At 73.2% G+C, this 111,287-nt stretch carries 101 protein-coding genes and 3 pseudogenes (2 of these 104 running past the window's edge); 51 read left to right on the top strand and 53 right to left on the bottom strand.

Annotation, left to right across the window (positions count from 1 at the left end; translation table 11 throughout):
* On the bottom strand, positions 1-66 hold the 5' portion of the coding sequence (locus tag OG373_RS34585) for a GlsB/YeaQ/YmgE family stress response membrane protein (protein WP_397734116.1). Its footprint begins 198 nt before the window's first position; only the first 66 of its 264 coding nucleotides appear in the window; its start codon is at positions 64-66; its stop codon lies off the left edge, out of view.
* An 83-nt stretch (positions 67-149) separates the two neighbouring features.
* Positions 150-320, bottom strand: coding sequence for a hypothetical protein (locus OG373_RS34580; protein ID WP_405442495.1), 171 nt, complete (start codon positions 318-320; stop codon positions 150-152).
* Between the two features lie 552 nt (positions 321-872).
* Between OG373_RS34580 and dhaK the strand changes: the two genes are divergently transcribed.
* Genes dhaK through OG373_RS34565 form a run of 3 tightly spaced genes read left to right on the top strand, consistent with a single transcriptional unit; the run spans position 873 to position 2,986 of the window.
* Positions 873-1,877, top strand: coding sequence for a dihydroxyacetone kinase subunit DhaK (gene dhaK / locus OG373_RS34575; RefSeq protein WP_405442493.1), 1,005 nt, complete (start codon positions 873-875; stop codon positions 1,875-1,877).
* A gap of 51 nt (positions 1,878-1,928) precedes the next feature.
* On the top strand, positions 1,929-2,543 hold the full coding sequence (gene dhaL, locus OG373_RS34570) for a dihydroxyacetone kinase subunit DhaL (protein WP_405442492.1): 615 nt from the start codon (positions 1,929-1,931) through the stop codon (positions 2,541-2,543).
* Entirely contained in the window at positions 2,540-2,986 is a 447-nt protein-coding gene (locus OG373_RS34565; RefSeq protein WP_405442490.1) for a PTS fructose transporter subunit IIA, read from the top strand. The genes dhaL and OG373_RS34565 overlap by 4 nt, the downstream gene beginning before the upstream one ends.
* Before the next feature lie 22 nt (positions 2,987-3,008).
* On the opposite strand, the gene OG373_RS34560 is transcribed toward OG373_RS34565, so the two are convergent.
* Positions 3,009-3,395, bottom strand: coding sequence for an RNA-binding S4 domain-containing protein (locus OG373_RS34560; protein ID WP_397733868.1), 387 nt, complete (start codon positions 3,393-3,395; stop codon positions 3,009-3,011).
* 134 nt (positions 3,396-3,529) lie between these two features.
* Between OG373_RS34560 and OG373_RS34555 the strand changes: the two genes are divergently transcribed.
* The 3 genes from OG373_RS34555 to OG373_RS34545 all read left to right on the top strand — a co-directional run bounded on the left by OG373_RS34555 (position 3,530) and on the right by OG373_RS34545 (position 6,993).
* Positions 3,530-3,925 (top strand): molybdopterin-binding protein, encoded by a 396-nt coding sequence (locus OG373_RS34555; protein ID WP_405442489.1) that lies wholly within the window; start codon positions 3,530-3,532, stop codon positions 3,923-3,925.
* Between the two features lie 153 nt (positions 3,926-4,078).
* Positions 4,079-4,870: a molybdate ABC transporter substrate-binding protein gene (gene modA, locus OG373_RS34550; RefSeq protein ID WP_405442487.1), complete on the top strand. Its 792-nt coding sequence runs from the start codon at positions 4,079-4,081 to the stop codon at positions 4,868-4,870.
* Between the two features lie 152 nt (positions 4,871-5,022).
* Complete coding sequence (locus tag OG373_RS34545; protein ID WP_405442485.1) at positions 5,023-6,993, top strand: ABC transporter permease; 1,971 nt, start codon at positions 5,023-5,025, stop codon at positions 6,991-6,993.
* A 59-nt stretch (positions 6,994-7,052) separates the two neighbouring features.
* Here the strand turns inward: OG373_RS34545 and OG373_RS34540 are convergent, their stop codons facing one another.
* Together OG373_RS34540 and OG373_RS34535 are read right to left on the bottom strand one after the other, a co-directional pair.
* Positions 7,053-9,122: a SpoIIE family protein phosphatase gene (locus OG373_RS34540; protein ID WP_405442483.1), complete on the bottom strand. Its 2,070-nt coding sequence runs from the start codon at positions 9,120-9,122 to the stop codon at positions 7,053-7,055.
* Between the two features lie 190 nt (positions 9,123-9,312).
* Positions 9,313-9,927 carry a response regulator gene (locus tag OG373_RS34535; RefSeq protein WP_405444305.1) on the bottom strand — a complete coding sequence of 205 codons (615 nt, stop codon included), beginning with the start codon at positions 9,925-9,927 and terminating at the stop codon, positions 9,313-9,315.
* 212 nt (positions 9,928-10,139) lie between these two features.
* Between OG373_RS34535 and OG373_RS34530 the strand changes: the two genes are divergently transcribed.
* From OG373_RS34530 to OG373_RS34520, 3 genes are all read left to right on the top strand, one after another.
* Positions 10,140-10,325, top strand: coding sequence for a hypothetical protein (locus OG373_RS34530; RefSeq protein ID WP_405442481.1), 186 nt, complete (start codon positions 10,140-10,142; stop codon positions 10,323-10,325).
* Complete coding sequence (locus OG373_RS34525; RefSeq protein ID WP_405442480.1) at positions 10,325-10,477, top strand: hypothetical protein; 153 nt, start codon at positions 10,325-10,327, stop codon at positions 10,475-10,477. Before OG373_RS34530 ends, OG373_RS34525 begins: the two co-directional genes overlap by 1 nt.
* Positions 10,478-10,688: 211 nt before the next feature.
* The gene (locus OG373_RS34520; protein WP_405442478.1) at positions 10,689-10,928 is read left to right on the top strand and encodes a hypothetical protein; all 240 of its coding nucleotides are present in this window, start codon (positions 10,689-10,691) and stop codon (positions 10,926-10,928) included.
* 374 nt (positions 10,929-11,302) lie between these two features.
* Here the strand turns inward: OG373_RS34520 and OG373_RS34515 are convergent.
* Positions 11,303-12,625, bottom strand: a pseudogene (locus OG373_RS34515) (DUF6777 domain-containing protein); the annotation flags it as partial.
* 93 nt (positions 12,626-12,718) lie between these two features.
* On the opposite strand from OG373_RS34515, the gene OG373_RS34510 reads away from it, so the two are divergent.
* Positions 12,719-14,011, top strand: a complete 1,293-nt coding sequence (locus tag OG373_RS34510; protein WP_405442476.1) for a streptophobe family protein — start codon at positions 12,719-12,721, stop codon at positions 14,009-14,011.
* Between the two features lie 37 nt (positions 14,012-14,048).
* Here the strand turns inward: OG373_RS34510 and OG373_RS34505 are convergent, their stop codons facing one another.
* From OG373_RS34505 to OG373_RS34495, 3 genes are read right to left on the bottom strand one after another with little or no spacing between them, the layout of a single operon-like run.
* Positions 14,049-15,077: a serine/threonine-protein kinase gene (locus OG373_RS34505; RefSeq protein WP_405442475.1), complete on the bottom strand. Its 1,029-nt coding sequence runs from the start codon at positions 15,075-15,077 to the stop codon at positions 14,049-14,051.
* 2 nt (positions 15,078-15,079) lie between these two features.
* Positions 15,080-15,805, bottom strand: a complete 726-nt coding sequence (locus OG373_RS34500) for a hypothetical protein (protein WP_397733888.1) — start codon at positions 15,803-15,805, stop codon at positions 15,080-15,082.
* Between the two features lie 5 nt (positions 15,806-15,810).
* Positions 15,811-18,186: an FHA domain-containing protein gene (locus tag OG373_RS34495; protein ID WP_405442473.1), complete on the bottom strand. Its 2,376-nt coding sequence runs from the start codon at positions 18,184-18,186 to the stop codon at positions 15,811-15,813.
* A gap of 179 nt (positions 18,187-18,365) precedes the next feature.
* On the opposite strand from OG373_RS34495, the gene OG373_RS34490 reads away from it, so the two are divergent.
* The 5 genes from OG373_RS34490 to OG373_RS34470 all read left to right on the top strand — a co-directional run bounded on the left by OG373_RS34490 (position 18,366) and on the right by OG373_RS34470 (position 23,626).
* A complete protein-coding gene (locus OG373_RS34490) occupies positions 18,366-19,388 on the top strand; it encodes a cation diffusion facilitator family transporter (protein WP_405442471.1) in 1,023 nt (340 codons plus the stop codon).
* A gap of 59 nt (positions 19,389-19,447) precedes the next feature.
* Positions 19,448-19,927 carry an NUDIX domain-containing protein gene (locus tag OG373_RS34485; RefSeq protein ID WP_405442470.1) on the top strand — a complete coding sequence of 160 codons (480 nt, stop codon included), beginning with the start codon at positions 19,448-19,450 and terminating at the stop codon, positions 19,925-19,927.
* A 48-nt stretch (positions 19,928-19,975) separates the two neighbouring features.
* Entirely contained in the window at positions 19,976-21,229 is a 1,254-nt protein-coding gene (locus OG373_RS34480; RefSeq protein WP_405444304.1) for a Tm-1-like ATP-binding domain-containing protein, read from the top strand.
* Between the two features lie 145 nt (positions 21,230-21,374).
* Positions 21,375-23,003, top strand: a complete 1,629-nt coding sequence (locus tag OG373_RS34475; protein WP_405442468.1) for a serine/threonine-protein kinase — start codon at positions 21,375-21,377, stop codon at positions 23,001-23,003.
* Positions 23,000-23,626, top strand: coding sequence for a hypothetical protein (locus OG373_RS34470; RefSeq protein WP_405442467.1), 627 nt, complete (start codon positions 23,000-23,002; stop codon positions 23,624-23,626). The genes OG373_RS34475 and OG373_RS34470 overlap by 4 nt, the downstream gene beginning before the upstream one ends.
* On the opposite strand, the gene OG373_RS34465 is transcribed toward OG373_RS34470, so the two are convergent.
* Positions 23,604-23,960: a DUF6191 domain-containing protein gene (locus OG373_RS34465; RefSeq protein WP_405442465.1), complete on the bottom strand. Its 357-nt coding sequence runs from the start codon at positions 23,958-23,960 to the stop codon at positions 23,604-23,606. The genes OG373_RS34470 and OG373_RS34465 overlap by 23 nt on opposite strands.
* 313 nt (positions 23,961-24,273) lie before the next feature.
* On the bottom strand, positions 24,274-25,563 hold the full coding sequence (locus OG373_RS34460; RefSeq protein ID WP_405442463.1) for an ATP-binding protein: 1,290 nt from the start codon (positions 25,561-25,563) through the stop codon (positions 24,274-24,276).
* A 160-nt stretch (positions 25,564-25,723) separates the two neighbouring features.
* Here OG373_RS34460 and OG373_RS34455 point away from each other — a divergent pair, with 160 nt between their 5' ends.
* The gene (locus tag OG373_RS34455; RefSeq protein WP_405442462.1) at positions 25,724-27,232 is read left to right on the top strand and encodes a hypothetical protein; all 1,509 of its coding nucleotides are present in this window, start codon (positions 25,724-25,726) and stop codon (positions 27,230-27,232) included.
* Here the strand turns inward: OG373_RS34455 and OG373_RS34450 are convergent.
* The 3 genes from OG373_RS34450 to OG373_RS34440 form a co-directional block, all read right to left on the bottom strand.
* Entirely contained in the window at positions 27,229-28,041 is an 813-nt protein-coding gene (locus OG373_RS34450) for a polysaccharide deacetylase family protein (protein ID WP_405442460.1), read from the bottom strand. The two genes, OG373_RS34455 and OG373_RS34450, sit on opposite strands and share 4 nt — an antisense overlap.
* Positions 28,042-28,282: 241 nt before the next feature.
* Entirely contained in the window at positions 28,283-29,269 is a 987-nt protein-coding gene (locus OG373_RS34445) for an MsnO8 family LLM class oxidoreductase (protein ID WP_405442459.1), read from the bottom strand.
* 93 nt (positions 29,270-29,362) lie between these two features.
* Positions 29,363-30,565, bottom strand: a complete 1,203-nt coding sequence (locus OG373_RS34440) for a serine hydrolase domain-containing protein (RefSeq protein WP_405442457.1) — start codon at positions 30,563-30,565, stop codon at positions 29,363-29,365.
* Positions 30,566-30,864: 299 nt separating this feature from the next.
* On the opposite strand from OG373_RS34440, the gene OG373_RS34435 reads away from it, so the two are divergent.
* The gene (locus tag OG373_RS34435; protein WP_405442456.1) at positions 30,865-31,635 is read left to right on the top strand and encodes a trypsin-like serine peptidase; all 771 of its coding nucleotides are present in this window, start codon (positions 30,865-30,867) and stop codon (positions 31,633-31,635) included.
* Positions 31,636-31,656: 21 nt separating this feature from the next.
* Here the strand turns inward: OG373_RS34435 and OG373_RS34430 are convergent, their stop codons facing one another.
* The 6 genes from OG373_RS34430 to OG373_RS34405 all read right to left on the bottom strand — a co-directional run bounded on the left by OG373_RS34430 (position 31,657) and on the right by OG373_RS34405 (position 37,256).
* Complete coding sequence (locus tag OG373_RS34430) at positions 31,657-32,040, bottom strand: VOC family protein (RefSeq protein ID WP_405442454.1); 384 nt, start codon at positions 32,038-32,040, stop codon at positions 31,657-31,659.
* Between the two features lie 5 nt (positions 32,041-32,045).
* The gene (locus tag OG373_RS34425) at positions 32,046-33,263 is read right to left on the bottom strand and encodes an acyltransferase family protein (RefSeq protein ID WP_405442453.1); all 1,218 of its coding nucleotides are present in this window, start codon (positions 33,261-33,263) and stop codon (positions 32,046-32,048) included.
* An 82-nt stretch (positions 33,264-33,345) separates the two neighbouring features.
* Positions 33,346-33,831, bottom strand: coding sequence for an NUDIX hydrolase (locus OG373_RS34420; RefSeq protein ID WP_397733918.1), 486 nt, complete (start codon positions 33,829-33,831; stop codon positions 33,346-33,348).
* Between the two features lie 9 nt (positions 33,832-33,840).
* Entirely contained in the window at positions 33,841-35,493 is a 1,653-nt protein-coding gene (gene lnt / locus OG373_RS34415) for an apolipoprotein N-acyltransferase (RefSeq protein WP_405442452.1), read from the bottom strand.
* 111 nt (positions 35,494-35,604) lie between these two features.
* Entirely contained in the window at positions 35,605-36,120 is a 516-nt protein-coding gene (locus tag OG373_RS34410) for a hypothetical protein (RefSeq protein ID WP_405442450.1), read from the bottom strand.
* Between the two features lie 14 nt (positions 36,121-36,134).
* On the bottom strand, positions 36,135-37,256 hold the full coding sequence (locus OG373_RS34405) for an FAD-dependent oxidoreductase (RefSeq protein WP_405442449.1): 1,122 nt from the start codon (positions 37,254-37,256) through the stop codon (positions 36,135-36,137).
* A gap of 99 nt (positions 37,257-37,355) precedes the next feature.
* On the opposite strand from OG373_RS34405, the gene OG373_RS34400 reads away from it, so the two are divergent.
* Together OG373_RS34400 and OG373_RS34395 are read left to right on the top strand one after the other, a co-directional pair.
* Positions 37,356-37,946 (top strand): TetR/AcrR family transcriptional regulator, encoded by a 591-nt coding sequence (locus OG373_RS34400; RefSeq protein ID WP_405442447.1) that lies wholly within the window; start codon positions 37,356-37,358, stop codon positions 37,944-37,946.
* Positions 37,946-38,869: an ADP-ribosylglycohydrolase family protein gene (locus OG373_RS34395; RefSeq protein ID WP_405444302.1), complete on the top strand. Its 924-nt coding sequence runs from the start codon at positions 37,946-37,948 to the stop codon at positions 38,867-38,869. The genes OG373_RS34400 and OG373_RS34395 overlap by 1 nt, the downstream gene beginning before the upstream one ends.
* 62 nt (positions 38,870-38,931) lie before the next feature.
* On the opposite strand, the gene OG373_RS34390 is transcribed toward OG373_RS34395, so the two are convergent.
* Together OG373_RS34390 and OG373_RS34385 are read right to left on the bottom strand one after the other, a co-directional pair.
* Positions 38,932-39,087, bottom strand: a complete 156-nt coding sequence (locus OG373_RS34390; RefSeq protein WP_405442445.1) for a hypothetical protein — start codon at positions 39,085-39,087, stop codon at positions 38,932-38,934.
* 50 nt (positions 39,088-39,137) lie between these two features.
* Positions 39,138-39,929 (bottom strand): glutamate racemase, encoded by a 792-nt coding sequence (locus OG373_RS34385; RefSeq protein ID WP_405442444.1) that lies wholly within the window; start codon positions 39,927-39,929, stop codon positions 39,138-39,140.
* A gap of 1,023 nt (positions 39,930-40,952) precedes the next feature.
* On the opposite strand from OG373_RS34385, the gene OG373_RS34380 reads away from it, so the two are divergent.
* The 5 genes from OG373_RS34380 (at position 40,953) to OG373_RS34360 (ending at position 47,196) form a co-directional block, all read left to right on the top strand.
* Positions 40,953-42,131 carry a glycosyltransferase gene (locus OG373_RS34380; protein ID WP_405442442.1) on the top strand — a complete coding sequence of 393 codons (1,179 nt, stop codon included), beginning with the start codon at positions 40,953-40,955 and terminating at the stop codon, positions 42,129-42,131.
* A gap of 246 nt (positions 42,132-42,377) precedes the next feature.
* Positions 42,378-42,884, top strand: a complete 507-nt coding sequence (locus tag OG373_RS34375) for a DUF6643 family protein (protein WP_397733930.1) — start codon at positions 42,378-42,380, stop codon at positions 42,882-42,884.
* A 47-nt stretch (positions 42,885-42,931) separates the two neighbouring features.
* Positions 42,932-43,756 carry an MOSC domain-containing protein gene (locus OG373_RS34370; protein ID WP_405442441.1) on the top strand — a complete coding sequence of 275 codons (825 nt, stop codon included), beginning with the start codon at positions 42,932-42,934 and terminating at the stop codon, positions 43,754-43,756.
* 198 nt (positions 43,757-43,954) lie between these two features.
* Positions 43,955-44,590: a hypothetical protein gene (locus OG373_RS34365; protein WP_405442440.1), complete on the top strand. Its 636-nt coding sequence runs from the start codon at positions 43,955-43,957 to the stop codon at positions 44,588-44,590.
* A gap of 137 nt (positions 44,591-44,727) precedes the next feature.
* Positions 44,728-47,196, top strand: a complete 2,469-nt coding sequence (locus tag OG373_RS34360) for a right-handed parallel beta-helix repeat-containing protein (protein WP_405442439.1) — start codon at positions 44,728-44,730, stop codon at positions 47,194-47,196.
* Here the strand turns inward: OG373_RS34360 and OG373_RS34355 are convergent.
* Positions 47,138-49,501 (bottom strand): hypothetical protein, encoded by a 2,364-nt coding sequence (locus tag OG373_RS34355; protein WP_405442438.1) that lies wholly within the window; start codon positions 49,499-49,501, stop codon positions 47,138-47,140. The two genes, OG373_RS34360 and OG373_RS34355, sit on opposite strands and share 59 nt — an antisense overlap.
* Positions 49,502-49,743: 242 nt before the next feature.
* Between OG373_RS34355 and OG373_RS34350 the strand changes: the two genes are divergently transcribed.
* Complete coding sequence (locus OG373_RS34350) at positions 49,744-50,232, top strand: SRPBCC family protein (protein ID WP_397733937.1); 489 nt, start codon at positions 49,744-49,746, stop codon at positions 50,230-50,232.
* Here OG373_RS34350 and OG373_RS34345 read toward each other — a convergent pair.
* Both OG373_RS34345 and OG373_RS34340 read right to left on the bottom strand, forming a co-directional pair.
* Positions 50,226-51,008 (bottom strand): hypothetical protein, encoded by a 783-nt coding sequence (locus OG373_RS34345; protein WP_405442437.1) that lies wholly within the window; start codon positions 51,006-51,008, stop codon positions 50,226-50,228. The genes OG373_RS34350 and OG373_RS34345 overlap by 7 nt on opposite strands.
* A gap of 140 nt (positions 51,009-51,148) precedes the next feature.
* Complete coding sequence (locus tag OG373_RS34340) at positions 51,149-52,303, bottom strand: PLP-dependent cysteine synthase family protein (RefSeq protein ID WP_405442436.1); 1,155 nt, start codon at positions 52,301-52,303, stop codon at positions 51,149-51,151.
* 199 nt (positions 52,304-52,502) lie between these two features.
* Between OG373_RS34340 and OG373_RS34335 the strand changes: the two genes are divergently transcribed.
* On the top strand, positions 52,503-53,081 hold the full coding sequence (locus tag OG373_RS34335; protein ID WP_405442435.1) for an ATP-binding protein: 579 nt from the start codon (positions 52,503-52,505) through the stop codon (positions 53,079-53,081).
* A gap of 90 nt (positions 53,082-53,171) precedes the next feature.
* On the opposite strand, the gene OG373_RS34330 is transcribed toward OG373_RS34335, so the two are convergent.
* Both OG373_RS34330 and OG373_RS34325 read right to left on the bottom strand, forming a co-directional pair.
* Positions 53,172-54,440, bottom strand: coding sequence for an ROK family protein (locus tag OG373_RS34330; protein WP_397733942.1), 1,269 nt, complete (start codon positions 54,438-54,440; stop codon positions 53,172-53,174).
* 43 nt (positions 54,441-54,483) lie between these two features.
* Positions 54,484-55,143, bottom strand: coding sequence for an alpha-ketoglutarate-dependent dioxygenase AlkB family protein (locus OG373_RS34325; protein ID WP_405442434.1), 660 nt, complete (start codon positions 55,141-55,143; stop codon positions 54,484-54,486).
* Positions 55,144-55,182: 39 nt separating this feature from the next.
* Between OG373_RS34325 and OG373_RS34320 the strand changes: the two genes are divergently transcribed.
* The 3 genes and pseudogenes from OG373_RS34320 to OG373_RS34310 form a co-directional block, all read left to right on the top strand.
* Positions 55,183-55,926: a maleylpyruvate isomerase family mycothiol-dependent enzyme gene (locus OG373_RS34320; protein ID WP_405442433.1), complete on the top strand. Its 744-nt coding sequence runs from the start codon at positions 55,183-55,185 to the stop codon at positions 55,924-55,926.
* 133 nt (positions 55,927-56,059) lie between these two features.
* Positions 56,060-56,311 (top strand): DUF6332 family protein, encoded by a 252-nt coding sequence (locus tag OG373_RS34315; RefSeq protein ID WP_397733946.1) that lies wholly within the window; start codon positions 56,060-56,062, stop codon positions 56,309-56,311.
* An 84-nt stretch (positions 56,312-56,395) separates the two neighbouring features.
* Positions 56,396-56,546, top strand: a pseudogene (locus OG373_RS34310) (carboxymuconolactone decarboxylase family protein); the annotation flags it as partial.
* A gap of 30 nt (positions 56,547-56,576) precedes the next feature.
* Here the strand turns inward: OG373_RS34310 and OG373_RS34305 are convergent.
* Entirely contained in the window at positions 56,577-57,521 is a 945-nt protein-coding gene (locus OG373_RS34305; protein WP_405442432.1) for a spherulation-specific family 4 protein, read from the bottom strand.
* A 212-nt stretch (positions 57,522-57,733) separates the two neighbouring features.
* Entirely contained in the window at positions 57,734-58,432 is a 699-nt protein-coding gene (locus OG373_RS34300; RefSeq protein WP_405442430.1) for a TetR/AcrR family transcriptional regulator, read from the bottom strand.
* A 156-nt stretch (positions 58,433-58,588) separates the two neighbouring features.
* On the opposite strand from OG373_RS34300, the gene OG373_RS34295 reads away from it, so the two are divergent.
* Positions 58,589-59,047: a nitroreductase/quinone reductase family protein gene (locus OG373_RS34295; RefSeq protein WP_405442429.1), complete on the top strand. Its 459-nt coding sequence runs from the start codon at positions 58,589-58,591 to the stop codon at positions 59,045-59,047.
* A 343-nt stretch (positions 59,048-59,390) separates the two neighbouring features.
* On the opposite strand, the gene OG373_RS34290 is transcribed toward OG373_RS34295, so the two are convergent.
* Entirely contained in the window at positions 59,391-60,617 is a 1,227-nt protein-coding gene (locus tag OG373_RS34290; RefSeq protein WP_405444301.1) for a geranylgeranyl reductase family protein, read from the bottom strand.
* 349 nt (positions 60,618-60,966) lie between these two features.
* Between OG373_RS34290 and OG373_RS34285 the strand changes: the two genes are divergently transcribed.
* Positions 60,967-62,331 (top strand): dipeptidase, encoded by a 1,365-nt coding sequence (locus OG373_RS34285; RefSeq protein WP_405442427.1) that lies wholly within the window; start codon positions 60,967-60,969, stop codon positions 62,329-62,331.
* Between the two features lie 129 nt (positions 62,332-62,460).
* On the top strand, positions 62,461-63,162 hold the full coding sequence (locus OG373_RS34280) for an MBL fold metallo-hydrolase (RefSeq protein WP_405442426.1): 702 nt from the start codon (positions 62,461-62,463) through the stop codon (positions 63,160-63,162).
* A 27-nt stretch (positions 63,163-63,189) separates the two neighbouring features.
* Here the strand turns inward: OG373_RS34280 and OG373_RS34275 are convergent, their stop codons facing one another.
* A complete protein-coding gene (locus tag OG373_RS34275) occupies positions 63,190-64,245 on the bottom strand; it encodes an NUDIX domain-containing protein (protein ID WP_405442424.1) in 1,056 nt (351 codons plus the stop codon).
* A 171-nt stretch (positions 64,246-64,416) separates the two neighbouring features.
* On the opposite strand from OG373_RS34275, the gene OG373_RS34270 reads away from it, so the two are divergent.
* Entirely contained in the window at positions 64,417-65,403 is a 987-nt protein-coding gene (locus OG373_RS34270; RefSeq protein ID WP_405444300.1) for a LacI family DNA-binding transcriptional regulator, read from the top strand.
* 216 nt (positions 65,404-65,619) lie between these two features.
* Complete coding sequence (locus OG373_RS34265) at positions 65,620-67,890, top strand: hypothetical protein (protein ID WP_405442423.1); 2,271 nt, start codon at positions 65,620-65,622, stop codon at positions 67,888-67,890.
* A gap of 67 nt (positions 67,891-67,957) precedes the next feature.
* Here the strand turns inward: OG373_RS34265 and OG373_RS34260 are convergent, their stop codons facing one another.
* The 6 genes from OG373_RS34260 to OG373_RS34235 all read right to left on the bottom strand — a co-directional run bounded on the left by OG373_RS34260 (position 67,958) and on the right by OG373_RS34235 (position 74,403).
* Complete coding sequence (locus tag OG373_RS34260; RefSeq protein ID WP_397733963.1) at positions 67,958-69,256, bottom strand: DUF6986 family protein; 1,299 nt, start codon at positions 69,254-69,256, stop codon at positions 67,958-67,960.
* Positions 69,257-69,438: 182 nt separating this feature from the next.
* Positions 69,439-70,956, bottom strand: coding sequence for a serine/threonine-protein kinase (locus tag OG373_RS34255; protein ID WP_405442421.1), 1,518 nt, complete (start codon positions 70,954-70,956; stop codon positions 69,439-69,441).
* A gap of 249 nt (positions 70,957-71,205) precedes the next feature.
* Positions 71,206-72,168, bottom strand: coding sequence for an electron transfer flavoprotein subunit alpha/FixB family protein (locus OG373_RS34250; RefSeq protein ID WP_189966584.1), 963 nt, complete (start codon positions 72,166-72,168; stop codon positions 71,206-71,208).
* A gap of 58 nt (positions 72,169-72,226) precedes the next feature.
* Positions 72,227-73,012 (bottom strand): electron transfer flavoprotein subunit beta/FixA family protein, encoded by a 786-nt coding sequence (locus tag OG373_RS34245; RefSeq protein WP_397733967.1) that lies wholly within the window; start codon positions 73,010-73,012, stop codon positions 72,227-72,229.
* Positions 73,013-73,212: 200 nt separating this feature from the next.
* Complete coding sequence (locus OG373_RS34240; RefSeq protein ID WP_405442420.1) at positions 73,213-73,794, bottom strand: flavin reductase family protein; 582 nt, start codon at positions 73,792-73,794, stop codon at positions 73,213-73,215.
* Positions 73,795-74,073: 279 nt separating this feature from the next.
* Positions 74,074-74,403, bottom strand: coding sequence for a TlpA family protein disulfide reductase (locus tag OG373_RS34235; RefSeq protein ID WP_405442418.1), 330 nt, complete (start codon positions 74,401-74,403; stop codon positions 74,074-74,076).
* A gap of 234 nt (positions 74,404-74,637) precedes the next feature.
* On the opposite strand from OG373_RS34235, the gene OG373_RS34230 reads away from it, so the two are divergent.
* A complete protein-coding gene (locus tag OG373_RS34230; protein ID WP_405442417.1) occupies positions 74,638-75,360 on the top strand; it encodes a lysophospholipid acyltransferase family protein in 723 nt (240 codons plus the stop codon).
* 214 nt (positions 75,361-75,574) lie between these two features.
* Here the strand turns inward: OG373_RS34230 and OG373_RS34225 are convergent.
* The 6 genes and pseudogenes from OG373_RS34225 to OG373_RS34200 form a co-directional block, all read right to left on the bottom strand.
* A pseudogene (locus OG373_RS34225) lies at positions 75,575-75,775 on the bottom strand (hypothetical protein); the annotation flags it as partial.
* Positions 75,776-76,034: 259 nt separating this feature from the next.
* A complete protein-coding gene (locus tag OG373_RS34220) occupies positions 76,035-76,634 on the bottom strand; it encodes a transglutaminase family protein (RefSeq protein ID WP_405442415.1) in 600 nt (199 codons plus the stop codon).
* 91 nt (positions 76,635-76,725) lie between these two features.
* Positions 76,726-77,820, bottom strand: a complete 1,095-nt coding sequence (locus OG373_RS34215; protein WP_405442413.1) for a threonine aldolase family protein — start codon at positions 77,818-77,820, stop codon at positions 76,726-76,728.
* Positions 77,799-78,560, bottom strand: a complete 762-nt coding sequence (locus OG373_RS34210; RefSeq protein ID WP_397733984.1) for an SDR family NAD(P)-dependent oxidoreductase — start codon at positions 78,558-78,560, stop codon at positions 77,799-77,801. Before OG373_RS34210 ends, OG373_RS34215 begins: the two co-directional genes overlap by 22 nt.
* Before the next feature lie 26 nt (positions 78,561-78,586).
* Positions 78,587-79,993, bottom strand: a complete 1,407-nt coding sequence (locus OG373_RS34205) for a DUF6421 family protein (RefSeq protein ID WP_397733986.1) — start codon at positions 79,991-79,993, stop codon at positions 78,587-78,589.
* A 237-nt stretch (positions 79,994-80,230) separates the two neighbouring features.
* A complete protein-coding gene (locus OG373_RS34200; protein ID WP_405442411.1) occupies positions 80,231-81,352 on the bottom strand; it encodes an LLM class flavin-dependent oxidoreductase in 1,122 nt (373 codons plus the stop codon).
* Positions 81,353-81,401: 49 nt separating this feature from the next.
* On the opposite strand from OG373_RS34200, the gene OG373_RS34195 reads away from it, so the two are divergent.
* Entirely contained in the window at positions 81,402-82,028 is a 627-nt protein-coding gene (locus OG373_RS34195; protein WP_405442409.1) for a PadR family transcriptional regulator, read from the top strand.
* A 190-nt stretch (positions 82,029-82,218) separates the two neighbouring features.
* Positions 82,219-82,911: a glycerophosphodiester phosphodiesterase gene (locus tag OG373_RS34190; protein WP_405442407.1), complete on the top strand. Its 693-nt coding sequence runs from the start codon at positions 82,219-82,221 to the stop codon at positions 82,909-82,911.
* 33 nt (positions 82,912-82,944) lie between these two features.
* On the opposite strand, the gene OG373_RS34185 is transcribed toward OG373_RS34190, so the two are convergent.
* Complete coding sequence (locus tag OG373_RS34185) at positions 82,945-83,484, bottom strand: GNAT family N-acetyltransferase (protein ID WP_405442405.1); 540 nt, start codon at positions 83,482-83,484, stop codon at positions 82,945-82,947.
* Positions 83,485-83,614: 130 nt separating this feature from the next.
* Between OG373_RS34185 and OG373_RS34180 the strand changes: the two genes are divergently transcribed.
* From OG373_RS34180 to OG373_RS34165, 4 genes are all read left to right on the top strand, one after another.
* A complete protein-coding gene (locus tag OG373_RS34180; RefSeq protein WP_405442404.1) occupies positions 83,615-84,175 on the top strand; it encodes a DUF5134 domain-containing protein in 561 nt (186 codons plus the stop codon).
* An 81-nt stretch (positions 84,176-84,256) separates the two neighbouring features.
* Positions 84,257-85,195, top strand: a complete 939-nt coding sequence (locus tag OG373_RS34175; protein ID WP_405442403.1) for a M56 family metallopeptidase — start codon at positions 84,257-84,259, stop codon at positions 85,193-85,195.
* 60 nt (positions 85,196-85,255) lie between these two features.
* Complete coding sequence (locus OG373_RS34170; RefSeq protein WP_405442401.1) at positions 85,256-85,930, top strand: phosphatase PAP2 family protein; 675 nt, start codon at positions 85,256-85,258, stop codon at positions 85,928-85,930.
* Positions 85,931-86,032: 102 nt separating this feature from the next.
* Positions 86,033-86,671: a TetR/AcrR family transcriptional regulator gene (locus tag OG373_RS34165; protein WP_405442399.1), complete on the top strand. Its 639-nt coding sequence runs from the start codon at positions 86,033-86,035 to the stop codon at positions 86,669-86,671.
* A gap of 2 nt (positions 86,672-86,673) precedes the next feature.
* On the opposite strand, the gene OG373_RS34160 is transcribed toward OG373_RS34165, so the two are convergent.
* Complete coding sequence (locus tag OG373_RS34160) at positions 86,674-88,158, bottom strand: LVIVD repeat-containing protein (protein ID WP_405442397.1); 1,485 nt, start codon at positions 88,156-88,158, stop codon at positions 86,674-86,676.
* Positions 88,159-88,234: 76 nt separating this feature from the next.
* Here OG373_RS34160 and OG373_RS34155 point away from each other — a divergent pair, with 76 nt between their 5' ends.
* On the top strand, positions 88,235-88,939 hold the full coding sequence (locus OG373_RS34155) for a DUF305 domain-containing protein (protein ID WP_405442395.1): 705 nt from the start codon (positions 88,235-88,237) through the stop codon (positions 88,937-88,939).
* Positions 88,940-88,991: 52 nt separating this feature from the next.
* The gene (locus OG373_RS34150; protein ID WP_405442393.1) at positions 88,992-90,350 is read left to right on the top strand and encodes an FAD-dependent oxidoreductase; all 1,359 of its coding nucleotides are present in this window, start codon (positions 88,992-88,994) and stop codon (positions 90,348-90,350) included.
* A 9-nt stretch (positions 90,351-90,359) separates the two neighbouring features.
* On the opposite strand, the gene OG373_RS34145 is transcribed toward OG373_RS34150, so the two are convergent.
* The 3 genes from OG373_RS34145 to OG373_RS34135 form a co-directional block, all read right to left on the bottom strand.
* Entirely contained in the window at positions 90,360-90,707 is a 348-nt protein-coding gene (locus OG373_RS34145; protein ID WP_405442391.1) for an ArsR/SmtB family transcription factor, read from the bottom strand.
* A gap of 151 nt (positions 90,708-90,858) precedes the next feature.
* Positions 90,859-91,959, bottom strand: coding sequence for an NADH:flavin oxidoreductase/NADH oxidase (locus OG373_RS34140; RefSeq protein WP_405442390.1), 1,101 nt, complete (start codon positions 91,957-91,959; stop codon positions 90,859-90,861).
* A 76-nt stretch (positions 91,960-92,035) separates the two neighbouring features.
* Positions 92,036-93,358 carry a wax ester/triacylglycerol synthase family O-acyltransferase gene (locus tag OG373_RS34135; RefSeq protein WP_405442388.1) on the bottom strand — a complete coding sequence of 441 codons (1,323 nt, stop codon included), beginning with the start codon at positions 93,356-93,358 and terminating at the stop codon, positions 92,036-92,038.
* 225 nt (positions 93,359-93,583) lie between these two features.
* Between OG373_RS34135 and OG373_RS34130 the strand changes: the two genes are divergently transcribed.
* From OG373_RS34130 to OG373_RS34120, 3 genes are all read left to right on the top strand, one after another.
* Entirely contained in the window at positions 93,584-94,675 is a 1,092-nt protein-coding gene (locus OG373_RS34130; protein WP_405442386.1) for a WD40/YVTN/BNR-like repeat-containing protein, read from the top strand.
* 11 nt (positions 94,676-94,686) lie between these two features.
* Complete coding sequence (locus OG373_RS34125; RefSeq protein WP_030012774.1) at positions 94,687-95,373, top strand: uracil-DNA glycosylase; 687 nt, start codon at positions 94,687-94,689, stop codon at positions 95,371-95,373.
* A gap of 96 nt (positions 95,374-95,469) precedes the next feature.
* Positions 95,470-96,384 carry a sirohydrochlorin chelatase gene (locus tag OG373_RS34120; protein WP_397734019.1) on the top strand — a complete coding sequence of 305 codons (915 nt, stop codon included), beginning with the start codon at positions 95,470-95,472 and terminating at the stop codon, positions 96,382-96,384.
* An 89-nt stretch (positions 96,385-96,473) separates the two neighbouring features.
* On the opposite strand, the gene OG373_RS34115 is transcribed toward OG373_RS34120, so the two are convergent.
* The 3 genes from OG373_RS34115 to OG373_RS34105 form a co-directional block, all read right to left on the bottom strand.
* A complete protein-coding gene (locus OG373_RS34115; RefSeq protein ID WP_405442383.1) occupies positions 96,474-97,538 on the bottom strand; it encodes a lactonase family protein in 1,065 nt (354 codons plus the stop codon).
* 55 nt (positions 97,539-97,593) lie between these two features.
* On the bottom strand, positions 97,594-98,730 hold the full coding sequence (locus OG373_RS34110; protein WP_405442381.1) for a nitric oxide synthase oxygenase: 1,137 nt from the start codon (positions 98,728-98,730) through the stop codon (positions 97,594-97,596).
* 212 nt (positions 98,731-98,942) lie between these two features.
* A complete protein-coding gene (locus tag OG373_RS34105) occupies positions 98,943-99,542 on the bottom strand; it encodes a GNAT family N-acetyltransferase (RefSeq protein ID WP_405442379.1) in 600 nt (199 codons plus the stop codon).
* Between the two features lie 141 nt (positions 99,543-99,683).
* Here OG373_RS34105 and OG373_RS34100 point away from each other — a divergent pair, with 141 nt between their 5' ends.
* Entirely contained in the window at positions 99,684-101,981 is a 2,298-nt protein-coding gene (locus tag OG373_RS34100; RefSeq protein ID WP_405442377.1) for a HelD family protein, read from the top strand.
* Here the strand turns inward: OG373_RS34100 and OG373_RS34095 are convergent.
* The gene (locus OG373_RS34095) at positions 101,971-103,464 is read right to left on the bottom strand and encodes an FUSC family protein (RefSeq protein ID WP_405444299.1); all 1,494 of its coding nucleotides are present in this window, start codon (positions 103,462-103,464) and stop codon (positions 101,971-101,973) included. The genes OG373_RS34100 and OG373_RS34095 overlap by 11 nt on opposite strands.
* Positions 103,465-103,856: 392 nt before the next feature.
* On the opposite strand from OG373_RS34095, the gene OG373_RS34090 reads away from it, so the two are divergent.
* Both OG373_RS34090 and OG373_RS34085 read left to right on the top strand, forming a co-directional pair.
* Positions 103,857-104,327 (top strand): MarR family winged helix-turn-helix transcriptional regulator, encoded by a 471-nt coding sequence (locus tag OG373_RS34090; protein ID WP_405442375.1) that lies wholly within the window; start codon positions 103,857-103,859, stop codon positions 104,325-104,327.
* Positions 104,328-104,487: 160 nt separating this feature from the next.
* On the top strand, positions 104,488-107,529 hold the full coding sequence (locus tag OG373_RS34085; protein WP_405442373.1) for a BTAD domain-containing putative transcriptional regulator: 3,042 nt from the start codon (positions 104,488-104,490) through the stop codon (positions 107,527-107,529).
* A 79-nt stretch (positions 107,530-107,608) separates the two neighbouring features.
* On the opposite strand, the gene OG373_RS34080 is transcribed toward OG373_RS34085, so the two are convergent.
* Positions 107,609-107,827, bottom strand: a complete 219-nt coding sequence (locus tag OG373_RS34080) for a hypothetical protein (protein WP_405442371.1) — start codon at positions 107,825-107,827, stop codon at positions 107,609-107,611.
* A 212-nt stretch (positions 107,828-108,039) separates the two neighbouring features.
* On the opposite strand from OG373_RS34080, the gene OG373_RS34075 reads away from it, so the two are divergent.
* Positions 108,040-109,896: a BTAD domain-containing putative transcriptional regulator gene (locus OG373_RS34075; protein WP_405442369.1), complete on the top strand. Its 1,857-nt coding sequence runs from the start codon at positions 108,040-108,042 to the stop codon at positions 109,894-109,896.
* A 91-nt stretch (positions 109,897-109,987) separates the two neighbouring features.
* A protein-coding gene (locus tag OG373_RS34070; RefSeq protein ID WP_405442367.1) for a non-ribosomal peptide synthetase crosses the window boundary here: on the top strand, positions 109,988-111,287 show its 5' end (the start). The gene runs 2,066 nt beyond the window's last position; 1,300 of the gene's 3,366 nt are visible here — the first part of the coding sequence; it begins with the start codon at positions 109,988-109,990; its stop codon lies beyond the right edge, outside the window.

The following is a 111,287-nucleotide window of genomic DNA, read 5'->3' as shown; positions in this document are numbered from 1 at the left end:
GGGCATCAGCATTTTGGCAATGATGCCCGCGAACAGCCCGATAAGAATCCAAGCAAGTATGCCCATGATTCCTTCCTGTCTCGTCGCACAAATGAGCAGTGCACTCCACGCCTTCAATCACTCGCCCAACGGCCAAGGATCCGACGCGGTCAACTCAACGCATCCTTGCCCTTCTCCTTGACACGCCGGGCATTGCCCCGGGCCTCCAGAGCTGCACCCTTGGCGGCCAGCGTCTCCTTACCCATGGCATGGGCTGCTCTCTTCACAGCCCTTCCCGCAACTCGCTCTATCTCAGCCTTCGCTTTTTCACCGGCACCCATATCGTCCCCTTAAACGTCTTACGCTAGGCATATGTCCGCACCGGCGGCTCGCAAACGATTCGCGCGAGACCCGTTCTGGGCGGCCTCAATGCCATGGGGCGGCACGAGGCACAGCAGGGCGGGCAGGCGACGAGATCACCGGAGAGGTACGCCATCCCGGCGTCGGCGGATCTCATGCCCGCTCCAGCCGCGGTCCGGTCGGCCGGTCCGTACCCACTCGTCCCTACGACGCACTGCCGTACCTTCATTTCCGCGTTCGGCCCGCGAAAGCGCCCCGTTGCCGCCGACAGCGCCGCCTGAGCCCTGTGCCACGCCCGGGACCCCGTCTGCCTGTCGCTGCGGGGCCGGCTCCCCTACCGTCACCGTGAGCGGCGTGACGTCAGCACGCCACCTGACAGGTCGTCATTGAAGTCGGCAGGAGGTCAGCATCAGTACCGCCGGAACCCGCTTTCGGGCGCTAAGGACCGCCAAGATCGATAATGAGGGTCAGGCTCTCTGACCTGCAAAAACGCTGCTCATAGGGTCACCTGTCAACCTCACCGGGAGATACGCATGAGGATGCTGATCAACAGTGCGCAGAGCGTGGTTGCCGACGCCCTGCGGGGGATGGCGGCCGCCCATCCCGACCTGGACGTCGACGTGGAGCGGCGCGTCGTCGTACGGCGGGACGCGCGGGCCGGCGGGCGGGTCGGGGTGGTGTCCGGGGGCGGGTCCGGGCACGAGCCGCTGCACGCAGGGTTCGTGGGGTACGGAATGCTGTCGGCCGCCTGCCCGGGTGAGGTGTTCACCTCGCCGGTACCCGACCAGGTGGTGCGGGCCGCGGGGGCCGTGGACTCCGGCCAGGGGGTGCTGTTCGTCGTCAAGAACTACACCGGGGACGTACTGAACTTCGAGATGGCGGCCGAGCTCGCCGAGGAGGACGGCCTGCGCGTCGAGCGCGTCCTCGTGGACGACGACGTCGCGGTGACCGACAGCCTGTACACCGCCGGGCGGCGCGGCACGGGGGCCACCCTCTTCGTCGAGAAGATCGCCGGGGCGGCCGCCGAGGAGGGGGCTCCGCTGGATCGGGTCACGGCGCTCGCCCGGCGGGTCAACGAGTCCTCGCGGAGTTTCGGGGTCGCGCTGAGCGCCTGCACCACACCCGCGAAGGGCAGCCCGACCTTCGACCTGCCCGACGGGGAGCTGGAGTTGGGCATCGGCATCCACGGCGAACCGGGCCGGGAGAGGCGCCCGCTGATGTCGGCGCGGGAGATCGCCGAGGTCGCGGTCGGCGCCGTACTGGAGGAGCTGGCGCAGGTCGGTCCGGCCGACGGGCCGGTGCTGGCGCTGGTCAACGGGATGGGGGCGACGCCGCTGCTGGAGCTGTACGGGTTCCACGCGGAGGTGGCGCGGATCCTGGCCGAGCGCGGTGTGCCGGTGGCGCGGACGCTCGTCGGCAACTACGTCACATCGCTGGACATGGCCGGTTGTTCGGTGACGCTGTGCCGGGCGGACGAGGAGCTGCTGCGGCTGTGGGACGCGCCCGTGCAGACCGCGGCGCTGCGCTGGGGCCGCTGAACGTAGGGTGTCGCAGGGACCGGCCGGACAGGTGCGAGGCGAGGAGAACCAGTGCGTGACGCAGATTTCTTCCGACACTGGATGACGGCCGCCGCGGCCGCGGTGGAGCGCGAGGCGGACCGGCTGACCGAGCTCGACTCCCCCATCGGGGACGCCGACCACGGGAGCAATCTGCTGCGCGGCTTCACGGCCGTGGTCGCCGCCATGGGGGCACAGCCCCCGACGGCGCCCCCGGGCGCGGTGCTCCAGCTGGCCGGGAGGACGCTGATCTCCACGGTCGGCGGGGCCTCGGGTCCGCTGTACGGGACGCTGCTGCGGCGCACGGGCAAGGCGCTCGGGGAGTCCGCCGAGATCTCCGACGCGGAGCTGCGCGAGGCGCTGGCCGTGGGGGTCGACGCGGTGGCGCAGCTGGGCGGGGCGGCGCCGGGTGACAAGACGATGCTGGACGCGCTGGAGCCGGGGGTGGCAGCGCTGGGAACCTCGTACCGGGCGGCCGGGATCGCGGCGGAGAACGGGGCGCTGGCGACGGTGCCGATGCGGGCGCGCAAGGGACGGGCCAGCTACCTGGGCGAACGGAGCATCGGCCACCAGGATCCGGGGGCGACCTCGTCGGCGCTGTTGCTGGGGGCGCTGGCGGACGTGGCGGAGCCGGAGGGCGCGCGATGACGGCCGGACAACGGGACCCCGGCTCCTCCGCTCCCGGTGCCGGCCCGGCCCTGGTGGGCATCGTGCTGGTGTCGCACAGCGCGCCGGTCGCGGAGTCGGTGGCCGAGCTGGCCCGCGAACTGGCGGCCGGCGGAGCCGTGGCCCCGGTGGCCGCGGCGGGCGGTACGGCCCTCGGCGGGCTCGGCACCAGCTCGGAGCGGATCGTCGCGGCCGCGAGGGAGGTGGACCGGGGCGCCGGGGTGGCCCTGCTGGTCGACCTGGGGAGCTCGGTGCTGACGGTGAAGGCCCTGCTGCTGGAGGACGAACTCCCGCCGGGATCCGCGCTGCTGGACGCGCCGTTCGTCGAGGGCGCGGTGGCGGCGGTGGTGACCGCCTCCGCGGGAGCCCCCCTGGCGGCGGTCGCGGCGGCCGCCGCCGAGGCGTACACCTACCGCAAGACCTGACCCCCGGACCCCGCGGCGCCGCCTACGGGCGGCCGCGGAGGGATTCGATCTCGCGGCGTTCGCGCTTCGTCGGGCGGCCCGCGCCCCGGTCGCGGATGCCGACGACGGCGGCCTCCACGGGGGTCGGCGGCGGCGGGCTGTTGTCGATCAGGCATTCGGCGGCGACGGGGGCGCCCACCCGCTTGGACACGGGTCGCTTGACGACGACGATCCGCTCTCGCCCCGCGTGGAAGAGCCGTACCTCGTCACCCGCGCGCACCGGCTGCGCCGGCTTGGCGCGCTCCCCGTTGACCTTCACGTGGCCCGCCCGGCAGGCGGTCGCCGCGGTCGAGCGGGTTTTGGTCAGGCGCACGGACCAGATCCACGCGTCCACCCGCACGGTGCCCGTTTCCGTTACCTCTTCAGCCATGCCCCGACTCTATCGAGGCGGTCGCCGCGGAGCGGAACGAGTTTTGGCAGATGTGCCAATGGATGCGGCATCTGCCATGGAGATCAGGCCAAGAGAATTGCAAATGCGCCACTTATGGCCCTACGTTGTCGCCCATGCAGTCCTACACCATCGGACAGGCGGCGCGTCTGCTGGGCGTCAGCCCGGACACCGCGCGCCGCTGGGCCGACGCCGGCCGGGTCGTGACCCATCGCGACGAAGGCGGCCGACGTCTGATCGACGGACGCGACCTGGCCGCCTTCTCCGTCGAGGTGGGCCAGGGCGCCCACCTCGAGGACGGGGAGCCCTGCACCTCGGCGCGCAATGCCTTTCCCGGCATCGTCACGGCCGTCGAGCTCGGCGACGTGGCCGCCCAGGTCGAGATCCAGGCCGGTCCCCACCGCCTGGTCTCCCTGCTCACCCGTGAGGCCGTCGAGGAGCTCGGGCTGGAGGTCGGCATGCAGGCCACCGCCCGCGTGAAGTCCACCAGCGTGCACATCGACCGCACCTGATCCGGACGGCGCCGCCCGCCGTCCCCCGCGGCCCCCGCACCACCCGCTCGGCGTCACCGAACGTCCCCACCCGCTCCGCCCGTCACCGGCGCGGGTCACCACCAAGCGCCCGGCACCAGGCCGGCCGCCGACCCGACCGAGGAGCACCTGCTCATGTCTCCGACCATGATCCGTCGCCGTACCGCCACCGTCGCGCTGACCGCCGCCCTGCTCGTGCCGCTGGCCGCCTGCGGCAAGGGCGACGACAAGCCCGCCGCCGACGCCGCTCCCACCCCGAAGGCCGTGAACCTCACGGTCCTCGCGGCCTCCTCCCTCACCGACGTCTTCAAGACCGCGGGTGCGGAGTACGAGAAGACCCACCCCGGCACGAAGATCACCTTCTCCTTCGCCGGTTCGCAGGAGCTGGCGGCCCAGGTCAAGCAGGGCGCCCCGGCCGACGCGCTGGTCACCGCCGACACCAAGACGATGGACGGACTGAAGGCCGAGACCGGCGACGCCACCGTCATCGCCAAGAACCGCCTGGTCATCGCGGCCGGCAAGGCCAACCCGTTCAAGATCGACGAGCTCAAGGACCTCGCCGACGCCAAGATCAAGGTCGTTCTCGCCGCGCCCGAGGTCCCGGTCGGCCGCTACAGCAAGCAGATCCTCGACGCCCAGAAGATCGAGGTGAAGCCGGTCTCCCAGGAGCCCAACGTCCGCGCCGTGCTGAGCAAGGTCGAGCTGGGCGAGGCCGACGCCGGCCTCGTCTACAGGACCGACTCCGCCAAGTCCGGCGACAAGGTCGTCACAGTGGACATCCCGGACGGTCAGAACGCCGTGGCCTCCTACCCGGCAGCCACCCTGAAGGCGTCCAAGAACGCCGAGGACGCGGCCGCGTTCGTCACCTGGCTGAGCACCCCCGAGGCGCAGAAGATCCTTCAGGACGCGGGCTTCCAGAAGGCGTAACCGCCACCACCGGCCGCGTCCGGACGCGCGCTCGGGGCTGCCTGAATCGGGGGGACAGGCAGCCCCTTCGCGCGTTCGGACGCGGGCGCACCCGGATCCTGCGACCGCCGCATACGCTTCCCCGCAGCCGACTCCCCCAGCCAGGAACCCTCATGAGCACACTCCGCACCCGGCCAGGCCGGCGCACGCGCCCCCGCACCGGCACCCGCACCCGGCCCCCGTTGGCCCTGGCGCTCCCCGCGCTGCTCGCCGTCGCGTTCCTGTTGCTGCCCCTCGTCGGCATCCTCGTCCGCACCCAGTGGAGCGAACTCGGCGCCCACCTCAGCAGCCCCGGCGTGGTCCAGGCGCTGAAGCTCTCGCTCCTCGTCTCCCTGTGGGCCCTCGCCCTCTCCCTGCTCCTCGGCGTACCGCTCGCCTGGCTGCTGGCCCGCGTCGAGTTCAAGGGCAAGGCCCTGGTCCGCTCGCTCGTCCTGCTCCCGATGGTGCTGCCGCCGACCGTCGGCGGTGTGGCCCTGCTCCTCGGCTTCGGCCGGCGCGGACTGCTCGGGCCCTGGCTGGAGGGCACCTTCGGGATCACCCTGCCGTTCCACACGTCGGGCGCGGTCGTCGCGGCCACGTTCGTCGCCATGCCGTTCCTGGTGATCAGCCTCGAAGGCGCCCTCGGCGGGCTCAGGCAGAGCTACGAGGAGACCGCCGCCTCGCTCGGGGCCTCGCCCGTCCGGGTGTTCTTCACCGTGACCCTGCCCATGGTGGCCCCCGGCCTGATCGCAGGTGCGGCACTGACCTGGGCCCGAGCCCTGGGCGAGTTCGGCGCGACCATCACCTTCGCCGGGAACCTGCCCGGCACCACCCAGACCCTGCCGCTCCAGGTGTACCTGCTGCTCCAGGACGAGCCCGAAGCCGCCACCTCCGTCTCGCTGTTGCTCCTGGCGATCGCCATGGGCGTACTGATCGCCCTGCGCGGACGCTGGACGGGCACCCCGGTGGCCCGCGAGGCCCCGGTGGCGCCGCCGGTCCCGGAGGAGCCGACCGGCCCGGACTCCGACCCCACCGCCGACGCCGGCGGAACCGCGCTGCCGCAGGGCGGCCGCTGGCCCCTGCACGCCGTCGTCACCGGCTTCAACGAGCTCACCCTCGACGCCGCACCCGGCACCACCATCGCCGTCGTCGGCGAGAACGGCGCCGGCAAGACCACCCTGCTGCGCGCCCTCCTCGGCCTCACCCCGCGCGCCCATGCCGAACTGCGGCTCGGCGACACCGACGTCACCGCCCTGCCCCCGCACAGGCGGCAGGTGGCCTGGGTCCCGCAGGACGGGGCGCTGTTCCCGCACCTGACCGCCGTGGCCAACACCGCGTACGGGCTGCGCGCCCGCGGGGTGCCGCGCGCCGAGGCCCGCCGCGAGGCCCGGACCTGGCTGAACCGGCTCGGAGTGCTGCACCTCGCCGACCGTCGGCCCGCCCAGCTCTCCGGCGGCCAGGCCCAGCGGGTGGCCCTCGCCCGGGCGTTGGCCGCCCGCCCCCGCCTGCTGCTCCTGGACGAGCCGCTGGCCGCGCTCGACCAGACCACCCGGGCCCGGGTCCGCCACACCCTGCGCACGCACCTGGCCGGCTTCGGCGGAGTCTGCCTGATCGTCACCCACGACCCCGTCGAGGCGGTGTCGCTGGCCGACCGGGTCCTCGTACTGGCCGACGGCCTGGCCCTGCAGGACGCGCCGCCCGCCGAGGTGGCCCGGCATCCGCGCTCCCCGTGGGTGGCCCGCATGCTGGGGCGCAACGCCTGGCCGGGCACCGCGTCCGCCGACGGGCTCGCCCTCGCGACCGGAGGCCGGCTGGTGGCCGCCGAGGTGCTGCCCGAGGGGGCGCGGGCGCTGGCGATCATCGCTCCGGAGGCGGTGTCGGTCCACCGGGAGCGCCCGGGCGGCAGCCCCCGCAACGTCTGGCCGGGCACCGTACGGGAGATCACCGCGGTCGGCAGCCGGCTGCGCGTACTGATCGCCTCGGACGAGGCACCCGACCTGGTCGCCGAGATCACTCCCGAGGCGGCGGCCGAGCTGGGCATCGTGGACGGCGTCGTGGTGTGGACGAGCGTGAAGGCCACCGAGGTCACCCTGGTACGCCTCTGAGCGACCCGGCCTCCGGGGCTCGGGGGATCGGGGCCCGGCCCGCTTCGGCCCGGTCGTTCTCAGCCGTCGTCCTCCGGAGCGGCCAGGGCGAACTCGCACCACACGCACTTCCCGCCGCCCCGGGGCTCCACACCCCACTCGTCCGCGAGCCGCTCCACCAGCATCAGCCCGCGCCCCGACACCGCCCAGTCACCGGCCTCGCGCCGCCTCGGCAGGGCGCTGCTGGTGTCCTCGACCTCGACCCGGATCCGCCCCTGCGCCGTGAGCCTCATACGGACGTGCCCGCCGCCTTCCGTGTGGACCAGTGCGTTGGTCATCAGCTCGTCCGCCGCCAGTTCGATCTCGTCGGCCCGGTGCCGCGCTCCCCAGGCGGAGACGGCAGCCCGGATCAGGTGCCGGGCCAGCGCCGGGGCCGTGGTGTCGCCCGGTTCCAGTCGATGGTCGAGCGGGCCGCCCCCGCGCGCGACGGGAGTACCGCGGCGGCGCAGCACGAGCAGGGCCATGTCGTCCCCGCCGCCCGAGTCCCCGACCAGGTCGCACAGCACGTCGGCGAGTTCCTCCACGTCGATCGGGCCGCTGTGGACCGCCGCCATGAGTTCCCGCATGCCGGAGTCCTGTTCCGCACCGGGGCGTTCGATCAGGCCGTCGGTGCACAGCAGCAGGGTGTCCCCGGGGTGCAGTTCGAGGGTGGTGACCGGGTAGCCGGAGCCGGTGCCGGTCTGTTCACGGGGCGGCAGGCCGAGCGGTAGCCCGCCGGCCACCTGGACCCGGTGGACGCTGCCGTCACCCCGTCGCACGACCGGATCGAGGTGCCCGGCGCGGACCATCCGGGCCATCCCGGTGGTGAGGTCCACCTCGGCGTAGGTGCAGGTGGCGAACCGTTCCGTCTCCAGTTCGCGCAGGAAGGCCGAGGCCCGCGCCATCGCCGTCCCGGGGGTGTGGCCCTCCACGATGTAGGCACGCATCACGATGCGCAGCTGTCCCATGACGGCCGCCGCGTCCGTGTCGTGCCCCTCGACATCGCCGATCATCACCCCGACCCGGCCGTCGCCGAGCGGGACCACGTCGTACCAGTCGCCGCCGATGTCCCGCCCCATCCGGGCGGAGCGGTACCGTACGGCGATCAGCGCACCCGGCACCTCCGGGATCCTGCGGGGCAGCATGGCCCGCTGAAGTCCCTCGGCAAGGTCGTGCTCCTGTTCGAAGAGCATGGCGCGCTGGAGGCTCTGCGCGACGCCGCTGCCGAGCGCCATCAGCAGGTTCCGCTCCTCGGTGGTGAAATCGCCGTCCCGCGTGTAGAGCAGCCCGAGCGCCCCGACGGCCCGCCCCTGGGCGATCAGCGGCAGGTAGACGCCGCTGCGGACGGACAGGGGCTCGATGTACGGCCACAGCTCCGGGTAGCGCCGCTGGAACTCCTCGCGCGACACGAGGAAGACCGGCTGCATGGTGCGTACGGCCTCGCTCATGGGCAGTCGCGCGTCGATCCGGGTGTACTCGATCTCCGGCACGTACGAGCCCAGCGCTCCCTCCGCGACCAGGTGGATGCGCCCGCCGTCGACGACGCCCAGCATCACGCTGACCGCGCCGAGGTGCCCGAGGGCCTGCGGGTCCTTGAGGATGTCGGTCACGTCGTTCACGGTGCGGGCGTGGGCGAGGATGGCGGTGGTCCGCTCGACGACGTTGGTCATCCGTCGGCGCCCCTCGATCTGCTCCCCGGAGGCGCCGGGATCGCCGGGGTCGTGGGCGGCGTCGCGGAGGATCCCGATCACGCGGTACGGACGACCGCCCGGGTCCCGCAGGATGTGCCCCTGGATGTGGGTCCAGGCCGCCGAGCCGTCGTGGAGGCGGCTGCGGACGTAGGCGCCGTAGTGGCTCCGGCCGTCCTTGATCGCCTGCGCGACCCGGGTGTCGAGCCGTGCCTCCTCACCGGGCACGAAGCACCGCCGGAGCCCGGCGGGCGTGCCGTCGAACTCGTCCGGAGGCAGGTCCAGCACCTCCAGGGCGGTGGGATCGAGATACATCCGCCCGCTGTCGAGGTCCCAGTCGAATGTGCCCATGCGGTTGAGCGCGAGGCTGGTGTCCGGCCGCGCCGGCCAGTCGACGGCGGGGTCCTCCGCCCTACGGCCCATGCAGACAGGGTCTCACTCTCCCCCGCCGGTGTCCCTGCGGAGCGCCCACCGGCGGGCTCGTACGCGGCGAACCCCCTCGCCCGGCCGGCCGTCCGGCCGGCCGGGTGGCGCCCGCCCCGGCCACTCCGGGCCGGCCTGCTCGTCGCTCGTCCCCGCACGCGCGGACGCCGGAGGCCCCGCGCAGGCGGGACTACGCCGTTCCGTTCTCCGGCAGGTTCGCGTCGTGGACCAACAGGGCGATCTGGACCCGGTTGTTGAGGTCGAGCCGGGTCAGGATCCGGGACACGTGGGTCTTCACCGTGGGCAGGGCCAGGTGGAGCTCCCGTCCGATCTCCGCGTTGGACAGGCCCCGCCCGACCGCCAGGGCCACGTCCCGCTCGCGTCCGGCCAGCAGCGCGAGGCGCGCGCGGGCCGCGGCCCGGCGGGCGTCCTGTCCCGTGTCGCCCGTCACCCGGTCGATGAGCCGGCGGGTGACGGCCGGGGAGAGCACCGGGTCCCCGGCGGTCACCGTCCGGACGGCCGCGACGATCTCCTGCGGCGGGGTGTCCTTGAGGAGGAAACCGGCCGCTCCGGCGCGCAGCGCCCGCAGGACATGGGCGTCGGTGTGGAAGGTGGTCAGGACCAGCACCTCCGGCGCGCCCGGCCGTGCCCGCAGCCGCTCGGTGGCGGCCAGCCCGTCGACTCCGGGCATCCGGATGTCCATCAGCACCAGGTCGGGCCCGTGCGCGGCGACCAGTGCGGGCACTTCCGCCCAGGGAAGCGCGAAGCGGGAAGACGGGAAGAGGGGAGAGGCGCAGGCCCGCAGCCGGAACTGGCGGACCTGCCCCGGCACCCGCGTGCACGCTGAGCAGCGACAGCCGGTGGCCGAGTACGTCGTGCATCTCGCGGGCGATCTCCTCCCGGGCCTCCATCCGAGCCCGCTCGGCCCGCGACTCGGCGTCCGCCTCGGCCAGCTCGGCACGCTCGCGCAGCGAGGCGATCAGCTGCTGCCGGGACCGCCGGAACAGTCCCCAGCCGATGGACCCGGCGATCAGGGCGAAGTACGTCACCGCCGGACCCGCCCGCTCCTCGGACATCTCCGGCAGCTGCCACAGGAAGACGGGCAGCGGGGCGAAGACCAGCGCCGCCACCCATGCCGTCGCCTTCCACGGCCGGGTCGCGGCCACGGTGAACACCGCCACCATCGCCGGCCCGGTCAGATAGTGCGCCACGCTGCCGGCCAGGAGCAGCGCCACGGCCAGCTCGACCGGCCGGCGCCGTCGCAGCAGCACCGCCGCGCACCCCAGCCCGCCGACCACCTGGTCGGCGGCCCGCCACCCCGCACCGAGGCTCTCGGGCACCGGTATGGACTGTGAACTGACGGCGGCGAAGCACGCGGCGAAGAGGAACAGGCCCAGGTCGGCGGCCCAGTCCCGGCGGGTGCGGTGGATACGGCGCATGTCCCGGGAATCTACGCGGGCCCGCGAGGGCGCGGGGGTCCGCGCCCTCGCTCCGCATACTTAAGTACGACAGCCGGCCACCCCATGGCCGATCCCGGGCCCTGGGCCCGCCGCCTAGCGTCGGAGCATGACCTCCAGCAATCCCAAGTCCCCGGTGGCCGCCCTCACGGGGCTGCTCTCCTTCGTCCTCGTCGTCGGCGGCGCGAGCGGCCTGCTGCACGAGTGGCTCGGCTGGATCCACTTCATGGGCTTCGTCCGCTTCCTCGCCCCCGACGGCTACGAGATCTACAGCTACGTCGTGATGATCGCCCTCGGTCTCGCGGTGGGCGCGGCGGGCGACGCGCTCACCCGCCGCGGCCGGGCCTGACCGCACCTCCCTCCGCGGTACGGGGAGGGAGGTGCGTTCATGGACGGGGGCGGTCAGCTCTCGGCGGGGGCTTCAGGCTCGGGGGCCTCGGGCTCGGGGGCCTCCGGTTCGGGGGCCGGGGCCGTCTGGGCCGGTTCCGGCGCGACCGGCGGCGGGGGCGACGGCTGCTGGGGGGCGCCCGGGGTCGTCCGGCCCGGCGGCGGGGACACGGGCGGCGGAGACGCGGTCTTCGGCGCCGTTGACTGTGCCGGCGTCTCGGCCGGAGGCTTCGAAAGGGTCTGCGTGGGCGACTTGTTGTCGGAGGGTGACTCCGAGGGCGCCTTCGACGGTGACGCGGACGGCGGCTGCGACGGTGACGGGGGCGGTGACGCCGCGGGCGACTTCGACGGTGACGCGGACGGTGCCGGCGACGGTGACTCGGAGGGTGACTTCTTCGGTGACTCCGAAGGCGACCCGGAAGGCGACTTCGACGGCGTCTCCGACGGCTTGCCGGTCGTCGGCGAAGGGGTCGGGGTCGTTCCCGAGGGCTTCGGCGACGTGCCGGACGGCGTCGGGGTCGGAGAGGTACCCGAGGGCTTCGGCGAGGTGCCGGACGGTGTCGGGGTCGGGGACGTGCCCGAGGGCTTCGGCGAGGTGCCCGAAGGCCTCGGCGACGTGCCGGACGGCCTCGGGGTCGTCACGGACGGGGTCGGCGTGAACGGCGGTGTCGGGAGCGGCGGCGGCGGTATCGGCCTGTCGGGCCGCGGCTTGCCCTGGTGACCGCCCTTCGGGCGCTCGTACCAGCTGTCGTTGTGGGGGTCGTAGATCACGATCTTGTTGATGACGGTCACCGACGGGGCGACGGCCACCACCTTCGCCGGCTGGTAGGAGGGCCACGTCTGGCCGAACCGCTTCGGGTTGGCCTTCAGCGGCACCGGCGGACCGAGCGGGTTGCCGCACGCGCAGCGCACCCGCGGTACGCCCCGGTCGTCCACCAGGACGGCCGTCCCGGCCTGGAGCACGGCCTGGTAGGGCACGAGCTTGCCGTCACGGTAGCTGTGGTTGGTCACCCGGGTGTCCATCCGCAGCTGCACGGACGTGAGCGAGCGGAGGTAGCCGGGCACGGCGGCCGGCTGGAGGCCGAAGGCCGAGCCGAAGGCCGCGTTCTTGGCGGGGTCCGCGTTCAGCGATCCGATCAGCTGCTCGACGTCGCAGCTGACGGTGTTCCTGGTGCCCGTGTACACGCCCGGCGCGGAGCCGCTGACGCTCCTGGTGCCCACCTGCGCGGTCGGGCTGGCGTTCGGGCTGACCGGGGCGGTCCCGGTGCCCCGGGGAGAGGGAGGCCGGCTCTCCGGCGTCGGGCTCACCGGCGGCGGCGTCTCCTTCACTGCCACGGACTCGGTGAAGGGGTCGGGGCCGGAGGCGGCCGCCGGCTGGAGGAACACCTCGCCACCGGCGTTGTTGGACGTCCCGGTGGGGCGGGTGAGGACCACGGCCAGGGCCACGACCGCCACCACCGCGACGAGCGCGGTGACGAGCCGTGGCACCGATCGCCACCAGGGCCCCTTGGCGGGGCCCTGGCCCTGGCCTCCGGGCCCACCCGGCGGCGCGGGCGGCGGCGGAGGCGGGGGGCCCTGCTGCCCGCCAGAGAGCGGGCCGGAAGGCGGCCCGGTCGGGCGTTCCGAGGACGGCGGTCGGCCGGATGGTTGTGTGGTCACGGGCTCTTCTTCCCAGGAGGAGTGAGTTCCCCGGGGACCATTGTGTGCGCCGTCCGGGTGGTGGCCGCAAGCCGGGAGTGTCACGGTGGCAGGGTGAGTCAGACGCCGGGATCGTCATCGTCGGGGGGCTCTGCGAGGGCATGGCGCGACGCCCTCGTCGCCGTCGTCGCGGGCTTCGTGGTCATGGCAGTGGTCGCCGCCGCCGGGCTGCTGTGCGCCGGTGCGGGCGATCTGCCGGGCGGTGCCTTCCCGCACGTCGTCGCGGCGGTCGTGGTGATGGCGGCCGGTGGTGTGCTGGAGGTGTCGGGCGGCGCCGGTTCCCTGGCCGGGGCCGACGCGAGCCTGTCGGTGGTCCCCCTCTCGGTGAGCCTGGCCGGCGCCCTGACGACCGGCTACCTCTTCCTGCGCCCCCTGCACAACCGGGCGGTGGCCCGGCCCCGCGAACTCATCGGCCGGGCTGTCCCCTTGGTCCTGTTGTGGCTCGTCGCGCTGACTTGTGTCACCTTCCTCGCCCGCGCGACCTTCGGCCTCTCCACCGGCGACTCCCCCATCGGGACGATCACCGAACTCCTGGACGCCGCGCCGACCGTGGGCTTCCAGGTCGATCTGCCCAGCACCCTCCTGTACGGACTGCTGTGGATCCTGGGCCTGTTGCTCATCGCCCTGCTGGTCTCGCGCCGCGCCCCGCTCCCGGCCCGGCTGGTCCGCTTCCACTCGGCGCTGCGCCCGGCCGCCTTCGCCACGATGCTGCTGCTCCTCGCCTACGTCGTCCTCGGCATCGGGGTCGGCGTGGTCGTGGCCGCCACCCAGGGCCACGCCGACCGGACCCTGGCCGTGATCCTGCTCGGGCTGCCGAACCTGGTCTGGCTCGCGCTCACCCTCGGCTTCGGCGGCGCCTGGGAGGGCAATGTCGAGGGGCCCTTCGGGCTGCCGATGCCACAACTGCTGGACGGGGTCCTGCGCGGCTCCGACCCGTCCCGGTTCGATGTGGCCTCGCTCGCCGAACAGGACTCCCGGGCGTGGTGGCTGGTGGCGGTGGCCGCCGTGTTGCTGCTCGGCACGGGCGTGCTGGCCGCCGTACGCTCCCCCGCCCACGTCCGCGCCTGGCAGCACGCGCTCCACCTGGGTGTGGCCCTGGCCCTGGCGACGCTGACGGTCTGCCTGCTGGGCCGGATCCAGGCGCAGTTCGGGCTCTCCCTGCTCGGCATCGGTGACGTGGACGGCCTCGGCGGCCAGGTCCGGCTGGAGCCCGTCCTGTGGCGCAACGTCGGGCTCGGCCTGCTGTGGGGCGCGGTGGCGGGCTTCCTGGGCGCCCTCCTGGCCCGTCCGCTGCACCGCCGCGGCCGGGTCGACGAGCCGTCCGCGGCGACCCACCCTGAGCAGTAGGGGTACGAGGAGGCGGCTCCTGAGCCGAGCGGGCTCCTCAGCCCGCCCCGCCCCACCTGAACACCGGCAGCGCCCATCGGGGCACCGGCGGCGGGGCCGGCAACGCGTCCCGTGCGTCCGCGGCCGCCCGCGCGGCCTCCCCGGCCGGCCCCGTCACCGGCGGTTCGGCTCCCGTCCCGGGCCCGGCCCCCTCGCCCGCCCGCCGCAGGGCGCCGGTGAACTCCAGGCAACTGTTCCACCGGTCGTCCGGCGACTTGGCCAGCGCTTTCGCGACGACCTCGTCCACGGCCTGCGGCAGCCCGGGCCGTAGCGCGCTCGGAGCCGGCGGCGGGTCGTACTGGTGGGCCCAGAGCAGGGCGATGTCGTCGTCCCGCTGGAACGGCGGTTCCCCCGTGAGGGCCTCGTGGACGACGCACCCGAGGCTGTAGACGTCGCACCGGCCGTCCACGGGCTTGCCGGAGATCTGTTCCGGCGCCACGTAGGTCACGGTCCCGACGAACTGCCCGTCGGTCGTGAACCCGGTCAGTGACAGCGACTTCTTCGTCAGACCGAAGTCCGTGAGATAGGCGTGCTCCGGGTGGTCCCCGTCCGTGCCCGCGGCGATCAGGATGTTGCCCGGTTTCACGTCACGGTGGACCAGGTCGTGTGCGTGGGCCGCGTCCAGCGCGGACGCCACCTGGCCGGCGATCCGTGCGACCGTCTCCACGGGCAGCGGGCCCGTCCGGTCCAGCATCACGCGCAGGTCCGGCCCCTCGACGAGGCGCATGGCGATGTAGAGGAGCCCGTCCGCCTCCCCCGCCTCGAACACGGGCACGATGTGCGGGTGTTCGATGGTCGCGGCCACCTTCGACTCGTGGACGAACCGCTGCCTGAAGGTGTCGTTCCGGGCCAGCTCGGGGGCCAGCAGCTTCAGCGCCACCCTGCGGTCGAGGCGCAGGTCCCGCGCCTCGTAGACGACGGCCATCCCGCCGCGCCCGATCTCGCTCTCCACCAGGTACCCGGCGATCTGTGTCCCGCGCAGGTCGGTGGGGGACCCGCCGGCGGACTCCGCCCGCTCCGCGGCCACCGTCAGCCGCCTCCGGGGTCGCGGGTGTCGACGATCCGCGTCGGGTCATGGGCCACCGCCCGGTCGGACCGCTCCCCCGCCCCTTCGCGCGGGATCCCGACCACGTCGGTCGGGGTCGGCTCCCTGCGTACGGGGGCCCGGCCGTCCGGATCCGTGTCCGCGGGCGGCGGCGGTGGCGGTGCGGCTGCCGGCGCCGCGGGGCCGGGCGGGCTGCCCGGCCCGGCGACGACCGCGAAGGTCGACATCCGGTCCCCGTCGTCGTAGAGCCACCGGCCCGACTTCTCGTCGTAGAGCCACACCGACTCGCCGTCGATGACCACGCCCGCCCGCAGGCCGCGTACCGAACGGCGGAAGGCATCGATGTCGATGCGTCCCGAGGCGAGCTCGTCCACGGCCTGCCGGTAGCGTTCCAGGGTCTCGGCGCCGCGTGTGAGCAGCGGCCTCGGGTCCTCGGAGCGGACCGGGGGCTTTCCCCCGGCCGTCGGTGGCGGACGGGGCACGGCGACCAGCAGCCGCCCGTCCACCCAGGCGGACCAGCCGTTGGCGCACAGGACCTCCCCCCACTCCCCGCGGCGGGACAGCAGCTGCACGGGCAGGAAGGCGTCGAGGGGCACCGTCGGCCGGCTGACGTCGGGCCCCTCCCAGGCGGACAGGCCCTCCTGCGGCACCACGTGGGTGGGTGTGAAGTCCTCCACCTCGCCTCCTGGGCGTCCCGTCGAGCTGCTCATGAAGTCTACTTCCGCATGATGGTCGGCTCGTGGCGGCGCAGCAGCCGGGAGACCAGCAGACCGAACAGCACGGCCAGGGCGACGAGCAGGCCCATCTCGATCAGCCACAGGTGGGCCTCGTGATCGAACAGCGGGTCCTCCGTGATGGTGCCCGGCATGATCGCGCCGAGGTCGATGGTGGCCGCCATCGCGGCCATGGCCCACCGGGCCGGAACGAACCAGGCCAGCTGCTCGATGACGGGAACGCCGGTGAGTTTCAGCAGGGAGCCGCAGAAGACCACCTGGACGATCGTGAGGAGGACCAGCAGCGGCATGGTGACCTCCTCCTTGGTCACCAGGGCGGAGATCAGCAGGCCGAGCAGCATCGCGGTGACGGACAGCAGGGCGACGGCGAGGGCGATCTCGATCAGCGGGGGCATGAAGAGGCCCCGGCCGTTGGGGGCGTTGGTCTTGACGCCGGCGAGGCCGACCACGGTGAGGACCACGGCCTGGACGACGGTGACCACGCCGAGGACCACCACCTTGGACATCAGGTAGGCCGAGCGGGACAGGCCCACGGATCTCTCGCGCTGGTAGATGACGCGTTCCTTGACGAGTTCGCGCACCGCGTTCGCGGCGCCCATCAAGACTCCGCCCACGCACAGGATGAACAGGGCGTTCAGCGCGGTGTCGAGGGTGAGGGCGCTGCCGGACAGCGCGCGGGTCATGACTCCCATCACGAACGGCAGCCCGATCATGATGACCAGGAAGGTCCGGTCGGATCTGAGCACGGCGGCGTACCGGCGGATCAGCGTGGAGAGCTGGGAGCCCCAGCTCTGGGCCTTGTGGGCCGGCTGCGGAGGGACGCCGGCGGCCCGTTCGGCCTGGGCCGTGAGCGGTGGCCGGCCGGCGGTGACCTCGACGTTGCGGCGGTACAGGGGCGAGTCGCGGTACTCCCCGGCCCAGTCGCGTGCACGGTCGTTCTCGAAGGCTTCGAAGGCCTCGGGCCACTGCTCGAAACCGAAGAAGGCGAGGGCCTCCCCGGGGGCGCCGTAGTAGGCGATGCGCCCGCCGGGCGCGAGGACCAGGAGGCGGTCGCATCTTTCGAGGTTGAGCACGCTGTGGGTGACGACGATGACCGTGCGGCCGTCGTCGGCGAGGTCGCGCAGCATGTTCATCACCGAGCGGTCCATGCCGGGGTCGAGGCCGGAGGTGGGCTCGTCCAGGAAGAGCAGGGAGGGCTTGGTGAGCAGTTCCAGGGCGACGGAGACGCGTTTGCGCTGTCCGCCGGAGAGGCTGTGGATGGGCTGGTCGGCGCGTTGTTCGAGGCCGAGTTCACCGATCACCTCGTCGACCCGGGCCTGGCGTTCGGCCTCGGCGGTGTCCTGTGGGAAGCGCAGTTCGGCGGCGTAGGTGAGGGCGCGCCGGACGGTGAGCTGGGTGTGCAGGATGTCGTCCTGGGGGACGAGTCCGATGCGGCTGCGCAGTTCGGCGTAGTCGCGGTAGAGGTCGCGCCCGTCGTAGAGGACGGTGCCCCGGTCGGCGGGGCGCAGGCCGGTCAGTGCGCCGAGCAGGGTGGACTTGCCGGCTCCGCTGGGGCCCACGACGGCGAGCAGGCATTTCACGCCGACCGGGAAGGAGATCCCGTCGAGGAGGGTCTTGCGCCCGTTGTCGACGGTGACGGTGAGGTCCTGGACGTCGAGGGAGACCTCTCCGGTGTCGACGAACTCCTGGAGCTGGTCCCCGACGAGGCAGAAGACGGAGTGGCCGATGCCGACGATGTCGCCCTCGGCGAGGGGGGCGGCTCCGCGCACGGCGGTGCCGTTGAGGTAGGTGCCGTTGTGGCTGCCGAGGTCGACGATCCGGTAGCTGCCGTCGGCGAGGGCGTGCAGTTCGGCGTGCCGGCGGGAGACCGTGAGGTCGTCGACGACGAGGTCGCTGTCGGGGGCGCGGCCGATGCGGACGGCGGTGCGGACGGGCAGCGGGCGTACGGTCGTCGGCTGCCGGAAGGTGCCGGTCATCGCCGCGTTCGAGATCCGGGACGGGCGGCCGCCGTCCGGTTCGGGGGACGCTGCGGGCGGCGCGGGGCCGACGACCGCGGCGCGCGGTCCGTCGTCGACGCTGCCGAAGCGCAGCTCGGTGCCGACGCCGACGCTCCACTCGTGGATGCGGTGGCCGTCGGCCCAGGTGCCGTTGGTGCTGCCCTCGTCCTCCAGCGTCCAGTGGTCGCCGTCGGGACGCAGGATCGCGTGGTGCCAGGACACGCGGGCATCGTCGAAACAGATTTCGCAGAGGGGGTCCCGACCGACGTGGTAGATCCGGTCGGGGGCCATCTCGGTGGCGCCCCAGTCGGTCACGAGGACGAGCTGGGGCGCGGTCGGCACTCCGGGGCGCTGGACCATGACCAGATTTTCCCACGATCGGGAAGGTCCGGCACCGGTCGGACATCACCGCAGGTCAGAGGCCTCTTATGGGTAATGACAACGGTCCCCGTTGCAGCCTTTGCCGATCTCGCCGGGGTGCGCTTCACTTCACGCGACGGCACCGAACACACGGCTGCCGCGACGAGACGGGGGACGCCATGAGTGGGCACGACCACGCGCACGACGGGCACGGGGGCGACGGGCACGGGCACGGACCCGGAGGGCACAGCCACGGGGTGTCCGCCGACGCCGACCGCCGCTGGCTGGCGATCGCGCTCGCCCTGATCGGCGGGTTCATGGCCATCGAGGTCGTCGTCGGCGTCATGGCCAACTCACTGGCCCTGATCTCGGACGCGGCCCACATGCTGACCGACGCCGTCTCGATCGTCCTGGCGCTGATCGCCATGCGGCTGGCCGCGCGGCCCGCCCGCGGCGGCTTCACGTACGGCCTCAAGCGGGCGGAGATACTTTCCGCCCAGGCCAACGGCCTGACGCTGATCCTGCTGGGGCTCTGGCTGGCGTACGAGGCGGTGCGGCGGCTGATGGACCCGCCGCCGGTGGAAGGCGGTCTGGTGGTGGTGACGGCGCTCGCCGGCATCGCCGTCAACGTGGCCGCGGCCTGGTGCATCTCCCGGGCCAACCGTTCCGCGCTCGTCGTCGAAGGCGCCTACCAGCACATCCTGAACGACCTCTTCGCCTTCATCGGGACCGCCGTCGCCGGCGTGATCGTGCTGACCACCGGTTTCCGGCAGGCGGACGCGATCGCCACGCTGGTCGTGGTGGTGCTGATGCTCAAGGCGGGCTACGGGCTGATCCGCGAGTCCGGCCGGATACTCCTGGAGGCCGCGCCCGCTCATGTGGACCCGGACGCGGTCGGCGACCGCCTCGTCGGGCACCCGCCCGTCACCGAGGTGCACGACCTGCACATCTGGACGATCACCTCGGGCCAGGCCGCGCTCTCCGCGCACGTACTGGTGGAGCCGGCGGGTGACTGCCACGCCGTACGCCGGGACCTGGAGCGGCTGCTCGAGAAGGAGTACGGGATCACCCACACCACCCTCCAGGTGGACCACGCGCAGGAATCCCTCCTCACGGTCGGCCGCGCGGGGGGGAGCCCGCCCGACGCGCACTGCGCGGACGCGCACGGTCCGGTCCATCGGCAGGGCCCGCACGACCACTGACGCGCCGCACGCGCACCGCGGATCACTGGCCCGGGTCCGTACGGGGCATGGATGTACCCATGACGCACAAACGCAGTGCCGGACTGCTCCTGTTCCGGCGGACCGGCCCGGAGCCGGCGCCCGGTGTCGAGGTCCTGCTCGGCCACATGGGCGGCCCGCTCTGGTCCGGCAAGGAAGCGGGGGGATGGGCCATCCCCAAGGGTGAATACGGACCGGAGGAGACCCCGCGGGACGCGGCCCGCCGGGAGTTCACCGAGGAGATCGGGCTGCCGCCGCCGGAGGGCGAGTACCTACCGCTGGGCGAGGTACGGCTGACCAGCGGAAAGCTGGTGACGATCTGGGCGGTGGAGGCGGATCTCGACCCCGCGCTGATGGTTCCCGGGACCTTCACGATGGAGTGGCCGCCGCACTCCGGGAACGTCCAGGAGTTCCCGGAGCTGGACCGGGTGGCCTGGTTTGCTCCAGCGCTGGCGGAAAACATGCTGATTCCCTCCCAACTCCCATTCCTGGAGAGGCTGTTGGTGCTCCTGAAGGTTTGACCCACACTTGCACTTGCCAACACCCTTACCTGCATGGACATTGCACACATGACCAACGTCGTGCTGGTGGGAACCTTGGACACCAAGGGTGTGGAGTACGGCTGGCTGCGCGAGAGGCTGCTGCGCGCCGGCGTCGAAGTGGTACTGGTCGACACAGGAATCATGGGCGAGCCCCGGGTGCCCGCCGATGTCCCGCGGGACGAGGTGGCCCGTGCCGCGGGCACGGAACTGTCCCAGCTGCGCACGGCCGCCGACCGGGGTGCGGCCGTGACCACCATGGCGAGGGGCGCGGAGGCGACCCTGTTACGCCTGCACGCCGAGGGCCGGCTGCACGGGGTGCTGGCCATCGGCGGCAGCGGCGGCACCTCCATCGCCACCCGGGCGATGCGCGCCCTGCCGCTGGGCGTACCGAAACTGATGGTCTCGTCCATGGCGTCCGGGGACGTCCGCCCCTACGTGGGCTCCTCGGACATCACGATGATGTACAGCGTGGTGGACATCGCGGGGATCAACAGCATCTCCGCACCGGTCCTGGCGAACGCCGTGGCGGCGATCGCCGGGATGGCCCGGGCCTACGGACGCACCTCCCCGCAGGGCCGCCCGCCCGTGCTGGGCGCGGGCAGCCGCCCGCTGGTCGCGGCGAGCATGGCGGGCGTGACCACGGCCGGTGTGGACGCGGCGCGCGAGCGGCTGACGGAACTCGGCTACGAGGTGCTGGTCTTCCACGTCAGCGGCACCGGCGGCCGCACCCTGGAGACGCTGGCCGGGCAGGGGGTCTTCGCGGGCGTCCTCGACCTCACCCTGAGCGAGCTGGCCGACGAGCTGTGCGGGGGCATCCTCAGCGCCGGCCCCGACCGGCTCAGCGCGGCCGGGCGGGCGGGAGTCCCGCAGGTGGTGAGCCTGGGGGCACTGGACATGGTGAAATTCGGCCCGCTGGAGAGCCTTCCCCGGCGGATCCGCGACCGGGGGGTCCACGTCCACAACCCGTCCATCACGGTGACCCGTACGACCGCGGCCGAGTGCGCGGAGCTCGGCCGCCGGGTCGCCGCGAAACTGCGCGCCGCGAGCGGCCCCACGGCCGTCTGCGTCCCGCTCCGTGGACTGTCCACGCTGGGCGCGCCGGGCGGCCCGTACCATGACCCCGGCGCGGACCGGGCCTTGTTCGCGGCGCTGCGCGAAGGGTTGCGGGGCAGTGCCGCCCGGCTCTTCGACTACGACACGCACATCAACGATCCGGCCTTCGGGCGGGCGGCGGCCGACCGGCTGCACGCCATGATCGGCGCGATGTCGGCCGCGGCCTGAGACACCCTCCGTGGTCGGGAACCGGCCACGGCGGAAACCACGTCCCATGTGGCGTCCGGTCCGGGGAGGGCCGGTGGACTGCCGGTCCCGGACCGGTCGTCCGAACGGAACAGCGGCGCCACACAGCAGGCAGGGGGCAGGAACGATGAACGACACGCGGGCGGCATGGTCGGTCCCCGGTTACACCGAGGTCCGGGAGCTCGGTTCGGGCGGCAGCGGCCGCGTGGTGCTCGCCGTCCACGACGGCACGGGCACGCCGGTCGCGGTGAAGTACCTCAGCGACCGGCTGCGCCAGGACCCTGCGTTCGTCGGGGAGTTCCGGGCCGAGGCCCGCCTCCTGGGCGGGCTGGAGACCCCGTACGTGGTCAGGCTGTACGAGTACGTCGAGGCGTCCGGCGGCGCGGCCATCGTCATGGAGCTGGTGGACGGAATCTCGCTGCGCGCGCTGCTGAAGCAGTCCGGGCAGGCCGACGCGGAGGCCGCGCTGGTGGTCCTCAAGGGGTCCCTGCTGGGGCTCGCGGCGGCGCACCGGGCGGGCGTGGTCCACCGGGACTACAAGCCGGAGAACGTGCTGGTCGCACCGGACGGCTCGTCGAAGCTGGTGGACTTCGGGATCGCGGCGAACCGGGGCAGCACACCCGGCGTCGCCGGGACCCCCGCCTACATGGCTCCCGAGCAGTGGCAGGGCCGGCCGGCCTCCCCCGCGGCCGACGTGTACGCGGCGACGGCCACCTTCTTCGAGTGCCTCACCGGGCGCAAGCCGTACGACGGGGAGAACTTCGCGGAGCTCGCCGTCCAGCACATCGAGGCGCCGGTGCCGGAGACCGAGGCGCCGGAGCCCGTGCGCCCGCTGATCCGGCGCGGCCTCGCGAAGGCACCGGAGCAGCGGCCGGAGAACGCCGAGGCGTTCGTCGCGGAGCTGGAGGGGGTCGCGCTGGCGGCGTACGGGCCCGAATGGGAGGAGCGCGGGCAGCGCAAGCTGGCGGCGCTGGCCGCGCTGCTGCCGCTGCTGTTCCCCTCGGCGGGCGGCGCGGCGGCGGGTACCACGGCGGTGGCCACCACCACGGTGCCCAGCGGTTCGGGCTGGGCACCGGGCCGCCGTGGCTGGCTCGCGGCGGGCGTGGCGCTGGTGACGGGGGCCGTACTGGTCCTGACGACGGAAGCGATCGGCGCGTCCCCGGGCGGCGCCTCGGCGCTGAGCTCCTTCGCCACGACGAGCGCGGCCCCTCCCGGCTCGGCCTCCCCGAGCCCGAACCCGAACCCGACGGACTCCGCCTCCCCTTCGCCGAGTCCGAGCCCCTCGGCGTCCCCGAGCCCCTCGCCGTCCGGATCGACCTCACCGTCCGCGTCACCGTCGTGGTCGACGAGCCCCACCCCGAAGCCGACGGTGAGCTGGCCGCCCACCCCGACGCCGACGCCCACGCCCACTCCCACGCCCACGCCCACGCTGAAGGTCTCGAACGTCGCCGTGTCGCTCAGGACCGGGGTCTACCGCGGCGACGCGACGATCTCGGTCACCAGCCAGGGAACCGGTTCGGTGACCGTGGTGGTGGAGTGGTTCCTGGGCGGTGCACAGGGCTCCTACTCCGTCCCCGACGGCACCGACTCGTTCGTGGTGCAGGCCGGCTCGACCGCCCCGGTGGTCAGGTCGCACACCTTCACCCGCGACCGCGGCTGCTACGGCGGCGTCCGGGTCACCACCAAGCCCACGGCCGGAAACAAGTCCGCGTCGGCCTCGCAGTACCTGCTGCGCTGCCAGGAGGTACCCCGATGAGCGGTTCCGGCGCCCCCGAGGGCGACGACTACAGCGCCACCGTCCTCGGCAGCCATTGGTTCAGCGGCCCCCCGGCCACGACCAAGAGGATGCCTCCCGAACCGGTGGCTCCCGACCGGGTCGAGGGCTCCGTGCTCCGGTTCGGGCCCGGGGTCACCGCGGCCATGCCTGCGCCGTTCCCCCTCGAGGCGGCGGTGGTCGGCGCGCAGCCGCCCCGGCGGCGCCGGTGGGCCGGACTGCGGCGGTACACCCTCGCGGCGGTCGTGCTGGCCGCGGTACTCGTATACCTCGGGTGGCAGCGGCTCGGGCCCGGCATCGAGGTCCGGGACGTGGCCGTGAGCACCGATCCCAAGGGCCCGGCCTGTGATGCGGCGGCCGATGTGGTGGCCGTCGTGGCGACCAACGGGCGCCCCGGCACCCTCACCTATCGATGGGTGCGCAGCGACGGCACGCAGTCCGAGCAGCTGACCGAACGGGTGCCGCGCGGGCAGCGGGAGGCCCGGCTGCACCTGCTGTGGACCTTCCGGGGCACGGGGAACTACCCGGCGAGGGCGGAGCTCCGGTTGGTGTCGCCCGGACAGCGCACGGCCTCGGTGGAGTTCACGTACCGCTGTTCCGCGTAGCGGACGCGGACGCGGTGGCGGCGCCGACGCCGGGCAGCCGGATGACGGCGAGTCCGCCGTCGAGATCGACCCGGGTGCGCGGCGGTGCGCCGTCCTCCTCGTCGTCGCGCATGACGAGGGCGCTCTGCCGCTCCTTGAGCTCGTTCTGCTTGCCCGGCGAGAAGCTGGCGTGCAACTGCTCGAAGCCGGTGGCCGATATCTGCCCCTGCCGGCCGTTCCAGCGCCAGGGCAGCAGCCCGGCACGTCCGGCGCGGACCAGTGCCAGGTCGAGGAAGGCCACGGCGGTGAGCACCAGAGCCAGCCCGGGAAGGGTCATGAAGATGACGAAGCCCATGGACCGACGGTAGCCGACCCCTGGCTTCGGCCGTTCGGCCGAGGGTGCACCGTGGGAACCGGCCGTCCGGCCGAAGCGCGAGCCCCGGGTCCGCCGGTCGACTCGAAGACGTGGACGAGGGCTCGGGGTCGTCCTCCGGCACCGCCGCGTGCCGCGTTCCGGCCGGGCGTGCACCCCCACCGGAACGTGACCGTCCCCGCACGGTTGCCGACTTCGCGCGGGGGCCCGCGGCCGCTTCGGGGAGCAGCCGCGGGCCGCTGCGCGTTCCGCCCCCGCCGCAACCGGGGGACGGACGTCCGGGGCCCGGCCGGGGTCAGAACCGGGCGTGCGCGGTGATGTCCGCCTCGAACTCGCCGGTCATCGCGGGGGTCACCGTCGGCCGGCACTGCCGGACCGCCGCCAGGTAGTCCTCCGTGGTCGCGCCCAGCTGCGCGGCCGCCGCGCCGCGCGCGCCCACCGCCTCCAGGTCCCGTTCGAAGGACACCTGCGCCGCGATCCGTGCCGCGTGCTCGATGTCGGCCGGCGTGAACAGCTCGGTGGCCGCCACCAGGGCGCTCACGTCCACGTCCACGCGTCCCGTCGTGTAGCGGGACCAGATCGCGGCGCGGGCGCCGGCGTCCGGGGTGCCGATCGGGATGAGGTAGTCGAAACGGCCGGGCCGCAGGAAGGCCGGGTCGAGCGAGCGGATGGAGTTGGTGGCGCACACCAGCAGCCGTTCGTCACCCTCCCGGAAGCCGGGTATCAGCTTCAGCAGTTCGTTCGTCACCCCGTGGATCCCGCCGGGCTGCGCGGGCTCGGTGCGCACCGGCGCGATCTCCTCGACCTCGTCGATGAAGACGAGGACGCGCTCCAGCTCGGCGATCCGGGCGAAGGCGTCGCGCAGTGCGGCCGCCAGGTTGCCCTCGTCGGCGAGACGCGAGGGCAGCAGTTCCACGAAGGGCCAGCCGAGCCGGGAGGCGATGGCCCGCGCGAAGGTGGTCTTGCCGGTGCCCGGCGGGCCGAAGAGGGTGATGGCGCGCGGCGGCCGCACCCCGTGCGAGGCGGCCCGCTCGGGCTCGGCGAGCGGCAGCACCACGCGCCGCTCGATGAGGTCCTTCTCCTTCTCCATACCGGCGACCCTGGTCCACAGGTCATTGGGCAGGAAGCGACCGCCGAGGTCGTCCAGGAGCCCCGCGGCCGGTCCGTGCAGCGGCTCGGTCTTCTCGAAGTAGGCGACGGCCGGCTGCCGGGTGTACCCGGCGTTGAGGAGGCCCTCGCCGAGCATGTCCTCCTCGGGCAGGACGTACGCGATACGGCCGACGCGCGCCGCGATCAGCCGGCGCTCCAGCTCGACGAGCAGCGCGCTGGCCAGGCCGCGGCCGCGCCAGCCGGCGGCGATCGCGATGCGCATGACCCAGGCCCGTTCCCCGGTGACGCAGGCGAGCGCCGCGCCGATCGGGACGCCCTGGTGGACGGCGACCACACAGGGCTGGCGGTCGGTCAGCGCGCTGATGCACTCGGCGAGCGAGAAGACGGACTCCTGGCCGAGTTCGGCCGTGGTGTCGATCAGATGGACCACCGCTGCGAGATCGCTCTCGCGGTAGTCGTGGATGAGCCAGTTCACCGGGTACCGCCCCTCGTTCGTGCTCCTGCGGCGAGGCTAGGGGCCGGTGGGCCGGCCGCTCACGCTCCGTGGTGCACAACAGCCGGTCGGGAAACCGTCCGTGGCGTCCATAGACTGGTGCTTTCCGCCGACGCCCCGCACCGAGGATCCGCGCACCTTCATGCCTTCCGACATACCTGTCATACGTGCCGCATCCGCTGCATCCCCTGCATCTGCATCCGCCCTGTCCGATTCCCGAGGCCGGCGCGTCCTCGTGTGGCTGGTCCCCTTCCTGTGGACGCTGGGGCTGGGGCTGTGGGGGCTCTCACGACAGGACAGCGTGTGGCGGGACGAGGCGGCGACCTGGCAGGTGGCCGGGCGGTCGGCGGGTGAGATATGGGCGATGCTCGCGAACGTCGACGCCGTGCACGGGCTCTACTACCTGCTGATGCACGGCCTCTTCGAGGTCTTCGGGGCGAGCACGACGACCCTGCGGCTGCCGTCGGTGCTGGCCGTCTCGGCCGCCGCGGCGTGCGTGGCGCTGATCGGGCGGCGCCTGGCCGGCTTCTGGGCCGGGCTCGGGGGCGGGCTGGCCCTCGGACTGCTGCCGGCGGTCCAGTTCTACCTCCAGGAGGGCCGGCCGTACGCGCTGGTGGCGGCGGGGGCCGGGATCTCCACCCTGCTGCTGGTCTCGCTCCTGGAGAGCCGGCCGGGGCGGCGGACCTGGCCGCGCTGGGCGGCGTACGGGATCACCGTGCTGGTGTGCGCCCTGCTGAACTGGCTGTCCCTGCTGGCCCTCCCGGCACACGCGGCGACCCTGGGGTGGGTCCGGGCCGAGCGGGCGGTGTGGCTGCGCTGGGCGGCGTCCGGCTCGGCGGCGGTGGCGGGGGCGCTGCCGTTGATCCTGTTCAGCCGGGGCCAGTCCGACCAGGTGTCGTGGATACCGCCGCTGACCTGGCACATGCTGATCGGGCCGGGGATCCTGCTGGGGATCGGCGGCCTGGGGGCGTGGGCGGACCGGCCGGACCGCAGGGCGCTCTCGGTGGCCGCGGTCGGCCTGCCGCTGCTGGCGGTGCCGCAGCTCGGGCTGATCGGACTGTCCCTGGTGCAGCCGCTGTTCCAGGACCGGTACGTGCTGTTCAGCATGGTGGGGCTGGCCCTGTTGATCGGCGCCGCCCTGGCCGCCGCCGTACGGTCCTGCGCGCCCCGGTACCCGAGGGCGGCGGGTCTGGTGGTGCCGGGCGTGGTCGGGGTCTCGGTGCTGGCCCTGCTGCCGGTGGAGCTGGGCAAGCGGGCCCCGGCGAGCCGGGTCGACGACGTCCTGGCGGTGGCCGGTGAGGTGGCCGGGCTGAAGCGGGACGGGGACGCGGTGCTGTTCGTCCCGGCCGCGCGGCGGGACACGGCGCTGGTGTCGCCGAGCGCCTTCGGCGGCCTGGCCGATGTGGCGCTGGCCGCGTCCCCGGTCGCCTCGGCCACCCTGAAGGGCGAGGAGGCGGAGCCGGCGCGGATCCGGGAGGCGCTCCTCGGGCAGCGGCGGGTACTGCTGGTGACGGACGCGGCGAAGGTGGCCAGGGCACCGTCGGCGGAACGCGACAAGGCCAAGGCGGCGGTCCTGCGCGAGTACTTCGACGTGGTGGCGGACCGGCAGGTGCGGGGGCGACGGGTAACGGTGTACGAGCGCCGCGCCTAGGGCGTGGTGCGGGTCGGGAAGGAGAAGCGGTAGCCCTGCTCGGTGAGCCAGGGCAGGTACTTCTTCAGCGCCGCGACCGTCTCGCTGCGGTCGCCGCCGCCGTCGTGGAAGAGGACCGTCGGCTGCTGGGGGAGCTTGCCCTCCACGGCGGAGAGGATGGCCTCCAGGCCCGGGCGGCTCCAGTCCTTGGGGTCGACGCTCCAGCCCAGCGGCCGCATGCCGCTCTCGGCGGCGATCGCGCGGCTGGCGGGGGTGAACGCTCCGCCCGGCGCGCGGTAGTAGGTGACGGGGACCCCGGGCACGGCCTTCTCGATCATGGCCTTGCCCTCGAGTATCTGCCGGCGCTGGTAGGCGACGGGCTTGTGGTCCATCGTGACGTCGTGGTCGACGGAGTGGTCGCACAGCTGGTGCCCGTCGGCGGCGACCGCACGCACCAGCTCCGGGTACTTCTGCGCCTTGGTGCCGATCATGCAGAAGGTGGCCTTGACGTGGTTGTCCCGCAGCGTCTTCAGGACCTGGGGCGTCCAGCGGGGGTCCGGGCCGTCGTCGATGGTGATCGCGACGTGGCGGCCCGTGCCCTGCGCCAGCCGGGAGATCTCCAGCGGGACCTTGGCGGCGGTGCCCTGGGCGGAGCCTGCGTTTCCGGCCGGCACGGAGTGGCCGGCGGGGGGCGCGTCCGGGGCGCGGTCCACCGAGCCGTCCGTGGCTGCGTACGCAGGGGTGCCGGCTGCCGCCAGGAGGCCGAGGGCCGCGGCCGCGAAGGCGGATCCCGCTCGTCGACGACGTGCGGAAGTGGTGGTGATGCGCATGGACGTGCTCTTCCTTTGCCCTCGGCCCCCGGATCTCGCGTGATCGGTCCAGGCTAGGTCATCCGTCCGGAGCCCCCCCTTGGCCGAATGGCCCGATTTGTGTGGTTCGGAACACGCGAGCCTCCCGCCCGATGCCGACAACGCCGAAACGCCAACGGCTGTGGCGGATCCCGGGCCCCCCGACGTGTGTGAGCAGTGTCACGGCAGGGCGGCGCACGGGCATCCGCCGTGGCGCCATGGCCTACGGCGCCGTCGCCGCCCCGCAGTGCTTCCTGATGAGCGCGTACGAGGCGATGCGGTCGCCGAGGTCGTGGACGGGCGTGGTCAGCATCAGCTCGTCCGCGGCGGTCTCGGCGGCCAGTTGCGCGAGCCGCCGCACGACCGTCTCGGGCGTGCCGACGGCCTGCTGGGCGCGGAAGCCCGCCAGCGCCGGGCGTTCCTGCTCCGTGAAGGGGTGGGCGGCCGCCTGCGCGGGGGTGGGGAAGGGAATCCGGCTCTCGCCCTTCAGGAGTCCGGCCTTGACGACGTTCATCGGCCCCGCGCGCCGGACGGCTTCCTCCTCCGTCTCCGCGCACACCGCCTCCACGCACAGCAGTACGCGCGGCCGCTCGCACCAGCGGGACGGGATGAAGGCCGACCGGTATCGCTCCAGCACCGCACGGGTGCTGTCCGGCCGGATGTGGTGCGCGACGGCGACCGGCAGACCGAGTTCCGCGGCGAGCGCGGCCCCCGCGGGGCTGGAGGCCAGCAGCCACGGCTCCGGCAACGGACCCAGGGCGACCTCGTCCACCAGGAACGACAGGATCGCGGCCACGTCCTCCCGGTACTCGGCATCCGTCGCCGGGCCGGCGCCGCGGCGCAGCGCCCGCGCGGTGGCCTCGTCGAACGTGCCGGGACCGCGGCCGATACCCAGGTCGATGCGGTCCTCGTGCAGGGCGGCCAGCGTGCCGAACTGCTCCGCGAGCGTGATGGGGGCGTGGTTGGGGGCCAGTACCCCGCCCGAGCCGAGGCGGATGGCCGAGGTCGAGGCGGCCGCGTGCGCCGTCAGTACGACCGGTGGGAAGGCGCCGATCGCAGGGGAATGGTGATGCTCCGCGTACCAGATGCGGTGGTAGCCGAGGTGTTCCAGTCCTTGGGCGAAGGCCGCGGTGTCCCGCAGGGTGTCCGCGGCGCGGGTGCCCGTTTGCACCATCGCGACTTCCAGCGCTGAAAGGGGTATGTCGAGCATGGCGTCAGCATAGGGAGCGCGGGTGGCGGCGCGGGCGAGCGTGATCGTTTTCGCGCCACGCCGCCACGCCGCCGGATGAGCCGCGATGGTGGCTCAGTGCCCCTTGAGCAGGGCGCAGACGAAGTCCTCCTGCACGGTGCGCAGTCGGGCCAGCAGCGCGGGCTTGTTGCCCTTGCTGGTCTGGGTGTTGATCGAGAAGGTCAGTGACCGGGTGCCGTCGGGTGTGGCGGCGGCGAGCTGGGTGTACCCGGGGAAGTTTCCGGTGTGGCCGTAGAGCACTCCGCAGCGGGTGGTGTACTGGAAGATCGCCAGCCCGGCGGCGTTGGTACCGGGGCCGGCCGGCTCGGAGGAGTCGCCGGGGCGGAAGGTCAGCTGCTCCTTGCGGGTCTGCGCCGACAGCAGGGCGGGGCCGCCGTAGGCGCGGATGAAGGTGCCCAGTTCCCTGGGGGTGGAGACGATGCCACCGGAGGCCCAGACGCCGGAGGCGCCCAGTGCCTCGCTGATGTCCTCCGGTTCGGCCGGCGGCTCGACGTCGTAGCCGTGCAGGTACGGCTGCGGGAGCCGGTAGCCCAGGGGCAGGCTGGTGCGGCGCAGCCCCAGCGGGCGGTACACGAGCTCCTTGAGGAGGTCCTCGTAGCGGCGGTCGGTGACGGCCTCGGCCATCAGCGCGACGGCGATGTTGTCCGAGTTGGAGTACTCGTACAGGGAGCCGGGGACGAAGAGCAGCGGCTCGTCGGCCACGAAGTCGAGAAGGGTGCGCGGGTCGAACACGTGGCGCGGGTCCGCCCGGAGGATCTCCACGAACCCAGGGTCGGTCGTGTAGTCCGGCAGGCCGCTCGTGTGCTGGAGGAGCTGACGCAGCGTCACCGCGTGCCAGGCCTCGGGCTGCCCGGGCAGGCGCTCGCCGATGGTGTCGTCGAGGGAGAGCAGGCCCTGGTCGACGAGCCGCAGTGCCACGGCCCCGCTGAACGCCTTGGCGATGCTGGCGATGCGCATGTGGTCGTCGGGGTGCGGTGGGCGGCCGGTCGCGATGTCGCCGACACCGGCCGTGTACACCTGGGTACGGTCGCCCCGGGTGAGCATGGCGATGACTCCGGGCGGGCCGTCGTCCTGGGCGACGAGCTCGTCGAGCTGCCGCTGGAGGAGCTTGTCGTGGTGCGGGCGGCCGTCGCCCGGGCCCGGGTCGCCGGCCGCCTGCGCGGGCTGCAGCAGCCCTCCGAGCGCGGCGGCGGTCAGGACGGTGGCGGACAGTCCGGTGCGGAGGCGGCCTCGGCGGGCGCGGACACGGGTCGGCATGTGCGTGGCTCCTGGTGTGCGCTGGGACGGGGGCGGGCGGCGCCCGGCCGGTCCCAGCAGTAGCAGCCCGGGTGGCGCGCCGGTCCGCGGCGCGCTCCGCCACCCCCCGGTTGGCTGCGTCAGCCGGCTATCCACCCCGGAGGCGTGCAGGGGGTCCGCCGGGCGGACGGCTGCCGAAAGCCGACAAAGGGGGGCCTGTCCGGGCATGCCCCGGCCTTCACGGCGGGTTCACGGGATTCACAGCGGATTCATACGGAACACCAGCCTCCGGACATAGGTTCGGCGGGCAGGGTGGAAACATGATCCAGTCCACGCTCCCCCGAACGGCCCGGCGCACCCGTGCGCGGCGGGCGTCCCGGATCCTGCTCGCGCTGGCCGCGATGCCCGCGCTGCTCGGCGTAGACCTGCCCGACGCGGCGGCCGCGTCGCCGCTCGGCGTCACCGCTCAGGCGCGGCCCGGAGCCACGGCGGACCGGGTGGGCGCGCTCTTCGCGGGCGGGCTCGACGGCGGGCACTTCTGCACCGCCGCGGTGGTGCACAGCGAGGGCCGCGATGTGATCGCCACCGCCGCGCACTGTCTGGAGAACCCGGACACCACCGTCTTCGCACCGGCCTACCGCGACGGCGAGGCCCCGTACGGCGTCTGGAAGCTCACCGGCGTGTACATCGCAGCGGGCTGGACGGACGGCCAGGACCCGGACGACGACATCGCCTTCGCCACGGTCGCCCCGGCGGACGGCGCGCCGGGCGGAGCCGTGGAGGACCTGGTCGGTGGTTTCCCGGTCGCCACCGAGCAGCCGGACGACGCCAGGGTGACGGTCATCGGCTACCCGCGCACCCAGGAGACCCCGCTGCGCTGCGCGAACACCACCACTCTGCTCACCGAGACGCAGCGCCGCATCGACTGCCCGGACCTCACCGGCGGCACCAGCGGCAGCCCCTGGCTGGTGGGCGGCGCGCTGGCGGGGGTGCTCGGCGGGTACGAGGGCGGCGGGAGCGTGCCGGAGATCTCGTACAGCGCGGTGCCGGGCGACGAGGCGGTTGAGCTGTACCGGCAGGCCCGGTCCTGACCCGAGGTCGGCCCGGGCGGGTCACAGGGGCGGGAGGCGCCTGCGCAGGAGGCAGAACTCGTTGCCCTCCGGGTCGGCCAGGACGTGCCAGCCCTCGGTGCCGGTCTGCCCGACGTCGGCGGGCCTGGCGCCGAGCGCGAGCAGCCGCTCCAGCTCGGCGTCCTGGTCACGGTCGGTGGCGTTGACGTCGATGTGGAGCCGGAGCTTCCCGGACCGCGGAACGCTGCTGGGACTGAGAACGAGGGTGGGCTGCGCCCCGCCGAAGCCGGCGTCGGGCGGACCGATCTCGATGCTTCCGTCGTCCTCCCGGCCCAGTTCCGCGTAGCCGAGTACCTCGCTCCAGAACGCGGCGAGCCGCTCGGGGTCGGCGCAGTCGATGACCAGCTCACTGATGCGGCATGCCATGCACGTCAGTGTAGGGACACGCCCTTCCGTCCGGCCGGGATGCGTTCCGCGTCCGGCGCCGGGGACTGTGCGGGGAACAGGTCCGTCGAGGGCCCGCGTGGGGTGGCCGCGCGGATGTCCTGCACCCCGCGGCGCAGGCGGTCCCGCAGCAGCCGGCCGAGCGGACGTTCCACGAGCCGGTGGATGAGCCAGGCGAGCAGCAGCATCGTGACGGTCACCCCGAGGACCAGGGGTACGGGCGCCACGTCCCGGCGGAAGTGATGGATGAGGGTCAGCCCGGCCATCATGTGGATCAGGTAGAGCGGGTACGTGAGCGCCCCGGCGTGCGGGAGCCAGAGCCACTGGACGCCGTCGAGGGCGCCGAGCGCCAGGGCCGCCATGAGAACGAAACCCAGCACGATGATCAGGTGGGCGGGCCAGGCGGGCGTCTGCTGGGTGGCGTCCCGGCCCAGGCTGGAGATCATGCGGGCGTGCACGTGGTGCTGCGCGAGGAGGAACTGGACGCCGACGACGGCCCACAGGACGGCGTTCGGCCGGAAGCGGCGCATCAGGTAGAAGCCGATGCCGGCGATGAAGTACGGCGAGGAGGTCGGGACCGCGAAGAAGGACAGCACGCCGCTGTCGGCGGTGGGGGCGACGACACCGGCGAGGGTCCAGGCGGCACAGAACAGGACGCAGTTGCGGTAGGTCACGCCGCGCATGACCACGAGCGCGAACAGCACGTAGAACTTGAGCTCGACGAACAGGGTCCAGTAGGCGTCGTCGATGTTCGGGACCCCGACGCCGCCCTGGAGCATGGACAGGTTCACCACGACGTCGCTGAACGACTCGACCTGCCTGATCTCGGGCCAGGCGAACAGCACGAGGGAGGAGAAGACCACGGCGGCCCAGTAGGCGGGGAAGAGCCGCGAGACCCGGGACACCGCGAAATCGCCCATGGTGCGACCCCACGCGCTCATACATATGACGAACCCGCTGACCATGAAGAAGATCTCGACGCCGAGCCAGCCGTAGACGGCGAACCGGTGGGCGATCGGGAAGACGCTCTCCGGGGGCTCGCCCCAGGGGCTCGCGAGGGCGACGTAGTGGTAGAAGAGCACGCCGAGTGCGGCGAGGACCCGGATCCCGTCGAGGACTGCCAGGCGCCCGCCGGGGGCCGCTCCGGCAGGCGCGCCGCCATGGCCGCACGCCTGGGACTCTCCGGCTGAACCGCGCGAGATCATCCTCCGACCGCCCTCCCTGGATATGCGGCTGTCCTATGACCGCCTCGGGTCAGCGGCACCCTACAGCGCACGTACGAGCAGCTCACAGCGGCTGATCGGCCGGGGCCTCGAACCAGGTCGGCTCGTCGCGCAGGGCCCGCTGGATGCGGTCCAGGCCGAAGGGATCCAGCGGCGGCAGCGCGTCCACCTCGAACCACGCCACCTCGAGGGACTCGTGATCATTGGCCCGCGCCTCGCCGCCCGTCGCACGGCAGCGGAAGGTGATGTCCTGGAACTGGCAGATGTCACCGTTGGGGTAGGTCATCCGCTCCGTCATCTGGACGAGCACCACGCGCTCGGCGACGCAGCGCACCGCCGTCTCCTCGTACACCTCGCGCACGGCGGTCTCGGCGGGCTGCTCCCCCGGCTCGGCGATTCCACCGACCACTGCCCAGTGCCCCGTGTCGGAGCGCCGGCCGAGCAGCACCCGGCCGAGGTCGTCGAAGACAATGGCCGTCACCCCGGGCAGCAGGAGCAGCTGGTGCCCGGCGGAGGCGCGGATCTGACGGATGAATTCGGGTGTGGTCATGACCCGACCCTACGAGGCCGCGCCCCGGGTCCCGCCTCGGGCGGCGCGGCGCGAGCCGATCCGGCGGGCCAGGAGCAGGCCGAAGCCACCGGCCGCGAGCAGCAGCAGTGCGTACTCCGGCAGCGGTCCGAGGACCGTGGCCGGGGTGCGGCCGGAGCGCAGCGGGATCTCGGCGACCAGCGCGTCCGCGGTGAACATCTTCGTCTGCGAGACGACCCTGCCGTCGGGGCGGATGACGGCGCTGACCCCGCTGGTGACGGGGACGAGGACGGTCCGGCTGTGCTCGACAGCGCGGATCCGGTCCATGGCCAGCTGCTGGTAGGTCATCTGGCTCCGGCCGAAGGTCGCGTTGTTGCTCGGTACGGCGATCACCTGCGCGCCGTCCTGGACGGTGGAGCGGACGGCGTCGTCGAAGGCGGCCTCGAAGCAGGTGACCATGCCGATGCCGCTGCCGGCCATGTCGAAGACGCCGGGGTCCTTGCCGGGGCCGAAGTCGCGGCGCACGCGGTCCACGTCGGAGCTGAAGAGCCGCACGACGGAGCGCATCGGGATGCGCTCGCCGAAGGGCTGGATCTTGCGCTTGTCGTAGGTGACGGTGGGGCCCTTGACCGGGTCCCACAGGATCATGGTGTTGCGCAGCGGGCCCGTCTCCGGGGCCACCACCGCGCCGATGGCGACGGGCACGCCGATGGCCTTGACCGCCTGGTCGATGACGTCGTGGGCGTCGGGTTCGGCGTAGGGGTCGAGGTCGGAGGAGTTCTCCGGCCAGACGACGAAGTCGGGCTTGGGGGCGCGCCCGGCCCTGACGTCCTCGGCGAGCTGCACGGTGCGCTTGGCGTGGTTGTCCAGGACGGCCCGGCGCTGGGAGTTGAAGTCGAGGCCGAGGCGGGGCACGTTGCCCTGGATGACGGCGGCCACGACGGTGCCGTCCTCGGCCGCGTCGGAGACCAGCGGGCGGGCGGCGAGGCCCGCGCCGATCGGGGCGGCGATGGTGAGGGCGGTCAGCGCGGCGGTGGTGCGGCCGGGGTGGCTGCGGGCGATGCGCAGGGCTTCGTAGAGGCCGAATCCGCAGAGCGCGACGCCGAAGGAGAGCAGCGGCGTGCCGCCGAGGGCGACGAGCGGGGTGAAGACGCCGTCGGCCTGTCCGAAGGCGAGCTTGCCCCAGGGGAAGCCGCCGAAGGGTGCCCGGGCCCGCAGGGCCTCGCCGGCCACCCAGACGGCGGCGGCCAACAGTGGCCAGGCCGGGAGCCGGCTGACCAGGGCGATACCGAGGCCGGTGAGGCCGATGAGGAGCGCTTCGAGGGTGCTCAGCGCCAGCCAGGGCACCGGGCCGACCTCCTCGCCGGTCCAGGACAGGAGCGGCAGCAGGAAGCCGAGGCCGGAGAGGAGCCCGAGGCCGAAGCCCGCCCGGGCGCGGCGGCCGTGGAGGCAGCCGGCGAGCAGGGCGAGGGCGAAGGGCGCCAGCCACCACAGGGGGCGGGGCGGGAAGCTGAGGTAGAGCAGCACGCCGGAGAGGGCGGCGAGCCCGGCGCGCAGCAGCCCGTAGCCCCTCCGCTTCGCGGCGGGCGCGGTGGTGGCGGGCGAATCGGCCGCCCCGGCCCGGGGCCCGTCGGCGGCCTGCGGGGGCTCGTTCCCGGTCGCGCGGGTGACACTGCTGCTCATCTGGCGGAGTGTACGTCCCCGGACCTCGCGGACCGGTAAGGCCCCGGCCCGACCCACGGGACACACGGCTGGACGGACGGCCTGGGCCCGGCAGGATCCGGAAGAGACGGCCTAGCGGGCGAGGGCGCGCAGGTGGGTGCGGATGACGCGGACGGCGTTCTCGGCATCGTCGACGGTGACGGTGAACCGCTTGCCGTCGCCCAGGGTGAGGGCCACGCCCTCGCCGCGCCGGACGATGATCGCGGTGCCCTTCTCGGGGCGCCAACGATGGCCCCAGCCTCCCCACTGCTGCGGCGTGATGCTGGGGACGAACTCGGCGGAGGTGACCTCGGTGAGCCGGATCCTGCGGCGCGGCACCCCTATGTGGCCGCAGCGCACTTCCATGGCCTCGGCGTCGACGGTGACGGCGACGTGCACGAAGGCCAGGGTGCCGTAGAGGATGAGCAGCCCGACGGCGAGGCAGCCGATGACGGACATGAGGAGGGGGACGATGCCGGCGGTCCAGGCGTAGTCGACGGCCAGTTCGATGCCGAGCGCCAGACAGGCCGCGCCGATGGCTGCGAGCAGCCACTGCGCACGGTTGGAGGCGCGGCCCGCCCAGAGCGGACCCGGAGGGTGACCCGTCATGTGTAGCAGCGTACTCACGTTCCGGTTGCCCGCCACTGTCTCGCGCCCACCTGGTTCGGCGTCGCCCCTCCGGCCGTTCTCCGTCCCGTTCTCCGGGCCGTCGTCCAGCCCTTCCGCCAGCTCTTCGGCAGCAGGCGGACGAGCGCGTCGCGCAGGGCGGGGCGGCGGCCGGTCATGAAGCGATGCAGCTTCCGGGAGCCGAAGGCGACGCGCTGGGCGCTGCGGCGGCGCTCGGTGTCGTACGCGCGCAGGGCTCCGGGCAGCCCGGCGTGACCGGCCGGACCGGCCGGACCGGCCGAGGAAACGGCCCGGTCCAGGGCCTCGGCATCGAGGAGGGCGGTGCAGGCGCCCTGGCCGAGGTTGGGCGTCATGGCGTGGGCGGCGCCCCCGACGAGGGCGATCCGGCCGTCGGCGACGAAGGTGCGGAGCGCCGGGTACAGGTGGCGCATCTCGCACCGGATCCAGGTCGCGGGGTCGGTCCCGGCCGGCACGCGCGGGATGGGTCGTGCCAGTCGGCGAAGGCTTCCCGTACCTGTTGGGCGGTGGTCGCCTCGGGGACGGTGGCGTACCAGTTGGTGCGGCCGGCCGGCCTCGACCGGGGTCATGCCGAAGAAGCCGCCCGCGCCCCAGGTCTCGCCGTACAGGCCGGTCTCGAATCCGGCGATGCCGATCCAGGCGACCGTGCCGATCGGGTGCGGACCGCTCTCGCCGCCGAAGTGTGCGGCGCGCACCACGCTGTTGATACCGTCGGCGCCGACGATCAGGTCGGCGTCGAGTGCGGCCGGGTCGGCGAGCCGCTGCCCGTAGGCGATCCGCGCGCCGCCGAGCCGGTCGAGCCCGGCGATCAGCGCGTCGATCAGGTCGGGCCGGGAGGCGAGCAGTTCCGGGCGGCCCGCCCGGCGTTCGAATCCGTTCGAGCGGGAGGGCGGCCAGCCGAGCCGGTCGAGCGCGCCCTGGGCGGTGGGGTGGATCCCGAAGGCGGTTCCGTAGCGTTCGGGTGCGGTCCGCCGTTCGAGGACGGTCACCTCCCAGCCGGCGCGGCGCAGGCCGACGGCGGTGGCGAGTCCGCCGATTCCCGCGCCGACGACCACGGCCGTTCCGGATCCGCCTTCGGATTCGGTTCCGGTTTCGCTCACGGCCGTCCCCTTCCCGTTCGTCGTACCGCGACACGGACCACGACCACCACAGCCGTGGTACTCCGTCCGTGGTACCACGGCTGTGGTTATGCTGCCATGGTGAACCAGGACCGGAGGGACCGGCTGCGGGACGCGGCCATCGCCGTATTGGCGGAAGCAGGCGGGCGCGGGCTGACGCACCGGGCCGTCGACGCGGCCGCCGCGGTGCCGACGGGCACCGCCAAGAACTACTTCCCGACCCGCGACGCCCTGCTGCGGGGCGCCGCCGAACGTTGCGCGGAGCGGTACCGGGCGCCGGCCGCGGCCCTCGCCGGGGCGGCACCGGGGCCCGCCGACGCGGCGCAGCTCGCGGCCCTGCTCGCAGGGCTGCTGCGCGATGCGGCCGGGCCCGGACGCCCCCGCGTGCTGGCCTGCCTGGAGCTCCGGGCCGAGGCGGCGCGACGGCCCTGGCTGGCGGCCCTGCTGGACCCGGTCGCGGCGTCCGACTTCACGGCGTACGCGCAGCTGCTGGGCGCGGCCGGACTCCCCGCCGGGCCGGAACGGGCCCGCACCCTGACCCTCGCCCTGCACGGCGCGCTCCCCCACCTGCTGACCAGCGCCCCGGCGACCCTCGCGGCGGCCGGTCTCGACGACCTGGACCGTTTCGCGCGCGACCTGCTGGCGAGCGTGTGCGCGGAGGCGAACCGGTGATCACCGCACTGGACCGGGCCGTGGGAGCCGTCGTCGGCTCGGCGGCCGGCGACGCGCTGGGCGCGCCCTACGAGTTCGGCCCCGCGGGGGAACTGACCGCGCGCGGCACGGAGATGGCCGGGGGCGGCGGCTGGGACCCGGGCGAGGCGACGGACGACACGCAGATGGCCGTCCTGGTCGCCGAATCCCTGCTGGAGTGCGGCGGTCTCGAACTCCCCGACGTCTTCGGCCGGTTCCAGCGCTGGGCGGCAGGTCAGCCCAAGGACATCGGGCTGCAGACCGAGGACGTGCTGACCAACGGCGAGTCCTGGGAGCTCGCGGCGGCCCTGCACTTCCAGATCAACGCGCGGGCCGCGGGCAACGGTTCCCTGATGCGGGCCGCCACCTCGGCGGTCTACTTCGCTCCCGCCGGACAGCGGGCAACCATGGACGCCGCCCGGCGGATCGCGGCGCTGACGCACGGCGACCGGGCCGCCTGGGAGGGGACCGCGATCCTGCACGAGCTCGTCCGCGTCGCCCTGGAGGGGGCCGATCCGCTGGCCGCCCTCCCCGCGACGCTCGCCGCGGTGCACCCGGACCACCGCGAGCGGTACGTTCGCGTACTCGCCCCTGACTGGCATCCGGATCTGGCCACCGAGTTCAACGGGGCGGTGTGGCCCTGTCTGGGCTCGGCGGTGTGGGCCCTGCGGACCACCACCACCTTCGCGGAGGCGGTACGCGCTGCCGTGGACCTGGGCGGGGACACCGACACGGTGGCCGCGGTGACCGGGACGCTGGCCGGGGCCCGGTACGGCCGGCAGGCGGTCCCGGAGCACTGGACGGCGACGCTCCACGTGCCGCTGCCGGGCTTCGGGGGCCGGGTTCTGGACGCGGACGACCTGGGCGCGCTGGCTCAGCGGCTCGCGGAGGCCGGCTCGCGCTGAAGCACAGCACCAGGCGCCGCCCGGGGCGGCCGAGCGCAGCCGCCGGTCGTGCGTGACCGGGATCAGGCTGCCGCCGAAGTGGGCGAGGCCGCCCCCAGTTCCTCCACCACGGCCGGGGCCATGTGGTTCGTGGGCTCGTCCAGCAGCAGGTCGAGCGGCCGCTCCACCGGCCGGGCCGGCTCCGGCTTGCGGCGCCGACCGGCGGAGAGCTGGCGCACCGGACGAGTGAGGTCCGCCGGTACGAGGGGGCGTCGGCCGTCGGGCGTGGTCAGCCGACGGGTGCGCCCTGGCCCGCGAGCAGCCTGCCTTCGGCGTACGCGAGCGCGGCTGCGGGCAGGGTCCCCGCGCGCCCGCTGCGCAGCACGGCCAGGCCGCCCGTGCGCGGCAGTTCGGGCTCGGGCCGCAGGCCCAGACGGCGCAGCGCCTGGACCGCGACGGGCTCGGCGGAACCGTGGTAGACGAGCTCCGCTCCACGGGTCCGCGCGGCGAGGGCGGCCCTGATGGCACCCTCGACGAGCTCGTAGTGCGTGCAGCCGAGCACCACATCGGTGACGTCGACCGGGGTCAGCGCGGCGGCCGCGGCGACGGCGGCCGTCACGGCGGCGTCGTCGGCCGCCTCCACCGCGTCGGCGAGCCCGGGGCAGGGCACCTCGGTGACCCGGGCCCCGGCGGCGAAGTCGCGGATGAGCCCGCGCTGGTAGGTGCTGCCGGTGGTGGCGGGGGTGGCCCAGATGGCCACCCGGCCGCCGGCCGCGGCGGCGGGCTTGATCGCCGGAACGGTCCCGATGACCGGGATCGCCGGCTCCAACTCCGCCCGCAGCGCGTCCAGGGCGTGCACGCTTGCGGTGTTGCAGGCGACGATCAGCGCGTCCGGGCGGTGCGCGGCGGCGGCCCGGGCGACGGAGAGTGCCCGCTCGGTGAGGTCGGCGGGGGTGCGCGGCCCCCAGGGCATTCCGTCAGGGTCGGAGGACACGACCAGGTCGGCGTCCGGCCGCAGCCGCCGCAACGCCGCGGCCGCCGCGAGGAGGCCGATTCCGGAGTCCATGAGCGCGATCTTCACCCGGCCACCTTAGTCGACACCCACCCCGCCGCGGCCCTTACCCCGCAAGACGGAACCCCCCGGAGCCCCACCCGACGGCCCCCCGCACCGAACCCAAAGGGCCACCGCCCCCGGCACCCGTGGGGCCACCCCCACCCGGACCGGGCGCGGCCACAGCAGGCATCCGGACGCCGACCACGACCCGGGCCGGAGCCCGCCGCGCCCTGCCCGAAGGCGCGCCGCACCGGCACCACGAGGCCACCGAACCCGGATGCCGAGCCTCCGCCCCGGTACCGGGCGGCCCACCTCACCCCGGGCCAGGCACCCCACGACACCGGGACCGCGGCGCCACCGCACCCCGGAGCGGAGAACCGACTGCACCGCGACCCCGTCCCCGGGCCGAGGCGCCCCGGTGCCGGACCCGGGGAGCCCGCCGCACCGGAACCGACCGTCCCCGGACCGCGAGGCTCCGCACCGGGTGCGCAAGAGCCCGCCGCACCTGAGACCGAGGAGCCCGCAGCACCTCGAGCCGGCGACCGCGCCGTGCCAGGACGGGGGCCCACCCGGCCCGAGCCGAGGGTGGCCGCACCGGGGATCGGGACGCGCCCATGCCCGGACCGGGAGGCCCACCGCATGCGGGCCGGGAAGCCATCGCACTCCGGGCCGGGCGGCCCGCCCCCGGGGGCCGCGAGGCCACCACACCCGAACCGAAAAGGGCCATCGCCCCCGGGACACCAGGGATCGAGCCGCCACCACGCCCGTGCCGGAGGCACCCCTGGCCGCGCAGCCCACCCGCCGGGCCACGAGGCCACAACCCGGGCCATCGAAGCCACCGCACCCCGGCCGGGGCCCACCAGGCCTTCGGCCGCGCAGCCCACCCGCCGGGCCGCGAGCCCCCAGACGCGGCCGTCGAGGCCACCACCCCGGGCCGGGAGGCGCACCGCGACCCGGACCGGGAGGTCACCGCACCCCGGCCGGGAGGCCCACCGCGCCCGGGGTGGGCGGGTGCGGGACAGGCTCGGTCGGGCGCGGGACACTGCCGCCATGGGCCTCATCACCGCCGCCTGCGCGGCATTCGCCTCCCTCGCCGCCTGGCTCTGGCTCACCCTCGCCCAGGGCATGTTCTGGCGGACCGACGTCCGCCTCCCGCCCCGCACCGCCCCCACCCGCTGGCCGTCCGTCACGATCGTCGTCCCCGCCAGGGACGAGGCCGAGGTGCTGCCGCAGAGCCTGCCCTCGCTGATCACCCAGGACTATCCCGGCGAGGCCGAGGTCGTCCTCGTCGACGACGGGAGCACGGACGGCACCGGCGAGCTCGCGCGCCGGCTCGCCGCGGAGCACCCCGGGCTCCCGCTCACCGTCGTCTCCCCCGGCGACCCCGCCCCCGGCTGGACCGGCAAGCTGTGGGCGCTCCGGCACGGCATCGCGATCGCCCGCACCGCGCACGCCGCCGAGCCCGACTTCCTCCTCCTCACCGATGCCGACATCGCACACGAACCCGACAGTCTGCGCGAATTGGTCGCCGCCGCGACCTCCGCCGACCTCGATCTCGTCTCCCAGATGGCCCGCCTGCGGGTGGCCGGCCTCTGGGAGCGGCTCGTCGTACCGGCCTTCGTGTACTTCTTCGCCCAGCTCTACCCCTTCCGCCGGATCAACCGGCCCTCCGCACGGACCGCGGCGGCCGCCGGCGGCTGCGTCCTGCTGCGCACCGACACCGCCGTGCGGGCCGGCATCCCCGACTCCATCCGCCAGGCGGTCATCGACGACGTCTCCCTCGCGCGCGCGGTGCAGCGTTCCGGTGGGCGGATCTGGCTGGGGCTGGCGGAGCGGGTCGACAGCGTGCGCCCGTACCCCGCGCTCGCGGACCTGTGGCGGATGGTCGCGCGCAGCGCCTACGCCCAACTGCGCCACCAGCCCCTCCTGCTGGCCGGTACGGTCGCCGGGCTGGTGCTCGTCTACCTGGTGCCCCCGGCCGCCCTGCTGACCGGTCTCGTGACCGGGCACCCCGCCATCGCCTGGCCGGGCGGCCTGGCGTGGCTGCTGATGACGGGCACCTACCTGCCGATGCTCCGGTACTACCGCCAGCCGGCCGCGCTCGCGCCGCTGCTTCCGTTCACCGCGCTGCTGTACCTCCTGATGACCGTCGACTCGGCCGTGCAGCACTACCGGGGCCGCGGGGCGTCCTGGAAGGGCCGTACCTATGCCCGTCCCAGCGACGCCTGAAACGGCGGACCACTGCCGTCCACAACATCATCCGAGGTCACCGCGTTGTGACGCCGCGTCAGCGCAAAGTCGGTGCAACACCCAACCGGTGAGTACGAGTAGGAACAAGGTGGGGTGGAAGTGGCGAATCGTGCACGTGAACGTCAAGTGAAAGGTGAGGCCCTGACCTGCGAATATGCAGGTCAGGGCGGTGTTGACGACACCTCGCTATGGACCCGGTGAAGTCGTGGGCTTAACTTAGGTCCCATGACCTCCCCCCGCTCCACTTATGGCGGCGGTTACTACTCCGCGCCCTCCTTCCCGGACACCCCCATCTACGACTCCCTCGTCGCCGAACGCGGCACCCCGCAGATCGCCCCGATCCGCGTCCCGGCCGCCTACGAGTCCCCGAGTGCCGGATACTCGAGCGGCGGTTACCTGCCGGCCCTCGCCTCGTCGATGCCCGCGCTGCCCCCGGCCCAGCCCCAGCAGCAGACTTCGGGGTACGGATACCCGTACCAGCAGCAGTCGGCCCCCCAGCCGATGCCGCTGCAGCAGGCGCCGGCCCCGTACATCCCGCAGCAGCAGCCGATGGCGGCCCGCGGCGGGTACATGCCGCAGCCCCAGCCGCAGCAGCCCCGCCCGGCCGCCATGGCCACCGGGTACGAGGCCATGCGCCCGGCCGCGCCGCGTCCGATGCAGGTGCCCGCACCGGTGCCGGCCGCCTCGTACGAGGATCCGTACGGCCGCCCCTACCAGGGACGCGGCTACTGACGGGGCTCTGAGACGCGGGGCAGTGCAGCGGCTGGCAGGATGCCCCCATGTCGAACTTGCACGTGCAGGCGCTCCACATCCATCCCGTCAAATCGGTAGCGGGGACCGCTCCCGACGAGGTGGCCGTGGAGCCCTGGGGTCTGTCCGAGGACCGACGCTGGGCGCTGATCGACCCCGAGGGCACGGTCATCACCCAGCGCCGCCATCCGCGCCTGGCCCTGGCCGCGGCACGTCCGACGGGCGGTGGCCGGATCGCCGTGACCGCGCCCGGTATGGCGGAGCTTTTCGTGGAGGCGCCCGAGCCGGGTCCGCTGGAGCCGGTCGTACTGTTCGGGAAGAAGGTCGAGACCGTGGTCGCGGCGAGCGCCGCGGCCGACTGGTTCAGTGCGTACCTCGGGGAGCCGGTACGCCTGGTGCACATGGACGATCCCGCCGTACGCCGTCCTGTGGATCCGGACTACGCCCTGCCGGGCGAGACGGTGAGTCTGGCGGACGGCTATCCCCTGCTGATCACCACGCTCGCCTCGCTGGACGCCCTCAACTCGCTGATCTCGCAGGGGGACCATCCCGAGGAGGGTCCGCTGCCGATGAACCGTTTCCGCCCCAATGTGGTGGTTTCCGGGGCCGAGGCCTGGGCGGAGGACGGCTGGCAGCGCATCGCGATCGGCGACGCCGTCTTCCGCGGGGTACGGGAATGCGGGCGGTGTGTCGTCACCACCACCGACCAGGCGACGGGCGAGCGGGGCAAGGAACCGCTGAAGTCCCTGGCCCGGCACCGGCGGATCGGCCGGTCGCTCGCCTTCGGGCGGCTCCTGGTACCGGTGCGGCTGGGTACGGTGCGCGTCGGCGACGAGGTCCGCGTCCGCGTATGACGCGACCGGGATCGCCCGTTCCGGGCGAAATGGGTGTATGGGGGCGGGCGGTCGCGGACCGGCGACCGGCCGACCGGATTGACACCTTCGAGGGGCTCGGCGCCCGGGCTGGAACCAACCGGCATGACCAGGCCGTTGGATCAGTCAGGACAGAGGCGCAGACAGGCGGACACTGGCACAGGTTGGGGGAGCCGGACCGTGCGGACAGCAATGGGTGTGTGGCGTTGGCGGCGCAATCCGCTGCGCCGGCCGACCGATCTCTTCGAGGCGTGGGTGGCGTTCGCCGCGCTGGTGTGTCTCCTGGTGGTGGCCCCGACCGTCGGCTGGGTCGCGGGCCTGCACGTGGACGGCACGCTGCAGCGGGCCGCGCACGAGCAGCGGCAGGAGCGTCATCTCGTACCGGCGGTGGTGGTCCGGCCGGCCGCGGACGCCGAGTCGAATTCGGAGTCGGAGTCGGCCGCGGGTTCGGCCGCCGACCCGTCGGCGCAGCGGACGGCCCCGCACCGCACGCAGATCGTGGCCGTGTGGACCGCACCGGACGGCAGCAGCCACCAGGGCACGGTGCCGGCCGCGGAGGAACCGCCGCGTCCCGGCGACCGGTTCCGGATCTGGACCGATGCGCGCGGCCGGCTGGTGGGGCAGCCGCTCGACCCTTCCTCGGCCGTGTTCCACGCGGGAATGGCGGGCCTGGCCGCCGCGATCTGCGTGGCCGCACTGGGAGAGACGGTCCGGCGGCTGGTCGTACGGCGGCTCATGCATCGGCGGTACATACTTCTGGACCGGGCCTGGGCCGCCACCGGGCCGGACTGGGGTCGAGCGGGTGCGGGCAGTTGACCTGGCGGCTCATCGGCTCCGCGCGCGCTACGGTGGAGCCGCCGGATCGGTCTCTCCAGTTACTTCGGTGACTTCAGACTTCAGTGGCTTCGGTCGTATCGGCAGCGCGAGTACGAGGGTGGGGGCACGACAGCACCATGGTTCAGGGCACGGTCCAGGTGACGCACGGCGGGTCTTCGAGATGGCGGCGCCGCTCCGGTGAGTATCCGACGCTGACCGCCGCGCTCGCCGTCGCGGGCGACGGAGACGTACTGTCCATCGCCCCCGGCACCTACCGCGAGAACCTGGTGCTGCACCATGCCGTCACCCTGCGCGGACCCGAGGGCGGGGCCGGATCGGTACGGATCGCGCCGCTCGACGGGGTCGCGCTGACCGTGCGCGCCTCGGCCGTGATCCAGGACCTGTACCTGGAGGGCCAGGACCGGGCGGCGCCCGCGCTGCTGGTGGAGGACGGCTGCCCCGAGCTCACCGACCTGCGCGTGAGCACCCACTCCGCCGCGGGCATCGAGGTGCGCGGCGCCGGGGCCCGGCCCCTGGTACGGCGCTGCACGGTGGAGAATCCGGCCGGCGTGGGCATCGCCGTACTGGACGGCGGCGGCGGGGTGTTCGAGGAGTGCGAGGTCGTGGCCGCCGGGCAGAACGGCGTCTCGGTCCGCGGCGGGGGCCGCCCCCGGCTGGAGCGCTGCAGGATCCACCACGCCACGGGCGCGGGCATCGGCGTCACCGGGGAGGGCTCCGGACTGGAGGCGCTGGGCTGCGAGGTGTACGAGGTCAAGGGCACCGGGGTGCAGATCGCCGCGCGCGCCACGGCACGGCTCACCGACTGCTCGGTGCACCGGACCTCGGCCGACGGGGTCACGCTCGACACCGACGCGGTGCTCACCCTGGCCGGCTGCGACATCCACGACATCCCGGAGAACGCGGTCGATCTTCGGTCCCGTTCGGTGCTCACCCTCAGCCGCACCACGGTGCGCCGGTTCGGCCGCAACGGACTGTCCGTGTGGGACCCGGGCACCCGGGTGGACGCCGAGTCCTGCGAGATCCACGACAGTACGGGGGACTATCCGGCGGTGTGGATCAGCGACGGGGCCGCCGTCTCCCTCGACTCCTGCCGGGTGCACGACGTGCCGGACGCCCTGTTCGTCCTGGACCGCGGGTCGCGCGTCGACGTGGTCGACAGCGATCTGTCCCAGGTGCGCAACACCGCCGTCTCGGTGAGCGACGGGGCCACCGCCCAGCTCGACGACTGCCGGATCCGTGAGGCGGCGACCGGGGCCTGGTTCCGCGACCACGGCAGCGGCGGCACGCTCGCCGGTTGCACCATCGACGCCGTACAGACCGGTGTCATCGTCACCAAGGGCGCCGACCCCACTCTGGAGCGGTGCACCGTCACCTCCGCGGCCGAGGCCGGTTTCTATGTGTCGGCGGGCGGCCGGGGAACCTTCACGGCCTGCCGGGTGTCGGACAGTTCCGGCTTCGGCTTCCACGTCATGGACGGCTGCCGCACCACGCTGACGCGCTGCCACACCGAGCGCTGCGCCCGCGGGGGCTACGAGTTCGCGGAGGACGGGCCGGCCGCGCAGGAGTGCACCGGCGACGCGGTCGGTACGCGGCCGGCGGCCCGGTCCGCCGCGGGCGGCGGCCCCGCCGGGGGCGCGCAGGCGGGTATCCGTACGGTCGCCGGGGTGCAGAGCCCCGCGGTGCGTGCGGCGCAGCCGCCGCCGGCATCCGTTCCGCGGCCCGCGGACGGGACGGAGGCCGCCCCGGGCACCGCCCCGCGGGAGTCCGGCGAGATGCTGGGCCAGCTCGACGCGCTGGTGGGTCTGGACAGCGTCAAGCGTGAGGTGCGGGCACTCACCGACATGATCGAGGTGGGCCGCCGTCGGCAGCTGGCGGGCCTCAAGGCCGCCTCGGTGCGCCGGCACCTGGTCTTCACCGGCTCCCCCGGCACGGGCAAGACCACGGTGGCCCGGCTGTACGGGGAGATCCTCGCCTCGCTCGGGGTGCTGGAGCGCGGGCATTTGGTCGAGGTGTCCCGGGTGGACCTGGTCGGGGAGCACATCGGCTCCACGGCGATCCGCACCCAGGAGGCCTTCGACCGGGCGCGCGGCGGGGTGCTGTTCATCGACGAGGCGTACGCCCTGGCCCCGGAGGACTCGGGCCGGGACTTCGGGCGCGAGGCGATCGACACGCTGGTGAAGCTGATGGAGGACCACCGGGACGCGGTGGTGGTGATCGTCGCCGGGTACACGGCGGAGATGGAGCGCTTCCTGACGGTGAATCCGGGGGTGGCCTCGCGGTTCTCCCGGACCATCACCTTCGGCGACTACGGGCCCGAGGAGCTGCTGCGGATCGTGGAGCAGCAGGCCGAGGAGCACGAGTACCGGCTCGGGGAGGGCACCTCGCAGGCGTTGCTGACGTACTTCACGGAGCTTCCCAAGGGCCCGGCCTTCGGTAACGGCCGCACGGCCCGCCAGACCTTCGAGTCGATGGTGGAGCGGCACGCGGGGCGGGTGGCTCAGCTCTCGGAGCCCAGCACGGACGAGCTCACCCTGCTGTTCCCGGCGGATCTGCCGACGCTGCCGGTGCTGCCCGCTCCTTGCTGACCACGACCCGCTGTCCCGGTACCTCGGCCCGTGCGGCGGCGTCCAACCTGGCGAGCAGGGCGTCGCGTTCGGCGGCGAAGGCCGGATCGGCCTGGTAGTCGGAGTGGCCCAGCAGCGGGGCGGGCAGCGGGTGGCGGGCGCTGCGTCCGTAGGCGATCGGGTCGGCGAGCGGGCCGCGGTCCACGTCCTGGCCCGCGCCGGGCAGTGCCGGCCCGCCGATGGGGTCGGTGGCCCGCCAGAGGTTGCGCCAGCAGTCGACCTCGCGGTGCAGGGCGGTGAGCGGTCCGGGGCCGAAGCAGGCGGGGAACCAGCGCCCGTAGAGACGGCCGAGCGGGGATCCGTAGGTGAGCAGGGCGACCCGGCGGCGGGCGGGCGGCGGCAGTTGCCACACGGCCGCGGCGGCGAGCACGCTGCCCTGGGAGTGACCGGAGATGACGAGGCGGCCGCCCGTGCGGCCGGTCCAGCCGGCCATCCGCCAGGTCAGGTCGGGGACGGCCCGCTCGGCGTAGCAGGGCGGTGCGAAGGGGTGCGCGGCGCGCGGCCAGAAGGTGCCGACGTCCCACAGGATCCCTATGGTCCGGCGGGCGGCGGGATCCCGGTAGGCGCGCCGGCCCCAGGCGACGAAGGCGGCGATACCGAGTCCGATGAGCCAGGACCCGGCGTCCTGGGCGGCGCGGGCGGCGGCTTCGAGCAGCGGCACGGTCCCGCGGGCCGCCTCGCCCGGAACCTCTCCGCTGAGCCAGGCTCCGGCCAGCGCGCCCGCGCCGAGCACCAGGGTGATCCCGGAGACTGCCGCCACGAACCAGGGCGCGGAGTCGGTGAGCGCAGCCGCGGTCCGCGCCCCGGCGATCCGGCGACTGCGGGCGCGGTCCGGTGTCTCGCCCGGGTACTCGGCGGCCACGGCGACGGCGAGCCGGCCCCGCTCCCGGGCTCCGCGCACCGCGAACCAGCCCGCGAGCACCGCCAGTACGAGGAGCAGCGGGGGCAGTACGGCGGCCTGCCAGGACAGCAGTACGGGCGGTCCGGGCAGCGGGGCGCCCGGCATCCCGGGCGTGGCTCCCCCGTCCAGCCAGTCGGCGACGCGCTGCGCGACGCCACCGGACATCACCCCGCCGAGCGCGCAGCCGAGCATGGCGACGGCGGGCCCGCCGAGGCCGTGCAGGGCGGTCGCCGGGTCGGGGGCCCTGCGGTACAGGTAGCGGGCGACGGCGGCGAGGGCGAGCACGCAGAGCCCCTGGCCCAGCATGAGCACACCGAAGGTCAGGTCCCCGGGGAGCCGTCCGGTGGCGGTCCAGCCGGGGCGCGGCCAACAGGCGTGCAGCACAACGGCGGCGAGCAGGGCGAGGGCGGCGCCGGGCAGCACGGTGACGGCGGCCCGGTCGAGCCGGTGGTCGGGCCGGGCCTCGGTGCGGCCGCGCCGGCACACGACCCAGGCCACGGTGACGGCCCCGGCGGCGAGCAGGACCTGTGTGACCGTGCCGAGGGCCGCGAGGACGGGTGCCCCGGCCCGGCGGTCGTATCGGGCGGTCGGTACGGAGACGGCCACCGCCACGGTGAGCAGCCCGGCGGCGGCGTGCGCGGCGCGCAGCCGGGCCACGAGCCGGCGGCCGTACCAGAATCCGGGGCGCCCGAGCGCGGGCGCGGTGTCCGAGGCGGTGTCCGGGTCGGCGGCGCCCGCGGGGGGCGGCTGCGACTCGTAGGCGCTCCAGGTGCGGTTCGACAGGTACCACAGCAGCCCGGTCAACGCGGCGGGGACCAGGGCCCCGAGGGCGAGGCGCCGGCCGGGCTGGGCCCACCAGCCGCCGCCGGGCCCGAGGAATCCGAGCCAGGAGCGGGAGCCTGCGCAGGTCCCGGAGCCCGCGCACTGCCAGGCGAGGAGGTCGAGGGCGACCTCGCAGGCGGCGGCGATCAGCAGCACGGTCAGGCTGAGGGCGAGGACCCGTACGAGGACCCCGTACGTGCGCACGGCGCGCGGGGCGGGGTCGGCGGCGGACGTGGCGGGCCGGGCCCAGTGGGCGAGGTTGGCCACCATGAAGGGCAGGAGCAGCAACCACAGGGCGCGGGCGCCGTTGCCGGAGGTGAGCCGGGACCAGCAGTAGGCCTCGGGGACGGGCCGCCCGGCGTACCGCTCGGGGTGGGCTTCGGCGTCGGCGTCCTCGGTGCGGCGGAAGACGGCGGCGGTGGAGTCGCCGGTGACGCGGACGGTGCGCGGGTCGCCGAGCAGCTCGCCGGGGGCGGCGCCGGCGACTCCGTGGACCAGGAGTTCGAGGGCGAGGGGGGTGTCGGGCTGGGGACGGTCGGGCACGGCTGCCTCCGCTCGCGGGGCGGGACGGGCGCGGCTCCAGCATCCCGCGGGACGGGGCCGCTGCCCAGGCCCCGCGCGGGGATCGACAGAGATCGCCGGAGTTCGACACCGAAGGGCAGGGATCACCCGGGATCGGTCAGGACCGGCGGTGATTCGGAAGGAGATCGCTACGGACTTCTCGCCGACGCGGGGCTATGGTGGCGCGCACACGCGTTCAGGTCATCGTCCCAGGGGGTACCGCCATGGCTCGCCGACTCCGTCCGGTGGGGCTGGACTTCATCGACGACGCGCCCGTACGGCTGGTCTTCGCCACCGGGACCACGGCGCCTCCCGAGGCCGTGTACCACGCGCTCGCCGAGGAAGTGACGGGCTGGCCCGCCTGGTTCGGTGCGGTGACCCTGGCCCGCCCCACGCACGGGGGTGCGGGCCGCGAGATCAGGCTGCGGGGCGGGGTGCGCTTCGAGGAGACCGTCATGGCCGCCGATCCGGAGCAGCGGTACGCGTACCGGGTCGACACCACCAACGCCCCCGGAGTGCGGGCCCTGTTGGAGGAGTGGCGGCTGACACCGGCCGGCTCCGGCACGCACGTGCGCTGGACCTTCGCCGCGGACGGACCGACGGCGTTCCGCCTCGGCCTCGCCGCCGCCCGCCCGGGCCTGGGCCACTCCTTCCGCACGGCGGTCCGGGCCCTGGACCGGCGGCTCACCGCCCGGCGCGGGGCCGGTCAGTAGCCGGGTCCAGTAGCCGGGTCCACCGCCGCCCCGGACACCCGGTACACCTCGGCCAGTTCTCCGTAGCCGCCCGCGCTCCAGACGGCCCTGCGGAACTCCTGCAGCGTGATCGCCGGCCCGGCGGCGAAGTGGACCACCGCGCAGCGTGCGCAGCACCAGCCACGGGACCAGACGTCCTCGGCAGCGCCCCGGCCGGCCGCCACCCGGGCCCGGAACGCCCGCTGCGTCCGGGCGGCCGTCACGATCAGCAGGACCGCCCCCAGCAGGGCGAACGCCGAGATCCAGCCCAGGAAGAGGAGCTCGGCCCCGGGGGCCGACGGGGCGGTCGGGGTGTTGGCGCCCCAGGTCCCGGCCGACCACTCGGCCTGCTCGCCCCCGGGCGCATCGGCGAACCACTTCCCGCCCAGCGAACCGCCGATGAACGTACCGATCGACACCAGAACGAGCAGCACGCCCGGGGCGGTCCGCCCCGAAGTCTCCGGGGGCGGCGGGGCCGGGGCCAGCGCGTCGGCCAGCCGCGGGACGATCTCGCGGACGTCGGTGCGCCGGTCGCCGTCGCCGGTCTCCTCGTGGAACCGGCGCTGCCCGCCGAGACAGACGGCCGGGACGGCGCGGACCTCGTCGGAGCGGCGGCAGCTCGGGCACTCCAAATGGGATCCCCCACTGTCGGCCCTGCTGTCGGCCCTGCTTTCGCCACCGGGCCGGTCGTCCGGACCGGTCGTCCGGGCCCGTGTGCGCGCGTCCCGCTCGGGTCTGCTGTACTCGATGCCCGCCATGCTTCCCCCCGCCGGTGATCCGAGTCCGCCGAGAGTAGCCAGGCAACCCCCGTGTCACCAGGGTGTTTTCGTCACGGGCCCGTCACGGCGGCGCGACTCGCGGACCCCGCCCCGGGCGAGCCCGCCGCCGCGACGGGGCGTCAGGCGGTGGGCTCGCGCCAGACGCCCGTCGTCAGCAGCGTGTCGAGGGTCTTCGTGTACGGGGCGATGTCGAGCCGCTGCGCCGCCAGCCACTCGTCGGAGTAGTACTTGTCCAGGTAGCGGTCGCCCGGGTCGCACAGCAGGGTGACGACGCTGCCCGTGCGGCCCTCCGCCACCATCTCCGAGATGATCTTCAGCGCGCTCCACAGACCGGTGCCGGTCGAGCCGCCCGCCTTGCGCCCTATGGCCGTCTCCAGGGCGCGGCAGGCGGCGACGCTCGCCGCGTCCGGGACCTTCATCATCCGGTCTATGGCCCCGGGCACGAAGCTCGGCTCCATCCGCGGCCGGCCGATGCCCTCGATGCGGGAGCCGCAATCGCTGCTCGCCCCGGGGTCGTTGTTGGTCCAGCCGTCGAAGAAACAGGAGTTCTCCGGGTCCGGGACGCAGATGCGGGTGTCGTGCTGCATGTAGTGCACGTAGCGCGCGATGGTCGCCGAGGTGCCGCCGGTGCCGGCGGTCGCCACGATCCAGGCGGGCTCGGGGTACCGCTCCAGGCGCAGCTGCTGGTACATCGATTCGGCGATGTTGTTGTTGCCGCGCCAGTCGGTGGCGCGCTCGGCGTACGTGAACTGGTCCATGTAGTGCCCGCCCGTCCGGGCGGCGAGCTCGGCGGACTCCTCGTACATCTTCATCGAGTCGTCCACGAAGTGGCATTCGCCGCCGTGGAATTCGATGAGGCGGCACTTCTCCGGGCTGGTCGTGCGCGGCATGACGGCGATGAAGGGGACGCCGATCAGCTTGGCGAAGTACGCCTCGGATACGGCGGTGGAGCCGGAGGAGGCCTCGATGACCGGGCGGCCGGGGCGGATCCAGCCGTTGCAGAGCGCGTACAGGAAGAGCGAGCGCGCGAGGCGGTGCTTGAGGGAGCCCGTCGGGTGCGTGGACTCGTCCTTGAGGTAGAGGTCGATCCCCCACTCCTCGGGGAGCGGGAAGCGCAGCAGGTGGGTGTCGGCGGAGCGGTTGGCATCGGCCTGGACCTTGCGGACGGACTCCTTCAGCCAGGCACGGTAGTCCGCGTCGCTGCGATCGACGTCGACGGTCGTGGCAGTCGTACCGGTGGTGCCGGTGGTTCTGCTGGTGCCGGTGGTGCTCATGTGCCGCGCTCCTTCGTGGGTGAACTTCTCTCCCCTTCTTCGCAATGTACCCCTCCGACCTGCACAAACGTTCGCTTTGGGGATCCATGCGAATCCCTTTCGATCGCGTTCGGTTGCACTGTGCGGCACCGTGGGTGACCCTGGTGGAGCATTACCGAGGGTGCAGCACCCGTAACACTCATGTCGGGGAGTCGCAGCCGTGATCACTCATTCCCGCAGGCACTGCGTCGTCGAACTGCAGGCCTTGCCGTCGCGGATCGGCCAAATCCGCAGAATCGTTTCTGCACAACTGCGCCACTGGGAGCTCGACCCGCTCATAGACCGGGCCGCGCTCGGCGTGACGGAGCTGCTCAGCAACGTGCACCGCCACGCGCAGCCGGACAAGACGTGCATCGTGGAGATCGAACTCCGGCTCGGGCGACTGACGGTCTCGGTCATCGACAGCGATCCACGGCTGCCGGTCGTCCACGAGACGCGGGCGGAGGCGCTGGAGACCTGCGGGCGCGGGCTCGCCCTCGTGGAGGCACTCAGCGAGGCCTGGGGGGCGCGGGAGCGGCCCGACGGGCCCGGCAAGGCGGTGTGGTTTTCGCTCACGGCGACCGCGGCCCCGGTGGAACCGGCCCGGCCGGTGCCGATCAGGACCGCCCCCGTACGAGAACCCGCGCGTGCGGTGCTCCTGGCCGTCGACCCGGGGCCCGCGGCGGCAGGTCTCCCGGTGGCAGGTCTCCCGGTGGCAGGTCTCCCGGTGGCATCGCCGGTCGGCGCCGGGCCCGGGTGACCGACCGCAGGCCCACCGGGCCCGGCCTGATCGATCCGGTCCGATCGGGTTCGATCCGGTCCGGTCCGGCCGGATCCGGCAGAGACGGCCTTAGGCCAGGGCTCCCAGCGGGTCGTCGAGCACCGGCTGCCACGCCAGCTCCGCCGCGCCGACCAGGCTGTTGTGGTCGAGGGTGCACGGCAGGATGGGCACCCCGCCGCTGCGCCCCCACAGGCTGCGGTCCGCGACCACCGCGCGCAGCCGCTCCGGGTCCGCGTGCAGCAGCTCCCGGTGCAGCCCGCCCAGGATGATCCGGTCCGGGTTGAGGATGTTCACCAGGCCCGCGAGGCCGAGGCCGAGCCGGTCGATGAGCTCCTGCGTGGCCGCCCGTACCGCCGGTTCCGCGGGCTCGTCGCGCAGCAGGTCGCGGGCCTGCTGGAGCAGTGACACCTCGGGGCCGGGGCTGCGGCCCGCCGCGGTGAGGAAGGCCAGCGGGTCCGCCTCCACGTCCAGGCAGCCGCGGCTGCCGCAGTGGCAGGCCCGTCCCTCGGGGTTCACGGTGAGGTGGCCGACCTCCAGAGCCAGGCCCGAACTCCCGCTGTGCAGGCGGCCGTCCAGCACCAGCGCGCCGCCGACCCCGCGGTGCCCGGTGGCCACGCACAGCAGGTGCTGGGCGCTGCGCCCCGCGCCGTGCCGGTGCTCGGCCAGGGCCGCGAGGTTGACGTCGTTGCCGGTGAGGGCGGGGCCGTCGATCCCGGCCGCCTTCACGCACTCCGCGAAGATCGCCCGTACCGGAGAGCCGGCCGGCCAGGCCAGGTGCAGCGGGTTCAGCGCCGTACCGTCCGGTTCGGCGACCGCCGAGGGGACCGCGAGCCCCGCGCCGACGCAGCGGCGGCCGCTCTGTTCGAGCAGCGCCGCGCCCGCCTCCACCACCGCGCCGAGCACCTGTGCCGGATCGGCGGAGACGGTGACCTTGCCGGGAGCGGTGGCCACGATCCGGCCGCCGAGGCCGACCAGGGCGGCGCGGAAGCCGTCCGAGTGCACCTGGGCGGCCAGCGCCACCGGGCCGTCCTCGGCCACCGAGAGCCGGTGCGAGGGCCGGCCCTGGGCGCCGCCGGTCCCGCCGGCGCCGCCGGGGCGGGAATCGACGCGGATCAGCCCGAGTGCCTCCAGCTCCGCGGCGACCGCTCCGGCGGTGGCGCGGGTGACTCCGAGCTCGGCGGTCAGGACGGCGCGGGTCGGGGCACGGCCGGTGTGCACGAGCTCCAGCGCCGGCCCGAGCGCGCCGCGCCCCCGCTCCAGTCTGGTCCGCGCAGCCGCACCGGACTCGGATGTCGTGGTCACATCCCCCACCCGCGGCGGGGCCCCGTTGCCGTTCATGGCATCGATCCTCGCATGATCGGGGCACCCCGGGCGCCGCCTCTCAGCCCAGCCCGCCGACCCGGAGTGTGATGTTCAACCGCCCGGTCAGTCCCAGCTCGCGCGGGCCCGTGCCCGGCAGGACCTTCGGTACGCCGTGGTAGGCCTGCCGGCTCGGCCCCCCGAAGACGAAGAGGTCCCCGCTGCGCAGCTCGACGTCCCGGTACGGACGCCCGCGCGAGGCCGTGTTCCCGAAGCGGAAGACGCAGGTGTCGCCGAGGCTGAGCGAGACCACCGGCGCGGTGGACCGTTCCTCGGCGTCGCGGTGCATGCCCATGCGGGAGTCGCCGTCGTAGAAGTTGATCAGCGCGATGTCGTAGGCCGTATCCGGTCCGGGCTCCGGAGGCGCGCCGTACGCGGCGGCCACCGCCTCCCGCCCGAGTTCCGCGAGCCACGGCGGCATCGGCTTGACCGGCTCCCCGTCGCCGTCGACGGCGGTGCGCGCGTACCCGTACGGGTACCAGTGCAGTCCGAGGCACACCTGGCGGGCGGTCATCACCCCACCGCCCGGGGTGCGTACGGTGCGCAGGCCGGCGGGCGGTCGCGCCCACGCGCGGCAGGCCGCCAGCAACTCGCCCTGCCGGGCGGGCCCGAGCCAGTCGGGCATGTGCACGGCGCCGGGGGCGATCACGGTGCGCTCGCGCGGGAAGAGTTCCCCGTCCATGCTCTCCATTGTCGCGGGCGGGCTGATAGGACTCACGGTATGGAGATCACCGAACATGTGAAGGCCCTCGCGCGCGAGGGCGAGCTGCTCGCCGAGGTCGCCGAACGCGCCGGTACGGACGCCGCTGTTCCCACCTGTCCGGGCTGGCGCGTCACCGACCTGTTGCGGCACACCGGCTCGGTGCACCGCTGGGCGACCGCGTACGTGGCGGAGCGGCGGCTGGACCCGGTGGGCTCTCCGGACGCGCCGGAGCTGGTCGACGGCGAGCTGCTGGAATGGTTCCGGGAGGGCCACGCGGACCTGGTGCGCACCCTGTCCGAGGCCCCGGCCGACGTACAGTGCTGGACCTTCCTTCCGACGGCCCCGCCCTCGCCGGTGGCGTTCTGGGCCCGGCGGCAGGCCCATGAGACCGCCGTGCACCGGATGGACGCGGAGTCCGCGCTCGGTGTGGAGTTCTCGGCGGTGGAGCCGGAGTTCGCGGAGGACGGGGTGGACGAGCTGCTGACCGGCTTCCACGCCCGGCCGCGGAGCCGGGTACGGACCCCCGAGCCGAAGGTGGTGCGGGTGCGGGCCGCCGACACGGGCGCGGTGTGGACCGTCCACCTGTCGGCGGCGCCGGCCCGTACGGTGCAGGGCGACACGGGCGAGCCGGCGGACTGCGAGCTGACCGGTGGGGCGGCCTGGCTGTACGAGGCCTTGTGGAACCGGGTTCCGCTGGCCGGTCCGGGGGTGACGGGCGACCGGGCGCTGGCGCGGCTGTGGACGGAGACGGCCGGAATCTGACCGGGGCGGGGACCGGACGGGGCGAGTCCGGCGGGACGCGGCGGGGACCGGACGCGGCGGGTCCGGGTGCGCGAAGGTGCGGAGGTGCGGCGGAGTTCTTGTGACCGGCAGTGCGCAATGTGACACTGCACGTATGGAGCGACGTACGCAGGCGGACCGGGACGCGATCACCATCGAGATCGGCTATGCCTTCGTCAGCGCCTCTTTCGCGGCCGCCCTCGCCTTCGGCGCGGTGTACGGGCCCGTGCTGGCGTTCTCCCTGTCCCCGTCGACGGGGCGGATCCTGGCTGTGGCGGGCGGAGCCCTGGCGGCGGTGGTGTTCCTGCTCCGGGTCGTCCATGTGCTGCTCGGGTTCGCCCGGCGCCCGGAGAACGACGGCGGATGACCACGGGCATGACGAGGAACGGCCACCGGGGTCGGATCCTCGGCGATCACAGGGGTGGATGATGTTGTTCGGTTCCACGGTGCGGACGAGGCCTGGGCGAACGCCCCCGCGCACTACGACGAGGAGCAGCTCGGCGCACTGGTGTCCCTGATCGCCCTCAGGCAACACCTTCAACCGGATGAACGCGATCGTGCAGCAGCCCGCGGGGAACTACCGGCCCGGGCAGTTCGGCTGACCGGACCCGACCTCAGCCTCAGCCTCAGCCTCAGCCCAGGGTGGCCGCGTACGTGGTCTGGGTCCGGTACTTCCATGTCGGGCCCGCGTTCCAGGGGTTGGGCATGACCGTGCTGGTCGCGTACGCGTACCCCGCGCCGCGCTCGAAGGCCGTCCGCAGGGTGGCACGCATGGCGCCGGCGTCGGGGACGTCGTGCACCAGGTGCCAGAACGCGGTACCGCTCGGGTCGAGTTCGGTGCCCGCGCGGTAGCCGGAGACGTGGTCGAAGACATTGCCGCCGAGCCAGCCGGCGCCGGTGTACGCGGCGTAGGTGTCCTCGAACGTGACGAAGATGTCCGCGGTGCGGTGGCCCGGCTCCAGGTAGCAGTCGGCTATGGCGGTGCCGGGGTTGTTCACGACGAGGTCGGGGGCGGTCGGGTCGATGTCGTCCATGAGCTCCTGGACATAGCGGCGCAGCTCCGCGTAGTAGTCGCGGGTGGCGTTGGCGGGGCCGCATTCGCGGCTGACGACGTCGAAGAAGATGCCGTCGACGTGGAGGCGGCCGTCGGGGGTCTTGAGGTAGTTGTCGACGGAGGCCTTGGCCGCGGCGATGTCGCGGTTGCCGTGGTCGGTGTGGACATAGCCCAGCACCCGGGTCTTCTCGCCGGTGGAGGTGGTGCGGGCGCGCAGCGCGTCGGCACGGGACCGCCAGGGGCCGCCGAACGGGGAGTCGCCGTTCCCCGGGTTCAGCACGACCACCGAGGGCGCCGGGGCCGTGGCGGTGAGGTCGGTCAGCATGGGGTCGTCCGCCCAGACGTACGCGGGGACGCCGATCTCCAGACCCCGTACGCCCGGCAGCCGGGGAGTCGGGGGCGGGGTGGGCTCCGGGGCGGCCACCGGGGGCGCGTCACGCGCCGCGGCGATGATGGCCGGCGCCGACGCGACCAGTAAGGCGGTGACCAGGGCGGCGTACAAGGCCTTCACGGCGCGAGGCATGAACGTTCCTCCGGCGGCGGCGAGGGGGGCGACCCGAGGAACACTAGACGGGCGGCCCGTCGTTCAAGGCTGAACGGCCCGCATTCGTATGAGGAACAGAAGAGCGAGCCATCGCCTCATCATGTGAATCTTCCGGATCCTCGGGAGGATCGGCGCCGCCGTCCGGTCGCCGTACGGCCGGTCCGACGCCGGACATGCCCGGCGTACGGATGTCATACGGCGGGCAGCCCCACCCCGTGCGCCAGCTGGTCGGCGGCGTGCGCGAAGAAGGCGGCGCGGTCCTCGACGACCCGGTTGAACTGGCCGAAGAGCTCGGAGGAGACCAGCCCGATCAACTGGGCCCAGGCGGCGACCAGGGCCGCCGTGACCGCCGGGGGCAGACCTTCGGCGAAGTCGGCGGTCATCCGGTCCGCCTCGGCGCGCAGGGTGGGCGGTAGCGGCGGGAGGGCGAGGCCGGGGCCCTCGTAGGCGGCGCGGAGGATGCCGATGAAGGCGTTGCCGACGCGGGAGGCCGGCCCCAGGGTGTCGATGGGGGCGATGTAGCCGGGAACCGGGGAACCATGGATGAGGGCGTACTCGTGCGGGTGCTCCAGCGCCCAGGCGCGGACGGCCTCGCAGACCGCGGTCCAGCGGGCGCGGGGCGGGGCCCCGGCGGCGCGGGCGTGTGCGTCGGCCTCCTCGGCCGCCGCGCCGACGCTGTCGTACGCGTCGATGATGAGAGCGGTGAGCAGGTCGTCCCGACTGGGGAAGTAGCGGTAGAGGGCGGAGGACACCATGCCCAGCTCGCGGGCGACGGCGCGCAGGGAGAGCTTGGCGGCGCCCTCGGCGGCGAGCATGCGGCGCGCTTCGTCCTTGATGGCGGAGGTGACCTCGATGCGGGCCCGTTCCCTGGCCCCTCGCACGGTGTTCATGCGGGCCAGTCTGCCACGCGATCGGAGCACTGCCCAGAAAACGGACTGCCGCTCTGTTTCGAGAGCAGTGCTCTTGCTTTGGTGCACCGATCCATGCACACTCATCTCAAGCGAGAGCAGTGCTCTCTCAGTGCAGAAGGCGGCCCGGAGGTCACCATGAACGCGCCCACCCCGTACTACGTCCAGGCCAGCCCGTTCGAGACCCGCTTCAACGCGCTCTTCGGCAAGCTGGCCCGCCTCGGGATCAGCCTGGCGGGCACCGCCGAGCTGTCGGTCCGCGGCCGCAAGTCCGGTGAGATGCAGCGGATCCCGGTCAACCCGCACACCTTCGAGGGCGCCCAGTACCTGGTCTCGGCCCGCGGGCACTCCCAGTGGGTGCGCAACATGCGCGTGGCGGGCGGCGGCGAGCTGCGCGTGGGGCGCAAGGTGCGTGCGTTCACGGTCACCGAGATCACCGACCCCGTGCAGCAGGCCCGGATCCTGCGCGCCTACCTGGAGAAGTGGGGCTGGGAGGTCAACCGGTTCTTCCAGGGGGTCACCGCCAAGTCCTCCGACGCCGAGCTCCGGGCGGCCGCCGGCGACCACCCGGTCTTCCGGATCACGGTCTCCCGCTGACCCCGCGTCCGGCGACCGCCGGTCGACCGAGCAGCCGACCGACCGGCCGACCGGCCGACAGACCAGCCGGCCGAACAGTGATCGGCGCGGCCATGACGACCGGGCCCGCAGCTGTTCGCCGCGGGCCCGGCACGATCCGAGAGAGACGGCCTAGTGCGGTGGCCGGACAGGTTTGCCGGGTCGCGGCGTCCGGTGCGTGGGGTCTCCCCAGGCCCGCAGGGCCTGGGGGAAGCATCGCAAGGCGGAGGGCCGCGGGCCGTACTGGACGTACTTCCGTGGTCCGAGACCGCGGCGAGGTGCCGTGCCGGGCGTCGCGACCCGGTGGACCTTTCCGGTCACCGCACTAGCTCTGGCCGGTGCCCCCGCCGCGCGCCGCCGCCTGCCTGGCGTCCAGCATGTGCAGCGCCCTGCGGGCCAGCGGGTGCGTCCGTACCAGGTCCGCCAGCGTCGTCGAGCCCCGCGTGATCCGGGCGAACGCCCGCCACGCCGGACCGAAGCCGGTGATCACCGCGTGCAGCATCCGCGGCCGGGCCTCGAAGAGGGTCAGCATCCGCTTGCCGACCCCCATCTCCACTCCCAGCCCGGCCTTCACCGCGAAGGCGTAGTTGAGCGCCTGACGGCGCGCGTCCACGGCGTCCGGCGCCTCGGAGATCTTCACCGCCCACTCCCCCGCCAGCCGCCCCGAGCGCAGTGCGAAGGAGATGCCCTCCCGGGTCCACGGCTCCAGCAGTCCGGCCGCGTCGCCCGCCACCAGCACCCGGCCGCGCGAGAGCGGCGAATCGGGCTTGCGGCAGCGGGTCAGGTGCCCGGAGGAGACGGCCGGTTCGAAGCCGGCCAGCCCCAGCCGGGCGATGAAGTCGTCCAGGTAGCGCTTGGTCGCGGCGCCCTCGCCCTTGGCCGAGATGACCCCGACGGTGAGGGTGTCCCCCTTGGGGAAGACCCAGCCGTAACTGCCGGGCAGCGGACCCCAGTCGATCAGTACCCGTCCCTTCCAGTCCTCCGCGACCGTCTCGGGGACGGGGATCTCCGCCTCCAGGCCGAGGTCCACCTGGTCCATCTCCACCCCGACGTGCGCGCCGATCCGGCTCGCGCTGCCGTCCGCACCGACCACCGCACGGGCCAGCACGGTCTCCCCGTCGGCGAGCACCACGGCGACGGTGCGCCGGTCGGGCACGGCCGCCCCGTGCTGTTCGACGCGGCTCACGGCCGTTCCCGTACGGATGGTCGCGCCGGCCTTCTCCGCCTCGGCGACCAGGCCGGCGTCGAACTCCGGACGGTTGATGAGCCCGAAGAGCATGTGCTTCGAACGCCGGGTGCGGGTCAGCTTCCCGTCCATCGAAAAGGTGACCGCGTGGATGCGGTCCTTGAGCGGCAGCACGAAGCCCGGGGGCAGGGCGTCGCGCGAGGGGCCGATGATGCCGCCGCCGCAGGTCTTGTAGCGGGGCAGTTCGGCCTTCTCCAGCAGCAGGACGCGCCTCCCTGCGGTCGCCGCCGCGTACGCGGCCGAGGACCCGGCCGGTCCGGCTCCGACCACGATCACGTCCCACACTTCGCCGGTCTCCCCGGCCACCTCGTCGCCCGCCCCCTGCGCGTCCTGCCCCGTGCCCGTGTCCGTGCCCACGCCTGCGTCAGCGCCCGAGCCCGCCTCTGCGTCCACGCCTGCCTCCACGCCTGCGTCCGCACCCTCGCCTGCACCCGCGTCTGCACCTGCGTCGCGTACGTCGTCGTCGCTGCTCACGATGTGTTGCTGCTCCTGATCACCCGGTTGCTCCGATGCCGGGGAAATCCTACGGCGATCCACCGCCCCGACCCGCTGTGCGAGGATCAAGGCTGTCTTTCGCCACGCCCGGCATACGCACACCCCGCGGATGCGGGCGGCGTACACGGAGAACAACGTCGCACCCAAAAGGAGCGTGCCCATGTCCCAGAATCCGATCGCCGAGACCATCGCCTCGCTGATGCCCCGCGCCAAGCAGGAGCTGACCGAGCTGGTGGCCTTCCAGTCGGTGGCGGACTGGGCGCAGTTCCCCAGGAGCGAGAGCGAGGCCGCCGCCAACTGGGTGGCCGACGCCCTGCGCGTCGAGGGTTTCCAGGACGTGGCGCTGCTCGACACCCCCGACGGCACCCAGTCGGTCTACGGCTTCCTGCCCGGCCCCGAGGGCGCGCCGACCGTTCTGCTCTACGCGCACTACGATGTCCAGCCGCCGCTCGACGACGCCGCCTGGATCTCCCCGGCCTTCGAGCTGACCGAGCGCGACGGCCGCTGGTACGGGCGCGGCTCGGCCGACTGCAAGGGCGGGTTCATCATGCACCTGCTGGCGCTGCGCGCGCTGAAGGCCAACGGCGGCGTCCCCGTGAGCGTGAAGATGATCGTCGAGGGCTCGGAGGAGCAGGGCACCGGCGGCCTCCAGCAGTACGCCGAGGCGCACCCGGAGCTGCTGACCGCCGACACCATCGTCATCGGCGACGCGGGCAACTTCCGGCTCGGCCTGCCGACCGTGACGGCCACCCTGCGCGGCATGTGCCTGCTCAAGGTGAAGATCGACACACTGGGCGGAAACCTGCACTCGGGCATGTTCGGCGGCGCCGCGCCCGACGCGCTGGCCGCACTGATCCGCGTACTCGACTCGCTGCGCGCGGCGGACGGTTCGACGACCGTGGACGGGCTCGCCTCGGACGCGGTGTGGGAGGGGCTCCAGTACCCGGAGGCGGACTTCCGCGCCGACGCGAAGGTCCTGGACGGGGTCGGGCTCATCGGTGAGGGCACGATCGCCGACCGGCTGTGGGCCCGTCCGGCGGTCACGGTGCTCGGCATCGACTGCCCGCCGGTGGTCGGAGCGACGCCGTCGGTGCACGCGAGCGCCGGTGCGCTGATCAGCCTGCGGGTGCCGCCGGGGGTGGACACCGCCGAGGCCATCAAGCTGCTGCAGGCCCACCTGGAGGCACACACGCCGTGGCAGGCGCGCCTCGAACTCGAGGTCGTCGGCCAGGGCCAGCCGTTCCAGGCGGACACCGACAGCCCGGCGTACGCGTCGATGCGCACGGCCCTGGAGACCGCCTACCCGGGCCAGGAGATGCAGATCAGCGGCATGGGCGGGTCGATCCCGCTGTGCAACACGCTGACGTCCCTCTACCCGGACGCCGAGATGCTGCTGATCGGGCTGAGCGAGCCGGAGGCGCAGATCCACGCGGTCAACGAGAGCGTGTCGCCGCAGGAGCTGGAGCGCCTGTCGGTGGCGGAGGCCCTCTTCCTCGTCAACTACGCGGAGTCCAAGCGCGCCTGACCCTCCAGGTGCCCCCGGGGGCGGCGCCGGCCGCATCCGTGTACGCCCAGGGCGCAGTGCGCCCTGGGCGTACTGCGCCCCCGGTGAACTCGGCGGCGCGCGGGGCCCGGCCGTCCGTACGTTGGCCGTATGGATCTTGTCGAAGTGCTCCCGAACCGGCTCCACATGCTCCGCTTCCCCATCGGCCAGGCCTACCTCTGGCAGGACGGGGAAGCCCTCACCCTGATCGACGCGGGCCATGCAGGGTCCGCCGCCGAGATCGAACGGGCGATACGTTCCCTCGGGGCGGCGCCCGAGCGGCTGGAGCGGATCGTCCTCACCCACTGCCACCGCGACCATGTCGGCGCCGCCGCCGAACTCGCCGCCCGTTGGGGCGCGCAGGTGCTGGCGCACCGCCTGGACGCACCGGTGATCCGGGGCGAGCTGCCCGTGCCCGAGCCGGTGCTGCTGGACTGGGAGGTCCCGCTGTACGCGCGCGGCCTGACGGTGCCCGAGGCACCGCCCACCCCGGTCGACCGCGAGCTGGAGGACGGGGACGCACTGGACTTCGGGGACGGGGCGTACGTCGTGCACGCCCCGGGCCACACGGACGGCAGCATCGGGATCCGCCTCCCGCGCCACGGCGTGCTGTTCACCGGCGACTGCGTCGCGGCCGTGGGCCCGCCGATGCTGGGCGTCTTCAACGTCGACCGTGCCCGGGCGATCACCACCTTCCGGCGCCTGGCCGCCCTCGCCCCGTCGATCGCGTGCTTCGGCCACGGTGACCCCCTGACGGAGAACGCGGCGGAGGCCCTCGCGAAGGCGGCGCACGAGGCGGCCGCTTCGGGCTGAGGCCCGCCTCCCGGCGGGGCAGGGCGATCAGCCGGTCGGGACGCCCGCCTCCAGGTAGAGGGGGCGACCGCGTTCCCGGGCGCGCAGGGCCCAGCGCAGGCGTTCGTAGCGGTGCTCCGGGAGCAGGCCGGCGGCCTCGGCCTCCGTGACGAAGCGCCAGGCCCGCAGTTCCGGGCCGGGGAGCCGGAGCCGGGCCGTCGCCTCCGCCGAGAGGCGGCCGCCGTCGAAGAGCAGGCGCAGACCGCCGTACCCGGGCGGCTGGGGGCGTTCCCAGTCGACCACCAGCAGCCCGGGCACCCGGTGCAGTACGACGCCCAGTTCCTCCGCGACCTCCCGTACGCCGGCGCACCCGGGTGCCTCGCCCGCTTCGACGACGCCGCCCGGGAACTCCCAGCCCGCCTTGTACGTGGGATCCACCAGCAGCACCCGGTCCTGCTCGTCGAAGAGCAGCACCCCGGCCGCCACCGTCTCGCGGGTGGGCTCCGGGGTCTGCACGATGTCGCAGACCCGGGCCGTCTCCGAGCGGACCGCCTCGGCGATCCGCTCGGCGGTCTCGCGCGGGGTGAGCCCCCCGTTGTCGATGACGTGCGCGTCGCCCGTCAGCCAGTCGAGGGCCTGCTGGTAGACGGGGATGTGGTCGTACGCCCACTGCCGGACCCGCAGGTCCACGTCCGCGGGCTCCCCGGGCTCCTTCCGGGTGGCGATGCGCTCGCGCAGGATCGTTTCCTCAGGGGCGAGCAACACATGCCGCACCGCGATCCGCCGCGCCGCGAGCCCGCCGAAGATCTCGTCCCGGTACTCCTGGCGCAGCAGCGTCATCGGCACCACGAGCACCCCGCCCAGCTCGGCGAGCATCGCCGCGGCCGTGTCCACGACCAACCGCCGCCAGCTCGGGAGGTCCTGGTAGTCGCTCACCTCGGCCAGCCGTTTGGGCGGCAGCAGCACGCGCAGCGCGTCTCCGATGAACTCCGGGTCGAACAGGGTGCTGTCCGGCAGGATTCCGGTCAGTTCGCGGGCCGTGCTGGTCTTTCCGGCGCTGAATGTGCCGTTGATCCAGACAATCACGTCTACCCCTCTCCCCATGGCTCGTCCGGAGCCCCCAGTGGCTTGCCCGCACCACCCTGTCACGGAAACCTCACTATCGGCCGAGTGCTTATCCTCAAGGTCACAGCCCTGCTCGTGAGCCCCGGAGGATTTGCCACCGTGCCCCACAACCGCCACCCGTCCGAGCCCCGCTACGGCAACCGGCCGACCATGAAGGACGTGGCGTCCCAGGCGGGCGTCGGCCTGAAAACGGTGTCGCGCGTGGTCAACGGCGAGCCCGGGGTGACCCCCGAGACCGAGAGACGGGTGCAGGCGGCCATCGAGGCCCTCGGTTTCCGCCGCAACGACAGCGCCCGCGTGCTGCGCAAGGGCCGTACCGCCACCGTGGGCCTGGTCCTGGAGGATCTCGCCGACCCCTTCTACGGCCCGCTGAACCGGGCGGTGGAGGAGGTGGCCCGCGCGCACGGGGCGCTGCTCATCAACGGCTCGAGCGCCGAGGACCCGGACCGGGAGCGGGAGTTGGCGCTCGCGCTGTGCGCCCGCCGGGTGGACGGGCTGATCGTGATCCCGGCCGGGGACGACCACCGCTACCTGGAGCCGGAGATGCGGGCCGGTGTGGCCACGGTCTTCGTGGACCGCCCGGCGGGCCGGATCGAGGCCGACGTCGTGCTCTCGGACAGCTTCGGCGGCGCCCTGGGCGGGGTGGCCCACCTGATCGCGGGCGGGCACCGCCGGATCGGTTTCATCGGCGACCAGCCCCGCATCCACACGGTGGCGGAGCGGCTGCGCGGCTACCGCGAGGCGATGGCGGACGCGGGTCTGCCGGTGGCCGAATCCTGGGTCTCCCTCGGGTCCACGGCCCCCGAACGGGTCGCGGCGGCGGCCCGGGCGATGCTCACGGGCCCGGAGCCGGTGACCGCCGTCTTCGCCGGGAACAACCGGGTGACGGTCACCGTCGTACGGATCCTCGCGGCCCACGAGCGGCCGGTGGCGCTGGTCGGCTTCGACGACTTCGAGCTGGCCGACCTGCTCCGCCCCGGCGTGACGGTGGTCGCCCAGGACCCGGCGGCTCTGGGCCGGGTGGCCACGGACCGCCTCTTCCAACGCCTCGCGGGAGCCGACCTGACCCCGTCCCGCATCGAACTCCCGACCCACCTGATCCCCCGCGGCTCGGGCGAGATCCCCCCTGCGAACTGATATTCGGGCCATGGCGGGGGCGCCGCCAGGTGCACGCACCGGCCGCGCACCTCGCGCACGCAGCGCGTTCGCCCGTGACGGCCCGCGCCGGACCGGCCGGGACGGAGTGCGCGGGTCGATCGCACGTTCGCCTTTCCCCGTAAGGGATTTGACGCTCCGCCAGGGCTCTGCCAGCCTCGCGACCCCGGGAACAACGGGGAACAACCGGAGGCGCCGATGAGCCCGCACTACACCGCCCAGAAAAGCCGGAACCAGGGGCGCGAGGGGTGGTCCGTCATCTTCCGCCACCCGGTGCGCCTGGACCCCTCCACGGGCCGACCGGGCAGACGGGTGCGGCGCGGACTGGGCACGTCGGTGGACACCGAAGCGGACGTACTGGTCGAGCAGCTCAATGAAATCCTGCGTACGCAGGCCCTCTGGGATCAGCACTCCCGTCAACAGGCCGCGGGGCTCTTCGACGGTCGCGTCGTGGACGTGTTCTACGAGGACCTCGAAACCAGCAGGACCGACTACCGGAAGATCCGGGACGACCTCCTTGCGCTGCCCGGCGCCGCCGACGGCTACAAGCACGTTCTGCTGGTCGGCACGACCGGGGCCGGCAAGACGACGGTGGTACGGCAGCTGCTCGGCACGGACCCGGAGACCGAACGGTTCCCGTCCACGTCGACCGCCAAGACCACCGTGGCCGACACCGAGATCGTTCTGACCGAAGCCGGGCCGTACCGGGCCGCCGTCACTTTCGCCGGCCGTGACGAAGTCGTCGACCACCTCACGGAGAACGTTTCGGCCGCCGCACTCGCCCTGCTCCAGGGCAAGTCCGAAGAAGACGCCCTACGGCGTCTCGTGGACCACGTGAACCAGCGTTTCCGCTTCAGCTACGTCCTGGGACGACCGGAACTCCCGGCGGATGACGACATCCTCGACGACGACGAGGACGACGAGGAGGAGGAAGGCGCCACCGAGGACGTCCTCGGCCTCGCCGACCTGGACGTCATCGACCCGGCCGCCACGGTGGCCATGCTCGTCCAGACCGTGCCCCGGCTGCGCTCCATGGTCGAGAAGTACGCCGTCGACGCACGCGAGGAGCTGCGGGCCACGGACGATGACGCCCGGGTCGTCGAGGAGATCGTGGAGGAGACCCTCGACACCGTCCTTCGCTCGCTGGAGGAGTTCCACTCCGTCGTGGACGGCCTGCTGCACGAGATCGAGCTCAGGTTCTCCCTGCTCGGGGAGGGCGAGCTGCGTCGCACCCGCCAGGGCTGGCCACTCAGCTGGACGCTGGAGACCGCGGACCGTGCCGTGTTCCTGAAGACCGTGATGCGGTTCTCCAGCAACTACGCGCCCCTCTTCGGCCGGTTGCTGACGCCGCTGGTGAACGGGATCCGGGTCGCCGGCCCGTTCGTCCCCACCTGGGCGGAAGCAAGCGACCGCCTCGTCCTGATCGACGTCGAAGGGCTCGGCCACACACCGAAGTCGGCGACCTCCGTTTCCACCGACCTGGCGAAGCGGATCGACGAGGTGGACGCGATCCTCGTCGTCGACAACGCGACCGCGCCCATGCAGGCGGCTCCGGTCGCCGCGCTCAAGGCCGTTGCGGTGTCGGGCAACTCCGGGAAACTGCACTTCCTCTTCACCCACTTCGACCACATGCAGGCCGACAACCTTCCGCGCTTCTCGGACCGCAAGCGCCACGTCCTCGCCTCGGTCGAGAACGTCCTGAACGCCATGGGGAAGGAACTCGGCCCCATCGGCGAGCGTGCTGTCCGCGTCCAGCTCGAACGGCACTGCTACTTCGTCGGCGGAATGCACAAGCCGCTGAGTGCCGGCGGGAAGGAGGGGAAGCGGACGGCCGGTCACATGCGCCTGCTCAGTGCGGACCTCTCCGCCGACGAGGCGGCACCGGACACCGGTCCGGCCCGGCCGGTCTTCGACCGCATGGCCCTCCCCCTCGCGGTCAGCGACGCCACCAGCAGCTTCCACACCCGGTGGCGCGGTCTGCTGGGCCTGGCGTACAACCCGGACGCGCCGAAGCAGCACTGGGCGCGGGTGAAGGCGCTTGCGCGGAGGCTGGGCGAGGGCTGGAGCGACGAGTACGACTCCCTGAAACCGGTCGCCGACCTGCGCACGGAACTCCAGGTGCAGATCTTCCTCATGCTCCAGCGCCCCGACCGCTGGGAGGGGGGCGAGCCGACCGAGGAGGAACGACAGGCGGTGATCAACGAGATTTCCGGTGCCGTGACCGGGAGGTTGTACGCGCTGACCGAGCAGCGCCTCAAGGACGACGTCCAGAACGCGTGGCTCGACGCCTACCGGCAGCGCGGACCGAAATCGACCTTCGCCCGGGCCCGCATCATCGACGCCGATGTCTTCGGCCGCGGCGCCCCCGTCCCGACCGCGGCGCCCTCCCCCGACAAGAACAGCTTCCTGAAGGCCGTGGCGGACATCCTGACCGAAGTGGCGGACGAAACAAGGTTCGTCCTCGACTGAGGACGGGACGCCGCGAGGCCCGTCCGGGGGCACCCCCGGACGGGCCTCGGCCGGCCGTCGGCCGGGATCAGTTGGTGGCCGTCAGGGTGGCCGAGCGGCGGGGGATCGCGAAGGCGTCCAGTTCCGCGCGGGTCAGGCCGGTGAGGGCGGTGACCTCGTCGGTGCCGACCGCGCCGCAGTCGAGGCCGCGGACCAGGTAGCCGGCCAGGGCCTTGGCCGTGGCCGGCTCGTCCATCACGTCGCCCTCGATCTTGGCGACGTACGCCTTCAGGCGCGCGGCGGCGGTCTCCAGGCCCTCGCGGTAGAAGGTGAAGACGGCCGCGTAGCGGGTCGGCAGGTGCGCCGGGTGCATGTCCCAGCCCTGGTAGTAGGCGCGGGCCAGGGCGCGGCGGGTCAGGCCGTAGTGCAGCTTCCAGGCCTCGTGGACGTGCTCGGTGGTGCCGATCGGCAGCACGTTGGTCGAGCCGTCGGAGACGCGTACGCCGGTGCCGGCGGCCGCGACCTGCATGATCGCCTTCGCGTGGTCCGCGGCGGGGTGGTCGCTCGACTGGTACGCGGCGGACACCCCGACGCAGGCGCTGTAGTCGAAGGTGCCGTAGTGCAGGCCGGTGGCGCGGCCCTGGGAGGCCTCGATCATCCGGGCGACGGTCGCGGTGCCGTCGGAGGCCAGGATGGACTGGCTCGTCTCGATCTGGATCTCGAAGCCGATCCGCCCCGGGCGCAGGCCGCGGGTGGCCTCGAAGGCCTCCAGCAGCTTGACGAAGGCGGTGACCTGCTCGGCGTAGGTGACCTTGGGCAGCGTCAGGACCAGGTTCTCCGGCAGGCCGCCGTGGGCGAGCAGGCCGGAGAGGAAGATGTCCGTGGTGCGGATGCCGCGGTCGCGGACGTTGGACTCCATGCACTTCATGCGGATGCCCATGTACGGGGCGTTGGTGCCGTTGGAGTACGCCTCGGATATCAGGCGGGCGGCGCGGGCCGCGGCCTGGTCCTCCTCCTCGTCGGAGCGGACGCCGAAGCCGTCCTCGAAGTCGACGCGCAGGTCCTCGATCGGCTCGCTCGCCAGCTTGGCGCGTACCCGGTCGTAGACGGGTACGGCCAGCTCGTCGGAGATGCCGAGCACCTTGGCGAAGGTGGCGGCGTCCGGGGCGTGCTCGTCGAGGGCCGCGAGGGCCTGGTCGCCCCAGGAGCGGACGGTGTCCGCGGCGAAGACGTCACCGGGTACGTAGACGGTGTGGATGGGCTGCCGGGTGCCGGGGTCGCCCGGGTAGTGGCGCGCGAGCTCCGCGTCCACCGGCGCGAGGGAGGCGCTGATGCCCTCGCTGACCGCGCCTGCGAGGCTCGTCGCCACCTTCTCCTGCTGACCCATCGTGCACTCTCCTCTTTTCCGCTTCACGGAAGCTTAGATCCGCATGGCAGAATTTAGTCACGGGGTTCCGCTCCGTCAATGGTCCCCCGGCCGTCCTGGACAAACGACTCGGGGCCGCGCGGTGACAATCACCACACGGCCCCGGATTCGAGAGTACGCAGGTCAGCAGTACCGGGACCGGATCAGGCCGGGGCGTTCGCCTCCCGCATGCGGGGAACGCAGAGGGCCGTGACGACGGCTGCGGCAGGCCACATCGCCAGCCCCCAGCCCACCGCCGCGAAGACGGCCCGCCCGTCGGCCGCCAGGATGCCGGCGAACACCACCCCGTTGAACAGCCCGGCCTCGGTGCCGAGCCAGGCCACCCAGGGGTCCCGCCGGGCCACCGCGCCCACCAGCCCCCGGACGAAGTGGGACAGGAACAGCAGCGCGAACCCCGACGGGATCAGGACCAGCGCCCCCACCCACCACGGGGCGGGCGGCCAGAACAGCAGCAGGACGCCGATGAGGACACCGGCCGTGAGCGTCGCGGCGGCCCCCCGGCCGGCCTCTTCGGTCACGTCGGCGGAATTCCTGGAGACGAGGAACGCCACGACGCAGGCGAGCAGTGCGGCACCGAGCGTTCCGAGGGCCAGCGAACCCCATCCGCCCAGTACGACGAGCTGGGTGTACACACCGGCGGCGCCGAGCAGGGAGCCCCACAGGAGACGGGGCCGGGTGCCGGGTACCGACGAGGCCGGCACCGGGTGGCGGGACCCGGTGCGGACGGCGGGTGCCGGCGCGAGCGCGTCGGCCTCCAGGACGGTCGCGCTCTCGCCTCCCGCCGTCGGATCGGCCGCGGCCGCGGAACGGAGTCCGGCACGCGCCGCACCCTTGCGCAGTCGGTCGATCACCTGTTGCGCGTCGGCCGGTCGCGCCGCGGGCTCCTTGGCCAGCAGCTCCAGCACCAGCCGTTCCAGCTCCTCGGGTACCGCGGGCCGCAGGTCCCTGATCGGAGCGGGTTCACTGGTGAGGTGCTGCGAGAGCACCGACAGCCCGGAGCCGGTGAACGGCGGCCTGCCGGACAGCAGCTCGTACAGCATGCAGCCGAGGGAGTACAGATCGCTGCGGCCGTCGATGCGACGGTCGCCGCGCGCCTGTTCCGGGGACATGTAGGTCGGCGTACCGATGGCCGCACCGGTGGCCGTCAGACCGGTCCCGGTCTCCTCGGCGAGGCGGGCGATACCGAAGTCGCAGATGGTGACGTCGGCCTCGGCGGGCCCGTGGACCATGATGTTGGCCGGCTTGATGTCCCGGTGCACCACACCGGCCCGATGTGCGGCGGCCAGGCCCTCGCAGATCTGGACCGCCCACCGGACCACGGTGCCCGGGTCCGCGCCCGAGCGGTGGTCGTGCAGCACGGCGGTCAGGGGCCGCCCCCGCACCAGCTCCATCACGAGGAAGAGCACCGGGCTGCCGTTGACCTCGACCTCGCCGTGGTCGTGAACGGTCACGATCCGAGGGTGGGTCAGGCCCGCGGCCATGCGGGCCTCCTTACGGAACCGCTCCTCGAGGAGGTGGTCACCGGCCACGCCCCGGGAGATCACCTTGACCGCGACCTCCCGGTCGAGCCGCAGGTCCCGGGCCTGCCACACCTCGCCCATGCCACCCGCCCCGAGCCTGCGCTCCAGCCGGTATCGCCCCTCCAGTAACGCGCCCCGCATCGGAAGAACTCCTTCCCCGTTCTCGTGCCCTCCCCGGGCTGAGCGCAGCCTACGCCCCTCCCGCAACAGCACGAGAGGGGTTCGAGGAGCGGCCGCCCCCGGGCACGACGCGCCGCACCGGACGGGGGCCGCACACGACGAGGGCCTCCCGGGTCCGATGAGGACGTCGCCGTCCGCACCGGCCCCGGAAGGCCCTCACTCGTTCGTGCACCCGGTACGCGTCTGGTCGCCGTCCCGGGGTCGGGGCGGCTAGCCCTTGCGCGCCTTGATCTCGCCGGTCAGCTGCGGGACGACCGCGAAGAGGTCGCCGACCACGCCGTAGTCGACGAGGTCGAAGATCGGGGCCTCGGCGTCCTTGTTGATGGCCACGATGGTCTTCGAGGTCTGCATGCCGGCCCGGTGCTGGATCGCGCCCGAGATGCCGGAGGCGATGTACAGCTGCGGGGAGACCGACTTGCCGGTCTGGCCGACCTGGTTGGAGTGCGGGTACCAGCCGGCGTCGACGGCGGCACGCGAGGCGCCGACGGCCGCACCGAGGGAGTCCGCGAGCTCCTCGATGATGTGGAAGTTCTCGGCACCGTTGACGCCACGGCCGCCGGAGACCACGATCGCGGCCTCGGTCAGCTCGGGGCGACCGGTCGACTCGCGCGGGGTGCGAGCGGTGACCTTGGTGCCGGTGGCCAGCGCGCCGAAGGTGACGGCGAGCGCCTCGACGGCGCCGGCGGCCGGAGCAGCCTCGACCGGGGCCGAGTTCGGCTTCACGGTGATGACCGGAGTGCCCTTGGAGACGCGGGACTTGGTGGTGAACGACGCGGCGAAGGCGGACTGCGTCGCGACCGGGCCCTCGTCACCCGCCTCCAGGTCGATGGCGTCGGTGATGATGCCCGAGCCGATGCGGACGGCCAGGCGCGCGGCGATCTCCTTGCCCTCGGCGGAGGACGGGACGAGCACGGCGGCCGGGGAAACGGCCTCGTACGCGGCCTGGAGCGCGTCCACCTTCGGTACGACGAGGTACTCGGTGAACTCGGGGGCGTCGGCGGTGAGGACCTTGACCGCACCGTGCTCGGCGAGCACGGCGGCGGTGGCGTCGGCACCGGCGCCCAGGGCGACGGCGACGGGCTCGCCGATGCGGCGGGCCAGCGTCAGCAGCTCGAGGGTGGGCTTGCGGACGGCGCCGTCCACGTGGTCGACGTAGACGAGAACTTCAGCCATGGGACTGCTCTCCTGCGATTGCGAAGTGTCTGGGGGCTAAGAGGGGTGGCCGAGGTTCTTAGATGAACTTCTGGCCGGCCAGGAACTCGGCCAGCTGCTTGCCGCCCTCGCCCTCGTCCTTGACGATCGTGCCGGCGGTACGGGCCGGGCGCTGCGCCGCGGAGTCGACCGCGGTCCAGGAGCCCTCGAGGCCGACCTCGTCGGACTCCAGGTCCAGGTCGGACAGGTCCCAGGACTCCACCGGCTTCTTCTTGGCGGCCATGATGCCCTTGAAGGACGGGTAGCGGGCCTCGCCCGACTGGTCCGTCACCGAGACGAGCGCGGGGAGGGAGGCCTCCAGCAGCTCGCTCGCGGTGTCGCCGTCACGGCGGCCGGTCACGGTGCCGTCCTCGACCTTGACCTCGGAGAGCAGGGTGACCTGCGGGACGCCCAGGCGCTCGGCCAGGATCGCCGGCAGCACACCCATGGTGCCGTCGGTCGACGCCATGCCGGTGATGACCAGGTCGTAGCCGGCCTTCTCGATCGCCTTGGCGAGCACCAGCGAGGTGCCCATGACGTCGCTGCCGTGCAGGTCGTCGTCCTCGACGTGGATGGCCTTGTCGGCGCCCATCGACAGCGCCTTGCGCAGCGCGTCCTTGGCGTCCTCGGGGCCCACCGTCAGGACGGTGATCTCGGCATCGTCGGCCTCGTCGGCGATCTGCAGCGCCTGCTCGACGGCGTACTCGTCGAGCTCCGACAGCAGGCCGTCGACGTCGTCACGGTTGACGGTCAAGTCCTCGGTGAACTGCCGGTCGCCCGTGGCGTCGGGCACGTACTTCACACAGACAACGATCCTCAGGCTCACGCCGGCTCTCCTACCGCATCGTCTTTTCTGGTACCGCCTTATGCAGGCAGCATAGGCGCCTTGTCGGGCGGATCCCGGTCGGGGCGGCCCGCGCTCCGAAGGGAATGTTACTCGTCAGTACATCGTGGGTCCCACCAAGTGGCAAGGCTGCCGAACTGTGATCTGCCCAACGCCGTCCGACCCGGCCGAGCAGGGACGATTCAGTCGCGCAACGCGTTGAAGCGCCCCTGGTGGTACAGCAGGGGGCGGCCTTCCCCGGCCGGATCCCCCACGACCGCCTCGGCGATGATCACACGATGTTCGCCGGCGGGCACACGTGCGACCACCCGGCAGACGAGCCACGCCAGTACGCCGTCCAGTACCGGCACCCCGTGCGGGCCGGCGGCCCAGCCGGTCGACGGGCCGAAGCGGTCGGCTCCGCTCCGGGCGAACAGCCCGGCCAGCTCCCGTTGGTGCTCGCCGAGTATGTGGACACCGAGGTACTCGCTGTCGCGCACCGCGGGCCAGGTGGAGGCCCCGGTGCCGATCGTGAAGGACAGCAGCGGCGGGTCGGCGGAGACGGAGTTGAGCGAGGTGGCGGTGAAACCCACCGGGCGGCCGCCGTCCTGGGCCGTGATCACGGCGACACCGGCCGCGTGCTGCCGGAAGACCGACCGCAGCAGGTCGGGCGAGCCGGGACGGGCCGTGCCGATGCCCGCACCCGCGCCTGCGCCGGAGCGGGGGGCACGGGGGGACGGAGCCGTCGGGAACGTCGGGACGGTAGGGACTGTGGGAGCAGTCATCAGGGTTCTGCCTTCTGCCGCGGAACACGCGGGCACTGTCGGGGATCGGGGGCCTGGGCTTTCAGTGATCCCAACAGCGCGCGCTCGCGTGGCGGACGAGGTCCACATGGACCCGTCCGTAGAGCAGGAGTTCATACCGCATGCCGCCAGCCTGGCGATCTCCCGTGGACACAGTCAAGCGGGATCGGGCAGATGTCAGGCGCGTCACGCTGTGTGCGGGCGCGCGCACCGGCGCCCCCGGACCCGCTCCCCCGGTCCGCCCGCCGGCCGGGCCGCCCGTCATACGGCGGCCCCGAGAGCGGCGATCACGTCCACCTTGCGCGGCATTCCGGCGGCCCGCCGCACGATCCGGCCCGTCGCGTCCAGGACCAGCACGGTCGGGGTCTTCTCGATCCCGAGGATGCGTACCAGGTCGAGTCGTTCCTCGGCGTCGATCTCGATGTGCGCGACCCCGTCGACCATCGCCGCGACCTCGGCGAGGATCCGCCGCGTGGCCCGGCAGGGCTGGCAGAACGCGCTGGAGAACTGCACCAGGCTGGCCCGCGCCCCCGGTTCCGCACCCAGTTCGGCGGCGCCCAGCCGGATCCGCGCCTCTTCCTGCCCGAGCACCCGCGCTCCCGTCGCCGTATTCGTGTACGTACGTCATCCTCGTACGCCCGTCCGTCGATCGGAGCACCCGGAAGGCCCGCGACATTCCCGGCGTGACGAGAATCTCCCCGGGTAGGGTCTTCTGGACTGGCCAGCGGCCCGCGTATGGGGCACGATCCCCATGGTCGCGTACCTACGCTTCCGTAACTTCCGGCCGGGAGCACCTCCCCAGGCAGAAAGCGGGGTCTCCCCACCATGGCTGAGCTCGTCTACCCTCCCGTGATCGGCGCCGCGCACGGACTCTTCCGCGCGCTGGACATCCGTATCGACATGAAGGGCACCGAGAACATCCCCCGCAAGGGCGGTGCGGTCCTGGTGTCGAACCACATCGGATACCTCGACTTCATCTTCGCCGGCCTGACGGCGCGGCCGCAGAAGCGCCTGGTCCGCTTCATGGCGAAGGAGTCGGTGTTCCGGCACAAGGTGTCCGGTCCGCTGATGCGCGCGATGAAGCACATCCCCGTCGACCGCAAGCAGGGTGAGGCCGCCTACCAGCACGCCCTGGACTCGCTGCGGGCCGGCGAGATCATCGGCGTCTTCCCGGAGGCGACGATCTCCCAGTCCTTCACGCTCAAGAGCTTCAAGTCGGGTGCGGCGCGCATGGCGCAGGATGCCGGGGTCCCGCTGATCCCGGTGGCGCTGTGGGGCACCCAGCGACTGTGGACCAAGGGCCGCCCGAAGAACCTCAAGCGCAGCCACATCCCGGTGACGATGCGCGTGGGCGAGCCCGTGGAGGCCCCGGCCGACCAGTACGCCGGCGCCATCACCCGCCGGCTGCGCGAGCGCGTGCAGGAGCTGCTGGACACCGCGCAGCGCGCCTACCCGGACAAGCCGAAGGGCGCCGACGACTCGTGGTGGCTGCCGGCCCACCTGGGCGGCACCGCGCCGACGGCGGCCGAGGTCCGCGAGGCCGGCTGATCGACTCCGCGCACGACATCGGCCGCCGGGACCCTCAGGGGGCCCGGCGGCCGATGTCGTCGAGGCCGGCCGCTCAGTGCCGGTCGTGGTCGTGGCCGGTCGGCGGCTCGCACGGGGCGGCGAAGCACTGCCATTGCGGCTTGCCGTGCGGGACCCGGATCCCGTCGTCGGAGCCGTCGTGATGCCTGCCCCGGTCGGCGGGACCGTTTCCGTGCAGCGCGTGCCGGAACCGGTCCTTGAACTGCGGGTAGAGGTCCCGGCCCTGGATCCGTGAGGTCTCGGCGACGTGCATGGCCGCGGCGATCCCCATACCGGTGTGGCCGAAGTCGCGGCAGGTCTCCTGGGCGAGTCCGTCCACGAAGGTGCTCTGGCCGTGCCAGTAGTCGATCAGCTCGGCGCGGGTGTCGACGGACGAGCGCTGCGGATCCGCTCGCAGTACGCACCGGACGGAGTGCGGACGCAGGTGTTCACCCTGGGGGCGGGCCTGAAGCTGACGGCCGCGTCGGCCGGGGCCGCCCTGGTGGGCATCGCGGCCGATGCGCCCGCGGCGGCGCTGCTGACCGCGATCGCCGGACTGCTGCTCGCGGCGGCACTGCTGCACGCCCTGGCGGTGCCGCGGGGGCCCGGACGGACGGCCCGCGCCGGATCCACCGCGCCTGCGGGGCCCACAGGCCCTACAGGGCCGTCGGAAGGTTCCGCCACAACTGCGGCCGGTCGACAGACTCCCGAAGGGCCTTGAGCACGGCCGGGTGCGGGTGGGCGTGGAGTTCCGGGTAGTCGATCTCGCCGAGTTCCGGGCGCACGGGGAAGGCCAGCCGTTCGCGGTCGAGGTCGAACCGGGCGTCCACGCCGGGCTTGTTGCCGCGCGGGTCGAGTCGGGACCAGCACGCACTGCCGGGCAGGCGCAGGGCGATCAGCCCGTGCACGAGGGGGGCCGTCCCGTCGTCCTCGGTGAGGCGCTGGTAGCACAGCGCCGCCGGGATGCCCTGGGCGCGCAGCAGGGCGATGAGGGCGTGGGACTTTGCGTGGCAGATGCCGTTGCGCGTCGCGAGGACGTCGGACGCGCGCCACGCGACGCGGAGGTCGCCGGAATCGGCCGAGTGCGGGATGGTGTCGCGGACGAATGCGAAGGCGGCCTCGGCGTATGAGTATGCGTCGCCGGTGGTGGACCAGAGGGTGTCGGCGGTCTCCTGCACGAGTGGATGCCAGTGGTCGATCGCCTCGTCGGACACCAAGTATGCGTGAATATCGGGGTTCCGCTGGGTCAGCTGCATGGCCCGGAGCATAGTGATACCCCCGACCGAAAATCCATAGATTTCCGATCGAGGGTATAACTATGCAGATTGTGCGGTACTACTCCACCCGCTAGCGGGCCAGCTCTTCCTTCAGCGCCTGGAGGAAGCCGTCGACGTCCTCTTCCTGGGTGTCGAAGCCGCACATCCAGCGGACGTCGCCCGCGGCCTCGTCCCAGAAGTAGAAGCGGTAACGCTTCTGCAGCCGCCGGGAGACCTCATGGGGCAGCCGGGCGAACACCGCGTTCGCCTGCACCGGGTAGAGGATCTCCACGCCGTCCGTCTCGCGCACGCCGGCGGCGAGCCGCTGCGCCATCGCGTTGGCGTGCCGGGCGTTGCGCAGCCACAGGTCCTTGGCCAGCAGGGCCTCCAGCTGCACCGACACGAACCGCATCTTGGACGCGAGCTGCATCGACATCTTGCGGATGTGCTTCATCTGCCGGACCGCGTCCGGGTTGAGCACCACCACCGCCTCGCCGAACATCATGCCGTTCTTGGTGCCGCCGTACGACAGCACGTCCACGCCGACCGCGTTCGTGAAGGCGCGCATGGGCACGTCGAGCGAGGCCGCGGCGTTGGCTATCCGGGCACCGTCGAGGTGGACCTTCATGCCGAGCCGGTGGGCGTGCTCGCAGATCGCCCGGATCTCGTCCGGCGTGTAGACCGTGCCCAGCTCGGTGTTCTGGGTGATCGACACGACCTGCGGCATCGCCCGGTGCTCGTCCTCGAAGCCCCAGGCCTCCTGGTCGATGAGCTCGGGGGTGAGCTTGCCGTCCGGGGTCGGGACGGCGAGCAGCTTGAGGCCCGCCATCCGCTCCGGCGCGCCGCCCTCGTCCACGTGGATGTGGGCGCTCTTGGCGCAGATCACCGCACCCCAGCGGTCCGTCATCGCCTGGAGGGCGGTGACGTTCGCGCCGGTGCCGTTGAAGACCGGGAAGGCCTCCGCGTACGGGCCGAAGTGGCTGCGTACGACCTTCTGCAGGTGCTCGGTGTAGTCGTCCTCGCCGTAGGCGACCTGGTGGCCGCCGTTGGCGAGCGCGATGGCAGCCAGGACCTCCGGGTGCACCCCCGCATAGTTGTCGCTCGCGAAACCTCGCACCGCCGGATCGTGGTGGCGCCGGGCGTCGGTCCTGCCTGCCTCGGTTCTCACGGTTGCGGAGTGAGCCACAGACGCTGTCCGTTCACATCGATTGCGGGCCGCTCCCAGACGCCGGCGATGGCCTCGGCCAGCTCCTGCACGTCGGTGAAGCCCGCGAACTTCGCATTGGGACGCTCGGCGCGCATCGCGTCGTGCACCAGTGCCTTGATGACCAGGATCGCAGCTGCCGCGCCGGGGCCCTCGTCACCCCCCGCCTTGCGGAAGGAGTCCGCCATCGCCAGGGTCCAGGCCTCGGCGGCCGCCTTGCCCGCGTTGTACGCCGCGTTGTTGGCGACCGGCTTGTGCGCTCCGGACTGGCTGATCAGCACGTAGCGGCCGCGGTCGCTGCGCAGGAGCCCGTCGTGGAAGGCCAGCGAGGTGTGCTGGACGGTGCGGATGAGGAGCTTCTCCAGGAAGGTCCAGTCCGCGAGGTCGGCGTCGGTGAAGGTCTTGCTTCCGCGCCAGCCGCCGACGAGGTGGACCAGGCCGTCGATCCGGCCGAACTCCTTCTCGGTCTGCTCGGCCCAGGCCTTGGTGGCGTTCAGGTCGAGCAGGTCGACGGTGTCACCGGTGATGGTGGCGCCGCCATGGGCGTAGCGCGCCGCGTCGACGGCCTCCGCGAGCCGCGCCGGATCGGCGTCGGACGCGACGACCACCGCGCCCGCCTCGGCGAGGCGGAGCAGGGTGGCACGGCCGGCGGGGCCACCGGCCCCGGCCACCGCCACCACCGCTCCGTGCAGCTTTCCGTTGCCGTTCCCGGAGCCGTTCATCAGTCCAGCCTCCTGTGGGCGAGCGCTCACGCGGCGACTCGCTCGGCCTGCTCGGCATTCAGGGCGGTGATGCCCTTCGTGGAGGCGATCACTCCCTTGAGCTTCTTGGCGAGCGCCTCAAAGAACATGCTGAGCGGAAACTCGTCCGGAAGCACGTCGTCGACGAGCTTGCGCGGGGGCTGCGTCATGTCCAGGGCGTCGGGGCCCTTGGCCCACTTGGAGCCCGGGTGCGGGGCGAGGTAGGTGGAGACCAGCTCGTACGCCTTGAACCAGTGGACGAGCTTCGGGCGGTCGATGCCGGCCCGGTAGAGGTCCTCGATGTCGGCGCACAGCTGGTTGGTGACCTGCGGGGCACGCATCCAGTCGATCTTCAGCTTGTTGTCCGTCCAGCGCACGACGTCGTGCTTGTGGAGGTAGGCGAAGAGCAGCTGGCCGCCGAGGCCGTCGTAGTTGCGGTTGCGGTCGCCGGAGACCGGGAAGCGGAACATCCGGTCGAAGAGGACGGCGTACTGCACGTCACGGCCGTGCTCGTTGCCCTCGGACTCCAGCTTCACGGCCTCCTTGAAGGCGGTGAGGTCACAGCGCAGCTCCTCCAGGCCGTACATCCAGAACGGCTGGCGCTGCTTGATCATGAAGGGGTCGAACGGCAGGTCACCGTGGCTGTGGGTGCGGTCGTGGACCATGTCCCACAGGACGAAGGCCTTCTCGCAGCGCTCCTGGTCCTCGACCATGCGGGCGATGTCCTCGGGCAGGTCGATGCCCAGGATGTCGACGGCGGCCTCGGTCACCTTGCGGTAGCGGGCGGCCTCGCGGTCGCAGAAGATGCCGCCCCAGGTGAAGCGCTCGGGGGCCTCGCGCACGGCGATGGTCTCCGGGAAGAGCACGGCGGAGTGGGTGTCGTAGCCCGGCGTGAAGTCCTCGAAGGTGATGCCGAGGAAGAGCGGGTTGTCGTAACGGGTGCGCTCCAGCTCGGCGAGCCACTCGGGCCACACCATCTTGAGCACGACGGCTTCCAGGTTGCGGTCCAGGTTGCCGTTCTGGGTGTACATGGGGAAGACGACGAGGTGCTGGAGACCGTCGGCGCGCTCGGCGGCCGGGTGGAAGGCCAGCAGGGAGTCGAGGAAGTCCGGGACCTTGAAGTCGTCCGCGGCCCACTTGCGCAGGTCGGCGACGAGCGCGCGGTGGTACGCGGCTCCGTGCGGGAGCAGCGGGGACAGCGTCTCGACGGCCTCGATCACGCGGTCCACGGCGGCGAGGACGGTGGCACGACCGTGGGCGCCCTCGACCTCGAAGTCGATGGAGCCGTCCTTGGCCTGCCAGGGCCGGATCTCCTCCACGGCGGCCTTGAGCTCGGGCCATGCGGGGTGGTCCACCACCCGCGCTCCGGCGGTTATCACGGCGCCGCCGGTTCCGGGCACAAGAGTTTCCGTCATGTCACTTCCTCCACAGGAGAACCTCACGTATGGGCAGCGTATGCGCGCGAGGCTCTTCCGCTCAAGAGGAGACTCGGGAAATTATCCTGCGTCACCCCCTCCTTCACCGGAAGTCTTCCCGTTCGTCGGCGCGGAATCGACCACTCCGCCCAATCGCGCCAAGGCTTCCCCCGACCCGGCGGCCGCACTGCGGCCGCATGGGGGCGGGCGGGGCCCGGGGGGCGGCAGAGGCGCACATCACACGCCCCGGAAGTACGGAATGACCTTCTCGCCCCATTGGCGAAGGGTCTCCAGGCAGGCCTCCTGCTCCACCGTGCCCATCTGGATCAGGCACATGATCTCGTCGGCGCCGGCCTCCCGCAGCCGCTCCACGTACGCGATGGCGTCGTCGGCGGACCCGTAGGCGTGGTCGGCGTTGAAGGTGGCCGTCGAGGTCGGCCGCACCGGTATGTCCAGCTCGTGGAGCCGGGCCACCACCTGCTCGGCGGCCCGGCGCATCTCCGCGGCCTCGTCGGCGCCCGCGACCACGGCCTCGTCCGGGATGCCCGCCCCGCCGTACCAGTGGCCGATGGACTGGGCGAAGAACCGCTGGCCGCGGGTGCCGATGCGGCGCGCCCGGGCCCGGTCGTCGAGCACGATGGTCGGGCAGAGCACGGAGAAGTGGTCGTTGACCACGGTGGACACGAAGCGGCTCCCGTCGCGCCCGGCGATCGCGGCGTCGTAGACGGACCGCATCTGCGCGATGGACTCCGGGCCGGCGAAGCCCATCACCAGCGCCCCGATCCCCAGCTCGGCCGCCTGGACCAGCGTCTCGCCCCGGCTGCACGCCAGGAACAGCGGCGGGTGCGGGGTCTGCCGCGGCCGCGGCAGGATCGGGTGCGGATCGATGTCCATCAGCTCCCCGTGGTACTCCAGCTCCTCCTCCTGCCAGGCCCGCCCGATGATCCGCAGGGCCTCCTCGACCTCGGCGGTCGTGCGGTCCCGGTCCACCCCGCACAGCGAGGTCTCCTGCTCGGTGCCCCCGCGCCCGGCCCCGAGGTCGAGGCGCCCGCCCGAGAGCAGGTCGAGCATGGCGGCCCGCTCGGCGACCCGCACCGGGTGATTGAAGTTGAAGGGCATGCACACGACGCCGTGGCCGATGCGTATGGTGCTGGTCCTGGCGGCGACCCAGGTCAGGAAGACTTCCGGGGCGGACATGTGTGCGTACCACTTCAGGGAGTGGTGCTCGACCGCCCAGATCCGGTCGAATCCCATCCGTTCGGCCAGTACGGCCTGCTCGACGCAGTCGCGGATGACCTGGTGCTCCCGCTCCACCGTCGGGTCGGCAAGTTGGGCTTCGAAGATCACGGAGAATTTCACTGTGCCTCCAGGGTTGCGTCGCGTACCCGGTCTCACTTCAATTCGGAATATGACTAGTAGTCAGAACTCGAAGAAGCAAGAGCTGCCGCCGACCGCGTGGGCCGTGCTGGGTCTGCTCTCCTTCCCCGGCGAGCGGACCGGCTACGAGCTGAAGAAGTGGGCGGACTCCTCCCTGCGCTTCTTCTACTGGTCGCCGGCCATCAGCCAGATCTACGCGGAGCTGCGCCGCCTGGAGGAACTCGGCTACGCGGCCTCCGTGCGCTCGGGACCCGAGGAGACGCGGGCCAAGCGGCGCTACGCGATCACCGACGCCGGGCGCGAGGCGCTGGCCGGCTGGGCAGCCGACACCGCCGAGGCCGGGCCCCCCGTACTCAAGCACGGACTGCTGCTGCGGATCTGGCTCGGCCACCTGGCCGAGCCCGAGCGACTGCGCGCGATGGTCGGCGAGCACCTGGACCGCACCCGGGGCGAACTGGCCGCCGTACGGGAGGCCATGGAGCACGCGGGCGGCGTACCGGAATGGAGCTTCCCCACCCTCGCCCTGCGCTGGAGCGAGCGGCAGCACCTGGCCGAACTGGAGCTCGCCGAGGCCCTGCTCACCGACCTGGACGGGCTCGAGCGGAACCGGCAGCACCCCGGTCGTCAAGCCGACGGGGACGCGCCCACGCCCGGGTGACGCGACAGGCCCGGCATCGGCCCCGGCGGGGCGCACGACCCTGGCGGGAAGCGGCCGGGACGCTCCTGCGGGGCCGTGCACGCCCGGTCCCTTCGGGCCCGAGGCGCACTAGCATGCGTCCTCATCGCGCGCGGCCGGTCGGGACACCGCAGCCGCGCGGGGAGCCGCCGTCGACGGAAGCGAGAGAACCTTGACTTTCCTCACCATCGGTCACCGCGGGGTCATGGGTGTCGAACCGGAGAACACCCTGCGGTCGTACCTCCGAGCAGAACGTTGCGGCATGGACGTCATCGCTCTGGATCTGCGCCTCAGCAAGGACGGAGCGCTCGTCGCCGTGCACGACCCCGAGGTGGACCGGACCACCGACGGCTCGGGGGCCGTCGCCGATCTGACCCTGGCCGAGCTGCGCGAGCTGGACGCCGGTCAGGGCGAGCACGTACCGGTCCTCGAGGAGGTCCTGGACGCGGTCCGGGTGCCGCTCCAGACCTTCGTCGGCGACCTGGCCGCCGCCCCGGTGCTCGCGGAACTGATCCTGCGCCGCGACCTGACCTCGCGGGTGGAGGTGGCCTCCGACCGGGAGGCGGTGCTCGTCGAGACGGCCCGGCTGGTGCCGGGCGTACGGACCGTCCTGTGCTCGGACTCCCCCGTCGCGGAGGCCGGGTCACTGGTGGACCGGGCGCTGGCCGCGGGCGCCGCGACGATCGCCGTGGACATCCACCGGCTCAGCCTGGAGGCGGTGGAGTCCGCGCACGCGGCGGGCCTGCGCGTGACGGGCCGGGCGGTCGACACCCTGGACCTCCTGCGGCTCGCGCGGGCGCTCGGACTGGACGGCGCCGCCACGGACTTCCCGGAGGTCCGCAGCACCGGCCGCTTCACCGCCTGACGGGGTCCGGGCTCCGGCCCGGCGCGCCTGCGCTCAGAGCGACTTGACCAGCAGCTCGAAGGCGAGGTCGTCGCGGAGCGGGACGCCGAAGCGCTCGTCACCGTAGGGGAAGGGGCTCAGCTCGCCGGTCCGCCGGTAGCCGCGGCGCACGTAGTAGGCGATGAGCTCCTCCCGTACGTTCACCACCGTCATCCGCATCTCCTTGGCGCCCCAGGTGTCGCGGGCGCGGCGCTCGGCCTCGGCCAGGATCTCCTTGCCGAGGCCGCCGCCCTGGAGCCCGGGGCGGACGGCGAACATCCCGAAGTAGACGTGATCGTCCCGGTGTTCGAGCTGGCAGCAGGCGACGAGCTCGCCCGCGCGCTCGACGACGAGCAGGAGCCCGTCCGGGGCGGCGATGACGGCGCGGACCCCGTCCGGGTCGGTGCGCTGCCCGTCCAGGTAGTCGGCCTCGGTGGTCCAGCCGGCCCGGCTCGCGTCCCCGCGGTAGGCGGACTCGACGAGTTCCACCAGTTCCGGAACGTCCGTCTCGACGGCGCTGCGGAAACTGAGGGCTGCGGGCTGGGCGGTCGTCATCGGGCGCTCCGTTCAGTGCGGCGGCATATGACATGCCGGGAAGGCAGGGAGAGCGTATCCCGGAGCCGCGTGAGGGTGCTGTGAGAGGGGCATCTCTCCCCGTGACGCCGACGAACCGGGAGGTTCCGCCGTGCACGGTTCTGCCACTTCGCTCGCCCCCTACGTCTCCTCCTGGCTGCTGGTGCTGCTGTGCGCGGTGAGCGGTGCGTACTGCCTGCGGCGGGTGCGCGATGCGGGCGGGGCCGCCGGGGAGGCGGTGATGGGCTTCGGGATGGCTCTGATGGCGCTGCCCCTCGGAGGCGGTGAGGGATGGCGAATCCCCGTACTGGCCGTGGTCTTCAGCGGCGCGTCCCTGCACGCCCTGTGGCTGCTGCGGGGCGGGGCGCACCACGCCCACCATCTGGTGGGCTCGCTGACGATGGTCTACATGACCCTGGGGGCGGGGACGGGACCGGGAGAGGTTCAGGGGCACGGGCAGGGACACGCGGCCGGGGCCGGGGCGCCGCTGCTGACCGGCGCGCTGCTCCTCTACTTCGCCGGATACGTGGTGCTCGGGGGAACCAGACTGATCACCGCGGGCGGCGCGGCCGCCGCACCTGTGGCCGCCGGGCGGGGCGGACCCACCGAACTCATCCGCGCCTGCCGACTCGCCATGGGAATGGGGATGTTGGCCATGCTGCTCACGATGTGACGGCTGCGGCGGACGTGTCCTGCGTCACCAAAGCCGCGAGGGCGTACCCGCAGGTAGTCCCGCGCTCATAGGCTGGCGACCATGATGGTCCCCGCCGCCCTCCTGTTGCTCGGCGCCCTGACCGCGGTGCTCGCTCCCCGTCTGCTGGCCCGGGCCCGGTGGCCCGAGCGCGAGCCGGTCGTCGCCCTGTGGGTGTGGCAGTGCGTGGTCGGCGCGGTGCTCCTGTGCTTCGGGCTGTCGATGCTGCTGAGCGCGGCGGCGGCCTGGCAGGCGGTACGGGGCCGGCTCTTCGCCGCCGCCCCGCACGGCGTGGTCGACGCCTATGCGCTGGGCGCGTCCGGCGGGCCCTGGGCCGCCGTCACCGCGCTCGCGCTGGCGGGCGGCGGGCTGTGGACCGGGGCGATGCTGACGGGTGAGGTGCTGCGGGCGCGGGCCCGGCGGCGCGCGCAGGGCAGCGAACTGCTGGAGCGGGCCCCGCTGCTGCCCGGGGAGGATCCGGCGGGCGCGCGGCTCGTCGTACTGGAGGGGCCTCGGCCGGATGCCTGGTGGCTGCCGGGAGCGGCGCCGCAGCTGGTGATCACGACGGCGGCGCTGGGCCGGCTGAAGGGCAGCCAGCTGGATGCCGTGCTGGCGCACGAGCAGGGGCACGCGGCGGCCCGGCACGACTGGCTGCTGCACTGTTCGCGGGCTTTGGCCCGGGGTTTCCCGCAGGTGCCGGTCTTCGCGGCGTTCGAGGCGGAGATGCACCGGCTGGTGGAGATGGCCGCCGACGACGTGGCCTCCCGGCGGTTCGGACGGCTGACGATCGCGCTGGCGCTGGTCGGACTCAACGAGGACCGGGGGGTGTTCGGGACCTCCTCGACCGAGCACGCGCACGTCCCTCAGCGGGTGCGCAGACTGCTGTCGGCGGCGCCCCGGTTGTCCCCGGGGCGGAGGCTGCGGCTGACGGCGCTGGCCACGCTGGTCCCGGCGATCCCGCTGGTGGTGGCCTTCGTACCGGGGCTGAGCGCCCTTGCGTAGTGCGGGCGCGCCCGGCGCTGCCCGCCGCCGCCCGGCGGTTCGCGGTGCGAGGATCTCCGCATGCGCAAAGATCCCTTGTGGTGGACGGGCATCGGCTGTGCGCTGCTCGCGGCGGTCCTGACGGCACTGGTGGTGGCGGGGTGGCGGCCGCTGCTCGCGTACGACGAACGGGTCGCGCGGGATCTGCACGCCCACGCCGTGTCCCATCCCGCGGTCACGCAGTTCATGCGGGTGCTCAGCGACTGGGTGTGGGACCCCTGGACGATGCGGGCCCTGGCGGCCGTCGCCTGCGTCCTGTTGTGGTGGCGGGGCGACCGGGGGCGTGCTCTGCTGGTGGCCCTGGTGACGCTGGCGGCCTCGGTTGTGCAGCAGGGGCTGAAGTTTTTGGTGGGGCGGGAGCGGCCGGTGTGGTCGGATCCGGTGGACTCGGCCCAGTACGCGGCCTACCCGTCCGGGCACGCCATGACGGCGACGGTGGTGTGCGGACTGCTCCTGTGGCTGCTCCCCCGCCCGGGCCCGGCGCGGTCGCCGGGCGCGCGGTCGCCGGTCGTGTGGGCGGTGACCGCCTGGGCGGTGGCCGCGGTCTCGGTGCTCGGGGTCGGCTTCACCCGGGTGTACCTCGGGGTGCACTGGCCTTCGGACGTGCTGGCGGGCTGGCTCCTGGGAGTGGCCCTGGTGGCTCTCGTGACGTCCGTGCCGGTCCGCGCACGCGGCTGCGACCCGGTGGAGCGGTGAGGGTACGGCGTGCCTGCCCTGGATGATCCCCCGTGTCACCCAGAGCAGGCGACCCCGTGCGCTGAGTATATTGGCTCGCAGCCAGTCAACGCAGGAGTAAGCATGTCCCCGCGCAGCGCATCGGTCAATGAAGAATTGCGCAGACGTTCCCGGGAGCGGCTGCTGCAGTCCGCGGTCGAACTCGTGGCCGAGCGCGGCTACGAGGCCACGACCCTGGGCGACATCGCCGACCGGGCGGGCGCGGCGCGCGGTCTGGTCTCGTACTACTTCCCGGGCAAACGGCAGTTGCTGCAGTCGGCGGTGCACCGGCTGATGTACCTCACCCTGCACGCCGCGCTGGAGCGGGAGCCCCGCAGCGACTGCGGGCGCGAGCGGCTGGCGCGCGCGATCGACGCGATCCTGGGGCTCATCCGGGACGAACCACTGCTGATGCGCACTCACATGGCGGTCATCCTCACCGCCGAGGGCTTCGTGCAGTGCCCCGAGCAGCAGCGGCTGGCGGAACTGCTGCGGGACACGCTCGTCCGGTACGGCTCTGCGGATCCGGACGCGGACTATCCGCTGCTGCGGGCCCAGTTGATGGGCGCGGCGGTGGCGATCCTGCTGCCCGGCGCCCCGATGCCGGCACGGCGGCTGCGGGCCGAGCTGTTCCAGCGCTACGGGCTGGACTGGGAGCTCGGCGTTCCGCCGGACGGCGGACCGCCCGGCGGAACGTTTCCTTCATCTCCTTCGCACCCCTGAGGTCAGTGGTACTCGGGCTGGGTCTGCACGTTGAGCCGGTCCGTCCGCACCCACTTGGCGCTCTCGGTGCGCCAGTCGTCGAGCCGCAGCACGTCGAGGCCCTTGGTGATGTCGTTCGAGTAGATGTGCCCGTTGTAGTAGTACGCCGACCAGGATCCGCCGAGCCCGAGTTGATCCGTCGTCAGCGGTCCGCGCTCGAAGTAGGCGATCTCCTCGGGCCGGGCGGAGTCGGTGAAGTCCCATACGGAGACGCCGCCCTGGTACCAGGCCTGGACCATGATGTCGCGGCCGCCGCCGACCGGGACCAGCGAGCCGTTGTGGGCCACGCAGTTCTCGGTGTCCGCCTGGTGGCGCGGGATCTTGAAGTAGCTGCGGAAGACGAGCTTGCGCTGGTCCCCGCGACCGGTGATCTCGTAGATCCCGTCGGCGCCCCGGTTCGGACCGGTGGCCTCGTTGCAGGTGGCGCCGCCACCGCCGCCGAGCTCGTCGGTGAACACCACCTTGTTCGCCCGCTCGTTGAAGGTGGCGGAGTGCCAGAACGCGAAGTTCACGTTGTCCTGGACCCGGTCGATGACCCGCGGCTGCTCGGGCCTGCTGATGTCGAAGAGGATGCCGTCGCCCATGCAGGCGCCGGCGGCCAGGTTCTTCGACGGGAGCACGGTGATGTCGTGGCAGCCGGTGGTCTTGGAGACGCCGGGGTTGGTGGGCGCGCCCGGGTTGCCGCCGTCCGGGAAGAGGACCGGGAAGCCGACGACGGCGGCCTTGGTCGGCGCCTTCTTCGGGACCTTCACGATCGAGATGCCGTCGTGCGGCGGCTTGCAGTCGGGGAAGGCCTCGTTCGGGGAGTACGAGGCGACGTAGAGGTAGAGGTCGCGGTCGCCCGGCACCAGGGTGTGGGTGTGCGAACCGCAGGCGGTCTCGACGGACTTGATGTACCGGGGGTTCTTCTTGTCCTTGATGTCGAAGATCTTGATGCCCTCCCACGAGGACTTCTCCGTGGCCGGCTGCGAGACGCTGTTGCAGGAGTCGTCGCTGCGCGAGGAGTCGGTGGAGAGGAAGAGCAGGTCGCCGTGGACCGAGATGTCGTTCTGGCCGCCGGGGCAGAGCACCTGGCTCACGGTCTTCGGGGCCTTCGGGTTGGCAATGTCGTAGATGGTGAAGCCGTTGTAGTTGCCCGCGTAGGCGTACCTGCCCTGGAAGGCCAGGTCGGAGTTGATCACCGTCGGGTCGGTGCTGGGGATGTTGGCCAGGGGCTTGATGTTCCGGCTGTGCACGATCTCGTCCTGGCCGGGGATGTCGCCCGGGGCGAGCTCCCCGCCCTCGGCGAGGCCCGCGCTCTGCCGGTTCGCGCTGCCGGGTGTCAAGTCACCCGGGTCGGGGGTGGCGGCCGCCGGTCCGGCTGCCAGGAGCGTGGTGAGGAGCCCGGCCGCGGCGACGGCCACCCCCACCCTCCTGTTTCGCACCCGCCTGGTGTGTAACGAGGTCACTGTGCCCTCCCATGGGAGCCCGATCGGTTCCGCCCACAAGGGAACGGAACCAGGACCCCGGCAGTATCTTCCCTTCATGGACATGGCAAAAGCCCTCAAGGGCCGGACCGGCTTACAAGCACGCTTCGGCCGACTCGCGCCGGCGGCGGTGGCCGCCGGCCTCCTGCTGACGCTCTCCGGCTGCCAGGGGGACGACGGATCGGACCGGGCCGACGACGGCCGGGCCACGATCGTCGCCCCGGGAAAGCCGGGTGAGAAGGCCCGTCACCTCACCCCCGAGCAGGCCGCGAAGGCGAAACCCGACGACAGCCCGAACGCCGCCGACCACGCCTATGTGTCCCGCATGATCGAACACCACCGGCAGGCGCTGACGATGAGCTCGCTGGCCCCCGAGCGGGCCGCGACGGACGGGGTCAAGCGGCTGGCGGAGCGGATCACGGCAGCCCAGAAACCCGAAATCGGCGCGATGGAGAAGTGGTTGGCGCGCTACCCGGCCCCTGCGGCGGCCCCGTCTGCGGGCTCCGGCGGGCACGCACAGGGACACGACCACGGCGCGATGCCCGGCATGGCGACGGAGCAGCAGATCAAGGAACTGACCGAGGCCGGCGGGGCCGACTTCGACCGGCTCTTCCTCACCCTGATGACCGCCCACCACGAGGGCGCCGTGAAGATGGCGGGCGAGGCGCTGGCCGGCGGGAACAACGTGGCGGTGGAGGAGATGGCCACCGAGGTGGTGGCCACGCAGAGCGCCGAGATCCACCGGATGCGCGCGATGGGCTGACTCCGCGGGGGGCCGGTGTCATGCTGGGACCACCTGCGGGAGGAGCTCCGCCGTGCTTCGTGTCGCCGTCGTCGGATCGGGCCCCAGCGGGGTCTACGCGGCCCAGACGCTGGTGCAGCAGCGCGAGGTGCCCGGGGTGCGGGTGGACGTGCTGGACCGGCTCCCCGCCCCCTACGGGCTCGTCCGGTACGGGGTCGCCCCCGACCACGAGAAGATCAAATCGCTCCAGGGCAGCCTGCGCACCGTACTGGAGGACGAGCGGATCCGCTTCCTCGGGAACGTCGAGGTCGGCGGGGACCGGCTGTCCACGGACCGGCTGCTGGAGCTCTACCACGCGGTGGTGTACTGCGTGGGCGCGGCCCGGGACCGGATGCTGGGGATCCCCGGCGAGGAACTGACCGGGGTGCACTCCGCCACGGCCTTCGTGTCCTGGTACAGCGGGCACCCGGATGCCGCCGCCGAGGCCTTCGACCTGCCCGGGGTGGACAGCGCCGTCGTGGTCGGGGCCGGCAACGTCGCGGTGGACGTGACGCGGATCCTGGCCCGGGGCACGGCCGAACTGGCGCCGACGGACATGCCGCAGGCGGCGCTCGGCGCGCTCGCGGACAGCGGGGTGCGCAGGGTGGCGATGGTGGCCCGCCGCGGACCCTCCCAGGGCAGGTTCACCACCAAGGAGCTGCGGGAACTGGGCACGCTGCCCGGTGTGGACGTCGGCGCCGACCCGGCCGAGCTGGCCCTCGACCCCACGTACGCCGACCCGGTGGCGGCCGCCGCCCTGCCGGCGGTGGCCCGGCGGAACCTGGAGGTGCTGCGCGGCTGGGCCGCAGCGGGCCCGGGCGACGGACCGCGCCGGATCGCGCTGCGGTTCTACCTGCGCCCGGTGGAGATCCTGGGCGGCCCGGACGGCCGGGTCACCGGGATGCGTTTCGAGCGCACCGCCCCGGACGGCAGCGGCGGGGTGACCGGGACGGGCGTCCACGAGGACATCGCCGCGCAGTTGGTGCTGCGCTCGGTGGGGTACCGGGGCGTTCCGATCGCCGGGCTGCCCTTCGACTCCGCCAGGGGCACGGTCCCGCACGCGGCGGGCCGCGTGCTGCGCGCGGGCCGGGCCTCGGTCGGCGAGTACGTGGCGGGCTGGATCAAGCGCGGCCCGACCGGGGTGATCGGCACGAACCGGCCCTGCGCCAAGGAGACCGTGTCCTCACTGCTCCAGGACGCGGGGGCACTGGCCCGCCGGGACCTCCCCGGGGACCCGCTGGACGCCCTGCGGGCGGCGGGCCTGCGGCCGGTCCGGTGGCCCGGCTGGCTGGCCATCGAGGCGGCCGAGGCGGATCTGGGACGCTCCCTGGGTCGTCGCTCGGTGAAGATCCCGGACTGGCAGGGCCTGTTGGGCGCGGCCGGACCGCTGTGAGAGCGGTCCTCAGGAGGCCAGTCGCGCTTCCTCGGCCGCGGCAGCCTCGAGGACGCTGTCGAGCAGGCCGGGGAACAGCGCCTCCAGTTCCTCCCGGCGCAGGGCGTTGAGCTTGGTGGTGCCGCGGTAGGTCTGGCGTACGACACCGCTCTCGCGCAGGACGCGGAAGTGGTGGGTGGTCGTGGACTTGGTGACGGGCAGGACGAAGTACGAGCAGGCCAGATCCTCGGAGGAGGCGGCCAGGTCCAGGACGATGGACAGCCGGACCGGGTCGGAGAGTGCGTGCAGCACGCCTTCGAGGCGGATCTCGCCCGCCTCGGGGTGGGCAAGGATGCGGGAGGTGTCCCGTTCCGTCATGTCCCTGCTCCACTCACTCGGTTCGCTGCGTTCCGGTTCCTGCGGGCCCCCATCGTACGAGAGCCGTCGAAGAAGACGGGCGCCTCACGGAAATCGGCGGAAAGCAGTGGTACGGCTCCGGCACCGCTCCCGGGCACCGGAGCCGTCCACATCACCAGGACCGGTGGTACGGGGCGGGCGTACGGACCTCCGCGCCCAGCTCGGCCGCCGCACGGCGGGCCCAGTACGGGTCGCGCAGCAGCTCCCGGCCCAGCAGGACGGCGTCGGCCTCCCCGTTGGCGAGGATCTTCTCGGCCTGTTCCGGTTCGGTGATCAGACCGACGGCGGCCACCGGCAGCGAGGTCTCGTCCTTGACCCGGGCCGCGAAGGGCACCTGGTAGCCGGGACCGACGGGGATCTTCACGTGGGGCGCGAGCCCGCCGGTCGAGACGTCGAGCAGGTCCACCCCGTGCGCCGACAGCAGCTGCGCGAACCGGACCGTTTCGTCGGCGGTCCAGCCGTCCTCCTCCAGCCAGTCGGTGGCGGAGATCCGGAAGAACAGCGGGAGTTCCTCGGGCCACACCGCCCGTACGGCGTCCACGACTTCGAGGGCGAAGCGGGTGCGGTTCGCGAAGGAGCCGCCGTACTCGTCGGTGCGCCGGTTGCTGTGCGGGGAGAGGAACTCGCCGATGAGGTAGCCGTGGGCGCCGTGGATCTCGACGACCTCGTAGCCCGCGGCCAGCGCGCGCTCGGCGGCGGCCGCGAATCGGCCGGCGATCTCATGGATCTCGTCGACCGTCAGCTCGTGCGGCACCGGGTGGCCCTCGGAGAACGCCAGGGGGCTCGGGGCGACCGGCTGCCAGCCGTGCGCCTCGGGCCCGACCGGCCCCCCGCCCTTCCACGTGCGGTCGGTGGAGGCCTTGCGGCCGGCGTGCGCGATCTGGATGCCGGGGACCGTGCCCCGGGCCTTGAGGAAGGAGGTGATCCGGCGCAGCGCCTCGACCTGGGTGTCGTTCCAGATGCCGAGGTCGTAGGGGGAGATCCGGCCTTCCGGGGAGACGGCGGTGGCCTCCTGGATGATCAGGCCGGTACCGCCGGTGGCGCGTGCGGCGTAGTGGGCGAAGTGCCAGTCGTCGGCCACGCCCGCGTTCGGCCCGAACGCCTCGGCGCTGTACTGGCACATCGGGGCCATCCACACGCGATTGGGGATGGTGACGGAGCGAAGCGTCCAGGGCGCGAACAGGGCGGCGAAAGCGGCGGGTGCAGCACTCATCAGGCTCTCCAGATACGACCGGGCATGCCGGGGATCGACTAAGTTCGAGAGTCACCGTACTACGAATTTCGTCGTACTACGAGACCTCTCGTACAAGCGCGTCGAGCTCCGCGCGCAGCGCCCCGGCGAGAGCCGCCAGGTCCGGGACGGCCGCCGCGTCGGCCACCAGTCCGTAGTGGACGGTCCCCTTGTACGTGGAAACCGCCACGGCCAGCGACTGGCCGCGGGCCAGCGGGGCGAGCGGATAGACCTCGCGGACCGTGCTGCCGCCGAGGGTGAAGGTGAAGCCCGGCAGCGGGACACTGGTGACCAGGATGTCGAAGAGCAGCCGGGCCGCCTGGGCCACGAGCGGGCCGCCGAGCCGGTGGCCGAGCGGGTGGACGTGGTCGGCGAGCAGGGCGACGGCCCCGGCGCCGCGGGCGGGTCCGGCGTCCTTGTTGCGGTCCATGGCCGCGCGCACCCGGTCCAGGCGGCACAGCGGGTCGGACTCGGCGAGCGGCAGCCGGAGCAGATAGCCGGAGAGCCGGTTGCCGGCGCCCCCGGCCGCTCCGGGCCCACGGCGGCGGGACACGGGGATCAGGGCGCGCGGTCCGGCGCCCCAGGGTTCCGGGTCGCCCCGCTCCGCCATCCAGCGCCGCAGGGCGCCGGCGACCAGGGCGATCAGCACGTCGTTGACGGTGCCGCCGGCGCCCTTGCGGACCAGGTTGACCTCGTCCAGGTCGAGCGCGAGGCAGGCGACCTCACGGGCACCGGCTCCGGTGGAGTCCGCGGTGAGCGCCGTCGGTACGCCGAGCGGCAGCCCGGCGCGGGCCACGGCGGCGCCGATCTCCAGGGCCTGGCCGACGTCCTGGACCCGGGCCGCCAGCACCCCGGGAAGCCGGCGCAGGAGGGAGCCGGCCCGCTGCTCGGGGACCGGCCGCGCGGGCGGCCGCGGGGCCGTCCCCTCGTCGAACAGGGTGGCCGCGAGGGCGAGGGCGCCCAGTCCGTCGGCGAGGGCGTGGTGGAACTTGAAGAGCACCGCGAAGGAGTCCGGGTCCGGCCCGGCCAGGACGTGCGCCTCCCAGGGAGGCAGTGCCCGGTCCAGCGGCCGGGCCATCAGGGGCCCGGCGGCGGTGTGCGGCACGGCCTCGCCGGTACGGACGAGGAAGACGTGCCGCGCCGGGTCGAAGCCGGGGTCCGGCGACCAGGCGGCCGCTCCGACCGGAAACAGCACGTCGCGGATGCGGCGGCGCAGGCGCGGGACCGCGGTGCAGCGGGCGGTCAGCAGCTCGGCGGCCCGCTCGGCGGAGCCGGGGCCGGCGGCACGGAAGACGGCGAGCGCGCCCAGGTGCATGGGATGGTCGGCGGATTCGATCCGCCAGAAGGCGAGGTCGAGCGGGGACAGGTGCTCGGTGGCCACATACGTCCTCTCGCGTGCGGCGGCAGTGACCTGAAGTCAATCCATTCCGGCCACCCACATGCAAGCAACAATCATTTCCGCGCGGTAAATGATCGGTATTGATCTGGTACTCGGCGGTTCCGCGCCGCCCGCCGGGCCACTGTCACCGGGCGGGTGCAGACTGGTCCGCGAAGACGCTCCACAAGGAACGCCCGCCCAGGACGACGAGGTCCGGAGGTGCCGGCCATGGCCGACGCGGTACTGCTCGTGGGAACCCGCAAGGGACTCTTCATCGGACGTCGCCGGGACGACGGGCCGTGGGAGTTCGACGGGCCCCATTTCAACGCCCAGGCCGTCTACGCGGTCGCCGTCGACCGGCGCGGACCGGCGCCCCGGCTGCTGGTCGGCGGGGACAGCTCGCACTGGGGGCCGTCCGTCTTCACCTCCGACGACCTCGGGGCGACCTGGCGGGAGCCCACCGCGCCCGCGGTGAAGTTCCCCATGGACACCGGCGCCTCCCTGGAGCGGGTCTGGCAGCTGCATCCGGCCGGCCCCGAGGCGCCCGACGTGGTGTACGCCGGGACGGAGCCGGCCGCGCTCTTCCGCTCCACCGACCGCGGCGAGTCCTTCGAGCTGGTCCGCCCGCTGTGGGAGCACCCGACCCGCGGCAAGTGGGTGCCGGGCGGTGGCGGCGAGGGGCTGCACACGGTGATCACCGACCCCCGCGACGCGGACGCTGTGACCGTGGCCGTCTCCACCGCCGGGGTCTTCCGGACCAGGGACGGCGGGGCCAGCTGGACGCCCTCCAACCAGGGGGTCTCGGCGGTGTTCCTGCCGGACCCGAACCCGGAGTTCGGCCAGTGCGTGCACAAGATCGCCCAGGATGCCGGGGACACGAACCGGCTGTACCTGCAGAACCACTGGGGCGTCTACCGCAGCGACGACGCGGGCGGCCGGTGGACCGACATCGGCGGCGGGCTGCCCTCCGACTTCGGCTTCGCGGTCGCGGCCCACCCTCACCGGCCGGACACCGCCTACGTCTTCCCGCTCAACGCCGACTCCGACCGGGTCCCGGCCGAGCACCGGTGCCGGGTCTTCCGCACCCGGGACGCGGGCGCCACCTGGGAGCCCCTGACACGCGGGCTGCCGGCCGGGGACCACTACGGCACGGTGCTCCGGGACGCCCTGTGCACGGACGACGCGGACCCGGCGGGCATCTACTTCGGCAACCGCAACGGCGAGGTGTACGCGAGCCACGACGACGGCGAGAGCTGGCAACTGCTCGCCGAGCACCTGCCGGACGTGATGTGTGTGCGGGCGGCCACGTTCGGCCAGTAGAGTGATCCACCGTGGCAGCACGACCGTTGAACGAGATCGTCGAGCCGGGCTGGGCCCGGGCTCTGGAGCCGGTGGCGGGGCAGATCGCCGCGATGGGCGACTTCCTGCGCGCCGAGATCGCGGCGGGGAGGACGTACGTACCGGCCGGGGCCAATGTGCTGCGCGCCTTCCAACAGCCCTTCGACGAGGTCAAGGTACTGATCGTCGGGCAGGACCCCTACCCCACGCCGGGGCACGCGGTGGGCCTGTCCTTCTCGGTCGCCCCCGACGTACGACCGGTACCGCCGAGCCTCGACAACATCTTCCTGGAGATGCACCGGGACATCGGCACCGGCCGCCCGGCCAACGGCGACCTCACCCCGTGGACCCGGCAGGGCGTCCTGCTGCTCAACAGGTCGCTCACGACCGCGCCCCGGCGCTCCAACGCGCACCAGGGCAAGGGCTGGGAGGCCGTCACCGACCAGGCCATCCGGGCCCTGGCCGCGCGCGGCAAACCGCTGGTGTCCATCCTGTGGGGGCGGGCCGCCCGCAACCTGCGGCCACTGCTCGGTGAGCTGCCCGTCGTGGAGTCCTCGCACCCCTCCCCCAAGTCCGCCGACTACGGCTTCTTCGGCTCCCGGCCGTTCAGCCGGACGAACGAGCTGCTGGTGGGCCAGGGTTCACAGCCTGTGGACTGGCGCTTGCCGTCCGTCAGTTGAACGTATCTGATATTCACCGGATAAATACGGACAGATGCCTCGCGAGACGGCCCTGCCCGAACACCTTGTTCCGATAAGCCAGTAGCATGCGGCGCCATGAGCTCCCCCACTGGGCCCGCAAATGGCCTGCCCGTACGAATGCCGCGACCCCGCCAGACCGGACGGCACCGCCGGCCCGAGCCCGCGGTGGCGCCCGAGGGCGCGCCCGCGCTGGTGCTCGCCGTGCCCGGTGCCCCCTCGGCCGCCTCGCGTGGGCTCGCGGAAGAGATCATCAGCATCGGCCGCTCCGAGCTGCCGGGCCTCGACGCCCGGATCGGCTTCCTCGAGGGTGACGACGCCTCCGAGTTCCCGTCCCTGTCCGGCGTGCTGAGCGCCGTCGCGGGCGAGCGTGTCGCGCGCGCGGAGTTCGCCCGCGCGGCCGGCCACGAGGTGCCCGCGCCGACCGGCCCGGACGCCGTGGTCGTACCGCTGCTGGCCGGCCCCGACGCCGATCTGCTCCGCCGGATCCGCCAGGCGCTGATGGACTCCTCCGCCGCCGCCGAGCTGGCCGACGTACTCGGCCCGCACCCGCTGCTCGCCGAGGGCCTGCACGTGCGCCTGTCCGAGGCGGGCCTGGCCCGCGCCGACCGCGCCCGGCTCTTCACCGTGACCACCGCCGCCGACGGCATCGTCCTGGCCACCACCGGTGGCGAGGAGGCCGTGCAGGCCGCCGGGATCACGGGCATGCTGCTGGCCGCCCGGCTCGCCGTGCCCGTCAAGGCCGCCGCCCTCGACCAGGAGGGCTCGGTGGCCGCGGTCGCCGAGCAGCTGCGCCGCGAGGGCTCCACGCTCCTCGCGCTCGCCCCGTACCTGATCGGCCCGGAGGCCGCCGACGGGCTGCTCGACACCGCCTGCAAGGAGGCCGACTGCGCCACCGCCGAGGTGCTCGGCGCCTACGGCGCGCTCGGCAAGCTGGCCGTCGCGCAGTACGCCGCCGCGCTGGGGATCAGCCAGGACGCCGCCGCACACTGACCCGCCCGTACGACGGAAAGGGCCGCCGGCGGCCACGGTCTCCCGTGGCCTCCGGGGGCCCTTTCCCGTGCCCGGTGCGCAGAGGCGCGTCAGCCGAGAACCACGCAGGTGGCCGCGGGCACGGCCAGCGAGCCGGCCCGGTGCGGCTGCCCGGTCAGTGGGTCCACGTCGAACCAGGTGACGTCCCCCGAGCGTTCGTTGGCCGCGTACAGCCGGCTCCCCCAGGCGTCGACGGCGAGGTCGCGCGGCCAGGCGCCGCCGCAGGCCACGGTCCCGGTGAGCCGCGGCGCGCCGGGCCCGTCGGCGAGGGAGAGGGTGACGATCGCGTCGGCCCCGCGGACGGCCGCCCAGACGAACCGCCCGTCGGGCGAGGCGACGATCGCCGAGGGGTAGGCCCGTACGGGCCCTGAGGCGCCCACGGAGGCCACCGGAAGCTCGCCGACCGGTTCCAGTTGCCCGGACGCCCCGTTCCAGCGGCAAACGGTCACCTGCGGCTCCAGCTCGTGCAGGACGTACGCCACCTCGCCCTCCGGATGGAAGGCCAGGTGGCGGGGACCGGTCCCGGCGCGCAGCGCGGTCTCGGCGTGTACCCGCAGCGCCCCGGTGGCCCGGTCGTGCGCGTAGACCCGTACCGAGTCGGTGCCGAGGTCCACGCCGAGCACCCAGCGGCCGGTCGGGTCGGGCAGTACCTGGTGGGCGTGCGGGCCCTCCTGCCGGGCGGTGTCGGGGCCGGAGCCCCGGTGCGACAGGACGCGGGAGGGGCCGCCCGGGGCGCCGTCTACGGCGAGCGGGAGGCTGCTCACGCTGCCGGAGGTGTAGTTGGCGGTGAGCAGCCTGCGCCCGGCCAGGCTGAGGTGGGTGGGGCCGGAGCCCCCGACGCGGACGGGCGCGCCGAGGGGGGCGAGACCCCCGTCGGTGGTCCGGAAGGCGGCGACCGCGCCCCGCTCCGTCTCGTTCACCGCGTAGAGCACACCGCCGGACGGGGCGAGGGCGAGGTAGGACGGGTCCTCGGTGGCGGTGACCGAGAGCGGGGTGAGCGCTCCGGTCTTCGGATCGACGGCCGCGGTGGTGACACCGCGACCTCCCGCCGAGGTGAACGAGCCGATGTAGGCCCGGCGTTCGCCGCTCCGGTCCGTGCTGTCCGCGCCGCTCACTGGAAGCCCCTCTCGCTGCCGTCGGATCCGTCCGGGGCCGACGGTAACAGAAGGTCTAGACCAAATCCCGCCCCCGGGCCCGCTCCTGCGCGCCGGGGTGGTGGACGTAGGCGGTACTGCTGCTGCGGTCCTCGTAGGTGCGATGGAAGACCGGGGTCGCGGAACCGGAGATCGGCGGCACGATCCAGGACCAGTCCGCACCCACCTCGCGCCCCTTGCGCTCCTCCCGTTCCATGTGGGACAGGAAGCGCCGGGACTCGGTGTGGTGATCGGCGATGGTGACCCCGGCGCGGTCGAAGGAGTGCAGGACCGCCCGGTTCAGTTCGACGAGGGCGCGGTCCTTCCAGAGCGAGCGGTCGCTGGAGGTGTCCAGACCGAGGCGGCGGGCGACGGCGGGCAGGAGGTTGTACCGGTCGGTGTCGGCGAGGTTGCGCGCACCGATCTCGGTGCCCATGTACCAGCCGTTGAACGGCGCGGCCGGGTAGTGGATGCCGCCGACCTCCAGGCACATGTTGGAGATGGCGGGTACGGCGTGCCAGCGCAGTCCCCAGTCCGCCCAGCCGTCGCCTTCGGGGTGGTCGATCGGCACTTCCAGTACGGCGTCCGCGGGGGTGTCGAACCAGCGGGGTTTGTCGTCGACGCCCTGCACCACCAGCGGCAGGAGGTCGAAGGGGGTGCCGGCGCCACCGGACCAGCCGAGCTGGAGCAGGGCGTCGGTGAGCGGGGCGTTGCGGGCGTCCCCGACGGTTATGGAGGGGTGGTCGCCGTATCCCGCGTACCGGATGAGCTGCTCGCTCCAGATCAGCGGGCCGGGGCGGGCCGGGCCGTCCGGGGCGAAGACCGTGATCGTGGGCCTGACCCTGCCCCCGTTCGTCGCCTCGCGCAGGTGCTCGAAGCACTCGGCGGCGATCCCGTCGGCGTCGGTGAGCCCGCGGCGGTCGCGGACCCGCAGCGAGTTCCAGTAGAGGCGGCCTATGCAGCGGTTGCTGTTGCGCCAGGCCACCCGCGCCCCGTGGACCAGCTCCGCGGGGGTGTGCACATAGCTGCCGGTCTCGGCGAGTTCGGCCCGCACAGCGGCGAGCCGGGCGCGCGGATCACCGGCGTCCGCGTTCTCCCTGTGGAAGAGTCGGATGAACTCCTCGGCCGCTTCCCACACCTGAGCGGTGGTGGAGCGCTGTTGAAGAATTTCCATTCCGGGCCGGTACCCCCTGTCCGAGCAGATCCACCCTGTACATGCCGCATGAATGTGCAGTAAACAATTACCCGTTGTACATGTCGCAGGTCAGCGCGGGGTGGTCGGCGGTGACGGAGCACTCCTCCGGGTGATCTCTCATGGATCGGGCTGCGGCAGGGCTGGCGGGGGCGTAAAATCCCGCGCAATCCGGGAGTTGGTCGTGCGCCGGGTCAACGGCAGGGGCGGCTCATGTAGAGCGCCTGCTCGCCCGCCGCGGGCGTGCCGCCGTACAGGGCGGTGTCGAGGCCGCAGAAGGTGAACCCCATGCGCCGATAGGCGTGAACGGCCGGGGCGTTGACCGAACTGACCTCCAACCACAGGTGCTCCGCGCCCCGTTCGCGGGCGAACCGGTCCGCACACTCCATCAGCGCGCGGCCGATGCCGCGACCCCGGTGACCGGGCGCGACCTCGATGTCCTCGATGGTCAGCCGCCGGTTCCAGGCGGCGTACTTGACGGCGGCGAACCCGCACAGCAGGTCGCCGTCGAGGGCCACGAAGGTCCGCGCGTCGGCCTCGGAGTCCTTCCCGCCGCCGAAGACCTGCTCGTCGTGCTCCTCGGGCGGGAACGCCTTGCGCACGGGCGGGTCCACCGGGACCTCACACAGGAGGAAGCCGAAGCCGCCGCCTGCGTCCGGGCCGGGGTCGCTCACCTCGAAGACCGTGGCGGTGGTGAAGGAGCTGTCCAGGGCCTCGATGGCACCCGCGTCCTGGGGGCGGGCGAGTCGGTAGACGATTCCGTCGGCGCGGGCCGGGCCGTGTGCGGTGGTCATGAGATCCACCGTACGCAAAAAATCCCCCGGCCGAATTGGCTGCCGAGGGAGGAGAGAGCGTATATTCAATGGTTCGCGACTTCGCTGAAAATGGACCCGTGAAGAAGCTTACGAGGACACTGTATCGCGGCAGGAGTGCAATTGTCAACCGAGGAATTCCGGAAAGAGCAGCAATTCGTCACCGACCTCTATACCCGCCTCGACGGCCTGCGTGACCAGGCCGAACGTGCGGTCGAAGGTGCGCTGCGCGATGTCGGGACCGGGTTTCAGGCCCGGCTGGAGCGGGATGTCCTGGTCGCCGAGCAGTCCGGTCTGCTTTCCGCTCTGAATGCGGGCGAGAACGGCCTCTGTTTCGGCCGTCTGGAGTTCTCCGACGGCCGGGACCACCACATCGGCCGGCTCGGAATCCGGGCCGACGACGCGGACCGCACGCCGCTGGTCCTGGACTGGCGCGCCGAGGTGGCCCGCCCCTTCTACCTCGCCACCGGCCACACCCCCATGGGGCTGCGCCGCCGCCGGCACATCAGCAGCCGCGGGCGCGTGGTCACCGCCCTGCACGACGAGATCCTCGACCTGACCGACGCGGAGCGCACCGGACACGAGGGCGCGGACGCGGACGCCGTGCTGCTCGCCGCGCTCGACGCCGCCCGGACCGGCCGGATGCACGACATCGTGCGGACCATCCAGGCCGAGCAGGACCGGATCATCCGCTCCACGCACCGCGGGGTGCTGGTCGTCGAGGGCGGTCCCGGCACCGGCAAGACCGCCGTCGCGCTGCACCGCGCCGCCTACCTGCTGTACGCCCACCGGGAGCTGCTGGCCAAGCGCGGGGTGCTGATCGTCGGACCGGGCCCGGCCTTCCTGGGCTACATCGGCGGGGTACTCCCGGCGCTCGGCGAGACGGGCGTGCTGCTGGCCACCCCTGGGGAGCTCTTCCCCGGGGTGCACGCCACCGGCACCGACCGCCCCGGGGCCGCCGCGGTCAAGGGCCGGGCCTCGATGGCGGAGGTCCTCGCCCGGGTGGTGGCGGACCGCCAGTGCCTGCCGGAGTCCGTACCGGCAGACACCGGGGAGGAGTACGACAAGGTGCCCGAGCCCGCGCTGGAGATCGACCACGAGGAGTACGGGACCCTGCTGCTGGACCGCACGATGGCCTACGGGGCGCGGGACCGGGCACGGGCCACCGGCCTCCCCCACAACCAGGCGCGCCCCTCCTTCGCCTTCCCGGTCATCGACGCGCTGACCGCGCAGCTCGCCGACCGGCTGGGCGCCGATCCGTACGGCGGGCCGAACCTGCTCGGCCCGGACGACGTCGCCCAGCTCGGCAAGGAGATCGCGACGAGCGGCGCCGTGCACGCGGCGATCGACTCGCTGTGGCCCTCGCTCACCCCCGAGCGGCTGGTCACCGACTTCCTGGCGGACCCGACGCACCTGCCCGCGCACGAGGCCGACCTGATCCGCCGGGCGCCCTCGGCCCGGCCGGACTGGACCCCGGCCGACGTGCCGCTGCTGGACGAGGCCGCCGAGCTGCTCGGCGAGGACGACAGTGCCCGGCGGGCCGCCGAGGAGCGGGACCGGCAGCTGCGCATCGCCTACGCGCAGGGCGTGCTGGACCTGTCCGAGGGCTCGCAGTCGTACGAGTTCGAGGACGAGGAGAACGAGTTCCTCGCGGCCCACGACATCATCGACGCGGAGCGGATGGCCGAGCGCCACGAGGAGGCCGACCACCGCAGCGCCGCCGAGCGGGCCGCGGCCGACCGTACCTGGGCCTTCGGCCACGTCATCGTGGACGAGGCGCAGGAGCTGTCGGCGATGGCCTGGCGGCTGCTGATGCGGCGCTGCCCGACCCGGTCGATGACGCTGGTCGGCGATCCGGCGCAGACGGCCGACGAGGCGGGCTGCGGCTCGTGGGAAGGCGTCCTCGCGCCGTACGTGGGCGAGCGCTGGGAGCTGGTCCGGCTGGGGGTCAACTACCGCACCCCGGCCGAGATCATGGAGGTGGCGGCTGCCGTGCTGCGGATGCGCGATCCCGGCTTCGAGCCGCCGCGTTCGGTACGGTCCACCGGGGTGCGGCCGTGGGCCCTGGCGACCGATGACCCGGCGGGGGCGACCCGGGAGGCCGTGGAGCGGGAGCTGCCGGCCGAGGGGCGGCTCGCGGTGATCGCGCCGCGGGCGCGGCACGCGGCCCTGGCCGCCGTACTGCCGGGGGTCCGGGAGGGAGCGGAGCCGGACCTGACGCGGGAGGTGGTCCTGCTGGACCCGCGCCAGGCCAAGGGACTGGAGTTCGACACGGTGATCGTGGTGGAGCCGGACGAGCTGCGGCCGAGCGACCTGTACGTGGCACTGACCCGGGCCACCCAGACCCTCGGAGTGGTGCACACCGCCGGCCGGCTGCCGGCGGGGCTGGCGGACGCCCGGGGCGGGCTGCTCAGGCGCTGATGACGAGCGGCGCCCGGGGGTCGCTGCGCAGCGGGGTCGCGAGGGCCACCAGGGTGTGCTCCAGGCCGTGGAGGTGGGCGAGGGCCGGTTCCGCGGCGGCGGGCCCGGGGTGCGGCACGGTGGCGGGTCCGGGAGTGCCGTGCGGGGCGGTCAGGGCCTCCACCGCGGCCTCCACGCGCCAGCAGGCGGCGGCCAGCCGGGCGTCGTGCGAGGCCTGCGGGTCGGCGGCGACGGCGACCAGCCCGCGCACGTCCCGGGCGCAGTCGTCGAGCAGGGCGAGCACCTGCCGGGCGCGGGCCTTGCGGGCGCGCAGCGGGCTCAGGGGGTGCACGAGGGGTGCGAGGGCCAGCCGGACCCGGCCCAGGAGCAGCTCCAGTTCGGCGGCGTGCGGGGCGGGGTCGGCGTCCGGGTCGCCGGCAAGGCGTTCCAGGGCGGCCGCGGTGCAGGCCCGTACGCAGTGCAGGGCGCGCTGGATCCAGGCGTCGTTGGCGGCGTGGGTGGTGACCGGGAGGATGAGCACGACGGCGAGGGCAGCGCCGAGTGCGCCGATCGCGGTCTCCTGGAAGCGCAGGAGCAGCAGTCCGGGGTGCAGGACGCCCAGCAGGCCGTAGAGCAGGCCGGCCATGACCGTGACGAAGAACATCATCCACGAGTACGAGGGCGCGGCCGTGTAGAAGATCCCGAAGACGCATACGGAGACCAGTGCGGCGGTGGGCGCCGGCGCGCCGTGCAGCGGTACGGCGATCAGCAGGCCGGCGGCGATGCCGACGACGGTGCCGAGGACGCGGCGGAAGCCCCGTACGAGGGTCTCGCCCCGGGAGGCGGTGTTCACGAAGATCCACCAGGAGGTGCCGACGGCCCAGTACCAGCGGTCGTCGGAGAGCGCCTGGCCGATGCCGAGCGCGAAGGCGCAGGCGGCGGTGGCCTGGAAGGCCTGCCGGGTGGTGGGCCTCGCGAGCCCGGTCCCGGGCAGGCCGGGCGGGGCGGCGGGGGGTGGGGTGCGCCGTTCGATGGGCCACAGCAGGAAGCGCACGGCTGCGGAGGCGACGAGCGCGAGCCCGACCGCGGCGTACAGCTCGGGCAGTTGCCCGGGCACGGCGTGCAGGAACTGGGTGACGAAGAACATCATGAAGCCGAAGATCCCGAGGGCGTGACCGCGCGGGCCGAAGCGGCGGGCGTACACCCCGGCGAACACGACGGCGAGGAAGGCGGCGTCGCGGGCGAGCGGGATCCCGTGCAGGGTGGTGGCGAGGGCCAGGACGGGGAATCCGGCGACGGGCAGCAGGGCGGTGGTCAGGCGCTGGGCGCGGACGTGTCCGTCGAGCACGGTGAAGAGGGCGAGCAGCGCGGCCAGCCCCCCGGTGATGGAGGCGGTCAGGGAGAGACCGCACACCTCGGCCAGGGCGACGGCGGCGGCGACGCCGATCACGGCGCGGGCCGAGTTCCTCAGTCTCATACGCCCCGGATCCGGAGCCACGAACATCCTCTTCACGGCGGTGTGCCGCCCCCCTTGCAGTGGTGCGCGCCGGCCCGGCTCCGCCCGGGGGTGGTGGGCGGCGGACGGGCACGGCGAAGGCGCCGCGCTCCGGAACCGGCCTCGTTGCCGTCCGGCGCTGCGCGGCGCCGTAAGTACATGGATACGCCACAGATAAGCACCTGGAGGCCCACTGGCTCAACCGGACCCTTGGGCACTGTGCCATTGGTACAGCCAAGGGGTGGACATGTCGGCCACGGGCCGACCAACGTACCACTGCCGTGGGGAGAGGCGCATCGACCGGGTTCGACCGGGTTGCGCCACCGCGGCCGACTCTCGTCGACGTGACCACGCGCTGTTATCGTGCAGCGACCCGCGGGGCGTACGGAAGGGGACCGACGTTGACGCGCAAGGGGGAGTCCGGGGAGGCCGAGTCCTTCAGCCGCGCCGCCGTGGCGGTCTTCCGGCTGAACGGGCGGTTCACCGCGGCCCTCGACCGGCTCGCGCTCGCGTTCGGCCTCAGCGCCGCTCGATGGCAGATACTGAGCACGGTGACGGAGGAATCACTGTCCGTGTCGGAGGTCGCGCGGCGGGTGGGGACCACCCGGCAGAGCGTGCAGCGCATCGCGGACCTTCTGGTGCGGCAGGGGCTCGCGATCTACCTGGACAATCCGGCGCACCGGCGGGCGAAGCTGCTCACCGCCACCGAGCAGGGCGTCGCCGCGAAACGGGAGATCGACTCCTGCCTCGCCGCACTGGCCCGGCAGTTGTGCGGGCACCTCGGCGGCGAGGACGAGGTGTACCGCACGGCCGAGGTGCTGCGGGGCCTGTCCGGCGCGTTGTCGTCGATCGGATCCGACGACTCTGCGTGAAGCCCTTGCACGTGTCCGCCGCTATACGGACAAGCTGGCCTGAAACCGACCGCGTTTTTCCCAAGAGTTGACTGCACCGAGGAATCCTCTTTGCGGTACCGTTCGCGCCTGACGCGGGGTTTCAAGGCCGGGGGACCTTTTGAATCGGTTTGTCTTCAGAGTGCTGGGGCCGCTGGTCGTCCAGGCCGATGACGGTCCGCTGCGCATCAACGGCCGGCGCCAGGCCACGGTCCTCGCGATGCTGGTTCTCTACGCCGACCGGATCGTTTCGGTCGACACCCTGGTGGACGCCGTCTGGCCGGAATCTCCCCCGGCGACGGCGCGCAACCAGATCGCCATCTGCGTGGCCACCCTGCGCAAGACCTTCAAGCAGGCCGGGGTGACCGATCTGCTGATCACCTCTCCCCCGGGCTACCTGCTGGCCAAGGGCGAGCACCGGATCGACGTCCAGGAGTTCATGGAGCGCGCCGAGCAGGGGCGGGACGCCGCCCGGCACGGACGGACCGAAGAGGCGTGCACGCACTTCGAGGAGGCGCTGAGCATCTGGCGGGGCTCCGCGCTGGACGAGCCGTCCGGCTCCCGGCTGGAGGCGGAGACCACCCGGCTGGAGCAGATGCGGCTGGCGCTGATGGAGGAACGCGCCGGGCTGATGCTCCAGTTGGGCCGGCACCGCGCGCTCACCGGTGAACTCGCCGAGCTCGTGGCCCGGCACCCGCTGCGCGAGCAGTGCCGCGAGCACCTGATGCTGGCCCTGTACCGGTCGGGGCAGCGGGCCGAGGCCCTCGAAGTGTTCCTGCAGGGGCGCCGGTTACTCACCGAGCAGCTCGGGATCGAACCGGGTCCCGGACTGCGGCAGCTGCACGACCTGATCCTGCGCGACTCCCCCGAACTGACCCGGCCCCCCGCCGTGGCGGCCCCCGCGCCCGCGGCCCTGAATACCATTCCGGCGCAACTGCCCGCCGATGTCATGGCGTTCACCGGCCGGCAGCGGGAGATGACCTCCCTGGACCGGCTCCTGAAGGAGCCCTACAACCCCCACACCCCGGCGCTCGCCACCATCGTCGGTGTGGGCGGCGTGGGCAAGACCGCCCTCGCGGTGCACTGGGCGAGCCAGGTGGCCGACCAGTTCCCGGACGGCCAGCTCTTCGCCGACCTGCGCGGATACGACGAGGAGCACGCGCCGGTGTCCCCCGCCGCCGTGCTCGACCGGTTCCTGCGCGCGCTCGGCATCGGCGCGCCCCAGATCCCGCCGGACGCCGACGAGCGGGCCTCGCTCTTCCGGAGCCTGCTCAGCACTCGCAAGACACTGATCGTCCTGGACAACGTACGCTCCTTCCACCAGCTCAGACCCCTGCTCCCGGGCGGCGGGCGCAGCGTGGTGCTGGCCACCAGCCGGGAGAGCCTGGGCGACCTGACCGGGGACTACACGGCCCTGACCATCCGGCTGCGGATGCTGGAGCCGACCGAGGCGACGGCCCTGCTCATCAAGCTCGCCGGGGCGGACCGGTTCGGCAGCGATCCGGTGGCCGTGGAACAGCTCGGCGCGTTGTGCGACTGTCTGCCTCTCGCGCTGCGGATCGCCGGCGCGCGCCTGGCGGCCAAGCCGGGGCTGAGCGTACGGAGCCTGGTGGCGCGGCTGCGCGATCACCGGTCCCGGCTCGATGTGCTGAGCCCGGGCGAGGGCGGGGTGCGGGCCGGGTTCCGCCTCACCTACCGGGACCTGGCCCCCGAGGCGGCCCGGATGTACCGCAGGCTCGGGCTGCTGCGCACGGCGGACTTCGCCGCCTGGGCGGGGGCGGCCGTACTGGACACCGACGTGTGGCACGCGGAGGAGCTGATCGACCACCTGGTCGACGCGCAGCTGCTGGAGGTCGCCGACGCGGAGCCGGGGCGAGCCGCCCGCTACCGGTTCCAGGACCTGCTGCGGCTGTTCGCACGCGAACGGGCGGAGTCGGACGAGCCGGAGGGGGAGGCGGACGCGGCCCTGGGGCGGGCCTTCGCGGCCTGGCTCTGGCTGGCCGAGGAGGCGCACCGGCGCATCGACGGGCGGGAGTTCCCGCTGGGCCGGACGCCCGAACCCGCCCCCCGTTTCCTGCCGGAGCTGGCCGACGAGCTGCTGGCCGCTCCGATGGACTGGTTCGAGTCGGAGCGCACGGCGGTGGCGGACCTGGTGAGCCACGCTGCGGAGACGGGGCGGGCCCGGTACGCGTGGACGCTGACCGAGAGCGCGGTCCCGCACTTCGAGACGAAGAACTACCTGGAGGACTGGCAGCGCTGCGCCGAGCTGGCGCTGGCCTCGGCCCGGCGCACCGGCGACCAGCCGGGCGAGGCGACGATGCTGCGGCTGCTGGGCTCGCTGGCGATCTACCAGCGGCGGTACGAGCAGGCCGAGGGCTGGAACATGGCCGCGCTGCGGCTGCTGCGCAACACCGGTGACCTGGGCGGGGCGGCGCTCGCACAGCGGAACCTGGCCATGTGTGCGCGGTTCCAGGGCGACTGGGAGCGGGCCCTGGAGTTCTGCGAGGCGGCGCTCGCCGGGTTCCACGCGTCGGGAGACATCGGGAACGAGGCCCATCTGCTGGGGTTCCAGGCGCAGATCGAGCTGGACCGGGGCAACATGGGCGGCGCGCTGCCCCTCGCGGAGGAGGCGGTGGCGCTGAGCCGGCGTACCGGATCGGTACGGGCCGAGGCGCAGAGCGTGTACCGGCTGGCCGAGGTGCGGCTGCGGGCGGGGGACCTGGGCGAGGCCGCGGAGGCTTTCGACGCGGTACTGAGACTGACCCGGGGCGAGGGCGACCGGGTCGGGGAGGCGCACGCGCTGCGGGGACTGGGCCAGACGCAGTGGAGCCAGGGCCTGCTGTCAGCGGCGGGAGGAACGCTGCAGCAGGCCCTGGAGATCACGGAGGAGCTGGCGGATCGTTTCCTGTACGCCCGCGTGGAGACCGATCTCGGATGTGTGGAGGCGATCGGCGGCCGTCTGACGCAGGCGGCGGAGCGGTTCCGGCGGGCGCGGGCCGCGTTCGGGGAGGTCGGCGCGCAGCCCTGGCGGGCGCAGGCGGCCAGGCTGCTGGCCGCGGTCCAGAACGCGGCGGGCGAGCCGGACGGCGGGAGCCGGCCGGGTGCCGTGGTCTCCGGTGAGCTGCCGCATCGTTCCTTCACCGCGGCGGAGCTGACCGTGCTGCTGACGCGTCCGGAGGACTGAGGACCAGGGACAGGGACCGGCCCCGGTAGCCGCGCGTCGGGAGATGCGGGGGTGTGGGGGTACGGGGGTACGGGGCGGGTCAGCCCCAGGGCATGTCGCCGTTCGTGCCGGCGGAGCCGGGCTGCGGGGGGACCACCGGCTTGACGATGCCCCACGGCATGTCGTCCGCCTGCGTGGTGGTCCTCGTGTCCGCCGGCACCGCCGACGCTCCCCCCGTACCCACGAACACTCCCGCAAGAACGACCAGGCAGGCCGCCGCCGTCGTGTTCGCCGTCTTCGCCGTCCGCGTGCTGCGCATCTGGGAATCCCCTCTCGGTGGATCATCGCTGCCGCTCGCTGCGGCATGAATGGAACAGTAGGGACGCCTCCTTTTTCTTCTGTGTTCCATCGATTTCGTGACCCCGGCCGCCCTCGAAATCGCCACGATATCGAGGAGACAACGCACTCCACTAGCTTCGTTCAGAGATTCTTCTCCATGAATCACGGATGGGGCGGTACATGGAATTCCGAGTGCTCGGGCCAGTCGAGGTACGGCGGGACGGCCGCCGGGTCGCGTTCTCCGGGGCGAAGCTGCACACCGTGCTCGCGGCGCTCCTCGTGGCACGTGAAGAGGTGATCTCCGACGAACGGCTGTGCCGGCTGCTGTGGGGCTGGGCTCCGCCGGCCACCGTCAGCGCACAGCTCTACACCTATGTTTCCCGCTTGCGCAAGATTCTCGGCGACGATGTTCTGATCGATCGTCGGCCGCCCGGATATGCCATGAGCATCGGTAATGCGACCCTCGACCTGACGGAATTCGAGAAGCTGGCACTCAGCGGTCGTGAGGCATTGATCGCGGAGGACTTCGAAAAGGCCGGTGAGCTGCTGCGCGGCGCCCTGGCCCGGTGGAACGGGCTGCCCTTCGCCAACGCCACGGAATACCTCGCCGACGCCGAGGCGCCGCGGCTGACCGAGGCCCGGGCGGTCACCCTGGAGCACCGCATCGCCGCGGACCTCGCCCTGGGCCGGCACGAGCAGCTCACCGGTGAACTCACCGGCCTCGTAGCCGAGTTCCCGCTGCGCGAGCGCATCCGGTGCCAGCTGATGACCGCGCTGTGCAGGTCCGGGCGGCAGGCGGACGCCATCCACCTCTACCACCACGGCCGTGCGGTGCTCGCCGACGAGCTGGGCGTGAACCCCGGCGAGGAGCTCCAGTCCACCTACCGGGCACTGCTGGAGGGCACGCTCGACCGGCAGCCGCGCCCCGCCGCCGTGGCGGCCGGTACCCGGCGTGAGGCCCCGGAGCGGACGGCCGGTGCCCCGGCCATGCTGCCGCCCGACACGGTGGACTTCACCGGCCGGGAGCCCGAACTGGATCTGCTGTGCCGTGCGCTGGCCCCCGACGGGCAGGGCTCCGGGCGGCCCCGCCGGGTCCTGGTCACCGGAATGGCCGGGCTCGGCAAGACGGCCCTCGCCGTGCACGCCGCCCACCGCTGCCAGCGGCACTTCCCCGACGGGCAGTTGTACGCCGACCTGCGCGCCCCCGACGGAACTCCCCGGCACCCCACCCGGGTGCTGCGCCGGCTGCTGCGCGCGCTCGCACCGGCGGACGAGGTACCGGTCACCGAGGACCAGGACCAGCTGGTGCGGCTCTACCGGGAGCGGACCCGGGGCCGGCAGCTGCTGATCGTGCTGGACAACGCCTCCGGGGCCGCCCAGCTGGGTCCGCTGCTGCCCAACACTCCGGAGCCGGCGGTCCTGGTCACCGGGCGGACGGCGCTGCCCACCGTGGCGGGGGCGCACACCGTGGCCCTCGCGCCCCTCGCGCCCCGGGACTCGCTGGAGCTGCTCTCGGCCGCGGCCGGTCCCGCCCGGGTGGCCGCCGCGCCCGGTGCGGCGTCGGCGATCGTCGAGCACTGTGCCGGTCTGCCGCTGGCCCTGCGGATCGTCGGGACCCGGATCGCCGCCCGGCCGCACTCCACCCCGGATCGGCTCGCCCGCAGACTGGCCGATCCCGTCACCCGGCTGCGGGAGCTGCACTCGGGGGACCTGGACGTGCACACCTCGCTGCTTCCGTCCTGGCGGGCGCTCGACCCCGAGGTGCGTGCGGTGTTCCCGGCGCTGGCCGCGCTCGGCCCGCAGCCGTTCCCGGCGGCCGACGCGGCGATGTCGCTGAGCCTTCCGGAGGCCGAGGCCGAGCGGCTGCTGGAGGCGCTGGCCGACGCGGCCCTGCTGGAGGTCAGCGGCGCGGACGAGTGGGGCCAGCCCTGCTACCTGTTCCACCCGCTCGTACGGCTCTTCGCGCTCTCCCTGGCCGAGGGGGCCGCACCCGACTGCGGGCCCGCCGCCCGGCCGGAACATAACCGGCGGCTAACCCACCGCCCCTAGCCTCGCCCTGCCCCGCAGCAGGGCGCTCCGGCCCGTATCGACCCCAGGCAAGAACAAGCCAACGGCCCGTAACACCGAATGGAGTTGGACCATGACCGAGCTCCTGCCCGCTCGCGCGGACAGTGCCGCGTCCTTCCCGATGACCGAGACGCAGCAGGCACTGATGATCGGGCGAGGTGAAGCAGTCGAACTGGGCGGTATCGGCTGCTACGGATACTTCGAATGGGAGCGTGCCGGCCTCGACCCCGAGCGTTTCGCCGCCGCCTGGCGCAAGGTGGTCGCCCGTCACGACATGCTCCGCGCGATCGGCCGTACGGACGGAACCCAGTGGGTGCCCGCCGACCCGCTGCCCTTCTCGATACCGGTCGAGGACCTGCGCGGCCTGTCCGAGGACGCCGCGCGGGAGCGGCTCGCCGCGCTGCGGGACGAGATGAGCCACGTGGTCTTCCCGGTGGGCAGCTGGCCGCTGTTCGACCTGCGGATCCTGCGGCTGGGCGGTCCGCAGGACACCGGCCGGGTCCACCTCGGGATCGACCTCCAGGTGCTGGACGCCTCCAGTGCCTTCCAGGTGCTCTTCCCCGAGCTGGTCGACCTCTACGAGAACCCGGACGCCGAACTCCCCGAGCCCGGTATCGGCTTCGCCGAATACGCCCGCTGGCGCGCCGACGCCCTGCCGCACACCGAGGCCTTCCGCACCGCCCGCGACTACTGGGTGGAGCGGGTGCCCACCCTGCCGCCGGCCCCCTCGCTGCCCACGGGCGGCTCCGGCGACGGCGGGCGCGAGGTGCGCTTCGACCGGCGCGAGCACCGGCTCTCCCCCGCGGACTGGCAGCTCTTCTCGGCCCGGGCCCACGAAGCGGGGCTGACCCCGTCGGTCCTGCTCACCGCAGCCTTCGCCGAGGTGGTCCGGTGCTGGGCGGAGGAGTCGGACTTCACCATCAACTACCCGATCTTCCAGCGTCCGGCGGTGCACCCGGACATCACCGGTGTGCTCGGCGACTTCACCAACGCCGTGATGCTCGCCGCCGACGGTTCGGGCGCGACCTTCCTGGACCGGGCCCACGCCCTGCGCGACCAGCTCGCCCGCGACGCGGAGCACGGCGCCTTCAACGGCGTGCGGGTGCTGCGCGAACTGACCCGGCTGCACGGGGTGGGCGCGACGGCCGGCATGCCGGTCGTCGTCACCAGCCTGCTCGACTACCCGGTGCGCCGGCCCGTCACCGACCTGGGCCGGGAGGTGTACTCGATCTCCCAGACCCCGCAGGTCTCGCTCGACGTGCAGTTGCGCGAGCTGGCCGGTGAACTGCGCGTCATCTGGGACTTCGTCGACGGGGCGTTCGCGCCCGGCTTCGTCGACGCCGCCTTCGGCGTGTACGTGGACCTGCTGGAGA

This window comes from Streptomyces avidinii (assembly GCF_045161815.1).
Taxonomy (GTDB): Bacteria; Actinomycetota; Actinomycetes; order Streptomycetales; family Streptomycetaceae; genus Streptomyces; species Streptomyces avidinii.
Note: the sequence above shows the minus strand (reverse complement) of the source record. Positions and strands in the feature narration are given on the sequence as shown.

Excerpts from the sequence above, each read along its gene's own strand:
- OG373_RS34580 (WP_405442495.1), bottom strand. The coding sequence starts at position 320 with ATGGGTGCCGGTGAAAAAGCGAAGGCTGAGATAGAGCGAGTTGCGGGA.
- dhaK (WP_405442493.1), top strand. The coding sequence starts at position 873 with ATGAGGATGCTGATCAACAGTGCGCAGAGCGTGGTTGCCGACGCCCTG.
- OG373_RS34565 (WP_405442490.1), top strand. The coding sequence starts at position 2,540 with ATGACGGCCGGACAACGGGACCCCGGCTCCTCCGCTCCCGGTGCCGGC.
- OG373_RS34560 (WP_397733868.1), bottom strand. The coding sequence starts at position 3,395 with ATGGCTGAAGAGGTAACGGAAACGGGCACCGTGCGGGTGGACGCGTGG.
- OG373_RS34555 (WP_405442489.1), top strand. The coding sequence starts at position 3,530 with ATGCAGTCCTACACCATCGGACAGGCGGCGCGTCTGCTGGGCGTCAGC.
- modA (WP_405442487.1), top strand. The coding sequence starts at position 4,079 with ATGTCTCCGACCATGATCCGTCGCCGTACCGCCACCGTCGCGCTGACC.
- OG373_RS34545 (WP_405442485.1), top strand. The coding sequence starts at position 5,023 with ATGAGCACACTCCGCACCCGGCCAGGCCGGCGCACGCGCCCCCGCACC.
- OG373_RS34540 (WP_405442483.1), bottom strand. The coding sequence starts at position 9,122 with ATGGGCCGTAGGGCGGAGGACCCCGCCGTCGACTGGCCGGCGCGGCCG.
- OG373_RS34530 (WP_405442481.1), top strand. The coding sequence starts at position 10,140 with ATGGACCCGGCGATCAGGGCGAAGTACGTCACCGCCGGACCCGCCCGC.
- OG373_RS34520 (WP_405442478.1), top strand. The coding sequence starts at position 10,689 with ATGACCTCCAGCAATCCCAAGTCCCCGGTGGCCGCCCTCACGGGGCTG.
- OG373_RS34500 (WP_397733888.1), bottom strand. The coding sequence starts at position 15,805 with ATGAGCAGCTCGACGGGACGCCCAGGAGGCGAGGTGGAGGACTTCACA.
- OG373_RS34495 (WP_405442473.1), bottom strand. The coding sequence starts at position 18,186 with ATGGTCCAGCGCCCCGGAGTGCCGACCGCGCCCCAGCTCGTCCTCGTG.
- OG373_RS34490 (WP_405442471.1), top strand. The coding sequence starts at position 18,366 with ATGAGTGGGCACGACCACGCGCACGACGGGCACGGGGGCGACGGGCAC.
- OG373_RS34485 (WP_405442470.1), top strand. The coding sequence starts at position 19,448 with ATGACGCACAAACGCAGTGCCGGACTGCTCCTGTTCCGGCGGACCGGC.
- OG373_RS34480 (WP_405444304.1), top strand. The coding sequence starts at position 19,976 with ATGACCAACGTCGTGCTGGTGGGAACCTTGGACACCAAGGGTGTGGAG.
- OG373_RS34475 (WP_405442468.1), top strand. The coding sequence starts at position 21,375 with ATGAACGACACGCGGGCGGCATGGTCGGTCCCCGGTTACACCGAGGTC.
- OG373_RS34470 (WP_405442467.1), top strand. The coding sequence starts at position 23,000 with ATGAGCGGTTCCGGCGCCCCCGAGGGCGACGACTACAGCGCCACCGTC.
- OG373_RS34465 (WP_405442465.1), bottom strand. The coding sequence starts at position 23,960 with ATGGGCTTCGTCATCTTCATGACCCTTCCCGGGCTGGCTCTGGTGCTC.
- OG373_RS34455 (WP_405442462.1), top strand. The coding sequence starts at position 25,724 with ATGCCTTCCGACATACCTGTCATACGTGCCGCATCCGCTGCATCCCCT.
- OG373_RS34450 (WP_405442460.1), bottom strand. The coding sequence starts at position 28,041 with ATGCGCATCACCACCACTTCCGCACGTCGTCGACGAGCGGGATCCGCC.
- OG373_RS34445 (WP_405442459.1), bottom strand. The coding sequence starts at position 29,269 with ATGCTCGACATACCCCTTTCAGCGCTGGAAGTCGCGATGGTGCAAACG.
- OG373_RS34440 (WP_405442457.1), bottom strand. The coding sequence starts at position 30,565 with ATGCCGACCCGTGTCCGCGCCCGCCGAGGCCGCCTCCGCACCGGACTG.
- OG373_RS34435 (WP_405442456.1), top strand. The coding sequence starts at position 30,865 with ATGATCCAGTCCACGCTCCCCCGAACGGCCCGGCGCACCCGTGCGCGG.
- OG373_RS34430 (WP_405442454.1), bottom strand. The coding sequence starts at position 32,040 with ATGGCATGCCGCATCAGTGAGCTGGTCATCGACTGCGCCGACCCCGAG.
- OG373_RS34425 (WP_405442453.1), bottom strand. The coding sequence starts at position 33,263 with ATGATCTCGCGCGGTTCAGCCGGAGAGTCCCAGGCGTGCGGCCATGGC.
- OG373_RS34420 (WP_397733918.1), bottom strand. The coding sequence starts at position 33,831 with ATGACCACACCCGAATTCATCCGTCAGATCCGCGCCTCCGCCGGGCAC.
- lnt (WP_405442452.1), bottom strand. The coding sequence starts at position 35,493 with ATGAGCAGCAGTGTCACCCGCGCGACCGGGAACGAGCCCCCGCAGGCC.
- OG373_RS34410 (WP_405442450.1), bottom strand. The coding sequence starts at position 36,120 with ATGACGGGTCACCCTCCGGGTCCGCTCTGGGCGGGCCGCGCCTCCAAC.
- OG373_RS34380 (WP_405442442.1), top strand. The coding sequence starts at position 40,953 with ATGGGCCTCATCACCGCCGCCTGCGCGGCATTCGCCTCCCTCGCCGCC.
- OG373_RS34375 (WP_397733930.1), top strand. The coding sequence starts at position 42,378 with ATGACCTCCCCCCGCTCCACTTATGGCGGCGGTTACTACTCCGCGCCC.
- OG373_RS34370 (WP_405442441.1), top strand. The coding sequence starts at position 42,932 with ATGTCGAACTTGCACGTGCAGGCGCTCCACATCCATCCCGTCAAATCG.
- OG373_RS34360 (WP_405442439.1), top strand. The coding sequence starts at position 44,728 with ATGGTTCAGGGCACGGTCCAGGTGACGCACGGCGGGTCTTCGAGATGG.
- OG373_RS34350 (WP_397733937.1), top strand. The coding sequence starts at position 49,744 with ATGGCTCGCCGACTCCGTCCGGTGGGGCTGGACTTCATCGACGACGCG.
- OG373_RS34345 (WP_405442437.1), bottom strand. The coding sequence starts at position 51,008 with ATGGCGGGCATCGAGTACAGCAGACCCGAGCGGGACGCGCGCACACGG.
- OG373_RS34340 (WP_405442436.1), bottom strand. The coding sequence starts at position 52,303 with ATGAGCACCACCGGCACCAGCAGAACCACCGGCACCACCGGTACGACT.
- OG373_RS34330 (WP_397733942.1), bottom strand. The coding sequence starts at position 54,440 with ATGAACGGCAACGGGGCCCCGCCGCGGGTGGGGGATGTGACCACGACA.
- OG373_RS34325 (WP_405442434.1), bottom strand. The coding sequence starts at position 55,143 with ATGGACGGGGAACTCTTCCCGCGCGAGCGCACCGTGATCGCCCCCGGC.
- OG373_RS34320 (WP_405442433.1), top strand. The coding sequence starts at position 55,183 with ATGGAGATCACCGAACATGTGAAGGCCCTCGCGCGCGAGGGCGAGCTG.
- OG373_RS34315 (WP_397733946.1), top strand. The coding sequence starts at position 56,060 with ATGGAGCGACGTACGCAGGCGGACCGGGACGCGATCACCATCGAGATC.
- OG373_RS34305 (WP_405442432.1), bottom strand. The coding sequence starts at position 57,521 with ATGCCTCGCGCCGTGAAGGCCTTGTACGCCGCCCTGGTCACCGCCTTA.
- OG373_RS34300 (WP_405442430.1), bottom strand. The coding sequence starts at position 58,432 with ATGAACACCGTGCGAGGGGCCAGGGAACGGGCCCGCATCGAGGTCACC.
- OG373_RS34295 (WP_405442429.1), top strand. The coding sequence starts at position 58,589 with ATGAACGCGCCCACCCCGTACTACGTCCAGGCCAGCCCGTTCGAGACC.
- OG373_RS34285 (WP_405442427.1), top strand. The coding sequence starts at position 60,967 with ATGTCCCAGAATCCGATCGCCGAGACCATCGCCTCGCTGATGCCCCGC.
- OG373_RS34280 (WP_405442426.1), top strand. The coding sequence starts at position 62,461 with ATGGATCTTGTCGAAGTGCTCCCGAACCGGCTCCACATGCTCCGCTTC.
- OG373_RS34275 (WP_405442424.1), bottom strand. The coding sequence starts at position 64,245 with ATGGGGAGAGGGGTAGACGTGATTGTCTGGATCAACGGCACATTCAGC.
- OG373_RS34270 (WP_405444300.1), top strand. The coding sequence starts at position 64,417 with ATGAAGGACGTGGCGTCCCAGGCGGGCGTCGGCCTGAAAACGGTGTCG.
- OG373_RS34265 (WP_405442423.1), top strand. The coding sequence starts at position 65,620 with ATGAGCCCGCACTACACCGCCCAGAAAAGCCGGAACCAGGGGCGCGAG.
- OG373_RS34260 (WP_397733963.1), bottom strand. The coding sequence starts at position 69,256 with ATGGGTCAGCAGGAGAAGGTGGCGACGAGCCTCGCAGGCGCGGTCAGC.
- OG373_RS34255 (WP_405442421.1), bottom strand. The coding sequence starts at position 70,956 with ATGCGGGGCGCGTTACTGGAGGGGCGATACCGGCTGGAGCGCAGGCTC.
- OG373_RS34250 (WP_189966584.1), bottom strand. The coding sequence starts at position 72,168 with ATGGCTGAAGTTCTCGTCTACGTCGACCACGTGGACGGCGCCGTCCGC.
- OG373_RS34240 (WP_405442420.1), bottom strand. The coding sequence starts at position 73,794 with ATGACTGCTCCCACAGTCCCTACCGTCCCGACGTTCCCGACGGCTCCG.
- OG373_RS34230 (WP_405442417.1), top strand. The coding sequence starts at position 74,638 with ATGGCTGAGCTCGTCTACCCTCCCGTGATCGGCGCCGCGCACGGACTC.
- OG373_RS34220 (WP_405442415.1), bottom strand. The coding sequence starts at position 76,634 with ATGCAGCTGACCCAGCGGAACCCCGATATTCACGCATACTTGGTGTCC.
- OG373_RS34210 (WP_397733984.1), bottom strand. The coding sequence starts at position 78,560 with ATGAACGGCTCCGGGAACGGCAACGGAAAGCTGCACGGAGCGGTGGTG.
- OG373_RS34205 (WP_397733986.1), bottom strand. The coding sequence starts at position 79,993 with ATGACGGAAACTCTTGTGCCCGGAACCGGCGGCGCCGTGATAACCGCC.
- OG373_RS34195 (WP_405442409.1), top strand. The coding sequence starts at position 81,402 with ATGACTAGTAGTCAGAACTCGAAGAAGCAAGAGCTGCCGCCGACCGCG.
- OG373_RS34185 (WP_405442405.1), bottom strand. The coding sequence starts at position 83,484 with ATGACGACCGCCCAGCCCGCAGCCCTCAGTTTCCGCAGCGCCGTCGAG.
- OG373_RS34175 (WP_405442403.1), top strand. The coding sequence starts at position 84,257 with ATGATGGTCCCCGCCGCCCTCCTGTTGCTCGGCGCCCTGACCGCGGTG.
- OG373_RS34170 (WP_405442401.1), top strand. The coding sequence starts at position 85,256 with ATGCGCAAAGATCCCTTGTGGTGGACGGGCATCGGCTGTGCGCTGCTC.
- OG373_RS34165 (WP_405442399.1), top strand. The coding sequence starts at position 86,033 with ATGTCCCCGCGCAGCGCATCGGTCAATGAAGAATTGCGCAGACGTTCC.
- OG373_RS34155 (WP_405442395.1), top strand. The coding sequence starts at position 88,235 with ATGGACATGGCAAAAGCCCTCAAGGGCCGGACCGGCTTACAAGCACGC.
- OG373_RS34145 (WP_405442391.1), bottom strand. The coding sequence starts at position 90,707 with ATGACGGAACGGGACACCTCCCGCATCCTTGCCCACCCCGAGGCGGGC.
- OG373_RS34140 (WP_405442390.1), bottom strand. The coding sequence starts at position 91,959 with ATGAGTGCTGCACCCGCCGCTTTCGCCGCCCTGTTCGCGCCCTGGACG.
- OG373_RS34130 (WP_405442386.1), top strand. The coding sequence starts at position 93,584 with ATGGCCGACGCGGTACTGCTCGTGGGAACCCGCAAGGGACTCTTCATC.
- OG373_RS34120 (WP_397734019.1), top strand. The coding sequence starts at position 95,470 with ATGAGCTCCCCCACTGGGCCCGCAAATGGCCTGCCCGTACGAATGCCG.
- OG373_RS34110 (WP_405442381.1), bottom strand. The coding sequence starts at position 98,730 with ATGGAAATTCTTCAACAGCGCTCCACCACCGCTCAGGTGTGGGAAGCG.
- OG373_RS34105 (WP_405442379.1), bottom strand. The coding sequence starts at position 99,542 with ATGACCACCGCACACGGCCCGGCCCGCGCCGACGGAATCGTCTACCGA.
- OG373_RS34095 (WP_405444299.1), bottom strand. The coding sequence starts at position 103,464 with ATGTTCGTGGCTCCGGATCCGGGGCGTATGAGACTGAGGAACTCGGCC.
- OG373_RS34080 (WP_405442371.1), bottom strand. The coding sequence starts at position 107,827 with ATGCGCAGCACGCGGACGGCGAAGACGGCGAACACGACGGCGGCGGCC.